Source organism: Thiofilum flexile DSM 14609, assembly GCF_000380185.1.
Classification (GTDB): domain Bacteria; phylum Pseudomonadota; class Gammaproteobacteria; order Thiotrichales; family Thiotrichaceae; genus Thiofilum; species Thiofilum flexile.
In genome coordinates, this window is sequence record NZ_KB904758.1 from 1 (window position 1) to 115,343 (window position 115,343).

The 115,343-nt window shown below is 44.5% G+C and carries 108 protein-coding genes, 3 tRNA genes and 1 CRISPR repeat array (1 of these 112 running past the window's edge); of the genes, 51 read left to right on the forward strand and 60 right to left on the reverse strand.

Annotation, left to right across the window (positions count from 1 at the left end; all coding sequences use genetic code 11):
* A partial coding sequence (locus A3IK_RS0106500) for an RNA-guided endonuclease InsQ/TnpB family protein (protein WP_026220839.1) occupies positions 1 to 884 on the reverse strand: 884 nt, incomplete at its 3' end.
* Positions 885 to 1,574: 690 nt separating this feature from the next.
* On the opposite strand from A3IK_RS0106500, the gene A3IK_RS0106515 reads away from it, so the two are divergent.
* The 9 genes from A3IK_RS0106515 to csx16 all read left to right on the forward strand — a co-directional run bounded on the left by A3IK_RS0106515 (position 1,575) and on the right by csx16 (position 12,514).
* Positions 1,575 to 1,922: a CRISPR-associated endonuclease Cas1 gene (locus tag A3IK_RS0106515; RefSeq protein ID WP_020559170.1), complete on the forward strand. Its 348-nt coding sequence runs from the start codon at positions 1,575 to 1,577 to the stop codon at positions 1,920 to 1,922.
* Between the two features lie 194 nt (positions 1,923 to 2,116).
* Positions 2,117 to 3,049: direct repeats of the CRISPR family, unit length 36 nt; unit sequence GTTTGAGTATCGCCCTGTTTGAGAAGGGATTAAGAC.
* 299 nt (positions 3,050 to 3,348) lie between these two features.
* A complete protein-coding gene (cmr1, locus tag A3IK_RS0106520; protein ID WP_020559171.1) occupies positions 3,349 to 4,551 on the forward strand; it encodes a type III-B CRISPR module RAMP protein Cmr1 in 1,203 nt (400 codons plus the stop codon).
* Positions 4,548 to 6,500 carry a type III-B CRISPR-associated protein Cas10/Cmr2 gene (gene cas10, locus A3IK_RS0106525; protein ID WP_020559172.1) on the forward strand — a complete coding sequence of 651 codons (1,953 nt, stop codon included), beginning with the start codon at positions 4,548 to 4,550 and terminating at the stop codon, positions 6,498 to 6,500. The genes cmr1 and cas10 overlap by 4 nt, the downstream gene beginning before the upstream one ends.
* A complete protein-coding gene (locus A3IK_RS0106530; RefSeq protein WP_020559173.1) occupies positions 6,497 to 7,774 on the forward strand; it encodes a type III-B CRISPR module-associated Cmr3 family protein in 1,278 nt (425 codons plus the stop codon). Before cas10 ends, A3IK_RS0106530 begins: the two co-directional genes overlap by 4 nt.
* A gap of 12 nt (positions 7,775 to 7,786) precedes the next feature.
* The gene (cmr4, locus tag A3IK_RS0106535; RefSeq protein WP_020559174.1) at positions 7,787 to 8,719 is read left to right on the forward strand and encodes a type III-B CRISPR module RAMP protein Cmr4; all 933 of its coding nucleotides are present in this window, start codon (positions 7,787 to 7,789) and stop codon (positions 8,717 to 8,719) included.
* Complete coding sequence (cmr5, locus tag A3IK_RS0106540) at positions 8,719 to 9,144, forward strand: type III-B CRISPR module-associated protein Cmr5 (RefSeq protein ID WP_020559175.1); 426 nt, start codon at positions 8,719 to 8,721, stop codon at positions 9,142 to 9,144. The genes cmr4 and cmr5 overlap by 1 nt, the downstream gene beginning before the upstream one ends.
* Positions 9,141 to 10,337: a type III-B CRISPR module RAMP protein Cmr6 gene (gene cmr6, locus A3IK_RS20235; protein WP_020559176.1), complete on the forward strand. Its 1,197-nt coding sequence runs from the start codon at positions 9,141 to 9,143 to the stop codon at positions 10,335 to 10,337. Before cmr5 ends, cmr6 begins: the two co-directional genes overlap by 4 nt.
* 94 nt (positions 10,338 to 10,431) lie before the next feature.
* Positions 10,432 to 10,755, forward strand: coding sequence for a UPF0175 family protein (locus tag A3IK_RS0106550; RefSeq protein ID WP_162596622.1), 324 nt, complete (start codon positions 10,432 to 10,434; stop codon positions 10,753 to 10,755).
* Between the two features lie 160 nt (positions 10,756 to 10,915).
* On the forward strand, positions 10,916 to 12,514 hold the full coding sequence (gene csx16, locus A3IK_RS20745; protein WP_020559178.1) for a CRISPR-associated protein Csx16: 1,599 nt from the start codon (positions 10,916 to 10,918) through the stop codon (positions 12,512 to 12,514).
* Between the two features lie 21 nt (positions 12,515 to 12,535).
* Here the strand turns inward: csx16 and csm6 are convergent, their stop codons facing one another.
* Positions 12,536 to 13,711 carry a CRISPR-associated ring nuclease Csm6 gene (gene csm6, locus A3IK_RS0106560; RefSeq protein WP_020559179.1) on the reverse strand — a complete coding sequence of 392 codons (1,176 nt, stop codon included), beginning with the start codon at positions 13,709 to 13,711 and terminating at the stop codon, positions 12,536 to 12,538.
* A gap of 144 nt (positions 13,712 to 13,855) precedes the next feature.
* Between csm6 and A3IK_RS0106565 the strand changes: the two genes are divergently transcribed.
* The gene (locus A3IK_RS0106565) at positions 13,856 to 15,340 is read left to right on the forward strand and encodes an AMP nucleosidase (protein ID WP_020559180.1); all 1,485 of its coding nucleotides are present in this window, start codon (positions 13,856 to 13,858) and stop codon (positions 15,338 to 15,340) included.
* Here A3IK_RS0106565 and A3IK_RS0106570 read toward each other — a convergent pair.
* The 7 genes from A3IK_RS0106570 to A3IK_RS0106605 all read right to left on the reverse strand — a co-directional run bounded on the left by A3IK_RS0106570 (position 15,334) and on the right by A3IK_RS0106605 (position 23,418).
* Positions 15,334 to 16,038 (reverse strand): alpha/beta fold hydrolase, encoded by a 705-nt coding sequence (locus A3IK_RS0106570; protein WP_020559181.1) that lies wholly within the window; start codon positions 16,036 to 16,038, stop codon positions 15,334 to 15,336. The genes A3IK_RS0106565 and A3IK_RS0106570 overlap by 7 nt on opposite strands.
* A gap of 12 nt (positions 16,039 to 16,050) precedes the next feature.
* On the reverse strand, positions 16,051 to 17,121 hold the full coding sequence (gene arsB / locus A3IK_RS18755; protein ID WP_020559182.1) for an ACR3 family arsenite efflux transporter: 1,071 nt from the start codon (positions 17,119 to 17,121) through the stop codon (positions 16,051 to 16,053).
* Positions 17,122 to 17,124: 3 nt separating this feature from the next.
* Complete coding sequence (locus A3IK_RS0106585) at positions 17,125 to 17,535, reverse strand: arsenate reductase ArsC (protein WP_040848812.1); 411 nt, start codon at positions 17,533 to 17,535, stop codon at positions 17,125 to 17,127.
* A 296-nt stretch (positions 17,536 to 17,831) separates the two neighbouring features.
* Positions 17,832 to 18,917, reverse strand: coding sequence for a hypothetical protein (locus A3IK_RS0106590; protein WP_020559184.1), 1,086 nt, complete (start codon positions 18,915 to 18,917; stop codon positions 17,832 to 17,834).
* Between the two features lie 564 nt (positions 18,918 to 19,481).
* Positions 19,482 to 20,579, reverse strand: a complete 1,098-nt coding sequence (locus A3IK_RS0106595; protein ID WP_020559185.1) for a hypothetical protein — start codon at positions 20,577 to 20,579, stop codon at positions 19,482 to 19,484.
* A gap of 406 nt (positions 20,580 to 20,985) precedes the next feature.
* Positions 20,986 to 22,023, reverse strand: coding sequence for a hypothetical protein (locus tag A3IK_RS0106600; RefSeq protein WP_020559186.1), 1,038 nt, complete (start codon positions 22,021 to 22,023; stop codon positions 20,986 to 20,988).
* Positions 22,024 to 22,419: 396 nt separating this feature from the next.
* A complete protein-coding gene (locus A3IK_RS0106605) occupies positions 22,420 to 23,418 on the reverse strand; it encodes a VWD domain-containing protein (RefSeq protein ID WP_083915684.1) in 999 nt (332 codons plus the stop codon).
* Between the two features lie 253 nt (positions 23,419 to 23,671).
* Between A3IK_RS0106605 and ygfZ the strand changes: the two genes are divergently transcribed.
* The 5 genes from ygfZ to A3IK_RS0106630 all read left to right on the forward strand — a co-directional run bounded on the left by ygfZ (position 23,672) and on the right by A3IK_RS0106630 (position 30,001).
* Entirely contained in the window at positions 23,672 to 24,697 is a 1,026-nt protein-coding gene (ygfZ, locus tag A3IK_RS0106610; RefSeq protein WP_020559188.1) for a CAF17-like 4Fe-4S cluster assembly/insertion protein YgfZ, read from the forward strand.
* A complete protein-coding gene (gene aceK, locus A3IK_RS0106615; protein ID WP_020559189.1) occupies positions 24,694 to 26,436 on the forward strand; it encodes a bifunctional isocitrate dehydrogenase kinase/phosphatase in 1,743 nt (580 codons plus the stop codon). Before ygfZ ends, aceK begins: the two co-directional genes overlap by 4 nt.
* A 97-nt stretch (positions 26,437 to 26,533) precedes the next feature.
* Positions 26,534 to 26,923 (forward strand): hypothetical protein, encoded by a 390-nt coding sequence (locus A3IK_RS0106620; protein ID WP_020559190.1) that lies wholly within the window; start codon positions 26,534 to 26,536, stop codon positions 26,921 to 26,923.
* Between the two features lie 126 nt (positions 26,924 to 27,049).
* Positions 27,050 to 27,856: a YiiX/YebB-like N1pC/P60 family cysteine hydrolase gene (locus A3IK_RS18760; protein WP_020559191.1), complete on the forward strand. Its 807-nt coding sequence runs from the start codon at positions 27,050 to 27,052 to the stop codon at positions 27,854 to 27,856.
* 18 nt (positions 27,857 to 27,874) lie between these two features.
* Complete coding sequence (locus A3IK_RS0106630) at positions 27,875 to 30,001, forward strand: acyl-CoA dehydrogenase domain-containing protein (protein WP_020559192.1); 2,127 nt, start codon at positions 27,875 to 27,877, stop codon at positions 29,999 to 30,001.
* Positions 30,002 to 30,067: 66 nt separating this feature from the next.
* Here the strand turns inward: A3IK_RS0106630 and acnB are convergent, their stop codons facing one another.
* From acnB to zapE, 8 genes are all read right to left on the reverse strand, one after another.
* A complete protein-coding gene (gene acnB / locus A3IK_RS0106635) occupies positions 30,068 to 32,677 on the reverse strand; it encodes a bifunctional aconitate hydratase 2/2-methylisocitrate dehydratase (protein WP_020559193.1) in 2,610 nt (869 codons plus the stop codon).
* Between the two features lie 32 nt (positions 32,678 to 32,709).
* Complete coding sequence (locus A3IK_RS0106640; protein ID WP_020559194.1) at positions 32,710 to 34,014, reverse strand: citrate synthase; 1,305 nt, start codon at positions 34,012 to 34,014, stop codon at positions 32,710 to 32,712.
* Positions 34,015 to 34,149: 135 nt separating this feature from the next.
* Positions 34,150 to 35,022 (reverse strand): succinate--CoA ligase subunit alpha, encoded by an 873-nt coding sequence (gene sucD / locus A3IK_RS0106645; RefSeq protein WP_020559195.1) that lies wholly within the window; start codon positions 35,020 to 35,022, stop codon positions 34,150 to 34,152.
* Positions 35,019 to 36,188 carry an ADP-forming succinate--CoA ligase subunit beta gene (gene sucC, locus A3IK_RS0106650; protein WP_020559196.1) on the reverse strand — a complete coding sequence of 390 codons (1,170 nt, stop codon included), beginning with the start codon at positions 36,186 to 36,188 and terminating at the stop codon, positions 35,019 to 35,021. Before sucC ends, sucD begins: the two co-directional genes overlap by 4 nt.
* Before the next feature lie 118 nt (positions 36,189 to 36,306).
* On the reverse strand, positions 36,307 to 37,743 hold the full coding sequence (gene lpdA, locus A3IK_RS0106655) for a dihydrolipoyl dehydrogenase (protein WP_020559197.1): 1,437 nt from the start codon (positions 37,741 to 37,743) through the stop codon (positions 36,307 to 36,309).
* Positions 37,744 to 37,755: 12 nt separating this feature from the next.
* Positions 37,756 to 38,961, reverse strand: coding sequence for a 2-oxoglutarate dehydrogenase complex dihydrolipoyllysine-residue succinyltransferase (odhB, locus tag A3IK_RS0106660; RefSeq protein WP_020559198.1), 1,206 nt, complete (start codon positions 38,959 to 38,961; stop codon positions 37,756 to 37,758).
* Between the two features lie 148 nt (positions 38,962 to 39,109).
* Complete coding sequence (fsa, locus tag A3IK_RS0106665; protein ID WP_020559199.1) at positions 39,110 to 39,766, reverse strand: fructose-6-phosphate aldolase; 657 nt, start codon at positions 39,764 to 39,766, stop codon at positions 39,110 to 39,112.
* A 60-nt stretch (positions 39,767 to 39,826) separates the two neighbouring features.
* Positions 39,827 to 40,984, reverse strand: a complete 1,158-nt coding sequence (gene zapE / locus A3IK_RS0106670; RefSeq protein ID WP_020559200.1) for a cell division protein ZapE — start codon at positions 40,982 to 40,984, stop codon at positions 39,827 to 39,829.
* Positions 40,985 to 41,199: 215 nt separating this feature from the next.
* Between zapE and A3IK_RS0106675 the strand changes: the two genes are divergently transcribed.
* From A3IK_RS0106675 to A3IK_RS20245, 10 genes are all read left to right on the forward strand, one after another.
* Positions 41,200 to 41,895, forward strand: a complete 696-nt coding sequence (locus tag A3IK_RS0106675) for a GntR family transcriptional regulator (protein WP_020559201.1) — start codon at positions 41,200 to 41,202, stop codon at positions 41,893 to 41,895.
* A gap of 173 nt (positions 41,896 to 42,068) precedes the next feature.
* The gene (gene sdhC, locus A3IK_RS0106680) at positions 42,069 to 42,452 is read left to right on the forward strand and encodes a succinate dehydrogenase, cytochrome b556 subunit (protein WP_026220847.1); all 384 of its coding nucleotides are present in this window, start codon (positions 42,069 to 42,071) and stop codon (positions 42,450 to 42,452) included.
* Positions 42,453 to 42,472: 20 nt separating this feature from the next.
* Entirely contained in the window at positions 42,473 to 42,856 is a 384-nt protein-coding gene (gene sdhD / locus A3IK_RS0106685; RefSeq protein ID WP_020559203.1) for a succinate dehydrogenase, hydrophobic membrane anchor protein, read from the forward strand.
* A gap of 10 nt (positions 42,857 to 42,866) precedes the next feature.
* On the forward strand, positions 42,867 to 44,654 hold the full coding sequence (gene sdhA / locus A3IK_RS0106690) for a succinate dehydrogenase flavoprotein subunit (RefSeq protein ID WP_020559204.1): 1,788 nt from the start codon (positions 42,867 to 42,869) through the stop codon (positions 44,652 to 44,654).
* Between the two features lie 12 nt (positions 44,655 to 44,666).
* Complete coding sequence (locus tag A3IK_RS0106695; protein ID WP_020559205.1) at positions 44,667 to 45,449, forward strand: succinate dehydrogenase iron-sulfur subunit; 783 nt, start codon at positions 44,667 to 44,669, stop codon at positions 45,447 to 45,449.
* A gap of 100 nt (positions 45,450 to 45,549) precedes the next feature.
* Positions 45,550 to 45,780: an FAD assembly factor SdhE gene (locus A3IK_RS0106700; protein ID WP_020559206.1), complete on the forward strand. Its 231-nt coding sequence runs from the start codon at positions 45,550 to 45,552 to the stop codon at positions 45,778 to 45,780.
* Between the two features lie 15 nt (positions 45,781 to 45,795).
* Positions 45,796 to 46,218, forward strand: coding sequence for a rhodanese-like domain-containing protein (locus A3IK_RS0106705; RefSeq protein ID WP_020559207.1), 423 nt, complete (start codon positions 45,796 to 45,798; stop codon positions 46,216 to 46,218).
* 140 nt (positions 46,219 to 46,358) lie between these two features.
* Positions 46,359 to 47,741, forward strand: a complete 1,383-nt coding sequence (locus A3IK_RS20240) for an OmpA family protein (protein WP_020559208.1) — start codon at positions 46,359 to 46,361, stop codon at positions 47,739 to 47,741.
* Between the two features lie 27 nt (positions 47,742 to 47,768).
* Entirely contained in the window at positions 47,769 to 47,897 is a 129-nt protein-coding gene (locus tag A3IK_RS21825) for a hypothetical protein (protein WP_020559209.1), read from the forward strand.
* A gap of 8 nt (positions 47,898 to 47,905) precedes the next feature.
* Complete coding sequence (locus A3IK_RS20245; protein WP_020559210.1) at positions 47,906 to 48,826, forward strand: hypothetical protein; 921 nt, start codon at positions 47,906 to 47,908, stop codon at positions 48,824 to 48,826.
* A gap of 350 nt (positions 48,827 to 49,176) precedes the next feature.
* Here the strand turns inward: A3IK_RS20245 and def are convergent, their stop codons facing one another.
* Genes def through uvrC form a run of 3 tightly spaced genes read right to left on the reverse strand, consistent with a single transcriptional unit; the run spans position 49,177 to position 52,605 of the window.
* Positions 49,177 to 50,157: a peptide deformylase gene (def, locus tag A3IK_RS20750; protein ID WP_020559212.1), complete on the reverse strand. Its 981-nt coding sequence runs from the start codon at positions 50,155 to 50,157 to the stop codon at positions 49,177 to 49,179.
* The gene (gene pgsA / locus A3IK_RS0106735) at positions 50,154 to 50,714 is read right to left on the reverse strand and encodes a CDP-diacylglycerol--glycerol-3-phosphate 3-phosphatidyltransferase (protein WP_020559213.1); all 561 of its coding nucleotides are present in this window, start codon (positions 50,712 to 50,714) and stop codon (positions 50,154 to 50,156) included. Before pgsA ends, def begins: the two co-directional genes overlap by 4 nt.
* A 4-nt stretch (positions 50,715 to 50,718) precedes the next feature.
* Positions 50,719 to 52,605 (reverse strand): excinuclease ABC subunit UvrC, encoded by a 1,887-nt coding sequence (gene uvrC / locus A3IK_RS0106740; protein WP_020559214.1) that lies wholly within the window; start codon positions 52,603 to 52,605, stop codon positions 50,719 to 50,721.
* Between the two features lie 145 nt (positions 52,606 to 52,750).
* On the opposite strand from uvrC, the gene A3IK_RS0106745 reads away from it, so the two are divergent.
* The 9 genes from A3IK_RS0106745 (at position 52,751) to rapZ (ending at position 59,479) form a co-directional block, all read left to right on the forward strand.
* Positions 52,751 to 53,713 (forward strand): KpsF/GutQ family sugar-phosphate isomerase, encoded by a 963-nt coding sequence (locus A3IK_RS0106745; protein ID WP_020559215.1) that lies wholly within the window; start codon positions 52,751 to 52,753, stop codon positions 53,711 to 53,713.
* The gene (gene kdsC, locus A3IK_RS0106750) at positions 53,713 to 54,267 is read left to right on the forward strand and encodes a 3-deoxy-manno-octulosonate-8-phosphatase KdsC (RefSeq protein WP_020559216.1); all 555 of its coding nucleotides are present in this window, start codon (positions 53,713 to 53,715) and stop codon (positions 54,265 to 54,267) included. Before A3IK_RS0106745 ends, kdsC begins: the two co-directional genes overlap by 1 nt.
* A gap of 16 nt (positions 54,268 to 54,283) precedes the next feature.
* On the forward strand, positions 54,284 to 54,847 hold the full coding sequence (lptC, locus tag A3IK_RS0106755; protein WP_040848815.1) for an LPS export ABC transporter periplasmic protein LptC: 564 nt from the start codon (positions 54,284 to 54,286) through the stop codon (positions 54,845 to 54,847).
* On the forward strand, positions 54,816 to 55,361 hold the full coding sequence (gene lptA, locus A3IK_RS18780; RefSeq protein WP_020559218.1) for a lipopolysaccharide transport periplasmic protein LptA: 546 nt from the start codon (positions 54,816 to 54,818) through the stop codon (positions 55,359 to 55,361). The genes lptC and lptA overlap by 32 nt, the downstream gene beginning before the upstream one ends.
* Before the next feature lie 6 nt (positions 55,362 to 55,367).
* Complete coding sequence (lptB, locus tag A3IK_RS0106765; RefSeq protein ID WP_020559219.1) at positions 55,368 to 56,093, forward strand: LPS export ABC transporter ATP-binding protein; 726 nt, start codon at positions 55,368 to 55,370, stop codon at positions 56,091 to 56,093.
* A 117-nt stretch (positions 56,094 to 56,210) separates the two neighbouring features.
* Positions 56,211 to 57,704 (forward strand): RNA polymerase factor sigma-54, encoded by a 1,494-nt coding sequence (locus A3IK_RS0106770; RefSeq protein ID WP_040848816.1) that lies wholly within the window; start codon positions 56,211 to 56,213, stop codon positions 57,702 to 57,704.
* Between the two features lie 66 nt (positions 57,705 to 57,770).
* The gene (hpf, locus tag A3IK_RS0106775) at positions 57,771 to 58,112 is read left to right on the forward strand and encodes a ribosome hibernation-promoting factor, HPF/YfiA family (RefSeq protein WP_020559221.1); all 342 of its coding nucleotides are present in this window, start codon (positions 57,771 to 57,773) and stop codon (positions 58,110 to 58,112) included.
* Between the two features lie 15 nt (positions 58,113 to 58,127).
* On the forward strand, positions 58,128 to 58,601 hold the full coding sequence (locus tag A3IK_RS0106780) for a PTS sugar transporter subunit IIA (protein WP_026220852.1): 474 nt from the start codon (positions 58,128 to 58,130) through the stop codon (positions 58,599 to 58,601).
* Positions 58,601 to 59,479, forward strand: coding sequence for an RNase adapter RapZ (gene rapZ / locus A3IK_RS0106785; RefSeq protein WP_020559223.1), 879 nt, complete (start codon positions 58,601 to 58,603; stop codon positions 59,477 to 59,479). Before A3IK_RS0106780 ends, rapZ begins: the two co-directional genes overlap by 1 nt.
* A gap of 5 nt (positions 59,480 to 59,484) precedes the next feature.
* Here the strand turns inward: rapZ and A3IK_RS0106790 are convergent, their stop codons facing one another.
* From A3IK_RS0106790 to A3IK_RS0106800, 3 genes are all read right to left on the reverse strand, one after another.
* On the reverse strand, positions 59,485 to 59,955 hold the full coding sequence (locus tag A3IK_RS0106790; protein WP_020559224.1) for a hypothetical protein: 471 nt from the start codon (positions 59,953 to 59,955) through the stop codon (positions 59,485 to 59,487).
* Positions 59,956 to 60,029: 74 nt separating this feature from the next.
* Entirely contained in the window at positions 60,030 to 61,934 is a 1,905-nt protein-coding gene (locus A3IK_RS0106795; protein WP_020559225.1) for a sodium:solute symporter family protein, read from the reverse strand.
* Positions 61,935 to 61,946: 12 nt separating this feature from the next.
* The gene (locus tag A3IK_RS0106800) at positions 61,947 to 62,204 is read right to left on the reverse strand and encodes a DUF4212 domain-containing protein (RefSeq protein WP_020559226.1); all 258 of its coding nucleotides are present in this window, start codon (positions 62,202 to 62,204) and stop codon (positions 61,947 to 61,949) included.
* Positions 62,205 to 62,846: 642 nt separating this feature from the next.
* Between A3IK_RS0106800 and A3IK_RS20755 the strand changes: the two genes are divergently transcribed.
* Entirely contained in the window at positions 62,847 to 63,341 is a 495-nt protein-coding gene (locus A3IK_RS20755) for a hypothetical protein (protein ID WP_020559227.1), read from the forward strand.
* A 61-nt stretch (positions 63,342 to 63,402) separates the two neighbouring features.
* Here the strand turns inward: A3IK_RS20755 and hrcA are convergent, their stop codons facing one another.
* Entirely contained in the window at positions 63,403 to 64,458 is a 1,056-nt protein-coding gene (gene hrcA, locus A3IK_RS0106810) for a heat-inducible transcriptional repressor HrcA (RefSeq protein ID WP_026220853.1), read from the reverse strand.
* A gap of 177 nt (positions 64,459 to 64,635) precedes the next feature.
* Here hrcA and A3IK_RS20760 point away from each other — a divergent pair, with 177 nt between their 5' ends.
* Positions 64,636 to 64,905 (forward strand): YkgJ family cysteine cluster protein, encoded by a 270-nt coding sequence (locus tag A3IK_RS20760; protein ID WP_083915685.1) that lies wholly within the window; start codon positions 64,636 to 64,638, stop codon positions 64,903 to 64,905.
* On the opposite strand, the gene acpS is transcribed toward A3IK_RS20760, so the two are convergent.
* The 15 genes from acpS to rpoE form a co-directional block, all read right to left on the reverse strand.
* Positions 64,902 to 65,282, reverse strand: coding sequence for a holo-ACP synthase (gene acpS, locus A3IK_RS0106815; protein WP_020559229.1), 381 nt, complete (start codon positions 65,280 to 65,282; stop codon positions 64,902 to 64,904). The genes A3IK_RS20760 and acpS overlap by 4 nt on opposite strands.
* Positions 65,279 to 66,169 (reverse strand): DUF4435 domain-containing protein, encoded by an 891-nt coding sequence (locus tag A3IK_RS20250; RefSeq protein WP_020559230.1) that lies wholly within the window; start codon positions 66,167 to 66,169, stop codon positions 65,279 to 65,281. Before A3IK_RS20250 ends, acpS begins: the two co-directional genes overlap by 4 nt.
* Before the next feature lie 2 nt (positions 66,170 to 66,171).
* On the reverse strand, positions 66,172 to 67,248 hold the full coding sequence (locus tag A3IK_RS0106825; RefSeq protein WP_020559231.1) for an AAA family ATPase: 1,077 nt from the start codon (positions 67,246 to 67,248) through the stop codon (positions 66,172 to 66,174).
* Positions 67,249 to 67,264: 16 nt separating this feature from the next.
* Positions 67,265 to 68,002, reverse strand: a complete 738-nt coding sequence (locus A3IK_RS0106830; RefSeq protein WP_020559232.1) for a pyridoxine 5'-phosphate synthase — start codon at positions 68,000 to 68,002, stop codon at positions 67,265 to 67,267.
* Entirely contained in the window at positions 67,999 to 68,694 is a 696-nt protein-coding gene (gene recO / locus A3IK_RS20255; RefSeq protein WP_020559233.1) for a DNA repair protein RecO, read from the reverse strand. The genes A3IK_RS0106830 and recO overlap by 4 nt, the downstream gene beginning before the upstream one ends.
* Positions 68,695 to 68,868: 174 nt before the next feature.
* Positions 68,869 to 69,753: a GTPase Era gene (gene era / locus A3IK_RS0106840; protein ID WP_020559234.1), complete on the reverse strand. Its 885-nt coding sequence runs from the start codon at positions 69,751 to 69,753 to the stop codon at positions 68,869 to 68,871.
* Entirely contained in the window at positions 69,750 to 70,415 is a 666-nt protein-coding gene (rnc, locus tag A3IK_RS0106845; RefSeq protein ID WP_020559235.1) for a ribonuclease III, read from the reverse strand. The genes era and rnc overlap by 4 nt, the downstream gene beginning before the upstream one ends.
* A gap of 36 nt (positions 70,416 to 70,451) precedes the next feature.
* On the reverse strand, positions 70,452 to 71,225 hold the full coding sequence (lepB, locus tag A3IK_RS0106850) for a signal peptidase I (protein WP_020559236.1): 774 nt from the start codon (positions 71,223 to 71,225) through the stop codon (positions 70,452 to 70,454).
* A gap of 24 nt (positions 71,226 to 71,249) precedes the next feature.
* Positions 71,250 to 73,058, reverse strand: a complete 1,809-nt coding sequence (gene lepA / locus A3IK_RS0106855; RefSeq protein ID WP_020559237.1) for a translation elongation factor 4 — start codon at positions 73,056 to 73,058, stop codon at positions 71,250 to 71,252.
* On the reverse strand, positions 73,051 to 73,305 hold the full coding sequence (locus tag A3IK_RS0106860; RefSeq protein ID WP_026220854.1) for a glutaredoxin family protein: 255 nt from the start codon (positions 73,303 to 73,305) through the stop codon (positions 73,051 to 73,053). Before A3IK_RS0106860 ends, lepA begins: the two co-directional genes overlap by 8 nt.
* 16 nt (positions 73,306 to 73,321) lie before the next feature.
* A complete protein-coding gene (locus A3IK_RS0106865) occupies positions 73,322 to 74,707 on the reverse strand; it encodes a DegQ family serine endoprotease (RefSeq protein WP_020559239.1) in 1,386 nt (461 codons plus the stop codon).
* A 64-nt stretch (positions 74,708 to 74,771) separates the two neighbouring features.
* A complete protein-coding gene (locus A3IK_RS0106870) occupies positions 74,772 to 75,260 on the reverse strand; it encodes a SoxR reducing system RseC family protein (RefSeq protein WP_020559240.1) in 489 nt (162 codons plus the stop codon).
* Between the two features lie 85 nt (positions 75,261 to 75,345).
* Positions 75,346 to 76,290 (reverse strand): MucB/RseB C-terminal domain-containing protein, encoded by a 945-nt coding sequence (locus tag A3IK_RS0106875; protein WP_162596623.1) that lies wholly within the window; start codon positions 76,288 to 76,290, stop codon positions 75,346 to 75,348.
* Positions 76,291 to 76,298: 8 nt separating this feature from the next.
* Positions 76,299 to 76,892, reverse strand: a complete 594-nt coding sequence (locus A3IK_RS20260; RefSeq protein ID WP_020559242.1) for a sigma-E factor negative regulatory protein — start codon at positions 76,890 to 76,892, stop codon at positions 76,299 to 76,301.
* Between the two features lie 37 nt (positions 76,893 to 76,929).
* On the reverse strand, positions 76,930 to 77,508 hold the full coding sequence (gene rpoE, locus A3IK_RS0106885) for an RNA polymerase sigma factor RpoE (protein ID WP_020559243.1): 579 nt from the start codon (positions 77,506 to 77,508) through the stop codon (positions 76,930 to 76,932).
* A gap of 126 nt (positions 77,509 to 77,634) precedes the next feature.
* Between rpoE and nadB the strand changes: the two genes are divergently transcribed.
* From nadB to A3IK_RS0106910, 5 genes are all read left to right on the forward strand, one after another.
* On the forward strand, positions 77,635 to 79,242 hold the full coding sequence (nadB, locus tag A3IK_RS0106890; protein WP_020559244.1) for an L-aspartate oxidase: 1,608 nt from the start codon (positions 77,635 to 77,637) through the stop codon (positions 79,240 to 79,242).
* 53 nt (positions 79,243 to 79,295) lie between these two features.
* Positions 79,296 to 80,663, forward strand: coding sequence for an adenylosuccinate lyase (gene purB / locus A3IK_RS0106895; protein ID WP_020559245.1), 1,368 nt, complete (start codon positions 79,296 to 79,298; stop codon positions 80,661 to 80,663).
* A 603-nt stretch (positions 80,664 to 81,266) separates the two neighbouring features.
* Complete coding sequence (locus A3IK_RS0106900; RefSeq protein WP_020559246.1) at positions 81,267 to 81,554, forward strand: hypothetical protein; 288 nt, start codon at positions 81,267 to 81,269, stop codon at positions 81,552 to 81,554.
* A 357-nt stretch (positions 81,555 to 81,911) separates the two neighbouring features.
* Positions 81,912 to 82,595 carry a response regulator transcription factor gene (locus tag A3IK_RS0106905; RefSeq protein ID WP_020559247.1) on the forward strand — a complete coding sequence of 228 codons (684 nt, stop codon included), beginning with the start codon at positions 81,912 to 81,914 and terminating at the stop codon, positions 82,593 to 82,595.
* Positions 82,596 to 82,597: 2 nt separating this feature from the next.
* Positions 82,598 to 84,061, forward strand: coding sequence for an ATP-binding protein (locus tag A3IK_RS0106910; protein ID WP_020559248.1), 1,464 nt, complete (start codon positions 82,598 to 82,600; stop codon positions 84,059 to 84,061).
* A gap of 2 nt (positions 84,062 to 84,063) precedes the next feature.
* On the opposite strand, the gene A3IK_RS0106915 is transcribed toward A3IK_RS0106910, so the two are convergent.
* The 14 genes from A3IK_RS0106915 to A3IK_RS0106980 all read right to left on the reverse strand — a co-directional run bounded on the left by A3IK_RS0106915 (position 84,064) and on the right by A3IK_RS0106980 (position 97,876).
* Positions 84,064 to 88,902 (reverse strand): alpha-2-macroglobulin family protein, encoded by a 4,839-nt coding sequence (locus A3IK_RS0106915; protein WP_020559249.1) that lies wholly within the window; start codon positions 88,900 to 88,902, stop codon positions 84,064 to 84,066.
* Between the two features lie 91 nt (positions 88,903 to 88,993).
* Positions 88,994 to 89,069 (reverse strand) — tRNA-Glu (locus A3IK_RS0106920).
* 26 nt (positions 89,070 to 89,095) lie between these two features.
* Positions 89,096 to 89,171, reverse strand: a tRNA-Glu gene (locus A3IK_RS0106925).
* Positions 89,172 to 89,180: 9 nt separating this feature from the next.
* Positions 89,181 to 89,381 carry a hypothetical protein gene (locus tag A3IK_RS0106930; RefSeq protein ID WP_020559250.1) on the reverse strand — a complete coding sequence of 67 codons (201 nt, stop codon included), beginning with the start codon at positions 89,379 to 89,381 and terminating at the stop codon, positions 89,181 to 89,183.
* Positions 89,382 to 89,404: 23 nt separating this feature from the next.
* Positions 89,405 to 89,480 (reverse strand) — tRNA-Ala (locus A3IK_RS0106935).
* 42 nt (positions 89,481 to 89,522) lie between these two features.
* Positions 89,523 to 90,938 carry a glutamate--tRNA ligase gene (gene gltX / locus A3IK_RS0106940; RefSeq protein WP_020559251.1) on the reverse strand — a complete coding sequence of 472 codons (1,416 nt, stop codon included), beginning with the start codon at positions 90,936 to 90,938 and terminating at the stop codon, positions 89,523 to 89,525.
* Between the two features lie 398 nt (positions 90,939 to 91,336).
* On the reverse strand, positions 91,337 to 91,828 hold the full coding sequence (locus A3IK_RS0106945) for a phosphatidylglycerophosphatase A family protein (protein WP_020559252.1): 492 nt from the start codon (positions 91,826 to 91,828) through the stop codon (positions 91,337 to 91,339).
* A 36-nt stretch (positions 91,829 to 91,864) separates the two neighbouring features.
* Complete coding sequence (locus A3IK_RS0106950; RefSeq protein ID WP_020559253.1) at positions 91,865 to 92,947, reverse strand: HD-GYP domain-containing protein; 1,083 nt, start codon at positions 92,945 to 92,947, stop codon at positions 91,865 to 91,867.
* Between the two features lie 12 nt (positions 92,948 to 92,959).
* A complete protein-coding gene (locus A3IK_RS0106955; protein ID WP_020559254.1) occupies positions 92,960 to 93,457 on the reverse strand; it encodes a Rab family GTPase in 498 nt (165 codons plus the stop codon).
* 24 nt (positions 93,458 to 93,481) lie between these two features.
* Positions 93,482 to 95,275, reverse strand: coding sequence for an OmpA family protein (locus A3IK_RS0106960; RefSeq protein WP_162596624.1), 1,794 nt, complete (start codon positions 95,273 to 95,275; stop codon positions 93,482 to 93,484).
* Positions 95,276 to 95,278: 3 nt separating this feature from the next.
* Complete coding sequence (locus A3IK_RS0106965; protein WP_020559256.1) at positions 95,279 to 95,878, reverse strand: hypothetical protein; 600 nt, start codon at positions 95,876 to 95,878, stop codon at positions 95,279 to 95,281.
* Between the two features lie 126 nt (positions 95,879 to 96,004).
* A complete protein-coding gene (locus tag A3IK_RS20265) occupies positions 96,005 to 96,367 on the reverse strand; it encodes a hypothetical protein (protein ID WP_162596625.1) in 363 nt (120 codons plus the stop codon).
* Between the two features lie 226 nt (positions 96,368 to 96,593).
* Positions 96,594 to 97,022, reverse strand: a complete 429-nt coding sequence (locus tag A3IK_RS0106975) for a hypothetical protein (RefSeq protein ID WP_020559258.1) — start codon at positions 97,020 to 97,022, stop codon at positions 96,594 to 96,596.
* Positions 97,019 to 97,876 (reverse strand): SDR family NAD(P)-dependent oxidoreductase, encoded by an 858-nt coding sequence (locus A3IK_RS0106980; protein ID WP_020559259.1) that lies wholly within the window; start codon positions 97,874 to 97,876, stop codon positions 97,019 to 97,021. Before A3IK_RS0106980 ends, A3IK_RS0106975 begins: the two co-directional genes overlap by 4 nt.
* 116 nt (positions 97,877 to 97,992) lie before the next feature.
* Here A3IK_RS0106980 and A3IK_RS0106985 point away from each other — a divergent pair, with 116 nt between their 5' ends.
* The 5 genes from A3IK_RS0106985 (at position 97,993) to aspS (ending at position 103,046) form a co-directional block, all read left to right on the forward strand.
* Positions 97,993 to 98,265 carry an FmdB family zinc ribbon protein gene (locus tag A3IK_RS0106985; RefSeq protein WP_020559260.1) on the forward strand — a complete coding sequence of 91 codons (273 nt, stop codon included), beginning with the start codon at positions 97,993 to 97,995 and terminating at the stop codon, positions 98,263 to 98,265.
* Positions 98,266 to 98,473: 208 nt separating this feature from the next.
* Positions 98,474 to 99,550 carry a polysaccharide lyase gene (locus tag A3IK_RS0106990; RefSeq protein WP_020559261.1) on the forward strand — a complete coding sequence of 359 codons (1,077 nt, stop codon included), beginning with the start codon at positions 98,474 to 98,476 and terminating at the stop codon, positions 99,548 to 99,550.
* A gap of 229 nt (positions 99,551 to 99,779) precedes the next feature.
* A complete protein-coding gene (locus A3IK_RS0106995) occupies positions 99,780 to 100,394 on the forward strand; it encodes a porin family protein (RefSeq protein ID WP_020559262.1) in 615 nt (204 codons plus the stop codon).
* 80 nt (positions 100,395 to 100,474) lie between these two features.
* On the forward strand, positions 100,475 to 101,059 hold the full coding sequence (locus A3IK_RS0107000) for an outer membrane beta-barrel protein (protein ID WP_020559263.1): 585 nt from the start codon (positions 100,475 to 100,477) through the stop codon (positions 101,057 to 101,059).
* A 217-nt stretch (positions 101,060 to 101,276) separates the two neighbouring features.
* On the forward strand, positions 101,277 to 103,046 hold the full coding sequence (gene aspS, locus A3IK_RS0107005) for an aspartate--tRNA ligase (RefSeq protein WP_026220855.1): 1,770 nt from the start codon (positions 101,277 to 101,279) through the stop codon (positions 103,044 to 103,046).
* Positions 103,047 to 103,203: 157 nt separating this feature from the next.
* Here the strand turns inward: aspS and A3IK_RS0107010 are convergent, their stop codons facing one another.
* The 3 genes from A3IK_RS0107010 to A3IK_RS0107020 all read right to left on the reverse strand — a co-directional run bounded on the left by A3IK_RS0107010 (position 103,204) and on the right by A3IK_RS0107020 (position 104,568).
* Positions 103,204 to 103,623, reverse strand: coding sequence for a type II toxin-antitoxin system VapC family toxin (locus A3IK_RS0107010; protein ID WP_020559265.1), 420 nt, complete (start codon positions 103,621 to 103,623; stop codon positions 103,204 to 103,206).
* Positions 103,620 to 103,868: a hypothetical protein gene (locus A3IK_RS0107015; RefSeq protein WP_020559266.1), complete on the reverse strand. Its 249-nt coding sequence runs from the start codon at positions 103,866 to 103,868 to the stop codon at positions 103,620 to 103,622. The genes A3IK_RS0107010 and A3IK_RS0107015 overlap by 4 nt, the downstream gene beginning before the upstream one ends.
* An 82-nt stretch (positions 103,869 to 103,950) precedes the next feature.
* Positions 103,951 to 104,568: a LysE family translocator gene (locus tag A3IK_RS0107020; protein WP_020559267.1), complete on the reverse strand. Its 618-nt coding sequence runs from the start codon at positions 104,566 to 104,568 to the stop codon at positions 103,951 to 103,953.
* 347 nt (positions 104,569 to 104,915) lie between these two features.
* Here A3IK_RS0107020 and A3IK_RS0107025 point away from each other — a divergent pair, with 347 nt between their 5' ends.
* Together A3IK_RS0107025 and A3IK_RS0107030 are read left to right on the forward strand one after the other, a co-directional pair.
* The gene (locus tag A3IK_RS0107025) at positions 104,916 to 108,476 is read left to right on the forward strand and encodes a DUF4347 domain-containing protein (RefSeq protein WP_020559268.1); all 3,561 of its coding nucleotides are present in this window, start codon (positions 104,916 to 104,918) and stop codon (positions 108,474 to 108,476) included.
* 150 nt (positions 108,477 to 108,626) lie between these two features.
* Entirely contained in the window at positions 108,627 to 110,183 is a 1,557-nt protein-coding gene (locus A3IK_RS0107030; protein ID WP_020559269.1) for a multicopper oxidase family protein, read from the forward strand.
* 52 nt (positions 110,184 to 110,235) lie between these two features.
* On the opposite strand, the gene A3IK_RS0107035 is transcribed toward A3IK_RS0107030, so the two are convergent.
* On the reverse strand, positions 110,236 to 110,871 hold the full coding sequence (locus tag A3IK_RS0107035) for a metallophosphatase domain-containing protein (RefSeq protein ID WP_020559270.1): 636 nt from the start codon (positions 110,869 to 110,871) through the stop codon (positions 110,236 to 110,238).
* 326 nt (positions 110,872 to 111,197) lie between these two features.
* On the opposite strand from A3IK_RS0107035, the gene A3IK_RS0107040 reads away from it, so the two are divergent.
* The gene (locus tag A3IK_RS0107040; RefSeq protein WP_020559271.1) at positions 111,198 to 112,412 is read left to right on the forward strand and encodes an alanyl-tRNA editing protein; all 1,215 of its coding nucleotides are present in this window, start codon (positions 111,198 to 111,200) and stop codon (positions 112,410 to 112,412) included.
* On the opposite strand, the gene A3IK_RS0107045 is transcribed toward A3IK_RS0107040, so the two are convergent.
* The 3 genes from A3IK_RS0107045 to A3IK_RS0107055 form a co-directional block, all read right to left on the reverse strand.
* A complete protein-coding gene (locus tag A3IK_RS0107045; protein ID WP_083915688.1) occupies positions 112,404 to 113,468 on the reverse strand; it encodes a sensor histidine kinase in 1,065 nt (354 codons plus the stop codon). The genes A3IK_RS0107040 and A3IK_RS0107045 overlap by 9 nt on opposite strands.
* Positions 113,465 to 114,175 (reverse strand): response regulator, encoded by a 711-nt coding sequence (locus A3IK_RS0107050; RefSeq protein ID WP_026220856.1) that lies wholly within the window; start codon positions 114,173 to 114,175, stop codon positions 113,465 to 113,467. The genes A3IK_RS0107045 and A3IK_RS0107050 overlap by 4 nt, the downstream gene beginning before the upstream one ends.
* A gap of 125 nt (positions 114,176 to 114,300) precedes the next feature.
* Positions 114,301 to 114,735: a hypothetical protein gene (locus A3IK_RS0107055; RefSeq protein WP_020559274.1), complete on the reverse strand. Its 435-nt coding sequence runs from the start codon at positions 114,733 to 114,735 to the stop codon at positions 114,301 to 114,303.
* A gap of 234 nt (positions 114,736 to 114,969) precedes the next feature.
* Here A3IK_RS0107055 and A3IK_RS0107060 point away from each other — a divergent pair, with 234 nt between their 5' ends.
* The gene (locus A3IK_RS0107060) at positions 114,970 to 115,206 is read left to right on the forward strand and encodes a hypothetical protein (RefSeq protein WP_020559275.1); all 237 of its coding nucleotides are present in this window, start codon (positions 114,970 to 114,972) and stop codon (positions 115,204 to 115,206) included.
* 5 nt (positions 115,207 to 115,211) lie between these two features.
* On the forward strand, positions 115,212 to 115,343 hold the 5' portion of the coding sequence (gene cysG, locus A3IK_RS0107065) for a siroheme synthase CysG (RefSeq protein WP_020559276.1). Its footprint extends 1,311 nt past the window's final position; the window shows 132 of its 1,443 coding nt (coding positions 1–132); the start codon lies at positions 115,212 to 115,214; its stop codon lies beyond the right edge, outside the window.

Consider the following 115,343-nt stretch of genomic DNA (forward strand, 5'->3'; position numbering starts at 1 on the left):
CCTGACCGCGCACTCGCTTTGTATTTCAGTTGTGTCTTGAGCATAAACCAGCCCGCATCTAAAACGGATTTAGCCATGTTAGTTTTAGCTAGACCGGAACTGCTCACAGTGCCAATGATGATTAAGCCGTTTGCTTTCACGACTTTATTGGAAAATTGATGGATAACCTCTAAGCGCCTATTTTTGATCTGAGCGTGGATAGCCTTTACCCGTTTCTTTTGCTTAGCGCGTTGAGCTTTGCCTAGTTTTGGTTCTAGTTCACGATAGAAATCACCGCGCTCTAGCTTATCCCCATTGCTACAGGTCGCAGTGTCTTTTAGACCTAGATCGATGCCGACTTCGCCCGTAGCAGTCGATTCAATGTTGGGTACTTCCACGACAATATTGAAATACCAGCGGCCTCGCGCATCTTGGGAGAAAGAGCCTGAACGAAACTCGTATTGAGCTAGGTTATAACTATCCCATACCTTAAAGAAGTGTCCCGCATAGCGTACTTGCCCATGCTTCCAAACCGCAGCACCTTTTTTAAAGGGTATCCAACCTAAGGAGCGTTTAGAACCACTCGAGACTCTCCAACGCAGTTTACTTTTCTTGAATTGTTTACGCGCTTTTTCGTGAACGGCTATCGTTTCTTGAGTCGTCGAGGAGTGGATCATAAAGCCACGTTCTGCCTTAATACCTTTGAGTTGGCTTTGCAGGTCATACGTACTGAGATAAAGCGAGTGAAAACCAAACTCCGGAATGAAAAAATGTGAATAATAGGCCGTTTCTTCATTGGCAGCATTCCACACCTGGTTCACCTCAAAGGCCATGCGATCAAGAATAGGCTTGTGTTTATCCTTGATGCGAACTTTGAGGGTTTTGAGGTGGGTGGCTGGTTTCATAGTATTGATTATACTACAAAAGGTGCTAACTGTTATCGTTGTAGTACTACCTTTCATCGGCTATCGCCGATAGCCTGATATCCCCTAGCTGAAGCAAGGGGCTTTACGGCTGGTTCGGTAAAGAGCTTTTACAAGCTTGTAATCCTCAATACCAAACGCCGTTTCCCTCAGAATAGTCTTCATCGAAACACTAAAACGATGGAGACCCAACCATGAACTGTATTCCACGCATCCCAAATCGTCCGTTCCCACCGCATCACCCCCATGACCTGTGGGATACGCTCTGGGATCTGATTACCAAACACTGAACTGCAATCGACAAGGAGAAACCAACATGCCTGACCTCACTACCCTTCTGGTGGCTGTCGCCGTCGCCGTGACCACTACCATCCTGAAATGCGACAAGGACAAATGATCCCCCCAACACAACACTGAACTGCAATCGACAAGGAGAAACCAACATGCCTGGCCTCACTACCCTTCTGGTGACAATCGCCGTCGCCGTGACCACCACCATCCTGAACTGCGACAAGGACAAATGATCCCCCAACACAAGAGACCCACCCTGCAACTCATCCTACTCTGCTGCATTGCAGCAGCCGTAGCCGCAAAAGCGGCCTGCACCTACAAACAACGCTGAACCCCACACCAGCAGCCCTACGGGGCTGCCCTTAGAATGCACTATGGCATATGTTGGGCTTTTTGCATCAGGATTATCCGGGGCGAGACTCACTAGCACTGGATATGCTGGAGACCTTTCGTGCCAATGTGGATACACTGGTTTTGGAATGGCTACAACAAACACCGCTAGACAAAAGCAGTTTTTATTATAATGAGAGTGAAGGCTGTCGTCTAAGCAAAGCCACCCGACCACTATTTTATGCTGCATGGGCACGCTGGCGGCAGGATTGTCCGCGTCCTTTTGCTGCTACAAAAGATGCGGAACATTGGCCTCGTGCTAGCTTATCTGAAATCATCAATGGGCAGGTTATTCGGTTACGGGAACAGCTAAAACAGGTGGATGAGGGGCTGGCTTAAGGGCGTAAAAACACTAGTCAGAGTTCATAACTTGTTATATTATTGTACGCAACTTTCGACTTTTAGTCGGGGGTTTTGAGGTCTATTTTTACTCAAATCACGTTTTTTAAAAGCTAACTCGGAAATGCCATTTTGATATCAAAATTTATACAGCATAAGTTATTGAAAATAAATGGATTCCGACGAGCGGCGGGGTTTGAGTATCGCCCTGTTTGAGAAGGGATTAAGACGCCGGTGTTATTTCTGTAACCTCATCACTATTGGTTTGAGTATCGCCCTGTTTGAGAAGGGATTAAGACCTAACTATGGCTAAAGCCAGATAGGTTACTGCGTTTGAGTATCGCCCTGTTTGAGAAGGGATTAAGACGCCGGTGTTATTTCTGTAACCTCATCACTATTGGTTTGAGTATCGCCCTGTTTGAGAAGGGATTAAGACCTAACTATGGCTAAAGCCAGATAGGTTACTGCGTTTGAGTATCGCCCTGTTTGAGAAGGGATTAAGACAGTTAATTCTGTTGTGCCACGACATGCGTAACAGTTTGAGTATCGCCCTGTTTGAGAAGGGATTAAGACACTGAGCCTCTGGCGCACAGGTAACAGCATAAAGTTTGAGTATCGCCCTGTTTGAGAAGGGATTAAGACAGTCTGCTGATGCCTCTTTCTCTCAGCTCTGTAGTGTTTGAGTATCGCCCTGTTTGAGAAGGGATTAAGACGTCATCGACTTCCACCACACATAATTGTTTATTGTTTGAGTATCGCCCTGTTTGAGAAGGGATTAAGACTGAACACAGGTGCCGGTTGACCAGCGTCTATGAGTTTGAGTATCGCCCTGTTTGAGAAGGGATTAAGACTGAACACAGGTGCCGGTTGACCAGCGTCTATGAGTTTGAGTATCGCCCTGTTTGAGAAGGGATTAAGACAATAGCGCTAGGTCGCGGCCTGCCAGTCTATCAGTTTGAGTATCGCCCTGTTTGAGAAGGGATTAAGACCGTGCAAGCAATTGCCCTGCTGCCTCATTAATCGTTTGAGTATCGCCCTGTTTGAGAAGGGATTAAGACGTAGGTGTCCACTACGGCATACATTTGCGTTAGGTTTGAGTATCGCCCTGTTTGAGAAGGGATTAAGACCGACTCTTGGTAACTGCCACTATGCACATAGTGGTTTCAGTTTGACAAAAAATGTCTTCAGCAATCTATAAAAAATATCATATCTATCTGATACCTATATCATTACTAGCCAACTAGTATTTACGATGGATACCCAATATGGGTAGTTTTCTAGGTAGGCACTAATCTCTACAACTCTCAACCTCACCCCAATAGTGCATTAAATATTTTTTGCTCTCACAAGCTTGTGAAGCGTGACAATCTGCCGTTTATCGGGATAATGTGAGGTATAAACCCTTTTTCCCAATCAAAGGCTAGTTATGAAATTGACCTTCAAAGAGCCGCATATTATTAGGGCGACTTATCGCATTGTCACGCCGATGTTTATTGGTGATGCCGAACAAAAAGCATCTGGTATTTCTCCCGCCTCAGTCAAAGGGGCATTGCGTTTCTGGTGGCGAGCGCTGAACTGGGGACGAATTCGCTCGCAAATCCAATCAGATCGAGAGGCACTGCAGAAATTGCATGAGGAAGAGGGTACGCTTTTTGGGACTTCCGCAGATAATGGTAAGGCTGCACAATTTACCCTTCAAGTATTCTACTCTGGCAATAAAACCTCCGACCCTAAAAAGCCTACGAATGGTATTCAATACTTGCTGGGACAAGGGCTATATCATTTTGGCAATGGCTATCTTCGTCCTGTGTTGCAATCTGGTAGTACTTTTGAAATTCAGTTGCAGCTACAACCAAAAAGATATGGGAAATCACAAGAACAATATCTACAGCAAAAGAGTCAGCTTATTGACGCCTTGTTGATATTTGGTTTGCTTGGAGGCTTGGGCAGCCGTGCCCGTAAAGGTTTCGGATCTGTCGCTATTCAATCTATGAGTGTCGATGGCTCTGGGATTAAGATTCCAAGCAATAGTGATGAGTTCCTGAAGTTGGTACAGGCACATCGAACTAGGGTTAGTTTGCCGCCATTCACGGCATTTTCAGCACTCACCCGAATTGATATGTCACTACAGGGGGATGGTGATCCTCTTGTTTTGCTCGATAAAGTAGGAGAACAACAGCAACTATATCGCTCATTTGGACGTGCCGACAATACTGGTAAGCATAAAGTTGCGGGTAAGCCTGCAGAACAAAATTTCAAAAAAGATCATGATCTGGTTGAAAAAATCATTACCTCTAAAAGCGCAACTAGCATCCCACAACGTTCCATATTTGGTTTGCCTCACAACTACTTTTTTTCCTCAACAAAGAAAAAGGCGGACTTTGCACCCGCAATGTCCGAGTGTACACGGCGTACTTCTCCATTACTCATTCATGTACATCAATTTCCTGATGGTAAGACTGCCATTGTTCAATCATTATTCCCTGCTGAATTTTTACCAGATAACACAATACTAGAGTTCAAGATGCAGCAGGGCAAAGCGAATATCCATTTTAACCAGCAAATGATTGATTGGCAGGTAATTCACAAATATATGGATCGCTTCAGTGAGAGGATGCAGACGTTATGAGCAACACCCCTCACTACTTCCATTTCACCTTGGGCCCCGTACAAGGCTTTGTGGCTCAGGCTCGCCGTACCCGTGATTTCTGGGCTGGCTCATTCATCCTTTCATGGCTGTCAGCTGTCGCTATCAAGGCCACACAAATTCAGGGTGGAGAAATCAAGTTTCCATTACCCGACGATGATTACATGTCTTGGCTAGAAGGAAAAAACCAAGGGAAAAAACCCATCCAAGGCAGTATTCCCAACCGATTCAAAGCGGAAATAAACTCCACCACTTTTAAACCAGAACAAGTGGTTAGTGCCGTACAAGAGGCATGGAAAGCACTGGCTGACACCGTATGGGAGCGCGATCTTGGTCATATCAGCCCTGCTAGTCAAACAGCAACAATATGGGATCGACAAATTTCAGCATTCTGGGATATGAGCTGGATAATAACTGATGACCCAAAAGATAGCTCTGCACTAGATAAACGTAAAAACTGGCGCTCTTATTGTCCACCAAATGAGCCGGGCGTGAAGTGTTCTATAATGGATGGATGGCAAGAGTTGTCCGGTGCCAACAGCCCAAACCGTGAGGCAATGAACCATTTCTGGAGCTCCGTGCAGAATAATGGCCGTTACGGGATGAAAAGTGATCTGGCCAAAAACGAAGCCTTATGCGCAATGGCTTTTGTAAAACGGCGCTTCAGTCGTCACTTTGACAGACTGGATCATTCGATGGCACAAGGCTGGCGTTTGAAAGGCTGGAAAGTACCTAGTGCTGTGCCTTCCGTGACTTATATGGCAGCGGTACACTGGCTGGAGCACGCCCTGAATAAAGCAGATGCCAATACACTGGCGAATTTCCATCAGGAAGCTGAGCGGCTGGTCGGTGGTGAGTATGGAGAGTGGGAAACTCGTATGCCCTGTCTTGAGTCATCGCCCAATGCGGGAATATTTAAACGCCTGCGCTCTCTGGATGGTGGGGTGTTTTTCGATTCCATACTGGAAAACAAAAATCACTTTGAAGATCAGGAGCAGGCTAAAAAAGTTCAGAGCACACTCGCAGCAGTACGCAGAAGTGCCAATAATCTAGAGCCAGTATCACCTTTTTACGCCATTCTGCTGATGGATGGTGATTCGCTGGGCAAGCACATGAGTGATACCCATAAACAGCCACTCATCACACAGGGACTGGCTAAATTCACCCTTGGTGTACCTGCTATAGTTTACAACCATAATGGTTTTCTTGTTTATGCAGGTGGTGATGACGTGCTGGCAATTCTACCGCTGGAAGATGCCATTCCGTGTGCAGTCGCGCTCCGCAAACATTATCTGTCTTGCTTTGATCAAGAAAAATTTCTAGCCACAATCTCTGGCGCTATTGAATTTGTCCATATCAAAACCCCGCTGACTGAAGTGTTGAAAGACTCTCATAAATTACTAGATGAGGTTGCTAAGGAGGGGCGTGGACGTGATGCGCTGGCTATTCGGGTTTGGAAGCCAGGTGGCTTGCAGATTGAGTGGGCACAGCCGTGGGATATTGCCTTGGCTCCTGAACAGAACAATACCTATCTGGAATTACTGGTCAAAACATTCCGTAATATCAAAGAAGATCAGGAGCAGTTCGCTAGTAAGTTCTTCTACAAGATTCGTGAGCGTTTTGAGTTGTTGAATCCATCCAAAAATACGCAGCAAGAAAGTGTTCTTGATGATTCTGATGCGCTCAGCTTAATGGCAATGGAATACCTGAACTCTGGCAAGTCAGATTTGAACGGGATCAAAAATGCTCAGGAACGTATGGACAAAGCCAAAGATCGGGTCAGGCCACTATTGACGCAATGTCGTCCTGTCAAACGAAAGCTGCAGGATCACAAAGCAGCACCGCGCGAACAATGGGACAAAAGCCAGCGGCTTGAAGTTGATGGTGCTCTCTTGGTTCGGTTTCTAGCTCGTAAAGGAGTTGAGCGATGAGTAAAAATGGCAAAAACAAGAGTGGCAAACATTCAGTCCAATATAGAAAAGGTCAACAACCCAAGCAAAAAAGTGAAACGACCACTCAGGCTCCTCCTATGCAGAATAAAACTCAAACTATAGATTTCAGCCAAGCTGTCAGACTGGTTTTTCAGGCAACAGATACCCTGTTTTTCCGTGAGTCTCGTCCAATGGAGTCGATGGGTGAACTGCAAAGCGTATTCCCGCCTTCGGTTCGTACTTTAGCAGGTGCCGTGCGCTCATTGATTGGTGAGCAGCAAAATATTGATTGGCAGGCATTTCATATAGCTAAAGGTAATGAGTTAATCGGCTATGGTGATGATCTTGGCAAGTTGAAATTTCAGGGGGCATGGCTGAGTTATAATGGTGAACGTTTATACCCTGCACCCTTGTTGCTGATGCAAAAAGAAAACCAGCAAAAGGATCAGAAGGAGCCTGAACTACTACGCCTAACGCTGGCAAAAAAAGGCATCTGGTGCGATCTGGGGAAAAATGCCCGGCTACCAGAGCTACCAGCCAATGCGGCTGGTAGCAAACCATTGGAAAATACATGGCTAACTCAAGCAGGACTAACAGCGGTTTTACAGGGCAACGCACCAAAGATTGCAGATGTTAAAAAAGCATCTGATCTTTTTGAGCGCGAACCTAGAGTCGGCATTGCTCGTGACAACAGCAACCGCACGGTAGAGCCTAGCCTATTGTACCAAACTCGCCATATTCGTCTGCAAAGAGCCGTCTCGATTGAACTGGATGCTTCAGGCTTGCCACAGGATTTTCCGCACAGCCACATTATCCGCCTCGGTGGTGAAGGACGCACAGCGAGTCTTGAAGTTAAACCTGAAAACAAGACCTTTCCCAAAGCACCGCCAATTGGTAGCAATCAGGGTTTGATACTGTATCTGCTGACCCCACTACAGCTTAAACAGCAGAGCAAAGAGTGGCAGCCGTTCCCCAACTTTGTCCGAGAAGAGCGTGAGGACTTAACAGTCTGGACGGGTTCCCTCAATGGTATTGAACTGGAGCTTCATGGTGCTGTGACGGGAAAAGCTCAGCGTGAAGGGGGGTGGGATATGGCAAAGCATGAGCCTCGTGCTGTCACCAGCCTGATTCCGGCAGGGAGTGCGTTCTTTTGCAAAGTAAAAAACGGCGATACGGAAACGGAAACAGCTATCAAGAAATTACATAACCAACAAATCGGCGAATTGAAAGCCTATGGCTACGGACACCTAGCCGTTGGCCTTTGGAATGATTAAAGGAAAGCAATTATGACACAAGCAAGTACCATTCTGGGTTTGTTGGCACAGACCTCTATCCATGCCGGTACAGGACAAAATACCGGCATTATTGATCTACCGATCCAACGGGAAGGGCATAATGGCTGGCCCTGCGTATTTGGGTCTGCCATGAAAGGCGCTTTACGTACTCGTGCAGAAACCCAATATGGCAAGGAAAATGCCAGTGTGATCTATGTATTTGGCCCAAGCCCAAGCCCAAGCCCAAATACCAATAATGCCAGCGAGCATGCTGGAGCTATTATGGTGAGTGATGCCCGTCTATTATTATTGCCTATTCGTTCGCTCACATCTCAGTTCAAATGGGTGACATGCCCAGATGCTCTGAAGCGTTACCAGCGTGATGCTGAACGTTTTGGTCTGACAGTCGGCTTACTCAGCAGTGTGAATGTAGAAGTAGAAGGCGATGAAGCCCTTGTTGCGACAAAAGAGGCTGATGGGGCATTGTTCCTTGAGGAGTATCGTTTCAATGCTAAATCACAGGATCTGAGCGTAGCCATTAAATCCATAGCCCAACTGATGCAGCGCGACGATGCAGAAGAGGTTTTGCAAAATCAGCTAGTGATTGTCAGTAATGATATGTTTGCCCATCTTTGCCAACACGCAACACCAGTGAATGCTCATATTGCCATCGAATCCGAAACTAAAACTGTTAAAGATGGAGCTCTTTGGTATGAGGAAACTTTACCACCAGAAACCTTATTGTACGTTGGGCTATCAGCCAATCCAGTGAGAAAACCCAAGGGGGATAAAATCAAGGTTCCGTTACCTCAGGATGAATCCGGCAAGTGGGTGCTTGAGTCGATTACCAACTTGTTCAGGGACAGACCATGGTTACAGATTGGCGGTAATGAAACCGTCGGAATGGGCTGGTGCGCCGTCAAAGTGCTGCAAGGAGGACAATAATGCAAACAATCCAGCAACAGCGAGCTAAGTACGCACTGGAAAAGGTTAAAAGTGCAGCATTTGACAACCCTAGGATTGGGCATAAGGAATTCAAGAGCTATGCATCCAATCTGCCTGCCATGATTCACATGAATGGTTTAGGGCAAGCCGCAGCCTTTTTTAAATCCAAAGGAAACAGCTCCCCTGAACATGCAGAGCTATACATGATTCTGTCAAACTGGCTTTGCAATCGTCATGATAATGAGCAAACCATGCCTCAACAGCCCTATAGCAATTACCCCGACCTGCTAGAGGGAATTACCCAAGCTGACATGCACACATACCGTCTGGCACAAGCTGAAGCTCAAGCATTGATGGACTGGGTAAAAAAATTTGCCAAGGCATTCATGACCGAGGGTAATGTGGGCGAAGGAGAGCAACCATGACAGTTCCCTTGTATGATCAATTACAGGCGCATAAGCCGGAGCTGGGACGGGAGGGCAATCGTGGGCTGTGGTTTGAGCGCTTTTATGATCAGTATGGCTCGCGTAACTGGGATATACTCAAACCGGATACTCATCATACAGACATAGGTAATTCACACTGGTTGCTGAAACACTTCAATAACAAAAAAGTAGGCAACAGCAAAGCTCTTGCACACCAATCATGGATGCAGATGAGGCTAACTAAGAGCCTGAAGGGACAAAGCCACGTCTTCAAAGCATCTTGGCACTTCGTAACGGGCATGGGCAACCCACATCCTGTTGAAAATGGTTTTGCATGGCATCCAACTCTGGGTGTCCCCTATCTAACTGGAGCAGCCGTCAAAGGTCTGGTGCGGACTTACATTGAAAACTATCTGGATGACAACAATCCGGAAAATCCGAATAAAAAGCAATTACTGCTTCAGTGGTTTGGTAGTGACGACAAAGACTCCAGAAAACAGGAATGTGATAGCAGGGCTGGTGAGCTAATTTTCTTTGATGCTCTGCCCATTGAACCAGTCACTCTAGCCGTGGATGTAATGACTCCACATATGGGCAAATGGTATGAAAAGGGAGGTAAGCAAGACTCTGCAATAACCTCTGAAGCCGTACCCGCCGATTGGCATGACCCCGTACCCGTATCTTTTCTAGTTGCTAAAGACATTACCTTACTATTCAGTTTTGCCATACGTGAATATCCGGGGCAACGGCCATCGTCAATCAATCTGGATGAGGTTGCCAATGTATTGCAACGTGTACTGCGGCATGAAGGAGCAGGTGGCAAAACTGCAACAGGTTATGGAGGTATGCAACAAGCATCAAAAGCATTGGATGACTTACACCAGAAAATAGCTAAGGCTGAAGCAGATAAACAGGCACAAATACAACAACAAGTAGAGCGACAGGCTAAAGAAGCTGCCTTGCAACAGATGCACCCCATTGAGCGCGAAATTGCAGAGTTTTCAACCACTCCAGATGCTATTAAAGCATTGGAGGCTAATCAATGGAGTGAGATTAACCAAAAAACAGCAGCACAGTTTCTAAAGGCGCGGATGCAACAAGAAGGTATCTGGAGGGAAGAGAGTAAAGCTAAAAATCCTAGCAAGGATAAAGACTATCAGAGAACACAAGTTGTTCTGAAATATCTGCTGTAATCCATCTTGAAAGGATTATTTTGTCTGTGGGCGTATTTGCGTGAGTATCATGCGTGGACTACTTTTGGTAGTACCTCTTTTTTCGGTAACTGCTATGTATGTTACTAATGTACGTGATTTACCCCCCTCCCTAGCTTTGCGGCAGGCAAAAGAGGCTCCCGTACTCATACTCAAAGGCAATGAGCCGGACGCATTGCTTTTCCATCTAGAGAGATACCTGAGCGAGACCATCGCACAAATACGCCTGACACACGCTGCTAGTTTGTTTCGGGATGGTTTGATCTCACTTGGAAAAGCTGCTCGTATCAGTAGCTTGCCTAGGGCTGACTTTATTCTGCACCTAGATGAGCTTGGTATTGATGTCGTGCGCCATGATGAAACCGTAGAGCAATCGGTACAATCCGTGTACTGGCATTAGCCGAACAGGGGAGATTAATCCCAAGTGTCCGAAATTGCGTACAGGAAATGCACAGCTTTGGCCACTGTGTATCACTACGGTTTCTTGAGAGTTAAACGTTACAAGGAGTAAGAGATGGCGAAGGTGTTTATCAGTTTTTTGGACAATCACAGGAAATTAAATGAAACTAATTAGCTTTCTTGGGCTTGGAGAAGCCAAACGTGACTCCAATAGCAAACCAACAGGTGAATATTTCTATCACAAAACCACATACCGTTTTAATCAAGATCCACAAACAGATATTAGTAATACCTGCTATGTTGTTCGGGCAATTACACAAGGTTATACCATTAATGAAAAAACTACCGGCCTACAGAGAGTAGATGAGGTTGTATTATTAGCAACCGAACAGGCAGAAAAAGCTCATATCGATAAAATTCTGGCTGAGTTTGAAGTTTATCAACTCCCACGACCCCATGTTGTGCGCGTTCCTTTTGGAGCAAATGCTGAACAACAGTGGGAACAATTTCATACAATTCTGGAGAATATTCCTCAAGGGAATGATAAAAAGGTCATTTTTGATATTACCCATGGCTTCCGCTCACAACCCTTCTTTGCAGCAGCGGTGATCAACTATGTTCGCTCAACTCGAAATGTAGAAAATATACCGGATATGCGTATTTTATACGGCGAGTATAACAGTGCAAAACAGGTCTCCGACATTTGGGATATGAGTACTTTCATCAACCTACTCGACTGGTCAAGTGCTCTTCAAAGCTTTATAAAAACAGGACATGGTGCTGCCCTAGCACAACTAGCCAAGCGCGAAAATGCAACCATTCAAAAAACTGGGCAAGGCGAACGTCCACGTATGCTGGCAAAACTGGCGGAATCTATCAAAGCATTTTCCGACAATATAGCCACTGTGCGCGTACTACAAATCATCACGGAATCCGCTAAAGGGCGTGGTAGTGCTGCCAATGTCCTACAAACTATTACCGATAGTGAAGCCGAAATCCGCCAGCACTTCATGCCACTCTATCCGGTGCTAGAGCAATTAAAAGAAAAACTGAAAGATATCCCAGCTCAATCTCTGTTCAGCTCTCAAGGGCATGTGTCCATGCTAACACTAGCAAAGCTATACATTGATTACGAACGCTATCCTGAGGCTGCTATTGTGGTGCGTGAAGGCTGGGTTTCTTTATATGCCAATACCAATCTTACAGATAAAGAACTACTAGATAAAAAAGGGCGTGATAAAACCGAGAAATGTTGGTATGAAAAAGAGGGGGAAGAAAACAACCCACAAGGATATGCAGATTTAATAGGATTGATACGCAATGATATTCAACATGGTGGTTTCAGATCCTCCCCTAGTCCTGCTGATAAACTGATCCAGAACCTACAAGATTTAGTAGGAAAATTTGAAAGTAAAATACAAGATTACGAAACTACCAATTGCTTAGAAATACCTCCAACAAAATCATCCAAAACCTACTTCATCTCTCGTCATCCTGGTGCTGCTCTTTGGGCAGAATCTGAAGGGTTTCACATTGATCAGCTACTGGCACATTTTGATGTGGGAATTGTGCAATCTGGAGACACAGTATTGGGAACGCTACCGATCAATCTAGTAGCCGAGATGAATGCACGGGGTGGTCGTTACTTTCACCTGACTCTAGAACTACCTGCCGAGGCACGGGGGCAAGAACTGAGTGCTGATGATATGCGCCGTTACGGAGCACGCCTAGAATGCTTTACAGCACAAAAGCAGGTATAGCTATCTGAAGTAGCTGGTTATTTACGGCTCAGACCAATGTATTTGCTCTGGTTGCAAGTGTAAGCCACAACGTGTGGCAGGACGCTGACCATAGGTATACAGCAGGTAGGGTGTGGCTTTCCCTAATCCAAGTGCCTGTTTTAGAGTCTTATTGATTTGAGATTTACGCTCCTCAAACCAGTTCTTTCCTATTCCTTGCTGCAACCCTTTAGCAACAGTATGGTAGCTGCCACGACTCCCAAATAAATCACGATAAATTTGCAAAAACTGTTCTGCCAGCACCGGATTTTCTTGATCCCTCCAATGCAGTGGCGGGCGCTGTTGTTGACAACGCTGTAACATCCAAACATAAAAAACTATCAATATCGGTGGCATGGGAACAAGTTCCCCTCCACACCATAACTCGCGCTCTACGGACTTGAACACGACCATGGGATTATTTAGCTGATGCTGGGCTGCCTTAATACTAGCACTAAAGCTACTATTCCCCTCCAGCAATGCCTGCGGCAGCCCCTCACGCAAACGCACGAATGGAATATCTGCCAGAATTACCTCCACTTGAGCTGCATCAAATGGCTTGCCATCCTGCCCTGTTAACCATTGAGAGTAAGGGGGTGGGTAGAAAAAATCTGGCAAAAAGAAATAGGCATCATCTACCAATACATGCGTCAATCGATCCTGTAAGCGCCCAAATAGAGACAACGCATAACCAATATAGAAAGTCATGGTACGGCGTCCGCCTGAAAGTGAAATCACTAGTTGAGTGTCTGGAAATGCCGTCAGGCGACGCACTACTTGGCTGATAAAATCAGCAGCATGGGTGTTATCCGAACGAGTACGAATATCATCCAATTCATATCCATCATCATCCGTGATCAAGTGTATATGTTCAGGTGTGAAAGCTGGCAGGGGTAATTGATAATCATGGCAGAGACGACTGAGCCAACCCTCGCCCCCGTAAGCCTGATCTAACAGACGCTCCACACCGATCTTCCCATGCCCAGTGGTAATGACATGCACCTCTGTTGCTTGCCAACTAGGTGTTTCATGCATTAGAGCATATAGTGTTTCGGTCACCACCTGTGGCGAACGGGCAGCCACTGCCAGCAGGATGCGTCGTGACCAAACATGCTCTACCTGTTGCTGTGCTTCAGTAGCTAGCGGTATAGCAGACAAAGGGGGATGACTAGATAGCATAGGAATCCTGACTTGGGAGTAGGTATTTCTGAAAGATAGAGCGTATTTTGTAACTCTAAAATCATACACCAACCTATCTAGACTGGCTGAATTTTACTAGCTGGCATACACTGGTCGCTTCATTATAAAGCAAAAAGAGAAAATATGAACAACAGCGATCTGCCCGTCAGCACCCCAGACTACCCACCTGCCATCGTTTGCACCCAAGCGTCTGAAGCCATAGCTGCCCTAAAACAGCTCTACCATATTAGTACGGATTTCCTTTATCAGTCCTTTTGCCGCCTCATGGAGGGCAATGTTCCTGAGGTTCGTTTCCGTGCTTTCTACCCACAAGTCACGATTACTACGGGCAGTCACGCAAATATAGACTCACTATTAGCCTATGGTCGAGTACCAGGGCCTGGTGTCTATTTCACCACTATCACTCGCCCTGACCTCTTCGAGGTTTATCTACGACATCAGTTAGAAACACTGATCGCTAATCACCAAGTTCCGGTCACGGTCGGGATTTCAGATATACCTATTCCGCTGCATTTTGCCCTACCAGAAGGTATTCATGTGGAAGGCTCTATCCAAGAGCGTTTATCCCGCCCCCTGCGTGATGTGTGGGATGCTCCCAACCTTGCTCAGACGGATGATCGTATTGTCAATGGTGAATATGATGACCGTCCGGGTGTCCCCCAACCCTTAGCCCCTTTTACCGCCTCACGTATTGACTACTCCCTGCATCGGTTAGCACATTACACAGCGACTCGTCCGGCTCATTTCCAGAATTTCGTGCTCTTTACTAACTATCAGTTTTATGTGGATGAATTCGTGCGTCATGCGCGTGAAATCCTCATGCAACCCGATTGTGGTTATGAGGCATTAGTCGAGCCGGGCAATGTGATCACCCGCCGCGGCAACCCTGTAGCAGAAGGCAAGCCAGTAACCCGCTCGCCCCAAATGCCGGCCTATCACCTGACCCGTTCCGATCATTCGGGTATCACACTGGTGAATATTGGTGTCGGCCCCTCCAATGCTAAAACGATTACCGATCATATTGCCGTACTGCGCCCCCACGCATGGCTAATGCTCGGACACTGTGCTGGGCTGCGTAAGGGGCAGTCATTAGGGGACTATGTACTCGCTCATGCCTATATGCGCGAAGATAATGTGCTAAATGAAGACCTACCCGTTTGGGTGCCCATCCCTGCACTAGCAGAGGTACAAGTGGCACTCGAACAAGCTGTCGAGGAAGTCACCCAATTATCTGGCTATGAACTGAAAAAGATCATGCGTACCGGCACAGTGGCGACCATTGACAATCGCAACTGGGAGCTGCGTGATCAATCCGGCCCCGTGAAGCGCCTGTCCAAGTCCCGCGCTATTGGGTTAGATATGGAGTCCGCCACCATTGCCGCCAATGGTTTCCGTTTCCGTGTGCCTTATGGAACGCTGCTGTGCGTCTCGGACAAGCCCCTGCACGGTGAGCTGAAACTACCGGGGATGGCAACCGAATTCTACAATCGCCAAGTGGCTCAGCATCTCACCATCGGGATTCGCACCATGGAAAAGCTACGCGAAATGCCTTCTGAGCGCCTGCACTCACGAAAACTGCGAGCTTTCGATGAGACGGCCTTTCAGTGATCAATAGGTTGAGCACTCAACCAGTCAATAATGGTAGCAGCCAGTTCTTCAGGCTGCTCCAGTGGTATCATATGCCCACTCCCGTCTAATACTTGCAATGAAGCATTAGGAAGTGCTGCGACTAATTCATCAGCCTCCTCTAAGGTGCGTAGCGCATCATAGCGGCTCGCAATCACTAAAGTCGGGCAGTGGATTGCCGTAGGAACCTCCGCACGCCGCAGCGCCGATTGCGTCACTAAAGCCTCATAGCCTAAACGACTCCCCATCTGTTTGATCCGAGTAATTAATTCGCTATTGCTATGATCTGGGTGCAATGATTTAGCAATCGTGCTGTGACTTAAGCCTTTGAAGGTGATGGGGGATAGTGCCTGTATTGCCTGTTGCTTGGCTTGCATTTGTTGCTCGGTATCTTCGCGCAACGAGCTGGCTATGAGTATGAGTGCTGCCACCCGTTCGGGATAATCTGCGGCTAATTGTCTGGCAATATAGCCCCCCATAGAAAAACCGATCAGTACGCACTGTTGTGGTAATTGACTAGCGATATATTGGGCTATCTCTTTGATGGTCTGACCACCATTCAGAGAAGCATGCCGTACCGGCCACACTTCAGGCAGATAGTTTTTAAACTCATCCCAAAGCGTCTCATCTAACATAAATCCCGGAATGAGAACTAGCGGCGGATAGACAGGGGTACTCATGAGGTTCTCCTATTAAGATTGAATACCGGCTTCATACCAGTTACGACTGCGATTCACTATCGCCACCACCGACAACATGACGGGTACTTCTACCAGCACCCCGACCACGGTTGCCAGTGCGGCACCAGAGTTAAAGCCGAACAAAGCAATAGCCGTAGCAACCGCCAACTCAAAAAAATTGCTAGCACCAATCAGTGCAGAAGGTGCTGCCACACAATGCGCCACCCCAAAGCGCCGATTTAACCAATAAGCCAGCATGGAATTGAAATACACCTGAATCAATATGGGGATAGCGAGCAACACAATCACCAGCGGCTGTGCCAATACCTGCTGCCCCTGAAAACCAAACAGCAGTACTAGTGTCGCCAGCAAAGCCAGCAACGACCAAGGCTGTAGGGTTTTCAGCGTCGACTCCAAGCGTCCTGTAGCCAGCAATAGTCGGCGCAATAGTTGGCTGATAATAACCGGAACCACAATATAGAGCAGTACCGATAGCAACAAGGTATCCCACGGCACTGTAATCGCGGCAATACCCAGCAATAAGCCAACCAATGGTGCAAAGGCAAAGATCATGATCGCATCATTCAGAGCCACTTGTGATAGGGTGAAATGCGGCTCACCTGCTGACAAATTGCTCCATACGAACACCATAGCGGTACAGGGCGCGGCAGCTAGCAAAATTAGTCCAGCAATGTAACTATCAATCTGCTCGGCTGGCAGCCAAGGGGCAAACAGCACGCGGATAAACAGCCAACCCAACAACGCCATGGAAAACGGTTTCACCAGCCAATTGATAAACAAAGTAACACCAATCCCCTTCCAGTGCTGTCTCACTTCCTGCAAGGCATGAAAGTCGATTTTCAACAGCATCGGGATAATCATCAGCCAGATCAGCAGCGCTACGGGTAGATTGACCTGTGCTACTTCTAGCAGCCCGATAGTCTGAAATGCAGCAGGAAACAAACTACCCAGCGCAATACCCACCACAATGCACAGCAAAACCCAGATGCTTAGATAACGCTCAAACAGTCCCATAGTTGCACCGGCCTGACGCTTAGCGGTGACTTCACATTGTGCCGACATACCCTAAGCCTCCAGTCCTAGTGCTGAGCGCACCGCCGGTAGCAGACGAGTACGAATATCATCACGTACCACAATAAAACTGGATAGTGGCTCACCATGTGGATCATGAAAAGGCAGATGCAGGGTAGGTATCGGACGTGGAAATACTGGACAAGACTCCTTAGCGTTGTCACACACAGTAACAATCAAATCCAGTGTCTGATTCTGAAATACATCCACATCCTTAGGATACAAACCATCAATAGGCAAACCAGCCAATTGCAAAGCATCCAGTGCTCCGGCTGCAACGGCTGGCTGTGGACGAGTTCCGGCAGAAAAGGCTTGCACCTGTCCGGCCAGATCATAGTTAAGAATAGCCTCTGCCATCTGCGAACGGCAGGAATTACCAGTACAAAGAATCAGAACTTGAAACACGGGTGAAACCTCAAGCAGAATAGGTATGTTCCGAAGATTAATGCACGGTCGGGATACCACTTTGTGTGGTTCCCAATCAATCATCAACTCAAATAAAGATAAATAACACAAACTAGCATAGGAGCTACTAGGAGGCTACTGTGCTCTTTGATTGATCATACGGCAACTAGCAATCTACCAGCATAGAGAAACTTGAAGTGAGGGTGTAGAACTATGTCACAAATAAAAAAGTGGGATAGAGCGATCACCCTATCCCACTTAGTTCTCAATACGTCAACCAACCAAATCTATATCATTTATGCTGTAGCGCCTTCACCACCTCCGTTAGCACCAGAATGAACTGCAGGTCGTCCTCCTGCATCACCATTGAAGCGGTTAAAGTTAGCGAAGGAAGTATCAAATAAACTACCCACCTCATACAGTTTTACGGTTTCTTTATCCCCTCTTTTGGAGATCGTGCCATCTAACTTTTCAATCGCACCGCCACCTTGAGCACCTACACCCACATCACCATTTCTCACTTTATTATCACCATCGGCGGTTTGTCCCCATAAGCCGTGTGGCATTACACCATCCTTAGCAACATCTTTACTCTTAGCAGTAAAATCTAAATGCCCACCTTTAGAGGTAATGGTAACGGTATACTCTTCATCCTTGAGCGTTATAACACCGCCTTTCTTAGTGACGCTACCACCACCATCGGTAGGATAGGTTCCATCCTGCTTCATAACTGTACCATTTAAAGTGAGTTGGCCTGAGGCATTTACCTTCACGCGATCTCCACCGATGACCGCACCGATTTCACCCATTACGGTAGTACCGCTGTTACCCACGAACTTAGCGTTCATTTGGAAGCCAGCATCACTGATAATGTTATAGTAAGTGTTTGGTTTACCTTGTACATCGTATTTACCACCATCAGCACCGATAAAATGTGGGTCTCCCCATGCACCACCGTTATTAGTAGTTCCTACTGGTGTAGTCGGTCTGGGGTTAGCGGTTCCCGGAGTCGTGGTTCCCGGAGTTGTAGTTCCCGGAGTCGTAGTTCCCGGAGTTGTAGTTCCTGGAGTGGTAGTTCCTGGAGTGGTAGTTCCCGGAGTTGTAGTCCCCGGAGTGGTAGTCCCCGGAGTTGTAGTTCCTGGTATTACTCCACCTCCTTGTCCGCCGGTATTAGTGTTAGCCATCATTTGTTGTAATAACAACATAATCATTTGCATGAAGTTATTATTACCTTGCAGACCAGCCCCTCCCCCTAGGTTGAATATATTGGTAAAATTCACACCTGTATTACATCCATTCAAACCTCCTGTGTTTAGTGTAGGAGAGGGAGAAATTCCGCGTGGGGGTGTAGTAGTAATGTTATTTTGTGTAGTGTTTAGCATTTTACTGACCTCTTTGAATTTTAAAATAATTTTGATTAATCATAAGTAGCAATAAACCAATATCAAACCACGGGCTAGATCACTTTATTCGTTAGTAAAACGTTTGGGGTTGTCGCTTGTTGATAAGTTTAGTTATTTGTTGAATAAGATATTCTTATAATTGCCTTATAAAATGAAGTAGAATTGAGATAGCCGAGAAGCTTTAGCAGGCAAAAGGTCTTACTCTACCCTTAATATCAAAGAAAAATATTAAGAAGGTATAAGTAATCGGGTATTTCTGGAGCAGTCTTGGTGGCAGGGATGCCGCATCGTAGCGTCCAGAGAGGTATTCACAGCGGCAGCGGAGGAAATACTCGATTACTTTGGCTCAAGTACTTATAAAAGTAAGATCAGCTTAATTAATTCGGTGAGGGGAGGTAATGACAGGCTCATTGAACCCAGAGATATTGAACGACAGCAATGCTTGGTTTGGCTGATGCAGCGATAAGCAATGGAATCTTATCCTCTAAACGAACGAAGCCGCTTGAAAAAGCGGCTTCGAGCATCACCAAGTGATGAGTAAACTTAGGCAGTAGCACCCTCACCGCCACCATCGGCACCGGAATGAACTACTGACTCACCTCCAGTATCACCACTGAAGCGGTTAAAGTTAGTAAACGAGGTATCAAATAAGTTACCTACTTCATAAAGTGTCACGGTGTCTTTATCACCTCTTGCGGAGAGGGTACCATCTAACTTTTCAATGGCTCCACCACCTTGAGCACCGACGCCTACGTCACCGCTTCTCGCTTTACCATCACCATCAGCAGTTTGTCCCCATAAACCGTGCGGCATTATACCATCCTTAGCCACATCACTGCTTTTAGCATTAAAATCTAGATAACCAGCTTGAGCGGTAACTGTAACGGTGTACTCCTCATCTTTTATCGTAATCTGACCACCTCGCTTAGTAATACTACCACCACCATCGGTAGGATAGGTGCCATCTTTTAACACATTACCATTTAGGGTGAGCTTACCAGATACATCAATCTTTATTTGATCAGCCCCCATAACCGCGCCGATTTCACCCATTACGGTAGCGCCCGCGCCCCATGACACGAACTTAGCATTCATTTGGAAGCCATCATCACTAAGAATGTTATAGTAAGTTCCTGCCTTACCTTGCACATCGTATCGACCGCCATCTGCACCAATGAAGTGTGGATCACCCCATGCACCACCATTATTACCGGTTGCCACTGGTGTAGGAGTAGGTCTCGGTGTTGTCGTGGGTACGGGTGTTGGCACTGGTGTCGGTACCGGTGTTGGCACGGGTGTCGGTACCGGTGTTGGCACTGGTGTTGGCACTGGCGTCGGCGTAGCTGGTGTCGGCGTAGCTGGTGTCGGTGTAGCTGGTGTCGGCGTAGCTGGTGTCGGCGTAGCTGGCGTCGGTGTTTGTCCGCCGAGTTGACCACCGAAACAATTAGGATCTGCAGCTAATTGTTGTAACAGTAACATAATAATTTGTGCGAAATTATTATTACCTAAACCACCAGCAGGTCTAAATACATCGGTAAAGTTTAAACCTGTAGTACTTCCGCCCAAAAATCCTGTGGTTAAAGATGATGGTGGCTTAGTAGGGGTAGTAGTAGTAACGTTAGACTGATTAATATTTAGCATATTATTGGCCTCTCTAAATTTTAGATAATTTTGATTGATTGAGTGACAACGAACCAATATCAAACTACGGTTTAGATCACTTTACTATTTAGTAAAACGCTTGGGGTTGTAGTTACTATGATAAATTTGGCTATTGATTGAATAAGATATTCTTATAATTATACTGTAGAGTGAAGTAGGATTAAGATAGTCGGGAAACTTTAGCGGGTAAAAGGTAAACGCCAATGAGTCTCCAGCAAAAAATATCAGGTAAGGCTAAATAATATGCAATAGAACTGACTATTACCGGAACGCTCGTAAAGCTCCAGTCTTTAAATAAGGGGTATCAGCTAATAGAACATGACTGCCAAAAAGCCAGAAGCCGCTTAAAAAGCGGCTCCACGCTTGTTATCAATAGTTATAAAGCTTAGGCCATGTCACGTTCTCCACTACCATTAGCCCCAGAATGAACTACTGTATCCCCGCCGGTATCGCCAGTGAAGCGGTTAAAGTTAGTAAAGGCGGTATCAAATAAACTACCTACCTCATAAAGTTGTACCGTTTGTTTGTCGCCACGTTTAGAGATAGTGCCATCTAGCTTTTCCAGCACACCGCCGCCTTGAGCACCTGTACCTGTATCACCTTTTCTCACCTTTTTATCACCATCAGCAGTTTGTCCCCAGATACCGTGCGGCATTACTCCATCAGCAGCAACGTCTTTACTCTTGACTCTGAAATCTAAATAGTTACCCCCCGCGCTACTTTTAGAGGTAATAGTCACGGTATATTCTTCATCCTTGAGGGTGATGACCTTACCCTTTTTAGTCACACTGCCCCCATTTTCGGTAGGATAAGTGCCATCCTTCATCACATTACCGTTCAACGTCAGTTGTCCATTTTTATCAACTTGTACCTTATCCGTCCCCATGACAGCGCCCATTTCACCCATTATCGTAGTTCCGGCATTTTTAAAGCCCACGAACTTAGCATTCATCTGGAAGCCATCATCGCTAAGAATGTTATAGTAATTTCCTGCCTTACCTTGCACATCATAACGACCACCATCGGCACCAATGAAATGAGGATCTCCCCACCCACCTGCGTTATTGGCCGTTGGTATAGTCATACCTGGTTTTGGAGAGGGTGTAGGTGCTACGGGTGTAGGTGCGGCTGGGGTCGGTGTAGGTGCTGTCGGAGTGGGGGTCGGTGTAGGTGCTGCCGGAGTTGGTGTAGGCGCTACTCCCCCACCGAGTTGTCCACCTACACAATTAGGATTAGCCGACAATTGCTGTAATAACGACATAATAATTTGTGTGAAATTATTATTCCCCGGCACAGCCCCCCCCGGTCTAAATACATCTGTAAAATTTAACCCAGCTAGGCCAGCACTATTCAAACTCCCCATAGTTAAAGCGGAAGAAGAGGACGAGGGTGTAGTAATATTAGACTGATTAATATTTAGCATATTATTGATCCCACTGAATTTAAAATAATTTCGTTAATAATGAGTGGCAGAAAATCAATATCAAACTACAAGCTAACACTCTATTACTTAGCAAAATACTGGGAGTTGTAGTTTTAATAAAGTTAATTTTTTATTAAATAGAATATTCTTATAAGGATATTATGAAGTGAAGTAGGATCAAGATAGTCGGGAAAATTCAGTAGGTAAAAGGTGTAATTCTACCGCCCATCCCAATAAAAAATAGGAAGCTAACGCTTTAATATCCATTTAGCGATGAGATTAATTAATATGCTAGGTATCGAACGGAGGGATTGGCTCAATCTGACCAACGATGAGGGCTATGGCTAACAGGAGTAGAGCCGCTTAGGAAAGCGACTCCACGATTACCGACCGTATTTAAACGCTGTCAGCACCACCATTCGCGCTAGAGTGAACAGCTACATCACCGCCACTATTGCCACCGAAGCGGTTAAAGTTAGTAAAGGAGGTATCAAATAAGCTGCCTACCTCGTAAAGCTTCACGGTTTCTTTATCGCCACGTTTGGAGATAGTGCCATCTAATTTTTCCAGCACACCACCGCCTTGAGCACCTGCGCCGGTATCACCAGTTCTCACTTTCTTATCACCATCAGCGGTTTGTCCCCAGATACCGTGCGGCATGATACCGTCTTTAGCAACATCTTTACTGGATACCCTGAAATCCAAATATTTAGTCACATTGGTCGCTTTTGCCGTAATAGTAGCGGTGTACTCTTCTTCTTTTAGGGTAACAACCTTACCCTTTTTAGTGACGCTACCACCATTACTAGTCGCATAGGTGCCATCCTGCATCACTTTACCATTTATGGTTAACTGCCCCTCTTTATCGAATTGCACTTTATCCATACCCATCACCGCGCCAATTTCACCCATAATGGTGGCTCCCGCGTTTCTATGGCTAGTAAACTTAGCATTCATTTGGAAGCCAGCATCACTCAGCAGGTTATAGTAAGTATTGACTTTACCCTGCACATCATAGCGACCACCATCGGCACCAATAAAATGTGGATCACCCCAACCACCTGCATTAACTCCGGTTCCTACCGGTGTTCCTGGTCTAGGTGTTGGTGTGGGTGTTGCCGGAGTTGGAGTAGCAGGTGTAGGAGTTGGAGCGGCAGGTGTTGGTGTAGGCGCAACTCCACCACCACTAATCTGTCCACGATTAGCTGCTAATTGCTGTAACAGCATCATAATCATTTGTAAGAGATTATTACCCCCTTGCAAACCACTACTACTTCCGTTAAAACCGTTAAGATTCAAACCAGTACTCGTTCCTCCCCAACGCCCTGTGCTTGGAGTAGGAGTTGGTGATATTCCACGATGTGTAGTAATGTTAGACTGTGTAGTATTTAGCATTTCATTGATCTCACTAAAATTTAATCAAATTTTAATTGATGGTGGGTGACAGCAAACCAATATCAAACTACGGGTTAAATCGCTTTACTGATTAGTAAAATTTATATAGGCGTAGTTTTATATATAGTTAATTATTCGTTAAACAAATAGTCTTATAGTTCTAGGATCGAATGAAGTAGGATTACGATAGTCGAGGAACTTTAGCGGGCAAAAGGCTACACCCCCTCCTTAATCTCAATAGGAAAACATCATTATGAAAGCAAGTTGGCGTCAATTTCTTACTCATCAAGGTGCCGAATTTGAGGCAGGAAAGCTGATCTCCTTTGGTAATCCCGAACGTGAACGCAGTATCCCCCCACAAGGCGCTATCCTGTGTGATCTTTCACATCAAGGTCTGATTGCTGTCAATGGCAAAGATGCACGCTCATTTCTACAAGGGCAACTCAGTGCGGATGTGGATACGGTCAGTCCCACTCACACGGTTCCGGCTGCTTATTGCACCCCTAAAGGTCGAGCGCTAGCCACTTTTCAGGTATTAGAGCGTGAAGGCACTTTATATCTAGCCACTGCCGCTGATTTAGTGGAGCCGATGCTCAAGCGCCTACGTATGTTTGTCATGCGCTCAGATGTGGCTCTCACCGATGCACATGATAGCTTTGTACATTTCGGCTATGCGGATCCGCAAGGTGAGCAACGTTTACAAGCTATTTTGGGTCGCTATCCGGCGAAGGTTGATCAAGTCCTACAAATTAATCAACTCACTATTATTCGCCGCCCTGCTGAGGTACCACGCTTTGAAATTTATGGTCAACTAACGGAAAGCCAGCAACTTTGGGAGGCGTTGAGCGTAAATGCGGCAGCAGTCACAACCGAGGTCTGGAACTATTTTGAAATTGCCGCTGGTATTCCGCATGTAACACTCGAAAGTAGTGATGCGTGGGTGCCACAAATGCTTAACTTACAACTGCTTAATGGTATTAGCTTCACCAAAGGCTGCTACCCTGGGCAAGAAATTGTGGCGCGACTTAAATATTTGGGTAAAAACAAGCGCCAGCTCTATCGTCTCGGAGTAGATAGTTTTCATACTCCTGCGGTGGGTGCGGTGATTAGTAGTCCTACTGAACCGGATGCGGGTCAAGTGCTCAATGCCGCTTTAAATCCTGATAGTAAAGTCGAAGTATTAGCCATAATGAAGATTGCTTATATCACTGAAGCATTGACCTTAGAGGGGCAAACTGTCCAAGTATTACCGCTGCCCTATGAGACCGATACCGAATGACGACCTCAGCCCACTTAGCTTTAGCTCAAGAGATTGCCAGCACTATCCTACAAGGTTTTAATCGCCATTTTGAAATCTTTCAGGCTATTACCGCAGGGGCGCGGGAGCGTTTTGAGCAGGCCAAGTGGAGTCAGGTACAACTCGCCTCCCGCGAACGCATTGTGCTGTATGATCAACGGGTGGCAGAAACCATTGAGCTTGTCCAAGCACTCTATGCTATTGAGCCATTAGATCAAGAATTATGGCAAGCCACTAAACAATGCTATATGCGCCTGCTCGCCAACCATCGCCAGCCAGAACTCGCTGAAACCTTTTATACCTCGGTGTTTTGCCATCAATTCCCGCGCCAATACTATACCAATGCCTTTATATTTATTCGCAATACTATTTCGACTAACTATATCCAAGGTGACTTACCCAGCTATCGCTGCTATTACCCTAATACCGTAGGCTTAAAACACTGTATTACGCAAATTATTTACGATGCGGGCTATACCCTACCCTTTGAAAATTTAGCCCGCGATATTCACCATATTTATCGCCGTATTGTTAAGCTCTTTCCGGGTAAAGCCAAACGTAAAACGGCCTTAAATTTTCAGCTTCAAGTGATTCGCTATCCCTTTTTCCGCAATAAGGGGAGCTATATTGTAGGTCGTCTGTTCAATGGGCGCGAGGAAGTCGGCTTTGCCCTTCCTATTTTAAATAATGAGCAAGGCGGTCTTTATATTGATACGCTTTTACTAGGTGAAAAAGAGCTATCCTTAGTCTTTAGCTACTCACAAGCCTATTTTATGGTAGAGCATCAAGTGCCCTCCGCCATTGTGAATTTTCTACAGCATATCTTACCCGATGCCAATCGCTCGGAACTCTACTCTGCTATTGGCTTACATAAACAAGGTAAGTCTGATTTTTACCGCGATTTCTTGCATCATTTACGCCACTCTAATGATGAACTAGTGATTGCCCCCGGTATTCGTGGCATGGTAATGATGGTTTTCACCCTCCCCTCCTACTCCTATGTCTTTAAAATTATTAAAGATAAATTTGCCCCGCAAAAAGAATTTACTCGCCAAGTGGTCGCCGAAAAATACCAACTGGTTAAACGTCATGATCGGGTGGGACGCATGGCGGATATGTTAGAATACTCCGATGTTTCTATGCCCAAAACCCGTTTTAGTCCGGCCTTATTACAAGAACTCTATGAAACCTGTGGCAGCAGTATTACCGAAACAGACAATGGCTATATTATATTTAAACATATGTATATTGAGCGGCGTATGACTCCACTCAATATTTATTTAGAGCAGGCAACTGATACCGAGCTAGAACATTTAATTAAAGACTATGGTAATGCTATTAAACAATTAGCGGGTGCGAATATCTTTCCCGGCGATTTTTTATATAAAAACTTTGGCGTAACACCCTTAGGCCGTGTGGTCTTTTATGATTATGATGAAATTACCTATATGACGGAGTGTAATTTCCGTAAAATTCCACCACCGCGCTTTCCAGAGGATGAGTTTAGAAGTACACCATGGTATTCGGTTGCACCCCATGATGTGTTTCCTGAGGAATTTGGTACGTTTTTATTAACTAATCCTAAGATTCGTAAAATATTTTTGCAACACCATAAAGACTTACTCGATTATCGTTATTGGCAACAAAAGCAAGAAAATATTCGCCAAGGTATTTATGAGGATGTATTTCCCTACACTACCGAGATTCGCTTTAAACGCTGAGCAATCCGTCGACTAGCTACCACTAGAGCGGTTCGTGAGGGACAGCTCACTATACTCGTGTTACAGTAGCGCCATAGTGTTGATAGGCATCTCAATAATGATAAAAACAATCACCGTTACTCAATTTAAACGCGAAGCCTTACCCCCTAAATCAGAGCATCAACAAATTTGGCGCTATGTGTGGCAGATTAAGGATGAAAAACAGCGCTTTCGGCAAATAAGTGCGCATATTTTTTTTAATACGCTCCAACAAACCTCATCCTTTCAAGCGGATCATGTGCGTGAAATGCCGCTAGTGGATGCTTTAATACGCCAACCGGTAGGAGCTATTTTTACCATCGACTTCACCGACTTTAATCATAGACACTGCTATGACAGTCGTGCGCCCTATAAACTAGGAGTAGAAGCGCCTGCTGAGCATGATATTTTATTTCCTACTAGGGAAGGCTCTCATTACTTTCAGGTTGAGGTTCAAGGCTTTGTATGAATAAGCTGGCTTTTTAGTGAATTATCATTACCTCCGGTCGGTTATTAAGCCCTGCGCTATTTCTACGCTACCATACTCAGTACATTATCCTGATAAGTAGCATAACCAGCCGGGGGAGCCTTGCTTATGTTGACTAAGATACGTCGTCAAATTACTTCTTACCGCGATTGGTTCTGGAATAAAGGCATCACTTGGCTGAACACCGAACCCCATCGACAGGATTTAGGAGCCTTAACTGATTTTGATTTTTTAGAGCGCGAAGTCCGACCGGCTGATGTGATTTTATTTGCGGGTCAAACGCGCGTGAGCCGTGTGATTCAAACCATTGTGTTATCCCCGTGGACACATGCGGCATTATATGTAGGACGTCTTAGTGATGTACGTGACCCCGTAGCACGCGCCCGTTTAGCTGAGTTTTATCAGGGTGATCCTAATGAGCCTTTAGTGGTTGAATCCCTCTTAGGCAAAGGTACGGTGGTGAATACCCTAGCTCAATACCGGCATGAGCATTTGCGTATTTGTCGCCCAGCAGGACTGACTTGGAGTGATGCGGATAAGGTGGTTAATTTTGCCATTGAGCATTTAGGTTTGGATTATGATATTCGGCAATTGCTTGATCTGGCGCGTTTTATGTTTCCTTATGCCATTTTACCTCGCCGTTGGCGCTCCTCGTTATTCCAGCATAATGCAGGCAATCCAACGCATATTGTGTGTTCGAGTATGATTGCACGTTGCTTTCAACAGGTACATTATCCCATTTTACCCGTCGTAAAAAACGAGAAAAACGAACAAGTACGCCTCTATGAGCGTAATTTTCGCCTGATCACTCCGAGTGATTTTGACTATTCGCCTTATTTTAGTGTGATTAAATATCCGGCTTGGAATGCTAGTAAAGAACCCGTGTATCGTACCTTACCCTGGCATCAAGAATAGCAAGAATAGGAGGTCAATATGTCTCGATTAGTGTCGCTGCGCCAGCGTTACTTTAGTCGTCCCATTATGCATTTTATGCGTCGTCAACTGCGCCTCACTGAGCCAGAGCTATTCATTCACCCTGAACCTAATCCTGATAGTTGGGATATTGAGGTTTTTTCCAGTACTCCCAATTGGCAACGCCTACAAGCCATTGCCTTTACTCAATTAATGCCGCACGAGCGCCAATTTTTAGAAGAAACATTGCAACAACTCTGCGAGCAACTTTGCCATCATGCCACCAGTACCTTTGAACAACTGCCCGCTACACTGCAAGAACAGATACGCCAAGCCGGTTGTTTTGGTTTATTAATCCCCAAACAACAGCAAGGTTTGGGCTTTTCCGCGCTTGCTTATTCACAAGTACTTTTAAAACTGAATAGCTGTCATCAAGCAACGGCACGAGCAATATGGCGCACCAATAGCGGTTTAAGTGAATTAATTCAACGCTATGGCACTTCAGAACAACAAGCACGTTACTTACCCACCATCGCAGCCGGTCAGTGTAGTACCCACATTTTGCTCTCCCCTCAAGGCAGTACTAGCCTATATAATGCCATTACCTATGCCACTTTAATCAAACTCAAAAACCAAACTCAGTTACAGCTCCACCTAGCGCCGCACCTACTCCGCACCTTAAAGCCACGGACACTGGTGGGGATAGTGGTGCATCTACAAGATCCACATCAATTAGCCCATCAGGCGATAGGGCGCGGGCTTACGCTATTAGTCAGCCCCTTAGAAGCCCTACAAACACCGACTGAACAGGGCATAGTATTACCCCTCAATCACTTACTAGGTGGAGAGGTATTCATTGGTCAAGGGGAAAGCATGCTGCTAAACACCCTGACCGGACGCGGCATAGGCCTACCTGCTTTAGAGGTTGGCATGGCTAAATATGCTACCCGCTATACGGGGGCTTACGCTAAAATCCGCCAGCAATTAGGTATGCCATTAGGTTATCACCAAGGTATCGAAGGCTTACTCGCGCGTATTATGGGCAATACTTATCTCATGGATGCTGCGCGTATTTTAACCGCTACGGCTTTTGATCAAGGCCAACATCCGCTCTTAATCAGCGCCTTGGTAAAATACCAACTCACCGAACGACTACGCCAAGTGTTAATGGATAGCTTAGATATTATTAGTGGTCCCACCCAACCGCTACCTAGCCCGTATCTAGCACAGGTCTATGAACAACTCCCTCAATATCTAACCTTAGGGGGCAATAATTTACTATTACGCTCTTTATTAGTCTTTGGACAAGGCACCTTACAGTGTCATCCCCAACTATTAGCGGAAATTCGTAGCGCCCTTAGTAAAGATTTGCCTCAGTTTGATCAAGTGCTAATGCAGCATTTAACCCAGATTACCCATCACTTAGGGCAAAGTATTGGCGCAGGTCTCACCAATGGCATTTTAACCGCCCCCGGCAGCCCTAGTACCCGCCGCTATTACCGCCAGCTCAACCGCCTTAGCCGTCATTTTGTACTGCTGGTGGATTATGTAGTGCTCTCTTTGGGGGGGAACTTACTGAATCACGAGAGTCTATCGGGGCGCATGGCGGATATTATTGCCAACCTTTATTTATGTTTAGCGGCACTCAAACACTATGCCGAACAAGGCGAACCGGAGACGGATAAACCCTTAATGGAATATGCTTGTACGCTTGCTATGCACCGTGCTCAGCAAGCGATGCTGGCGGTATTTCATACCCTCCCACATCCGTGGCTGACTAAAACGCTGCGCTTTGTTATGTTTCCCTATGGCAAACCGTTTAGCCCGCCTGATGAGCGTATGATTCACGCAGTAGCTCAATTAGCCCTCGAACCCTCCACCACTCGCGAGCGGGTCACAGCAGGTATTTATCTAGGCACTGATAACCACCCGAATGAACTCACCCAACTCGATAATGCGCTAGAGCAAGCGATGCTAACCGCTCCCGATTTTCATCAATTACGCCGCTTAGTCAAACAAGGCAAACTCAAAACCCAAACCTTACATGAGTGGATTGAAGAAGCCAGTACCCGTCACTTACTCCCACAAATCAGCATTGAACGCCTACGCCAAGCGCAACAACTGATGGAGAAAATGCTCTCCCCATAAAAAAAAGCCCTGCTATCACTAGTCAGGGCTTTTTTCTTTTCAGCACAGTAGTACTGAATTAGGCGCTTAGGCTGCCGATTTATTCATCATAGGGATAATGACTTGCTCAGCCGCATGTTGGTAGTTTTCCATTCTATCGAAATTCAAATAACGATAGATGTCACCTGCCATACTATTAAGCTGATTAGCATAGGCCATGTACTCTTCAACAGTAGGCAATTTGCCCATTACCGCCGCTACCGAAGCTAGCTCCGCTGAGGCTAAGAATACATCTGTATCCGTACCTAAACGGTTCGGGAAGTTACGAGTTGAGGTCGATACAGCCGTCGTACCTTCACGAATCCGTGCCTGATTACCCATACACAATGAACAGCCGGGCATCTCTAAACGTGCGCCTGCGCGACCATAGATATTGTAATAGCCTTCATCGCGTAATTGCGTTTCGTCCATTTTGGTCGGTGGAGCGATCCACATACGAGTTGGTAATTGCGCCTTCGCTGCATCGAGTAATTTACCCGCTGCACGGAAGTGACCAATATTGGTCATGCACGAACCGATAAAGACCTCATCGATCTTACGTCCTGCGACTTCAGACAATAACTTAGCATCGTCTGGATCATTCGGCGCACACAGAATCGGTTCTTTGATTTGATCCATATCGATCTCAATCACCGCCGCATATTCCGCATCTTTATCAGCGCGTAAGAGGGTTGGATTAGCTAACCAAGCTTCCATGGCACGAATACGACGCTCAATAGTGCGTATATCACCATAGCCTTGGTTGATCATCCACTTGAGCATCACGATATTAGAACGTAAATACTCAGCCACTGACTCTTCTGATAAGGTAATGGTACAACCCGCAGCAGAACGCTCGGCTGAAGCATCGGATAATTCAAAGGCTTGCTCAGCGGTCAGGGTTTCTAAACCTTCAATCTCTAAAATACGACCATTGAAGATATTTTTCTTACCTTTTTTCTCTACCGTTAGCAAACCTTCTTTGATCGCTTGGTGAGGAATAGCATGCACTAAATCACGTAAGGTAATACCGGGTTGCATAGTACCTGTAAAGCGTACTAATACCGACTCTGGCATATCTAAAGGCATTACCCCAGTCGCAGCGGCGAAGGCCACTAACCCAGAGCCTGCGGGGAAAGAAATACCAATCGGGAAGCGGGTATGTGAGTCACCACCTGTACCGACAGTATCAGGTAATAACATACGGTTTAACCATGAATGGATAATACCATCGCCCGGACGTAACGATACCCCACCCCGATTCATAATGAAATCAGGTAGTGAATGATGGGTCACTACGTCAATGGGTTTAGGATAGGCAGCAGTATGGCAGAAGGACTGCATAACCAAGTCAGCCGAGAAGCCCAGACAAGCTAAGTCTTTTAACTCATCGCGAGTCATAGGGCCGGTGGTATCTTGTGAGCCTACCGTTGTCATTTTCGGCTCGCAATAAGTCCCCGGACGTACACCCGTGACACCACACGCTTTGCCAACCATTTTCTGCGCTAAGGTATAACCTTTGCCCGTATCGGCTGGTTGATCTGGTGCTTTAAATAAGGTGGAAGGTGCTAAGCCTAAAGCTTCACGAGCTTTACCCGTCAGACCACGACCGACAATGAGCGGAATACGTCCACCGGCACGTACTTCATCTTGCAGCACAGGAGTTTTAAGGGTAAAGGTGCTGATGACTTCGCCCGTAGTGTGATTTTTTACCACACCTTCATACGGGTAAACATCAATCACGTCACCCATATTCATTTTAGACACATCCATTTCGATAGGGAGTGCGCCCGCATCTTCCATGGTGTTGTAGAAAATAGGTGCAATCTTACCACCAAAGCAATAACCACCGGCACGCTTATTCGGTACATTAGGGATATCATCCCCAAAGAACCAGAGTACTGAGTTAGTTGCTGATTTACGTGAAGAACCGGTACCCACTACGTCACCCACATAGGCAACAGGGAAACCTTTCGCTTTAACCGCTTCGATTTGCTTTAAAGGCCCTTTAGTCCCCGGAACATCTGGCTCAATACCGGGACGTGCCATTTTCAGCATCGCATTAGCATGTAATGGAATATCAGGACGTGACCATGCATCAGGAGCCGGTGAAAGGTCATCTGTGTTGGTTTCACCGGGTACTTTGAATACCGTTACGGTGATTTTATCAGCCAGTGCGGGGCGTGAAGTAAACCACTCAGCATTCGCCCATGATTCCATTACTTGCTTGGCATATTGATTGCCCGCTTTCATTTTTTCTTCGACATCATGGAAAGCATCAAACATTAATAGCGTGTTTGATAATGCTGTAGCCGCTGCAGCACCCAACTCTGGACCATCTAAGGCCGTAATTAAGGGCTGAATATTATAGCCACCTAACATAGTGCCTAATAATTCAACCGCTTTAACGGGACTTACCAGTGGGCTTTTCGCTTCACCTTTAGTTACAGCCGCTAAAAAACCTGCTTTAACATAGGCTGCGTCATCCACACCTGCAGGTACACGGTTTTCTAATAAATCAACTAAAAATGCTTCTTCACCCGCTGGTGGGGCTTTTAACAATTCTACTAAAGCAGCCGTTTGAGCAGCGGTCAGTGGCTGAGGGGGTACACCTTCAGCCGCACGCTCCGCTACATGTTGACGGTATTCGGTTAACATGGTTTTTGTCTCCACAGTCATAGATATGAGTATTAACGTTGATCTAACGGCACATAATCACGTTGCGTCGCACCAATATAGAGCTGGCGCGGACGACCAATACGTGATTCTTCATCACCCATCATTTCATCCCATTGCGAAATCCAACCGATAGTCCGCGCTAGAGCAAACATCACGGTAAACATTTGCAAAGGAATGCCCATGCTTAGGAAAATAATACCAGAGTAGAAATCAACATTAGGATAGAGGCTACGCTTGATGAAGTATTCATCACTCAACGCAACTTGTTCTAATTCACGAGCTAGATCAAATAATTTATGGTGCGGATTATCTGCCGGTGTGCGAGCTAAGACTTCATCCGCAATCCGACGAATAATTTTGGCGCGAGGATCATAGTTTTTATAAACACGGTGACCAAAGCCCATTAAACGGAAACGGTCATCCTTATCTTTAGCGCGATCAATCCAATATTGCAATGGCTTACCAGAGTCAACCATTTCTTGCAGCATACGGATTACCGCTTCATTAGCGCCCCCGTGAGCAGGCCCCCAAAGAGAGGCAATACCAGCGGCTGTAGCCGCATATGGATTGGCCTCAGAGCTGCCTGCTAAACGAACTGTGGAGGTTGAGGCATTTTGTTCATGGTCAGCATGGAGAATTAAGATTACATCTAATGCTTTAGCCATTAAGGGGTCAACTTCATACTCTTCCGTTGGTACGGCAAACATCATCCGTAGGAAGTTTTCTGCATAACCCAGTTTATTCAAGGGGTACATGAAAGGTAAACCCTTAGAATAGCGATAACTCCATGCGGCAATCGTTGGCATTTTAGCAATCAAACGATGAGCACAACGCTCGCGCTGCACGGGGTCTTGAATATTTAAATCTTCATGATAGAACGCGGATAAGGCACCAACAACACCAACCATGGTCGCCATAGGGTGAGCATCACGACGGAAGCCACGGAAGAAGAATTGCATTTGATCATGCAACATAGAATGGCGTGCAATAACCTGCTCAAAGTCTTGTTTTTGAGCGGCGTTCGGTAATTCACCCTTAAAGAGTAAATAGCATGTTTCGAGGAAAGTACTTTGCTCGGCTAATTGCTCAATGGGGTAACCCCGATACATTAAAGTACCTTTATCACCATCTAGATAGGTAATAGCACTCGTACAACTGGCGGTTGCGAGATAACCCGGATCATAGGTGAAGTAACCCAATTCTTTATAAAGCTTACGAATATCAATGGCTTTAGGGCCCATTGTTGGGCTTAATAAGTCAAAATCAATCTGTTTGCCGGAGACATTATCAGTCACAGTCACTGTTTGCTTAGTCATCAGGGCACTCCAAGTGTCGATGCAATCAAAAACCACCACAAAACAGTGTTCGTGGCATAGTTAATTATGAAACCCCCTAGCGTAATCACTAGAACCTATCCTAGATCAGATAGGTTCCGAACTTTGCAGTTGTATTTATTTTTTACGACTTAAAGCTTCCGCTACACCTTTGCCTAATTCAGCAGGGGACTTAATGGTCACAACACCCGCTGCTTCTAATGCAGCGAACTTTTCTTGTGCTGTTCCTTTACCACCGGCAATAATCGCGCCAGCATGACCCATACGCTTACCTTTAGGTGCAGTCACACCCGCAATATAAGCAGCAACAGGTTTTGTGACGTATTCTTGAATAAAGGCAGCCGCTTCTTCTTCAGCCGAACCACCGATCTCACCGCACATTAGAATCGCTTCGGTCGCAGGATCGTCTTGGAACATTTTAAGAATATCGATGAAGTTTGAACCGGGAATCGGATCACCACCAATACCCACGCAAGTACTTTGTCCCCACTCGCCGGTTTGTTTCACCGCTTCATAGGTTAAAGTACCAGAACGTGACACAATACCGATTTTGCCGGGTTTATGAATAGCACCGGGCATAATACCGATTTTGCACTCTCCCGGCGTAATCACACCGGGGCAGTTAGGGCCGATTAAACGTACTCCTAAGCTATCCACAATCACTTTAGCATCCAGCATATCTAATACGGGAATACCCTCAGTAATACATACGATTAATTTAACGCCAGACTCTGCCGCTTCAATAATCGAATCTTTACAAAAAGGAGCCGGTACATAAATCACAGAGGCATCGGCACCTGTCTCATTTACCGCTTCTTTCATGGTGTTGAATACAGGTAGACCTAAATGGGTGCTGCCCCCTTTACCCGGAGACGTACCGCCGACCATTTTCGTACCATAAGCAATGGCTTGCTCAGAGTGGAATGTACCTTGCTTACCAGTGAAACCTTGGCAGAGCACTTTAGTATCTTTATTAATCAGAATGCTCATGCCGCACCTCCTACTGCTGCTACTACTTTACGCGCAGCATCACCCAAATCATTAGCAGCAATCACCGCTAAACCACTATTATTGAGTAATTCTGCACCTTTTTCAGCATTATTACCCTCTAAACGTACCACTACCGGAACGGTCACATTAACCTCTTTAACGGCTTGAATAATACCGTCTGCAATCAGGTCACAACGCACAATGCCACCAAAGATATTCACTAAAATACCTTTCACAGCCTGATCGGATAGGATAATTTTAAAGGCTGCGGCTACACGAGCTGCGGTTGCACCACCCCCTACATCGAGGAAGTTAGCAGGTTGACCACCGGATAGTTTAATAATATCCATAGTCGCCATCGCAAGACCGGCACCATTGACTAAGCAACCAATATTACCCTCAAGAGCAACATAGTTGAGTTCCCACTCAGAGGCTTCAATTTCACGCGCATCTTCTTGTGACTTATCGCGCATAGCAACGAGTTCAGGCTGACGGTATAACGCATTACCATCCACATTGATTTTACCGTCTAGGCATAATAAGTTGCCTTCAGCGGTCACTACCAAAGGATTGATTTCTACCAGTGATAGATCTTTTTCCACAAACATTTTGCCGAAGTTAACCAGTAACTTAGTAAATTGTTTGATTTGATTGTCATTGAGTCCGAGTTGGAACCCGATCTCGCGCGCTTGATAAGGCATAACCCCAACTAGTGGGTCTACTACGGCCTTAAGAATTTTCTCTGGGGTTTCATGGGCGACTTTTTCAATCTCCATCCCACCTTCAGTCGAGGCCATGATGACAACACGACGGGTAGAACGGTCGACTACTGCACCTAGATATAATTCACGCGCAATATTGCAGGTTTCTTCTACTAATACGACTGTAACGGGTTGACCATTCGCATCGGTTTGATAGGTGACTAAGTTTTTGCCTAGTAAACGCTCTGCAACATCCGCAGCTTCAGCAGGAGAGCTGACTAGCTTCACACCACCTGCTTTCCCACGTCCCCCCGCATGCACTTGAGCTTTCACTACAACTTTAGAGGTACTAAGAGCTTGAGCAGCAGCGGCAGCTTCGTCAGGCGTTGAGGCCACTTTGCTTACCGGCACAGGCAAACCATATTGGCTAAACACCGCTTTGGCCTGATACTCGTGTAAATTCATTGTTAAATTTCCTTTGGTAGTTTTTTAGGCTAGGTACTTATCATACCTAGCCATTTGAACGTTGTGCTACAAGTTTTATGTTATATAACCTGTTTGAGGCAACCCATGGATACTACGTTTACTTACGCTTACGATTGACACCATGTATAGCACGCCCCCCGACTGCGAGCATCGCCTCATGCATCGACTCAGATAGGGACGGATGAGCAAAGGTCATACGCGCTAAATCCTCAGCGGTACTCTCTGTTTCAATCGCTATAGCCCCTTGAGCAATCAGTTCTGATGCCATCGGGCCTACGATATGCACCCCTAAAATCCGATCCGTTTTAGCATCCGCGAGGACTTTAATCATGCCATTATCTTGATCCATGGCTTTAGCACGACCATTCACCGCAAAGGAGAAAGTACCTACATTGTACTCAGTACCCGCTGCTTTCAAATCCTGCTCAGTCTTACCGACCCACGCGATTTCAGGGTGAGTGTAAATAACCCAAGGAATAGCATCATAGTTAAGATGAGGTTTTTGACCGGCAATGCGTTCGGCAACTGTCACACCCTCTTCAGAGGCTTTATGAGCGAGCATTGGGCCTTTTACGCAATCACCAATCGCATAAATACCCGCAACACCCGTCGCACAGTGATCATCCACCACCACACGTCCACGCTCATCGACAGCAACACCAGAGGCTGGATCAATCGCACCGGCTGTATTGGCTTTACGCCCTACTGCCACAATGAGATTATCTACTGTGAGGGTTTTCTCGCCTTCAGCGTCTTGATAGCTAATCACAATGCCCGCATCGGTTACATCGACTTTACTCACTTTAGAGTTAAGGCGAATATCTAAACCTTGCTTTTTGAATTGAGTCTGAGCGGCTTTAGCAACATCACGGTCGGCAGCGGCTAAGAAATCGGGCATAGCCTCAAGGACGACCACGTCAGCACCTAAACGACGCCATACGCTGCCCATTTCTAAACCGATAACACCTGCACCAATCACCCCTAAACGCTTAGGAACGGCTTCCCAATCCAAAGCGCCTGTAGAATCCACAATGCGAGTATCTAGCCAACGCGCAATCGGTAGCTCAATCGGTACAGAGCCAGTCGCAATAATAATATTATTAGCGCTATAGGTATTAACTGCACCATCATGCCCTTTAACTTCAACTTGCTTATTAGCTAGTAGTTTGCCACGACCTTGTAACCATGTAATGCCATTGGCTTGAAATAGTTGAGCTACACCACTAGTTAATTGCCCGACAATTTTATCTTTGCGAGCAATCATGGTGGGGACATCTATTTCTAGCCCAGTAACCGTAATACCGTGACCGGCATTCGTATGGGTAATCTCTTCATAACGCTCCGAGCTTTCTAAGAGCGCTTTAGAGGGAATGCAACCCACATTTAAGCATGTACCACCTAGGGCTGGCTTTTGCTGCTTATTAATCCACTCTTCGACACAAGCGGTTTTTAAACCTAATTGCGCACAACGGATAGCCGCTACATAACCACCGGGGCCGCCGCCAATTACAATTACATCATATTGATTCGACATGAATAACGCTCCTTACACATCCAACAGAATGCGAACGGGGTTTTCAACCAATTCTTTAATGGTTTTCAGGAAGGTTACAGCCCCTTTACCATCCACAATACGGTGATCGTAAGAAAGAGCAATATACATCATAGGTAGTACAACGATATTGTCATTCGCATCGACCATAGGACGCTTTTGAATCGAGTGCATACCTAAAATAGCGCTTTGCGGAGGATTCAAAATAGGGGTAGATAATAACGAACCGAACACACCACCATTGGTAATGGTGAAGCTACCACCGGATAAATCAGACATATCTAATTTACCTGCTTGAGCTTTCTTCGCATACGCAGTGATAGCTGCTTCAATATCCGCAAGACCCATTTCTTCAGCACTACGTAATACCGGAACGACTAAACCACGATCAGACGATACCGCAATACCGATATCACAGTAGTTACGATAAATAATGTCATTACCATCAATAGAGGCATTGATTTCAGGGAAACGTTGCAGCGCAATGGTAGCGGCTTTCACAAATAACGACATGAAACCTAAGCGCGTATTATGTTTCTTTTCAAACGCGTCTTTATACTCATTACGCATATCCATTAAAGGCTTCATATTGACTTCATTGAATGTCGTCAACATAGCAGTGGATTGCTTGGCTTCTAATAAACGCTCAGCAATACGGGCGCGTAAACGAGTCATAGGTACGCGAGTTTCTTCGCGTGAACCTGCAACAGCTTTCGGTGCTACCGGAGCAGGTGCAACGGGGGCAGGAGCTGCCGTAACAGGAGCCGGAGCCGCTTTAGCCGTAGTAGCAGCTACGTCTTCTTTAAGAATACGACCATTTTTACCCGAACCATCGACATCCGCTCTAGATAGATTAGCTTCATCCATCATTTTACGCACGGCGGGACTAGCAGGTGCTTCAGCGGCAGAGCTAGCAGCAGGTACACTTGCAGGAGCTGGAGCGGCAGGAGCCACAGCAGCGGCAGCACCAGCAGTAACGCGGCCTAATAATTGACTACTAGTAACCGTCGCACCTTCTGGTTGCAGAATCTCGCTTAATACACCGTCAACAGGTGCAGTGACTTCCAACATGACTTTGTCGGTTTCAATTTCAACTAATATTTCATCTTGCTTGACAGCGTCGCCAACTTTTTTATTCCAAGTTGCAACAGTCGCATCAGCAACTGACTCTGGCAGTACTGGGGTCAGTATTTCACTCATTCGTTCATATCCTCAACATATTATTTAGCGTGGCGTACAGCTTCACTACAAGATTGTCGACATTATAGCCCCACAAGGTTACTTGTCAATTATAAGCCATGGGTATTGTCGACAACTAAATAGTTATTAAGATAACGTGACCTTAGCACTATACCAATTTTTGTCCGGTTTTTTCCCAATCCTTCATAAATCCAGCGAGCCCTTTGTCGGTTAAAGGATGCTGATAGAGCTGATATAGAATCTTAGGTGGCAAGGTTGCTACATGAGCACCGACGGAGGCAGCCTCAACGATATGCAAAGGGCTGCGAATAGAGGCGGCGAGTACTTGGGTATTGAGTTCGGGATAGTTGCGGTACATGTTCACAATATCGGCAATTAACTGAATCCCTGACTCACTCACATCATCTAAGCGCCCCATAAAAGGCGATACATAAGTGGCTCCTGCTTTAGCGGCTAATAAGGCTTGGGAAACGCTAAAACATAAGGTGACATTGGTCGCAATACCTTGGCTTGAGAGCACTTTACAGGCTTTTAAACCTTCCACCGTTAAAGGTAATTTAATACAGACATTATCCGCAATCGCACTTAGCACCTCGGCCTCTTTCAACATAGTCGGTGCATCCATGGCTAACACCTCGGCACTGACAGGGCCTGAGGTAATAGTGCAGATTTCACGAATGAGCTCTTTAAAGTCACGCCCAGAGTTAGCAACTAAGGAGGGGTTGGTGGTCACACCATCGACCATACCCGACTCACACGCTTGACGAATTTCAGCAATATCGCCGGTATCAATAAAAAATTTCATTAGACTCTCCTAGAGGGTTGGGATGAGTTATTTAATAATTATGGTTTATTAATCCGCTACTTAAGCCGCTGCTCGGCGTTGATATTCATCACTTTGCATCTCATTTAAGCGACTCATAGCACGGTCGTATTCAAACACTAGCTTTTCCCCCTGATATAAAGCATTTAAGGGAATGGCGGTAGACAAAATCAAGCGCACCTGACGATCATAGAGTTCATCAATGAGGTTCAAAAAGCGCCTTGCCGCATTCTCATGAGCTTCAGTCAAAACCGGCATGCCTGATAACACTACCGTTTTATAACCATCTGCAATCTCAATATAGTCACGCGCCGAACGCGGCCCTTCACACAAAACAGGGAAAGTAAACCAGATAATATTATCAGCAAGTTTGTGGACAGGTAAGGAGCGCCCTTGGATTATTATCGTGGTATCGGTATAAATCTTACCTGTTGCAATGGTATTAAATTCTTGGGTTAACTCACGTTCTACTTCATCGTCTTGGTGGCCTTGAATAAAACCATGTTCACCAACCTGACGCAACATACGATAATCCACATTATTATCCAGCTCCACCACATCCATGCTTCGTTTAATCAAAGCAATCGCGGGTAGGAAGCGGCTACGTTGCAAACCATTCAAGTACAAATCATCAGGCTTACGATTAGAGGTTGTGACAAGAGTAATCCCCTGCTGGAAAAAGGCTTCTAATAGCCCATATAGCAGCATCGCATCCACAATATCTAACACATGAAACTCATCTAAACACAATAAACGCATAGTAGGCGCTTCGCGTTTAGCTAATTCTTGTAAGGGATTTTGTACATGTGTAGTCTTTTTCAGCTCATCATGCACGTAATTCATAAAGTGGTGGTAGTGCATACGTTTTTTTTGCGTAATGGGAACGCGCTCATAAAAACTATCCATGAGCCAAGTCTTGCCACGCCCTACTCCGCCCCAAATATAAGCGCCGCGCACAGTGTGTGGGGCAGCCGCCTTAGGGCTAGCAAATAAGGAGAATAATCCCCGCTTAACTGGTGCTGCTTCCACGACTGGAGCGGCTACTAACTCATCCCAAATCCGTTGTAATACTTTCACCGCTGCCGCCTGTGCAGGATCGAACTGAATCACCTGCTGTTGAACGGCGTCTTGGTAGTATTCTTCTAATAACATAACACCACATTTCTCTAGAAAGCTGATCAAATTAGGTGGATTATCCACTAAGACTCATGCTGGAGTCATCCAAGTAATAAAACCCTCGCTGCCTACAGCTAGGGATATGAAGTATTTTACGGAGCACAGCTTGAAAATTGTCGACATTGTACTTGAAAAACAGCAATAACGTTAGTATTAATACCACTACTATGACCAATATTAGCAAGTTAACAATAGGTATAATACTAACAATGTCGACAAACCACATGAGAACAGATTAGATGGGCTTTAATCATTTAACACCCGAACCTATTACCATTGCTGATCGCTTATTTCAGGAATTGCGCCGCGCTATTTTAGGAGGTGAGCTGCCGCCTGGTAAAAAAATTAGTGAACCTGAATTAGCTAATCAATATAACGTTAGCCGTGGCTCATTACGTGAAGCCATTAGTAAACTGGAAAACTGTAATCTAGTCACTCGTAAACCCAATATTGGCGCACGGGTAGTTGGGTTTTCGACTAAACAACTGATGGAAATTTATCAAATCCGTGAGGCAATGGAGGGCATGGCGGCGCGTCTAGCAGCAGAAAATATGAGCAATGAGCAGCTCGCTCATCTCAATAGTTTAGTCGAGCACAATAAGACGGCAGTAACCACTCAAGACCCCTATGCTACTCCAACTAGTGTTCATTATGACGCTGATTTAGATTTTCATTTTTGTATTATTCAGGGTTGCAATAATGAGCGTCTCCAGCGTATGCTCTATGTGGATTTATATGATTTAGTGCGTTTTTATCGTTTCCGCTTAAATCCACGCTTTTCAGAACAAGCATTGAGTGAGCACGAATTAATTGCTTCCGCGCTTAATAATCGAGATGGTGAAATGGCTGAGCTGTTGATGCGCCATCATATTAGAGCCTCTAGGGCGCGCGCCCAACATCATTTATTGGCAATTCCACCTGATGAAATTGAGTGATGGTATTGACTAAGATCTAAAATACTGTCGACAATAAGCAGCAATATAGGGCGTTAAAACTGCAGTTGTGGTTGGAAAAATGCGTAAAAACCGCTATTATGCCCAGCGGAAAATAAAAGATGTCGACAATCTTTTATAAACGTTAAACCTCACCAAACGGACTATTAACGCGCATGCAGAACTCAACCAAACGACCTTTGTCACCCTTTATGTTGGGCACGCATTATAAGTGGCAACTCACTTCAGCGACATCACTGTTACACCGTGCTACCGGTATAGCAGCAGCGGTAGGCTCACTTGTCGTGGTGTATTGGCTCACCTCATTAGCAGCAGGTCCTCAAGCTTTTGATATTGCTACCTCTTTTTTAGGCTCATGGCTTGGTAAATTTATTCTGTTTTTCTGGACTTGGGCTTTATTTTATCATTTATGCAATGGTATCCGCCACTTAATGTGGGATCTGGATTATGGCTTTGATCTGCCAACGACTTACCTCACGGGTAAGATTGTTATTATTGCATCGGCTATTTTAAACCTTTTACTGTGGTTGGTTGCCTAACCTTTGACCGGAGATTTTCCATGAGCCGTCTATTAACCCCTTTAAAGAAAGTGCGTGGCCTTGGTTCGGCTAAAGAAGGCGTACACCACTGGTGGATGCAGCGTGTTTCGGCTGTAGCACTCGTACCGCTTACGCTATGGGCTGCTTTCTCAGTCGCATCCATGGCAGGCAAGCCTTATGAAGCAGTCCTCACCTATTTTGCTGCTCCTTTTAATGTTGCCATGTTTACCCTCTTTTTATTTGCTGGCTTTTATCATGCATCCTTAGGATTACAGGTCTTTATCGAAGACTACATTCACCATGAAAACACCAAAATTGTAACCTTGATTGCAATGAAACTGTTGATGGTATTACTAGGCACAGTGAGCATTTTAGCCGTGCTACGTGTGACCTTTGGAGGCTGAGGAAAAGTTTATGTCGGATTATAAAATTGAACACCATACCTATGATGTTGTGGTAGTAGGTGCAGGTGGTGCGGGTTTACGTGCAACGTTTGGTATGGCTGTCAAAGGGCTATCTACCGCTTGTATTACTAAAGTATTCCCTACTCGTAGTCATACGGTGGCTGCACAAGGTGGTATGTCGGCAGCTCTAGGTAATATGGGGCCTGATAAGTGGCAGTGGCATATGTATGACACTGTTAAAGGGTCTGATTGGTTGGGTGATCAGGATGCGATTGAGTATATGTGTCGTGAAGCCATCCCTGCCGTTATTGAGCTAGAGCATCAAGGTGTGCCTTTCTCTCGTACCGAAGCGGGTCTGATTTATCAACGCCCTTTCGGTGGTATGACGACTAACTATGGTGAGGGTATTGCACAGCGTACTTGCGCGGCGGCGGATCGTACTGGTCATGCTATTCTGCATACTCTGTATCAACAATCACTGCGTCATCAAGCTGAGTTTTATATTGAGCACTTTGCTACTGACCTGATTATGGATGACGAGGGTGTTTGCCGTGGTGTCTTAGCGTGGGACTTAGCAACGGGTGTTTTACGAGTATTTCATGCTCAAACCGTAGTCTTAGCTACAGGCGGCTATGGTCGTGCTTACTTCTCTGCTACCTCGGCGCATACTTGTACTGGTGATGGTAATGGTATGGTGACGCGTGCGGGTCTACCGCTGCAAGATATGGAGTTCACTCAATTCCACCCAACGGGTATTTATGGCTCAGGTTGCTTAATTACTGAAGGGGTGCGGGGTGAGGGTGGTTACTTAACCAACTCCAATGGTGAGCGCTTTATGGAGCGTTATGCACCTAATGCCAAAGACCTTGCCTCACGTGACGTTGTTAGCCGCTCCATGACCGTTGAAATTAATGAAGGTCGCGGTGTAGGTGAGAAGAAAGACCACATTCATCTGCATTTAGAGCATTTAGGCGCTGAAATTATTCACGAACGTCTCCCCGGCATTGCAGAAAGTGCGCGTATTTTCGCCGGTGTAGATGTGACTAAGGAACCGATTCCAGTATTGCCTACTGTCCATTACAACATGGGTGGTATTCCAACCAACTATCATGGCGAAGTCGTTACCCTAAAAGATGGTAATCCTGATGCCATCGTTCCGGGTTTAATGGCGATTGGTGAGTGTGCTTGCGTATCGGTACATGGCGCGAATCGTTTAGGCTCTAACTCTCTACTTGATATCGTTGTGTTCGGACGTGCGGCGGCTAATCGTTGTGCTGAGACTTTAACACCGGGTGCTACTCAACCCGATTTACCGCAAGCCGGTTTACAAAAAGCATTAGATCGTTTTGATGCGATTCGTAATGCCAAAGGCACTAAATCCACCGCGACTATTCGTGACGAAATGCAGCACGCCATGCAAAAACATGCCGCTGTCTTCCGTACCGGCGCATCCCTGCAAGAAGGGGTGGACAAAATGAATACCATCTATAGCAGCTTCCAAGAGGTGGGTATTCAAGATCGCAGTTTAATTTGGAACTCCGATTTAATGGAAACCTTAGAGCTGGCTAACCTATTAGAATGTGCTCAAGTGTCAGTACAGTCCGCCTTAAATCGTACCGAAAGCCGGGGCGCTCATGCGCGTGAGGATTTCCCTGATCGTAATGATGAGCAATGGATGAAGCACACGCTGTCTTGGTTAGACCCACAAGGTAAGGTTACGATTGATTATCGCCCTGTACATACCTATACCCTAACCTCGGATGTCGAGTACATTCCGCCCAAAAAACGCACCTACTAAGAGACACCTACTATGGCTGAATTTAAATTACCGGCAAATTCTGTCGTTAAAGAAGGCAAAACGTGGCCTGCTCCTAAAGGTGCGACCCGTATTAAAACCTTTAAAATCTATCGCTATGATCCAGATAGTGGTCAAAATCCCCGTTGGGACACTTTTCAAATTGATTTGGATAAGTGCGCCCCGATGGTACTTGATGCACTATTGAAGATTAAAAACGAGATTGATACCACCCTAACCTTCCGTCGCTCTTGCCGCGAGGGTATTTGTGGCTCTTGTGCTATGAATATTGGTGGTACTAATACGCTGGCTTGTATTAAAGCGATTGATGATATTCCGGGCGATATTACTATTAGCCCCTTGCCGCATATGCAGGTGATTAAGGATCTAGTACCTGATCTAACCCACTTCTATGCTCAATATGCGTCCATTAAACCTTGGATGCAAACCGACACCCCCATCTCTGGTGATCGTGAGCGTTTACAATCACCGGAAGATCGTAAGAAACTCGATGGCTTATATGAGTGTATCTTATGTGCAAGTTGCTCTACCTCTTGTCCGAGCTACTGGTGGAATAGTGACCGCTACTTAGGCCCTGCAGTATTACTGCAAGCGTATCGCTGGGTCATTGATAGCCGTGATGAGGCGACAGGTGAGCGTCTGGATAATTTAGAAGATCCTTTCAGGCTCTATCGTTGCCACACTATTATGAACTGTACTAATACCTGCCCTAAGGGTTTAAACCCTGCCAAAGCAATTGGTCAGCTCAAAAAGTTCATGGTTGAGCGTCGAGCCTAGCTCTCAAACCCCTAGGCCACTTGGTTTTAGGGGTTTTTCCTTATATTATCCTTCCCTTTATAGCCCTACCTTACCCTAGAGTGTATTGGAGTGATTAGCTATGAGTGAATTCTCACGCCTTAAATTACGTTGCCGCCGTGGTATGAAAGAGTTGGATGTGATTTTGATACGTTACCTTGAGCGCCATTATGAGACCGCTAGTGAGCAAGAGCGCCGCTATCTCAATGAGCTACTCGACTTACAAGATCCCATTTTGTACGGTATGGTGATGGGTATAGATCCAGCACCTGCCCCCTATCAGCCACTAATTGCTAAATTAGCTGCCTATTAATGATGAGTTATTGCTATGTCCGATCTTATTCATCTCCAACCTCAAGCGGCTTATGAGTTTTTACAAACGACCTCAACTAGTTTGCTAATCGATATACGCTCCTCAATGGAATATCTATTTGTAGGGCATGCCATAGGCTCCGTGCATATTCCTTGGATTGACGAGCCGGATTGGGTCGTTGATCCTAATTTTGCTCAAATCGTGGAAAAAACCCTAGCGAGTCGCTTTAAAGAAACAAGCCCTAAACAAGATACCCATGTCATACTCATTTGCCGGAGTGGTAAACGCACCTTAGATGCGGCTGATGCCTTGCTCAAATCAGGCTTTGAGCATGTTTATCATGTTGAGGAGGGTTTTGAGGGCGAAAAAGACGAGCAAAACCACCGTAGCACGGTAGGTGGATGGCGTTTTCATGGTTTACCTTGGGAACAATGTTAGTATTCTAGAATCTAACCCCAGTTATAATTTGCTATTATGTACAGCTAAGCCATACTTACCCTACCAATACTGGCTAAAGACATTGATTACACGGGCAAGTCAACGCGAGTAGACCTCTATTAACAAGGACGATTCTATCAATGAAATTTAAATCATCCATTATTTTGGTGCTAGCTGCTCTATGGGGATTAGGCAGCTGGTGGTGGTACACCTGTAATATCAAAGGGTTTTGTAGTATGGCGACTAATCAAGTCGCTGCTAATTCAGCCTACAACAACCCTACCGATGATGAGAACCAAGATAATGATAAGGATGGTATTCGCAATGGCGACGAAAAGCGCCTCGGTACTGATCCTAATAATACCGATACCGATGGCGATGGTGTGCCTGATTTGGTAGAAATTAGTCAGATCCCTAATGATACGGATAATGATGGCTTAATCGATGCGCTAGATGACGACGATGATAATGATGGAATTCTAACGAAAAACGAGCAACCCGATCGCAATAATGATGGACGGGTAGATGATGCGCTCGATAGTGATAATAATGGCACACCTGATTATCTACAGGCTAATAAAGTTGCCTCTAAGGATACTGAAGCATCCGTTGTGACAGCTCTTGTTGAAGAGGGTGCGGTGGATATTTATCGACCAGAGACTCAAGCGGCAGCGATGACGGCTGATGAAGAAAAACGCCTTAATCGTGGCACACTCTCTCCAGCCCCTATCGTTCCAGAGCCTCCCGCCACTGAGACTACGACTAGCACCAAAATAGCTACCCTAACCGATACTAAAGAAAATAGTAAAAAAGACAGTAAAGAAAAAACTGATTCCGAAGCTAAAAAATCGTCAAGTACTGACAACAATAAGAGTGCTACCGAATCCACTAGCAAAACGACCGAAAAAGAAAAGCCAACCTCCAAAACAAAAACAGCGGATAGTACAAGTAGCACGAGCAAAACGGATCAGGATCAGCCCAGCAAGTCAACTACGAGCAAGACCAAGGAAACTGCTAAAGAAAGCTCTGAGACAACTGAGAAAGCTAAATCGGCTGATAAAGCAAAATCCTCTAAAACTGAAACAGCCCAAGAGTCAAAGGCAGAGCCAGAACCACAAGACCCAGAAGGTAAAGATCGTAATAAAATGGTGGTCTATCAAAATGGCAAATCGACCGATACCCGCCTAGGCCCTGCACGGCTTAATTTCCCTACTGGTTTGGCACGCCCAGCGTTAAGTGATGAAACAGCGGATTACTTTGATACAGTAGCGGCCTATTTGCAAAAACATAAACGCGCTACTATTAAAATTACAGGACATACCGATAGTCGCGGCGCTGCTGATTTAAACGAAAAACTGGCTTTAAAACGAGCAGAAATTGTACGTGATGCGCTCATAGGTCGTGGTGCGCCTGAAAAGCAATTGCAGGTGAACTCCATGGGTGAGTCTAAACCTATTGCGAGTAATAATACCGCTGAGGGACGGCAACAAAATCGGCGTGTTGAAATAATGCCCTTAAAGTAAAACAAGGATGCTGAGTAGGATACAACTATGATTGAACATTTAACAACACGCTACGACCTCAGCAATGCTGGCTGGGAGTTAGGTATTATTTTAGCCGTGGCTTTTATCTTAGGATTTTTATTTTGTTATTTTCAAAGTAATGTGGATGGAGAGTAATTAATAATATGGATGCTACTCATTACTCCCTCTTGCAAGCCAGTTTAGAAATTATAGGCTTGATTTTGCTAATGTTTCTCCTTGGGATATTGGCTTGTACCTTATTACGCCGCTTAGGTATCTGTTGTCGTAACACTAATAGCGATGAGCCTTCTTTGTTTACGTTAAAGGAGCCGGCTGCTTTTGACTTTGATGCTTCATCTAATAAACCTTCGTTTGATGCTCATCCTACCTTTCCGCTCAATGGAAATATGGTTCCTAATAATAACGAACTTAATCGTGTTACACGCTCCAATAACCCAGCGCCCATGGTAAATCCGCAACATAATCGGAATATCCCCCCCGCGCCTATACCTCAACAGGAGCTACCCCCAGCACCCTCGCTAGAAGTCGAACTCCCTACTCCCACGGCTACGACTATTACCAAACCAGAGCTGCCCCCTGTGACCGTAAATCCAATCGCACATACGGATGCAACAGAGCGCCCTGTCGCTAATAGTAACAATAACTCTGGTTATGTCGTGGATATTGAGACCTTATTGCGCCGCAAACCTGAGGAGCCGCCCACGGCTACCATTGCAGCGGCGAGTAAGCATCATGGTATTGAAACCACCGCCCGTAGCCCTGCGCTGAGCACGGTATCTATTGCTGAGTTGCTTAATACACAGGCTGATTTAATTGATAATTTGCGTAAACTAGAAGGGATTACTCCGCGCATAGAGGCGTTATTAAATGAGGCAGGTATTAAAAGTTATCAAGCCTTATCCCAACAAACTCCGCAGGTGCTCAGGCAAATTTTAATAGCTGCGGGTGAACCCTTTAAACAAATCGACCCACAAACATGGCCTTTTCAAGCAGAGCTAGCTTCTAAAGGGGAATGGGCGCGTTTACAGGATTATCAGGGTTATTTAAAAAATAATCCTATTTGATCAAGATCTGTCGTGAGTTAGAGCGGCTCTACTCTGAGCTTATGACAGAGGAATACCATAGAAGTGCTAGCGGATATAGCTGTGGCATATGCCATAGCTATATCCGCTAGCAGTGAAGCTCCCAAACTGCTACTAGCCTTTGTACTGGCGTTGTATTGGCTAGCACTGAGACTACCATTTCCACCTTCAGCCGTGTTGGTAGTTGGCGATGCGATATTGGCTTTTATACCTAGTTTGCCCCCTAGGGATATGCTGCCTTACAGGAACGGAAGGCGTTTTTTGAGCGCTACACTGCGGACACTGATTTTCCAAAAAAGTGATTGGGAGCCGTGATTGGAGCTTTGCTAACCCTACTCCAAGCGTTCTACAAACAAAATACCCTCCAGATGATCATATTCATGCTGGATAATGCGAGCTACAAAACCGCTATATTCCTGCTCGTGTCGCGCCCCCATTGGATCGCACCAGCTTACCCGTAGACGGCTGGCGCGTTCTACCACACCCCGCTGCTCTGGTACGCTTAAGCACCCTTCTTCCCCGCTTTCACACTCAGCCGAGCACCATACCAGCTCTGGATTTATCATCACTACCGGCTCCATCAGAGGTGCATCCGTGTAACGTGGATTCGGGCGTGAGGCCACAATAATGATACGTTGCGACACAAACACCTGTGGCGCAGCAATCCCTACCCCATTAGCTGCCAGCATAGTCATACGCATGGATTCAATTAAATTCAGCAATACGGGGGTATTAAAATCAGCCTCCGGTACTGGCCTAGCCTTTTGTGCTAGGATAGCCTCGCCTTGCCGAGCAATGGGGAGAATAGTGGGTTCACACTGGACGGTGACTGGCACAATATTCAGCCCCTCTGATTCAGAGGGTATTTCAAAATAGCGCGTCACCTGATGAAATACCGCCACAGTATCAAACACCGCTCGCTCAGGCTGCTCGACGCTACGTTTAGCAATCTGCGCTAGGCAGCGTTCATCACTCACATCCAAAAAAATCAGCTCATGCTCACACCCCAGTTCCACACACAGTTGTTTAAACCATTGTCGCTGTTGCACAGTATTGGCGGGAAAATCCATAACCACATTCGTACCTGTACGCAGTATGTTCTGAACATGCGACTTCACCAATGGTTTGATCAGCGCTGCAAACTGTAGATAGTCCGCAAAGGAGTGAATTTGTTCAGGATATAAAGCAGAAAGCCACTCATCCTCGGATAGCAATACCGCATTTTTTTCGGTCGCCAGCATTTTTGCACGGGTAGACTTCCCTGCCCCCATTTTTCCACAGAAAAAAGTTAATCGTCCTAACTGTTCCATCATGAATGCTTCGCCATAGTAGGATAGGCCGCCACTAAATACTGCCACATGGACACTAAGGTTAGAATCGTTGCCACTAATAACGCGATGATCCCTATTTCACGAATCGGTAAAAACCATAAATCTTTATTATAAAGCAAACAGATTAAAGCAATAATTTGTGCTGCTGTTTTTAATTTACCAATATAAGCGACTGCAACCGTTTGATGACTACCGAGTTTTGCCATCCATTCACGCAAGGCAGAAATAATAATTTCACGCGCAATAATCACGATGGCGGCTAAGGTAAAAGCAAAATGCCCCTCACGCTCTACAATTAAAACTAAAGCGACGGCTACAATTAATTTATCCGCGACCGGATCTAAAAAAGCACCAAATCCTGATTCTAATTGGTATTTTCGCGCATAATAGCCATCCGCCCAATCGGTAATACCCGCAATGCCAAAAGTCAGAGCAGCAGCGAAGGGTGCCCATGAGGCAGGTAAATAAAAAAAGCCAATCAAGACCGGTATTAACGCAATGCGTAGCCACGTCAACATGACCGGCAAATTGAGCACCATATCGTTATTCTCCGTTAAATATATCGTAAATTTTCTGGGCTAACTCACGGCTAATGCTGGGGACTTTTGCCAGTTCTTCTACACTGGCACGCTCCACCGCTCGTATACCACCGAAATGCTTAAGTAATTGTTGACGACGTTTTGGCCCCAACCCTGAAATAGTCTCTAATACCGACTGTGTGCGGGCTTTTTGACGTTTAGCACGGTGGCCGGTAATGGCAAAACGGTGCGCCTCATCCCGAACTTGCTGCACTAGATGCAAAGCTCCAGAATGTTCGGGCAAATTTAAGCGCCCTTGTCCATTTTCAATAATCAGCGTTTCTAATCCCGGCTTACGCCCTTCTCCTTTAGCAACACCAACGACCTCTACACCTTGCACGTCTAATTCCTTGAGGACGGTCAGAGCTTGTGTCACTTGCCCCTTACCGCCATCAATTAATAATAAACTAGGTAGTTTGCCATCGTCGCGCGTACTCGGACGAAAGCGCCGCGTAAGCGCCTGATACATTGCCGCATAGTCGTCACCGGCCTGAATACCTTCAATATTATAGCGCCGATACTCCGCTTTACAGGCTCCGTCCTGATCGAAGACCACACAAGAAGCCACTGTCGCTTCCCCTTGGGTATGGCTAATATCAAAACACTCAATGCGTAGCGGTAAGCTACTTAGCTGTAAAGCCTGTTGCAGTTCGACTAAACGTTGCTGTGTACCCGCTTGTGAACTGAGCTTAGTTTGTAGCGCATGTTGGGCATTTTTTTGGGCGAGTTCCAGCCATTTAATACGTTCACCGCGCTGGGGTTTGCTAATGAGAATACGGCGTTGTTGCTTTAACGCTAGCATATCCTCTAGCACCTCTTGATCTTCAGGTAAGGCATTGACCACTATTTCTGGTGGCACATCATGATTCAAATAATACTGGGCTAAAAACGAACTCATAATATAGGCAATACTGGCCTCAGGATCGGGTAAGGCGGGGAAAAAATTATGATTACCTAGATTATTACCATTACGAATCATAAACACTTGTACACATACCACCCCTGCTTGCTGCTCTAATGCAATCACATCTACATTACTATTCCCGCTACTAATATATTGTTGTTGGGAAATATGGCGCAGGTTTTCAATCAAATCCCGATACTCAGCGGCCTGCTCAAATTGCAATTGTAACGCGGCGTTCTCCATACGTAGTACTAAGTCGTCAATCACCTCTTGGGTACGACCTTGCAGAAACTGAGTGGCTTGTTGCACTTGGAGCTTATAATCACTGTCCAACACCAAGCCCACACAGGGCGCGGTACAGCGTTTAATTTGATACTCCAAACACGGGCGCGAGCGATTCTTAAAATAACTATCCTCGCATTGGCGTACTTTAAATAGTTTTTTCATTAAATTCAGGGTATGGCGTACGGCCCCTACACTCGGATAAGGGCCAAAATATTGCCCCGCTTCTTTACGCGCCCCCCGATAAAATTCAATTTTAGGATAAAGCTGCTGCGTACTGATATGGATATAGGGATAACCCTTGCCATCTTTGAGCAGGATATTATAGTGCGGCTTATGCTCTTTAATCAGATTACTTTCAAGCAGTAAGGCTTCGGCCTCAGTATTAGTGAGCGTAATTTGAATCGCTTGGATTTGCTTCACCATGGCACGAATCCGCGCACTGCTGAGATTCGCTCGAAAATAACTGGTCACACGATTACGTAAATCTTTCGCTTTTCCAATGTATAATATCTCCCCCTTAGCACTGAGCATGCGATAAACACCGGGTTTATGCGGGACCGTTTTTAGAAATGCCTGAGCATCAAAACCTGCTGGCGTCACATCCAAGGCAAGTTCAGTCGACTGCTCAGTCTGTGCAGTAGGGGTGGATTCTGATGGGAGCATACTATTTGGTTTAGATGGTGCTAGGTTCAAGGGGAATGATTTGATTATATTAACAGAGCTACTATCAATCTTATACTTCATCTCGCAGCAGGCTAGTGCTTTTATACTGTCACTCTAGCTGATGCTGGATTAGGGCTTAAATGAAATGACTGACTTTCGTATCCTAGCACGTGCAGTGATTGAAACAGAAATTACAGCACTGCAACAACTACCTGAACACTTAGATGAGCAATTTAATCAAGCCTGCACGCTGATTTTGGAGTGCAGAGGGCGAGTCATTGTCACAGGTATGGGAAAATCGGGGCATATTGGTAATAAAATTGCAGCCACCTTAGCCAGTACCGGAACTCCAGCTTTTTTTGTCCATCCAGGTGAAGCTAGTCATGGTGACTTGGGTATGATACTCCCCGGTGATATTGTGATTGCCCTATCTAACTCCGGTACATCGGATGAGATTCTCACTATTGTACCCATGATTCGGCGCTTGCAGGTGCCAATTATTGCAATCACCAGCAATCCAGAATCTGCTCTTGCACAAGCAGCAACCTGTCATTTGAATATTGGGATTCATAAAGAAGCCTGTCCATTAGGATTAGCTCCTACCTCTAGCACTACGGCTACCCTCGTATTAGGGGATGCCCTAGCGGTCGCCTTGCTACAGGTACGTGGCTTTACCGCAAATGATTTTGCGCGGTCGCATCCCGCGGGGCGCTTGGGTAAGCGTTTACTGATTCATGTACGAGACTTAATGCAACAAGGTAAGGCGATTCCTAAAGTCCCGCCTCATGCAGATCTCAGTAGCGCTATTTTAGCTATCACTAAGCAGGGGTTGGGCTTAACCACGATTGTGACCCCTGATGATACCCTCTTAGGGGTATTCACCGATGGTGATTTACGGCGCACGTTTGCTAAGGGGATCGATTGGTTTAGTAAACCGATTCACACCTTAATGACGACACCGTGTCAAACCATTGGGGCGGATGAGTTAGCGGTTGAGGCCTTAAACACGATGCAGCAGTACTCGATTACCGCCCTACCCGTAGTAGACAATCAGCGGGTAATCGGTATTATCCATATGCATGATTTATTAAAAGCAGGCATTGCATAATGACTTATCCTGAGACGGTATTAGACACTGTATTAAACCGCGCACGCTTAATTCAACTGGTGATCTTTGATGTAGATGGTGTGCTGACGGATGGGCGTTTGTATTTTAATGATGCCGGTGAGGAGACTAAGGCGTTTTACGCACGAGATGGTTTGGGTATGCGCCTCTTAATGGATCACGGGATTAAAACTGCCATTTTGACTGGACGCCAATCAGAATTAGTTTTACATCGCGCCCGTAATTTACAAATGGATCTAAGCTTAGTGTATCAAGGGTATCGCGATAAGCGCCCGGCTTTTAAACAATTACTCCAGCAAACTGGACTGCAACCGGAGCAAATTGCCTATGTCGGTGATGATATAGTGGATTTACCAGTTATGGCACAGGTAGGTCTAGCCATTGCGGTGCAAGATGCTCACCCCATGGTCAAACAACACTCACATTGGGTCACGGAGCATCAGGGGGGTAAGGGAGCCGTTCGTGATGCTTGTGAATTGATTTTGAGCGCCCAAGGTCATCTTGATGCTATTGTGGCGCGTTATTTAACTTATTAGCCAGCCAGTAAGCCTAATGAAACGAGTCTTTTTTGTGGTATTGATTTTGGTTGCGGTGTTAATGCTGTTGGATGTGCGCCAATATATTGCCCCTACCGCTACCCCTCCTAGCACTGCGACTAAGCCTGACGTGATTGATTATTACTTTAATAGCTTTACCCTACAAAGCTATAATACAGCGGGGCAACGTAGCTATGAAATTCAGGGACAACATTTAAAGCATTGGCAAGCCCAACAAATGAGTTCTATTATCGCCCCCTATTTACAAAGCTTTACTGCACCAGGAAACCTAGAGAGTATCCTACAAGCCCAAGAAGCCATGCTTGACCATAAAAACAGACAGCTCGCGCTGAATCACGCCGTTAAAGTTGAATATCTGCCCCAAAGTGCTGATGTTATAACCTTAACCACGGAGCAGCTTGAGGCTGATTTAAATAATAAACTGATCACTACTACTCGCCACGTCATGATTCAATCACCTGAAGCGGTGATACAAGCCACTGGCTTGGAAGCAAAACTAAACGAGGCTTACTTGAGACTACCTGCCAATGTACAATCTGTCTATCAAACCCATTTTTAAATACACCCTGCTAGCCTTCTTAGGACTCGCCCCCCAGTTAAGCTCGGCCTTATCGAGTGATGTGGAGCAACCTGTGACCATTAATGCCGATGCGGCAGAATTTGATCGCAATGCAGGTAAAGCAGCTTATATTGGTAATGTAGTCATCAAACAAGGCACGCTAGAAATTAAGGCCGGTCGGGTGGATATTCTTGCCCCCAAAAATGAAATTCAGACCATTACCGCTGCGGGTAATCCAATTACCTTTAAGCAAGTCATGGACGATGGTAAAAATGCCTCTGGTCAAGCCAAGCAGATGATTTATCAAGTAAACCAAAAGCGGCTGGTACTAACAGGAGATGCTTTACTCATGCAAGACCGTGATAAATTTGCCAGCAATCGTATTGAATACCAAACCAATACGGGGCAATTAAAAGCAGGTAATGCGACGGCAGGGGCTGCGAATCTTCCGCCTGAACAGCGCCGGCAAGGACGTGTCAGTGCCACCTTCTACCCCACTAATAAAGCGCAATAGGTGCTCATGAATATCTTACGCGCAGAGCACCTGAAAAAGCGTTATAAGCAGCGTCAAATCCTTAAAGATGTTAGCTTAACGATTAATAGTGCCGAAGTGGTCGGATTGTTAGGCCCTAATGGTGCGGGTAAAACCACTTGCTTTTATATGATAGTGGGTCTAGTAGGTGCTGATGAGGGACGTATTTTTGTCAATGAGCGTGAGATCACCAAGGCACCTATGCACGAGCGGGCGCGACATGGTTTAGGCTACTTGGCTCAAGAGGCGAGTGTGTTTCGTCAATTGACGGTCGCTGACAATATTTTAGCGGTTTTACAATTACGTAAAGGTCTCAAACGCCAGCAGCGCCAAGAACACTTAGAGGCATTACTAGAAGAATTTCAGATCACTCATCTGCGTAATAGCTTAGGCATGAGTTTATCCGGTGGAGAACGTAGACGCTTGGAAATAGCGCGTGCTTTAGCGACAGAACCGCGCTTTATTTTATTAGATGAACCCTTTGCAGGTGTCGATCCGGTGTCGGTCTTAGAGATCCAAAAAGTGATTCAGCAGCTCACCCAACGCGGTATTGGTGTCTTAATCACCGATCATAATGTGCGTGAAACCCTTGGAATTTGCCATCGCGCCTATATTTTAAGTGAAGGAAAAATTTTGACCGAAGGTAACTCAGAGCAAATTTTAAATAATGAGCAAGTACGCAAGGTCTACTTAGGAGCTGATTTTCGGCTATGAATTTGCTCAATTTCATTTGATCCTTACCGATATTCAGATACTTTTGCGCTTTATGAAAAATCTATTTACCATCAAATCTCACTCTTGTTGTTTACAAGGTCAGGATGCCAAACAATAATGCTTAAACAGGGACTTGACATACGACTTGGACAATCATTGTCCATGACCCCTCAGCTTCAACAAGCGATTCGTTTGTTACAACTATCGTCTATTGAGCTAGAGGCCGAAATCCAACAAGCCTTGGAAGAAAATCCCCTCTTGCAAATGGAAGAGGAAGATTACACTTCTGGTTCTGAATCCTTAGAAACCTTTGAAGAAACCAAAACAAGCCAAGAGACGAGTGACGAATCCTATGACGAAGACTTTTCTCCTGCTGAGCTAGGTGAGAATTCGAGCCTTAGCCAAGAAATACCTGAAGATATTGAATCATTAGATACTAACTGGAATGAGGTTTATGACTCGCCCAGTAGTACTGATGATAGTGATATAAATACTTTCATCGAAAATCAAGCTGATAACTCTGATGATTTACAAAGCCATCTCCTATGGCAAGTCAATATGAGCCAACTCTCGGCTATTGATAAATATATCGCTGAAGTCATTATTAGCTGCCTCGATGGTGCAGGCTATTTAACCGAATCATTGGATGATATTTATACCCGCCTAGCAGATGAAGTCTTAGTTGATTTAGAAGATATCCATTGTGTACTCACCTATATTCAGCAACTAGATCCTTTAGGTGTCGGCGCACGTAATTTAGGAGAGTGTTTGCTTATTCAGCTCAGGCACTTACCTAGTGACGAACCACATCAAATCGCCTCCGCTTTAGTTGAAAAACATCTGGACTTATTAGAGCAACGCCACTATAAAGAAATTATGAAGCGCTTAAAAATAAGCCAGTCGCAATTGGAGGATGCTGTGAAGTTACTACGCACGCTTCAGCCTAGACCGGGTAGTGTATTTTCTAATATTAAAACGGATTATATTGTCCCTGATGCTTATGTACGCAAAGTACAGGGTAAGTGGGTCGTTTCATTAAATCCATCCCTCACTCCGCATCTGAATATTAATCAGCATTATGCTGATTTGATTGGACAATCTAAAGATGCCATGACTAATAATTACTTAAAAGGTCATCTCCAACAAGCGCGTTGGCTGATTCGCAGCCTTGATAATCGTAATAGCACCGTTTTAAATGTTGCACAGGCAATAGTTGAACGTCAGCACGGTTTCATGCAATATGGTGAACAGGCGATGAAACCTTTAGTACTCAGAGACGTAGCAGAGGAGTTGCAGATGCATGAATCGACCATCTCTCGCGTGACCACCAATAAGTATCTCCATACTCCACGAGGTATTTATGAATTTAAGTACTTTTTCTCCAGCCAATTAGATACCAATACCGGGGCTAGCTGCTCTTCCACTGCCATTCGTGCCATGATTAAACAACTGATCGAACAAGAAAGCCCACAGACTCCTTTAAGTGATAGTGATTTAACCCAATTACTACAAGAGCAGGGCATTAGTGTCGCACGCCGAACAGTAGCCAAATATCGCGAAGCAATGTTAATACCGTCCTCTCATGAACGTAAAACATTGCTCGCTACTTAAACCGTTTTGATCATAGTTGATCATAGAAACGGTTATTTTTGTCTGACCTGAAATAGGAGCGCGTATATGCAATTAGAAATTACTGGTCATCATATTGAAGTTACTCCCGCCTTAAGTCGTTATATTCATGAAAAGGCTACTCGACTTAAACGCCACTTTGATCAGCTCCTAACCATCCATTTTACAATTGAAGTTCAGAAACTGGTGCATAAAGCCGAAGCGACCCTGACGGTCAGTGGTAGCCGTATCTATGCCGATGCTAGCTCTGATAATATGTATGCAGCCCTAGATGCTTTGGCGGATAAACTCGACCGTCAAATCATAAAACACAAAGAAAAACTCAAAGACCACCATACTAAAGAAGGTAGCCATCGCAATCTTGCTTTAGCGGATGAGTCACAAGTTTGAGGAATTAGTAAAGATATGGACCTTGTCACCCTACTTTCACCGGATAGAATGGCACTTCATCAAGAAGTGAGTAGTACTAAACGAGCCTTTGAGATCCTAGCTGAATTGCTTGCTAAAGATCAGCCTTATTTAACGACTGAAATGATCTTTGAGGCTTTCATTAACCGAGAGAAATTAGGGTGTACTGCCTTGGGGAATGGTGTCGCCGTTCCCCATGTTGCACTAGCATCCGCAGAGCCGTGTGCTGCTTTACTGTGTAGCAGCGAAGGCTTAAAAATGGGTGCACCTGATAAAAAGCCGGTCTATCTCTTTTTAGCACTCATTGTGCCACTGCAGGAGGCTAAAAATACCTCTTACTGTGCCATGATGACAGAGGTGGCTTTGACTTTTATGCACAATGATCTGAGTGAACAGATTAGCCGTTGTACGACACCTGAAGAGGCCATGGTTTACTTAGAATCACTCTTAAATCGTCCTTTGGCTGCTTAATGTCTTCTACTCATTTACAACTTGTCATCTTAAGTGGTATGTCAGGTGCAGGTAAGAGTTACGCTCTGCATACCCTAGAGGACATGGGTTATTACTGTATTGATAATTTGCCCGCGCAGTTATTAGAGGAGCTACTACTAACTCCACAAATTGCGCGGCAAAATTTACTAGCGGTCGGCATTGATATTCGAGGCGGTAAAGAAAATCTCCAAGAGACCCCTCAGATTATTAAACGTATTCGTAGTTCTTACCCCCTCACACGCTTAGTCTACCTTTATGCCACCCCTGAAGTGCTATTTAAGCGCTATAATGAAACAAGACGTCGCCACCCACTGAATTATGAGGCACGTGATTTAAAGAGTGCCATTGCCCGCGAAGCAGAACTATTAGCCGATTTAGCCGAAGGCGCTGATCTTAAAATTGATACCTCAAAAACCAGTGTTTATGATCTAGGTAACCTATTACGTTTACGGCTAGATATTCCCGTACAACCCGGCCTATCCATTTTGTTTCAATCATTTGGCTTTAAGTATGAAATGCCCAGTGATTCGGATATGGTCTTTGATGTACGTTGCCTACCTAATCCCTATTGGGAACCTGATATTCGCCATCACTCTGGTCTAGAGACACCCATTATTGAGTGGCTTAAACAACATGAGCGGGTTGAGGATATGTATCAACATATCCAAAGTTTTCTAGATTATTGGCTTGAGGATGCGGAACAAGTATGTCAGCGCGCTTATTTGACCGTATCGATTGGTTGTACAGGCGGACGACATCGCTCGGTTTATATCGTGCAGCGCTTATATGAGTATTATCACCAACGTTGGGGTAATCACGTCCTAGTGCATCATCGAGAATTAAACCAATTACATTGATCCCATTAAAACTGCGCGGGAAACTCTACATACGAAACCTTACCAAATTGAGCGACAGCTAAACGTATCGTATGCGGTTTTGGGTTTAATAAAGTACGGGGAAATTCACCATACCAAACCGTCTCACCTCTTAATGGCTCAATAATAATATGCTGCTCTTTCTCCCCACCCACTAAGGACATCTCCATGCCTCGAATTCGGTCATTTGGAGTTAATTCAATGCGTATTAAATTCGGCTGAGTAGCTGGTGCGTATTTTAGACTCACGGTTAGAGCCTCATGCCCTACTTGGCAACTTGACTCCAAAATACAAGTCCCCATAGGTTGCATGGGAAGCATTTTTACTTCCACTTTAGGTGCTGGTTTATCCTTAGTAGCCCATAAATCAGCTAAACCAAATCCCGCAATCGCTAACACAGGTGCAACCATAATAGCGATGCGCATATGTAAGCTCAGACCAAAAAACCACCTTAACATAGATTGTCACCCTATCTTTAAATAAAGAAAAGGCTCCTTAAGGAGCCTTTTCACAAGACTAATTATGGTATTAATTAGTGTGCAATAGCTGAGCTTGCACCCCGTGGGATACGTACACTTTCTACCAACTCTTGAATATGAGCTGGTGGTGGAGCCGTAACACGAGATACTAAAATAGCTACCGCGAAGTTAGCAATCGCACCGACTGTACCAAAGGCCTCAGGAGAGATACCAAAGAGCCAGTTAGCCGGAATATTCGCTGCCATCTCAGTGCCTTGAACAAAGAACCAGCCTTTGAACCAGAAGATATACACTAATGTTACACCGATACCCGTTAGCATACCCAGAATAGCACCGATACCATTGATGCGTTTAGAGAAAATACCCATCATCAATACCGGGAAGATAGAGGATGCGGCTAGGCCAAACGCCAAAGCGACAACCTCCGCAGCAAATCCTGGTGGATGAAGCCCCATATAACCTGCTAGTAAGATAGCAATGGTGATTGCAATACGAGACGCCATTAGCTCGGTTTTATCAGAGATATTAGGTGTGAAGATACCTTTCATTAGGTCATGAGATACTGCAGAAGCAATCGCTAATAATAAGCCCGCCGCTGTTGATAACGCCGCAGCGATACCACCTGCAGCCACTAAAGCAATAACCCAGTTAGGTAATTTAGCAATTTCAGGGTTAGCCAAAACCATAATGTCATTATCGACTTTGGTCATCTCATTACCCTTCCAACCAAAGCCACCGAACTTAGTAGCCGCATGCGCAGCGGTAGCTTTATCTAAAGCCGCTTGTGCTTTGTCTACATTGGCTTGTGCTGCAGTTTTATCTTTAGCATCGGCTAAGGCTTTATTAGCTGCTGCAAAATCACTTTGCGCTTTACCTAAACCACCATCATTATAGTATTGGATTCTACCGTCGCCGTTTTTATCTTCAAATTTAATTAAATCGGTAGGTTCCCAGTTTTTCATCCACTGCGGACGCCCCTCAATACTCAGATTGCCATCGGGTGAACCAACAGGCCCTGTTTGCACAGTCTGCATTAAATTCAAACGCGCCATTGCACCTACTGCAGGAGCAGTTGTGTAAAGTAAAGCGATGAAGATTAATGCCCAACCAGCAGAAGAACGTGCATCCGCAACTTTCGGTACAGTGAAGAAACGGATAATAACGTGGGGTAGACCGGCAGTACCAATCATTAATGTCATGGTTAATAAGAAGATATTAATCGTCGTATCATGTTGATCTGTATAAGACTTAAAGCCTAGATCTGTTACCACTTGATCTAGCTTATCCAACAGATACATATTGCTACCATCGGTTAACTGAGCACCTAAGCCTATTTGTGGAATAGGATTACCAGTGAGGTTGAAGGAGATAAAGGCTACTGGGATAGTATAAGCTAAGATCAATACCACGTATTGAGCGATTTGAGTATAGGTAATACCCTTCATACCACCAAAGGCAGAGTAGAAGAATACAATGATCATACCTACTACTAAACCTACTTCCATCGATACGCCTAAGAAACGTGAGAAGGTAACACCGACCCCTTTCATTTGACCGATTACATAAGTCAGAGAAATGATGATTAAGCAGATAACCGCCACAATACGGGCAATTTTAGAGTGATAACGATCCCCTACGAACTCAGGAACCGTGAATTTACCGAATTTACGTAAATAAGGTGCGAGTAACATGGCCATCAAAACATAGCCGCCTGTCCAACCCATGAGGTAAACAGAAGCGTCATAACCTTTGAAAGCAATAATACCTGCCATAGAGATAAAGGAAGCAGCCGACATCCAGTCCGCAGCCGTTGCCATGCCGTTAGCGATAGGGTGTACACCACCACCTGCTACGTAGAAGTCGCTAGTAGAGCCTGCTTGAGCTCGGTAAGCGATATAAAAATATAAAGCAAAACTTAAGCCAACAAGAGCATAAGTCCAAATTTGCAGATTAGTCATTCACTACCCCTATTACTCTTCATGCACGTCAAATTTACGGTCAATTTGTCCCATGCGCCAAGCATAGAAGAAAACGAGAATGACGAAGACGTAAATAGAACCTTGTTGGGCGAACCAAAAGCCTAGTTTATAACCGCCTAATTTGATGCTGTTCATTGGCTCAACTAGTAAAATGCCAAACCCAAACGAAACAACAAACCAGATAACTAAACATATCGTCAGCAAACGCACGTTTGCAGCCCAGTATGCCGATGCATTATCAGAATTCATCGATAGGACTCCTCCATTAAAAACCTCAAACAGTTAACGTCACATGCACATCACTTAAATAGGCGTTTTACACCTACTTAAGTGATGTGCGTCTAAAAATTGACCATACTTTACCCTACATTTCTCATGTATTATGAAAAAGATACGGTTGAATCAATCAACTAGCTAATGTGGTGTGTGTATTATGATAACTATTAATTTGACTTATCACAAAATCTGACCTCAAGGCCAGTATCTTGCGCTTGCCCTATGAGGCAATTTTAATTTTATGGGTGCTGTGTCGGCTATCCTAATAGATACAGGGTAGGTAGGCAAGCGTTTAGAATTTTAAATCTAAGCTTAGTGCTGAATTCTGAACCAGACATGAAGCGCATACGGTCTATTATTCACTTAAAAAATTTAGTAATTTAGTAGAAAATTAATTATAACATCTTAATTAACCTACCGCTTAGCGGCCTTCCTTACTATTTGCACAATATAGCCTCCACACTTGCTACACTTTATGGAACAACAAAACACAACAGCAGCGGCAGTGATACAAACTGTCCGTTTTTAACGATTCCGACTTGAGTCCCTAATCCGGTTGAACTGTAATTTAAATATTTTAAAACCTACGCGAAGTCCGACTTAGGAGAATACTACGTGAATATCAAAACTTTATTAGTAGCCGGTCTAACTACTTTTGCATTAACCAGCTTCCCTAGTGCATGGGCTGGAAGCGACAATGTTTCTTGGAGTATCACTATTGGTAGTGGTGGTGGAGGTCATGGAGGCCATTACCGTCCTTATCATCGCCCACGCCCGGTCTACCATCGTCCACGTCCCGTCGTCGTTGTACAACATCGCCCACGTCCGGTCTACCATCGTCCGCGTCCTGTGTATGTTCAACCACGTCCTGTGTATGTTCAACCCCGCCCGGTCTACATCCAACCACGTCCGGTTTACCGTCCACGTCCCGTTGTAGTCGTACACCAGCGCCCTGTTTACCGTCCACGTCCCGTTGTGGTTATTCAATCACGCCCTAATTATCACCACTACCGTCGCCCGGTTGTAGTCGTGAATAAAGGGGGTTATGGTCATCGTGGTGGATATCGCTATCAAGGTGGTTGCTATCAAAAATCTCGCTGCAACTATTAAACCATAGGCCTGTGGGATGATACGTTAAAATATCATCCCACAATTATTTCTTGTTCTTTCCCTAATCCCGTTGCATAGCCATGCTTAATAATTTAGCGGTTAAATCTACAATAGGAATGACTCGCTCATAAGGCATACGTTTCGGGCCTATCACCCCTAATACCCCAATATGCTCATCTTCTAATGAGTAGGGAGCCGTTACTAAACTGCAATCATCAAACACCTCAAGCCCTGCTTCGCGCCCAATAAAAATTTGCACGCCATCAGCTTGAATACTTTTATCTAATAACGACAATAGCTCGCGCTTTTTAGTAAAGGCTCCAAATAAATCCCGCAGCTTACTCACATCCGACAAATCATCATAAGACATTAAATTAGTTTCACCGGCGATCACACAGTCCTCTCTGGACTCTGTTTCGGCTTGGTCAAACGCTTTTTCACCTAATTCAATGGCGGAGAGCATTAAGGCATTCATGGCCTCACGATCTTGATTCATGGCCTGTAATAATACTTCACGGGCTTGATGCAGTGTTTTACCTGTTAAATACTCATTTAAAAAGCTAGCCGCTTGATGTAATTCTGTTGTCGTAAAAGGCTGATCCACTTGGATAATACGGTTTTGTACCTCATTACGTTCTAAAACGAGGACGACTAATACTTGATGAGTGGAGAGGCGTACAAACTCAATTTGCTTAATCAGCGCAGGCTGACGCCTAGGTAGCGTTACCACGCCGGTTAATGAGGTAATCATGGACAACATACTAGAGGCCGATTGTACCAACGAATGAGCATCTAGCTGGGTACTAAGGCGTCCTTGTAATTGTTGAATATAAAACGCCTCTAAGGGTTTGACTTGGACTAGGGTATCGACAAAAAAACGATAGCCATGAGAGGTAGGAACACGCCCGGCGGAGGTATGAGGTGAATGGATATACCCCATTTCCTCTAAATCTGCCATGACATTACGAATCGTCGCAGAGCTTAAATCTAAGCCACTACGTTTAGCTAAAGTACGTGAACCTACTGGCTGACCGTCTTGAATATACTCCTCGATCAATACCTTTAAAATACGTTGTGCGCGTTCATTTAAAGGCGGCATTGCTATTGAAGATTGCATTGGCTTCATAACCTATTCGACTTCATTCAGTTCTTTACCTAACATATTAACTATTCTATCCCCATCAAGCAGCTATCTGCTTAATCTATTGGTTTTTCTCCTAATCTTTGCCCTATTTTATAGCTCTTTCCGGCTTAAGTGGGTATAACAAGAGAATGTTAAACTGCTGGATTGCTCATGGACTGCCAACCGCATTGCGGAGCTTGTTGTATTGCTCAATCAATCTCTAGTCCCATCCCTCTCATGCCAAACGGTAAACCTGCTGGGGTTAGTTGTGTACACTTATTAGCCGATCAACGTTGTGCTCTCTTCGGACACGCTGAACGCCCTAAAGTATGCGCTGATTTTAAACCAGAACCGGCTATGTGCGGCCATGGACGCATTCACGCACTGCACTATCTGACAGAGCTTGAATATTTAACCCAGCCTACAAATAAAGCTCTCTAGCCTGCACTTAATACCACGAAAGCCACCGCATAATGACGCTCATCACTGACCGCTAACTGATAGTGTTGTATGCCTAAGGCTTGCGCCGTTTGCAGTGTTACCCCATGTAAAGTGAGATAGGGCTTGCCTGCTGAGGTATAGCACGTTTCAATCTCTTGTAGGCGTGCCTGTTCCCCTATTCCGGTGCCCAAGGCTTTTGCGACCGCCTCTTTCGTGGCAAAACGTTTAGCCAACCAAGGAGCCGGATTCACTAAGGTTTTAAAGCGCTCTAATTCATTCAGGTGCAATAAGCGCTCCACAAAACGCTGGGATGACCCCACCAAAATCCGTTCAATACGGGCAATCTCAACAATGTCGGTGCCGATACCTATAATCATGTACAACTCGGAAACATATTTAGATTCCACGCTTCAGCTTTTTGCTTTAACGCTTGAAACATTGTAGTTTGGCAGAGATCATTTTTACTAAAGGCTAATCTTAATAACTTAGCAAGCTCCTCAGAACTAACACCTTTCTTGGGCTTACAAATCTCTCGAAACGCAAGGCAAATTAAATTCAGCGTATCGTGCCCCTGACAAATCTCTTGGTCAGGATAAAATAAAAGCTCATCATATTTCTGATCGATATAACTACGATCAATACTCGTCTTATCACAAAAGTCTTTTTTTAATCTTTTGCAATCAAAAGCAAGGTTCTTGCCTCCCACATATTTATTAGGCATTAAAGCATTAAAACTAAATACTTCTCTATCCTTATCATACATAGGGCTATGATCACTATATATATGATAATGCAAATAACGAAGCACCCCAAATATTCTAGAATATTCTAATATAAAACTTAATGGCGATTTTCCAAACTTTCTCTCAAACTTTTCTTGACAGTTTTCTTCATCAAAATACTCTAACTGTACTTGTGCCAAAGCACTACTATGTAGTAATAAAATTTCAAGATCATGCATATCGGTGAGAACAATACGATCTGAATAAGTTACTCTATTAATGCGATCAAAGTCAGCATCCACTACTCCGAGTACCCTTTGATCTTTTTGGCTATCTAAAATATTGGAAGCTTCAATTATATTATTTTTCCCATCAGCCTTAAGTATGTATTCTTTTTTAACTACTTTAGTCCAAAGTCTGACATCACTGTCACCCTCTACTAAAAGAAAGCCACCGTCAAAAACGTTTCCTAACAGAATAGCTTCGTTAACTATCTCACGAACATTATAAACTAAGTGTTGCGCTTTACTAAGATCTGACATAGCTAGGCAACTTCCTGCTGTATATTGGATTTAAAAGCTACCATCAGGTTAGAGTGATCATTAATAATACTAGGTGAATGAGTGGCTAAAACAATATCAAATGAATTTAACTTTATAATACCTAAAAAATCATCTACTAGCTCGCGCTGCCAACTAATATGCAAAGAAAGCTCTGGCTCATCAATTAAGACTAAAGTATTAGGCTCCACCTTTAGTAGCAACTCATATATTAAAACAAATAAATGCTGCTCTCCTGATGATAAAGAGTCCCATGTTAATTCTACATCATTAGAGTTTCGTATGACTAGTCCATTTTTATGTTCTAAGAAAACTTTTTTATTTTTTAATTTATGATTTAATATTGCTATCAATTTTTCAATCTTAGTGGCTAGTGGCTCTAATATATCTAATTTCGCTTTAGTATCTTTAGCATATAATGTCATGGTTGTATATTGCTCAGGCTTAAGATTAGCCAGCTCAAACTCATTATCACTAAATTGATCACTTGCCTCTAATAACCCAATTGATTGATAGCGTTTACGTTGCCAATCAATTTGTGAGAACATTTTCATTAGCGTATTTTTTTGAAAGTTTTCCTCTAATACTGTGGTTTTAATTAGACGAATTGGAAAACTCTGATCTAGCGACTGAGAATACTCACTATAGCTGACTTTAGCTTTATCAATTTTTTCTGACAAATGATTAACTAGTTGTTTTATTCGATGAACTTTATCACTTGTATCACACAAACGCTTTACATCAATAAAATAGGTGGGATAAGGTAGATTAGGAATATCCTTACTTTCTAACATTTTCCCTCTGAAAGCAGCTTGCTGACCATCATTAAAAATGACAAATACCTCTTTAAATAACCCAGGATTAGCACTATTTCTACTTAGAAATACGTTGATCGCTTGTAAAAAAACCGTTTTTCCGACCCCATTCGGTCCATGAATAATCGTTACACGCTCATCCTTGAGCTTGACAGTATGATCATATAAACCAAACAGCCCTTTCACACCAATCTCTACCACACGAACTGGCTCTTGAATATCAGTTTCATTGACTACTTGATTCATATATCACTCTCCTAATTCATTGCCTAGCTCGTGCTGACTGCATCAAAGCCAACATCTCAACCGTCGCTTGGCGAATCCCCACGAAAATCGCGCGGGCGACCATCGCGTGTCCAATATTGAGTTCACGCATCTCTGGAATTTGGGCAATCGCTACCGTATTTTGATAATCCAAGCCATGCCCTGCATTCACTCGAATCCCTAAACTATCTGCTAGCTCCGCCGCTTTTTGAATACGTTCTAACTCCCGTAATTGCGCATCACCTTTAGCATTCGCATAGGTTCCGGTATGTAGCTCAATCACTGGCGCACCAATATCTGGCACACGACGAATATGTTCTAAATCCGGCTCAATAAACAGTGATACCCGCATACCCCCAGCGAGTAAACGCTGAGTGCAATCTTGAATACGGGCAAAATGATGAATCACATCTAGCCCACCCTCAGTCGTCACCTCTTCGCGCTTTTCGGGGACTAGGCAAATATCCTGCGGGACGACATCACACGCAATTCGCACCATTTCCTCGGTCGCCGCAATTTCTAAATTAATGCGTTTCGTACACAGCCGTTTAATATCATAGACATCTTTGTCTTGAATATGGCGACGATCTTCGCGCAAATGAATAGTGATCGCCTGAGCACCCGCCTCTTCAACTAAACGCATGGCCTCCATGAGATCGGGATACGGGGTGCCACGGGCTTGGCGTAAGGTGGCGATATGGTCAATATTGACCCCTAGTTCAAGTGGATGAATCATTGCAGTAATTGCCTTGCATAAAGTGTTTTACCATTGAGGTGATAATACATCATTTGATCGAGGACTTGGCGTAACTCGTGACGTTGTTCAGGGGTTAAAGTATCCGGCTGGCGTAACGCACAGAGCAATTGACCAGAAATAGCCACACCCTTGTCCTTCAGCACCGTCGACAGCGGTACAATGCCATGCTGAGGGTAAAAGCGGTAGCCCTGCTCTGGGTCTAAGGCCGCACCTGTTAAGTCATCCGTGGCTAAATTTAAGACTTGATTATGCTGCTCTAAAAACGCCAGTTCAAATTGATTTAATAGCGAACTATTCGGCTGTTGATTTAAAGCGATTAATAACGCCTGATACCACTGAAATAATTCGGCTTGCTCTTGCCCTAGTTCCAAACCACGCAATAATATTTCGGTTGCATAGGTGCCTTGTATCAGAGCCGCCGCTTTCAAAGGAAAGCGCTGCACCTCATCCACATCAAATAGAGTAAATACCTCACCACACCCGCGCCAGCGTACTTCTAATAAGCGCAAAGGCTCAAAGATAGCCCGCAACCGATCCGCTTGCGCCTTGGAATATTTAGCAATACAAGTTATTTTGCCATGCGATTCGGTGAATAAATCCAATAATAAACTCTGATCCCGAAACGGTTTACGGCGTAATACAAAAGCTAGGGATTGATGATCTTGGGACACTATACTGGCCTCTTCAGAAATTACGCCAAGGCTACAACGCTCTCAGGGCTAAGTAACCAGCTAGGGGTATTGTTTTGGAGAAGTCTTGTCGGCATGGATGCCGACTTGAAGCGTACAAGGATGTATTCACAGCGTCTTCGGAAAAATAATACCCCTCGCTGGTTACGATATTGTCTAGCGACTAATACCCAACTGCTGTAAATGCTTAGGACTATTTTCCCAATTCTCTTCTACACGCACCCAGAGCTTCAGCATTACTTTGCGCTCTAAAAAGCTTTCAATCGAAATACGGGCTGAACTACCAATCCGCTTTAAGGATTCGCCTTTATGACCAATAATAATCCCTTTTTGGCTCTCACGGCTGACCCAAATAGCGGCATCAATTTCAATCACTTTACCCTTGTCTTCAAAACGCTCCACCTCTACAGCAGTAGAATACGGCAACTCTTGATGCAAATAGGTCATCAACTGCTCACGCACTAACTCACCACAAATAAAGCGGGTGGACTGATCGGTAATATCATCATCCTCATACGCCCACTCACCTTCTGGCATCAACTCCAATAAGGTACGCTGTAATTGTGCGGTATTAATTTCCTTAGTCGCCGAAAGCGGAAATACCTCTTTAAACTCGCGCTGAGCACTGACCGTTTGCAGCCATGCTAGGAGCATTTCCTTATCGGATACTTTATCTACTTTATTAGCGATTAAAAACACCGGACAAGTCACATGCGCTAAGCGTTGTAGGACTAACTCATCCTCCTCCGTCCAACGCATCGCCTCAACCAACATTAATACCGCATCAGCCTCTTCGAGTGCTGCTACAGCTTCTAGATTAATGGTTTTATTCAGTAAGCTCTTACTGGTTTTATGAATACCGGGCGTATCCACAAACACAATTTGAGTATCACCTTCAGTCAAAATCCCACGAATATTATGGCGGGTAGTTTGCGGTTTATTGGCAATGGCGGATACTTTCGCCCCAATCAAATGATTCATGAGTGTGGACTTGCCAACATTAGGGCGTCCTGCGATGGCTATTACACCAAATTGCTTCATAAGGTTCTCACTATTTCAAAGGCTTGCCCTGCGGCATCCTGCTCGGCTTTGCGCCGACTATTCGCTTGTCCTTCGGTACGGATTTTTAGGGCGGGAATCACACACTCAGCGCGAAAAGACTGCTTATGCGCCTCACCCGTCACATCCAATAAATTATATTGGGGTAAATCCATACTACGAGATTGCAAGTATTCTTGCAGTCGACTTTTGGGGTCTTTTAAATCGTCTTCAGTCGGTAATTCTTTTAGACGCTGCTGATAAATAGTCAGCACAAAATTTTGTGCCTCCGTTAAACTACGCTCTAAATAAATACAACCAATCAAAGCTTCTAACGCATCGGCTAAAATCGACTTACGCCTAAAGCCCCCGCTTTTTAATTCACCAGGGCCTAAACGCAAAAAATCACCTAAGCGAATTTCACCGGCTAGCTGTGCCAAAGCATTTTCATTGACTAAGGAGGCACGTAGCCTGCTTAAGTATCCCTCACTCGCACGGGGGATACGTTTATAAAGCTCCGTGGTGATAATAAGCCCCAGCACACTATCACCAAGAAACTCCAAGCGTTCGTTATTTTTACCATCCGCACTGCGATGAGTAATGGCGCGTTTAAAACTATCACCCGCCATTAACTCACTGTCTATTAATTTATCCAATCGTTCCACACGACACTCTCTATCCTAGATGTGGGAAGTGGGATTTTATTCAATCCCACCTGCGCGCGATAAGGAAGGCCAAGTGCTGCCAATATTCCAATGCAACCAGATAAATACTGCCTTACCTACTAAATTTTCTTCCGGTACAAAGCCCCAATAACGACTATCATTACTATGATCGCGATTATCTCCCATCATAAAATAATGCCCCGGTGGCACCATAATATCTTGGATAGGGCTAGATACATTCGGGTCAATCAAAATATCATGCAGTTTACCATTTAACGTTTCACTTAAACGTAAGGCTTGATCATCGCCCTGATCGCCTCCAGCAATCGGTATATAGTCTCCCTTAGAAACTCGCTCCACAGGGATACCATTCACACTTAGCACCTTATCATTAATCGTAATCCGATCACCGGGTACACCAATCACACGCTTGATAAAATCAATACTAGGATCTTGTGGGAAGCGAAATACCGCTACATCCCCTACTTTCGGTTCACCTGTCTCAATAATCTTGTTATGCAGTAACGGTAAGCGTACTCCATAAGCAAACTTATTCACTAAAATAAAGTCGCCGATTTCTAAGGTAGGTAGCATAGACCCGGACGGAATCCGAAAGGGTTCCATAATAAACGAGCGTAAGACTAATACCACAAATAATACCGGAAAGAAGGATTTAGCATAATCCACTATCACAGGATCTACTTTACCCGCAGGCTGATTACGTGTTTTTAACCAATACCCTAACCAAATCAAGCCCGATACTACGGTCAAAGTGACTAGAATTAATTCTAAATCCAGCAAACTTCTCATATTCGTTTTATTTCCTATTATTAACTACTTATCGCCCACTTTAAGTACTGCCAAAAAAGCTTCCTGCGGAATTTCAACACTACCGACTTGTTTCATACGTTTCTTACCCGCTTTTTGTTTTTCGAGTAACTTACGCTTCCGGCTCACGTCGCCACCATAACATTTAGCCAATACGTTTTTACGTAAAGCTTTGACGGTAGTACGTGCAATAATATTCGTACCAATGGCCGCTTGAATGGCGACCTCAAACATTTGGCGTGGAATAATCTCTTTCATGCGCTCGGTTAAATCACGCCCCCGCTGTTGGGCAAACGATTTATGTACCATTAGCGACAAGGCATCCACTCTATCCCCATTGATTAAAATATCAACTTTAACCATCGGTGCTTCTTCAAAGCGGTCTAATTGATAATCAAAGGAGGCATAGCCACGGCTGACAGATTTGAGGCGATCAAAGAAATCTAATACCACTTCATTTAAGGGTAAATCATAATTCAGTGTGACTTGATTACCCAAAAACTGCATTTGTTTTTGTACGCCGCGCTTTTCCACACACAGATTCATAACATTACCCACATATTCTTGTGGTACTAGAATCGTGCCGCGAATAATCGGCTCACGAATTTCTTTAATACTCGTCACACTAGGTAACTGAGCAGGATTGTGAATCTCAACCACTTCATCAGCCGTGGTCAAAACTTGATAGATAACGGTAGGAGCAGTAGTGATCAGATCTAAATCATACTCACGCTCTAAGCGCTCTTGTACGATTTCCATATGCAGCATGCCTAAAAAGCCACAACGGAAACCAAAACCTAAGGCTTGTGAAGTCTCTGGCTCATAATATAAGGCCGAATCATTCAAATTAAGCTTTTGTAGCGCTTCGCGTAGATCCTCATAATCATCCGACTCAACCGGGAAAATACCGGCGAATACGCGCGGCTGGATTTCTTTAAAGCCGGGTAAAGGTTTATCAGCAGGCTTTTGGACATCCGTAAAGGTATCACCCACCTTAGCGCCATCTAACTCTTTAATCCCGGCAATGAGGAAACCTACCTCGCCCGCACGCAGTACATCTCTATCGGTCATTTTAGGGGTAAAAATCCCCACTCGCTCTACTTGGAATTCGCGACCGGTCGCCATGGCTTTGATTTTTTGCTTTTTGCGAATCTCGCCATCCTTAACTCGAATGAGTGATACCACACCCACATAGTTATCAAACCATGAGTCCACAATCAGTGCTTTAAGCGGGGCGGAAGGATCACCTTTAGGCGGAGGAATCCGCTCAACAATTTGCTCTAAGACCTCCTCAATCCCAATCCCTGTCTTCGCACTACAAACCACCGCATCCTGAGCATCTAGGCCGATGATTTCCTCAATCTCTACCTTGACGCGATCAGGATCTGCCGCAGGCAGGTCAATCTTATTGAGTACCGGAACCACTTCGAGATCAAGATCAATCGCGGTGTAGCAATTCGCTACACTCTGCGCTTCAACCCCTTGAGAGGCGTCTACGACTAGTAAAGCCCCCTCACACGCCGCTAAAGAGCGTGATACCTCATAGGAAAAATCCACATGACCGGGGGTATCGATGAAATTCAGCTCGTAGGTTTCCCCTGTTTTTTTGCTGGTATAGTTTAAGGAAACACTTTGCGCCTTAATGGTAATACCGCGCTCCCGCTCTAAGTCCATAGAGTCGAGCACCTGCTCAGACATTTCCCTATCAGTTAGACCACCACACACTTGAATAAAACGATCAGACAAGGTGGATTTACCGTGGTCAATATGGGCAATAATGGAAAAGTTACGGATATTTTGATTCGCTTCACTCATGCTGCAATGCTAGCCTCAATGCCTGCTCATCAAAAAAGTGATAACACAACACTTCGCCCTCGTACTCCACCACGGGAATATCCACATGATAGCGCTGGCGCAGCATAGGTTCGGCTTGATCAATGTCAGACAGTTTAATGTCAAAATTCAGTTCACCTTGCAAATTCTGCAAAGCCGCTATCATATCATCACATAAATGACAGCCGAGGCGATAATACACGGTTACGAGGTTTTTTGCTTGAATCAATCACTGACTACTCGGTTTAATTAACTTTGAGGGCAATAAAACGGGACACACCTTGACGATTAACCAATAATGGCACCATGCGGGGTGGTTTTAGTGCTTGTATTAGACCCCGTAATTCTGCGCGAGAACGAATCTGTTTACCATCCATTAAGGTGATAACATCCCCCTCCTCGACTTTAGCCGAACGCGCAGGCTCACTGAGCACCCTATCTACTAGCACTCCCTCAGTGATTTTAAGTGTTTGTTTAATTTGCTCATCTAGCTCACTTAACTCCATACCTAAAAGACTAGCATTAGATGAAGCATCTGGCTGAGTCGGTGACATTAAATCTTCTACGGGTAACTCTGGCGCAGGTAACTCGCTTAAGGTAAGCGTAATCATTTGGCGTTGCCCCTCGCGCATAATCGTTAAATGAACGGGTGTACCTGCTGCTGTCATACCGACCATAGACGGCAATACCGTAGCATTAGGCACAGCACGTCCATTAAACTCTAAAATCACATCCCCTATCTGAAGCACCCCTTCGGCAGGGCCTCCTGCGGTGACTTGAGCGACGAGTGCGCCGGTAGGCTTGAGTAAATTAAAAGACTCGGCTAACTCTTGATCAACCTCTTGAATATAGACCCCTAGCCACCCGCGTGATACATAACCTTTGGTTTTTAATTGCTCAATCACACCTAGTGCTACTTTAATGGGAATCGCAAAGGATACCCCCATGAACCCACCGGAACGACTATAAATTTGCGAGTTAATGCCAATAACCTGCCCCGCTAAATTAAATAAAGGCCCACCAGAATTACCCGGATTAATGGCAACATCGGTTTGAATAAAGGGGACATAATTATCACTAGGTAAACTACGCCCTAACGCACTCACAATGCCAGAAGTCGCACTATGATCAAACCCAAACGGTGAACCGATGGCTAATACCCACTCTCCCACTTCGAGACGGTCTGAATTGCCCATTTTGACCGTGGGTAGGTTTTTAGCACTAACCTTAAGGAGTGCGACATCCGTACGTAAATCACTGCCAATGAGCTGGGCTTTAAACTCACGCCTATCGCTGAGTCTCACTACAATCTCACTCGCTTTGGCGACTACATGATGATTGGTTACAATATAACCATCTGATGAGAGAATAAATCCCGAACCACGGGGATTAGTGTCAAAGGGAAGTGACTGACCGCGCTCATCAAAAAAACGCCGGTATAACTCATCAAATAACTGATCCGAGGTATCAGGCTCTGTTTGGTCTAGGGCTAATTGGCTGCGCGTTGTAATATTAACCACAGCGGGGCTGGCACGCTTTACTAGCTGAGTGAATTGCGGCAGATTATGCGCCCATACCGAATGAGTGACTAACCATACCCATAAGATTAAGCCAAGCCAATAGTGATACATCAAACTGCTCCCGACTGCCTATTCGTCTCAATGCGTACTTTAGGCTTATTATTATTTTATGCTGTTATTTCAGGTTAGCGCTATGAAAGTGTATCGTTTGAACTTCATTTTGTTTACGTAAGATGACGGGTTGAAAGTGTTCTAAGTACTTAGACCAATTAGCAAAATATTGTGCCAATCTCAGTCCCAGCCCTAAGCCCAAAGTACCCGCCAACAACGCTCCCATATCGCTATTCATATTAAACAGATCAAATATATAAAATCCTAATAAAGCAGCGATTAACAAACTTATCAAAGGCAAAGCATAGGCGAGAACAGAGTAAAATAAGAAAGCCTCACTATTTAAGCCTACAACGACTTGCTCACCTACTTTAGCATAGACCGGATTCATCACTTTAACCGCCTGCTGTTTAGGGCGAAACCAATCCATTAATGACACAGAGGAACAGGCACTTTTCGTACTAGCACAAGACTGACAATCCGCACGCTCATAGGGCATAACCCAAGCATATCGCGACTCATTAGCAACAATCACCGCATTTTGTTCAATCATGATCCGTACCCTAGTATTGTTGTTATTAGCCAGCTATTTAATCGTAGGCAGATGATTATCCTCAATAGGGATAGTAGAACGGCTGTTACGACTTAGGTAGGTATTTAAGTCCTTTTAGAATAATTTCTAAGGTCGACTCTGGTACTTCCCCCATTAAGGTGATCATATAGTCGCCAACTTCACTGGTCAATATATTCATAGCGCCTGACGTATAGCGCGAGGGTGTAACCAGATCCTCCCCCTGCCCTTTAGCATCTACAAAAATGGAAACCGAAGTCATGCCATCAGAAACAATGATTTGTGTGTGTGTAGTAGATTGTTGAATTTCTGCGATTTTCTCAAAACCTAAGGGGAGTTTAGTAAATCCCCAATTATTCGTCTTAATATTGGTTTCGGCAGGAGTAGTCTCAGTCGAGGCGGAAGCAGAAGGAACGGCGGCTAAAACCATGGAATCTGTCATCTTTGCTGCTGAGGTAGCCGCTGCACTAGACTCCGCTTCAGCTTCGTCAGTATCCAGCTTTATTTCAGTAAACATCAATTGCTCTACGACTTCTTTACTGCGATCTATCAGCGAATATTTCAATAACATTCCCGTTTGAGGATCGATGCAATAGCGATGCAAATAACGCATAGCATCTTTAGGGCGGGCGACAACGACTTGGCACTCAATATTAGCAACCCACTCTTTAGCACCTAAATCAAAAGAATAAGCCTTTTGGGTTTGAGGTTGGAGTTTATTATAGGTAGATAAAGAAAAGCTTTTAGTCTCTACGGGGGAATCTTTAGAGTCGCGCCCCGTTTTAGGGTCAAGGTAAACTACGCTTTCTTCGCCCCCTTGTGAGGAGTGCGTCACTCTAAAGGTAGAGAGGTTATTATCTTGTTGATAAACTAATTTGCCTTGATAATTTAATTGCCGTGCTGAGGACTGCATTAATTCTAATAATTCTAAAGCTGAATCTGCTGCTAATAACGGCGCAGTACTCACACCCAGACATAGTCCTAGCGTGGCTAACAAGGATACTCTATTCACACTATTACTCATTGGTTATACGACACGGCTCGCACGGTAGGCACCACACTGGTGGTCGAAGCATACCGAATATGATCCTCAATATAAGATCTTAATAAGGCTTGTGTTTTTGGGTCAAGCCGGCTAATAGGGCGTGCTGTTTTAACAGGCGGGGTAGGCGTTGTAGCGTTAAAAGCAACGGGTTGAATCACGGGTGGATTAGTCGCTAGATTCGCAGTAGGAGCCTCCTCGACGCGGTTTAAGACAAAACCTGCTGCTATTACAGCCCCTATACTCGCAGCGGCACCATACTGCATCACCACACGCCAGAGAGGAGTAGCCACCTTAGGTGGGGGTAACTCTGCAACCACTGGGGCTTTTACTATGACGGGTGTTGCAACCTCATCTTCCTCTAGTGCTGCATGAATGCCGGCTAAAAAATCGCGCTTTTTATTCAGGACAGTAGGATTATTACGTAATACCTCTCCTGCTAAGGCATAACGCTGCCAAACGCCGACTAAAGCCTCATCTTGTTTTAATTCATCTAGCAGGCGACGGCGCTCGAAATCACCTGCTTCATCATCCCATAAAGCTGATAATAATTCCTGTTTAGTCACATTCATTTGTATTTCACCTAGTTTTTATCACCACTAACACTAGTCAATCTTCTAGTAGTGGTTTAAGTACTTTATCAATCGCTTCTCGAGCACGGAAAATCCGCGAACGCACGGTACCGATAGGGCAATCCATGACTACGGCAATTTCATCATAGCTCATACCCTCAATCTCTCGTAGCATGATGGCCATCTTCAAATCTTCAGGTAAAGTATCAATAGCGGTACTAACGGCCAGCTCAATTTCCTCGCGTAATAACTCATGTTCGGGCGTCCCATATTCCTTTAGAGCAGACTCACCCTCATATTGTTCCGCTTCATCGGCATCAATATCGACACTCGGTGTGCGCCGCCCCTCTGATACTAAATAATTTTTGGCTGTATTTATAGCAATCCGATACAACCAAGTATAAAAGGCACTCTCACCGCGAAAATTTTTCAACCCTCGATACGCTTTAATAAAGGCCTCTTGTGCCACGTCGAAAGCCAGATCATCATCCCGCACATAACGATGGATTAGACTAACGACCCGATGTTGGTATTTCAAAACCAATAGATCAAATGACTTTTTATCACCCGCCTGAACCCTCATGACAAGTTCTAGGTCGGTTTGGCTTTGCTCCATCCGGACGCTGCTCCTTAATTATATTTCTACCCGCACAATCAACGTGCTTATTTATTAGTGCTATATGCTAACCTGTCGTCACTAAGAATAGAATATAACCCACCACCCAGTTGAGGCATAAAATATATGTATGATGTACTAATCATCGGCAGTGGCGCTGCTGGCTTAACCTTAGCATTAGGTTTACCTCAAACGCTCCATATTGCCATACTCAGTAAGGAAAACGCTCAAGAAGGTAGTACCCTTTATGCCCAAGGGGGTATTTCGGGCGTTATGGATGAGGAAGACAGCTTTGCCGCTCATATTGCTGATACCTTAGATGCGGGCGCTGGGTTATGTGATCCCGATGCAGTGCGCTTTATTGTGGAAAACAGCCGCAAAGCCGTGCAATGGTTAGTCGATATTGGCGTACCTTTTACCCGTCAAAGTAATCAATCGAATTCCCCCTTACACCTCACACGCGAGGGTGGGCATAGCCATAGACGGGTAGCACATGCTGCGGATGCTAGTGGTGCAGCGATTGAAACCACCTTATTAGGTCTAGTCAGACAACGCGCTAATATCGACTTGCTAGAGCACCATATTGCGATTGACCTGATTACCACGCGTAAATTAGGCAAGCGTATTAATCGCTGTGTAGGGGCTTATGTTCTGGACAGAAAGCACGATGTGATTAAATCGATTGGCGCACAAGTAACTATTTTAGCCGCCGGTGGGGCTAGCAAAGTTTATCTATACACCAGTAATCCTGATGGAGCCAGTGGCGATGGGATTGCTATGGCGTGGCGAGCCGGGTGTCGGGTGGCTAATATGGAATTTATGCAGTTTCATCCCACTTGCCTCTATCATCCTAAGGCCAAATCACAGCTCATATCAGAAGCCGTACGCGGCGAGGGTGGATTATTATTGCTACCCGATGGTACACGCTTTATGTCCAATTTTGACCCTAGAGCTGAACTAGCTCCTCGCGATATTGTAGCGCGGGCGATTGATCATGAAATCAAACGCTTAGGTATTAATAGTGTCTTTTTGGATATTAGCCATAAACCGCGTGATTTTATTATTCAGCACTTCCCTAACCTATACGAAACATGTTTAAGCTTTGGCTATGACATGACTAAAGAACCCATTCCGGTCGTACCCGCAGCACACTACACCTGTGGAGGGGTGATGACCGATCTAACCGGACGTACTGACCTACCCCAGCTCTATTGTATTGGTGAGAGTGCTTATACCGGCTTACACGGGGCAAACCGTTTGGCGAGTAACTCCTTATTAGAGTGCATTGTACTAGGACAAGCCGCCAGCCAAGATATTACTAAACAACTCCATAATAAAGTTTTCCCCACTATCCCTCCCCTCCCTGCGTGGGATGATAGTCGGGTGACGGACTCGGATGAGAATATTGTGATTCATCACAATTGGGACGAGGTCAGGCGTTTTATGTGGGATTATGTTGGGATAGTCCGTTCCAATAAGCGCCTACAACGCGCCCAGCATCGCGCTAATTTATTGCTGAGCGAAATCAATGAATACTATGCTCATTTTTCCCTGACCAGTGACTTAGTCGAGTTACGCAATCTAACCTTAGTCGCCTCCTTGATTATTCGCTCTGCTTTAATGCGCCATGAAAGTCGCGGTCTACACTATACCCTTGACTACCCAGAACGAAATCCTCAATTTGATGGACTACCCACCATCTTAGATCCGCTGAGCGCCTACTATTGGCATTAGAATTGCTGTATTATGTCGCCCCCTGCACTGATATAAGTATATAGGCTTAAGGTATGAATCTGAGCACCCTCACAGCAATATCCCCCATCGACGGTCGCTATGCAGATAAAACGGCTGCTTTGCGCCCATGGTTCAGTGAATATGGACTGATCTATCATCGGGTTGTAGTAGAAATTCGCTGGCTACAAGCGTTAGCTAGTTGTGCGGATATTCCTGAAGTTCCCGCTTTTAGTGAGGAAGCTCAGCAATTTTTACAGCATCTTATTAATAACTTTAGTATTGAAGATGCCGAGCGTATTAAAACCATTGAGCGCACCACCAATCACGATGTGAAGGCGGTAGAGTACTTTTTAAAAGAAAAAATAGCCTCACAACCGGAACTCGCTAAAGTGAGTGAATTCATTCACTTTGCTTGTACCTCCGAGGATATTAATAATCTAGCTCATGCTTTAATGCTTAAAGGTGGGATTGAGCAAGTCATAAAGCCTGCCTTACAAGCGATTATCACTAAACTCACCACCCAAGCCCATGAGTATGCAGCGATCCCACTGCTCTCTAGAACCCATGGGCAACCGGCATCCCCTACTACGCTAGGTAAAGAGTTTGCTAATGTGGTGTATCGTTTGCAGCGCCAGCTCCAGCAATTAAATCAGATAGAGTATCTAGGTAAAATCAATGGTGCGGTCGGTAACTACAATGCCCATTTAAGTGCCTACCCTGCTATTGATTGGACCGCCTTTGCTAACAGTTTTGTAACTAGTCTTGGACTCAGTTGGAACCCCTATACCACTCAGATTGAGCCTCATGATTATATTGCCGAGTTATTTGATAACTTAGTACGTATCAATATTATTTTAATTGATTTTAGCCGCGATATTTGGGGTTATATTGCCTTAGGTCACTTTAAACAAAAAGTAGTGGCTGGCGAAGTAGGCTCCTCAACTATGCCTCATAAAGTCAATCCTATTGATTTTGAAAATGCCGAGGGTAATTGGGGTATTGCCAATGCACTAATGACTCATTTAGCCCAAAAATTACCCATTTCACGTTGGCAGCGTGATCTGACCGACTCCACCGTATTACGCACCTTAGGTGTGGGTTTAGGGCATAGCTTGATTGCTTATCACTCCCTCCAAAAAGGTTTAAATAAACTAGAGGTCAATACCGCCCATCTTAGCACTGAGTTAGACCAAAACTGGGAAGTATTAGCTGAGCCAATTCAAACAGTTATGCGCCGCTATGGGATCGAGCAGCCTTATGAAAAACTGAAAGCACTGACTCGTGGTCAAAAGATCACACCCGCGCTACTCAGCACCTTTATTGAAGGCTTAGATTTACCTCCTTCTGCAAAGCAAGACCTCTTAGCCCTCACGCCTCAGTTCTATTTAGGCAATGCTATACAACAAGCACAACAGATTTGAATACCCCTCATTAGATAAGCTTTAATACCCCTATTAAAGCTTATTCATTATGTTTTTATTAAAGGCTGCTAATTTTTAGACCATATAGTTTATTAATAATAATTGACTATTTAGTTAATAGGTTTATCATACCTAATAGGGGTATTTACTTTATGGGCTGTTTGTCCTCTTTACACTTAAGCTGTCCAATATGGATGGATTAAACGCACTAAAACCACTTATTTTCATAAATAATATTAATTAATATAATACAAGATTTATGCATATAAATGGAAGTGTAAAATATATAATGAAATCATACTATTAGCGCAATTAATATTCTATTTTAGTTTTTTTATAGCCTGTAACAACATCCCGCTAACTAGAGCTGTGTTTGGGTTATTTCAGCCATAAAATTAAAGTTATAAAAAAAATATATAGGTTTTAATAAACCATATTAATCAATACTTGATTGGGAGTATTAATGTTAAATTAAGGTAAATTTATTTACCATGCACACCTTTACAATAGTTTTTTTGATACTCCCCTAATTTAACTTTTGAACTTTAAAATTGGGGGGTATGGGCTGAGCGCCATTTAAAATCTTGCTGACAGGGGAATGTTATGACGCATAATGTAATTATTCGCTCCATAAGTGTGCTGCTATTTGGGTGTGTCATGTGGCATACCGCACAGGCTATTGATGCAGGAGCTGAAAAAATTGATTTGAAGCGAGGTCCCAGTGGGGCTGCACTGACGAAAGGAGATGTAGTGATGGAAATCAAACGACAGAATCTAGGCCGTATCTTATCCATTAGTAAAGACAAAAAAGGTGGAGAAGATTGTCATGTGGTCAAACTACTCACACCGATTAGTGAGTTTAAGACCATCCATGTGACCTGCCAGTTTTAAATTTAAAAACTGAGTTTTGCATTCATAAGCTCATCAAATCTAGAGCTTTAATAGCTTACCTAGGTACAATGTTCAATACTATCGGGGGTGCTATGCTAGTTGCTCCCTTTTTTATCACTTCCAATCAAAAATTATTCATTTTGCTTATCTAAGGCATCAATAAGAATTATTAATATAATCATCAAGTTGCTTTAAGTGAGGAAAAGCGGTAATAGCTACAAATCATGCTTGATAGTTTTTTATTCTGAATCAAGCGTGTATGATTAAGCTAAATGCAGGTCTTTCAAGGGGTGAAGACTGTGTTTAAGCGAACTATGCCAAAAATAAATTTTTTATTAGTAATAAAGATATAAAGCTATGCGCGTACTTGTTGTTGAAGATATTGCCCTCTTACGGGAAAAAATTGTAGAAGATCTAAAACGGGCTGGGTTCACAGTGGATTCCGCTGCGGACGGTGCTCAAGGTCTTTATATCGCCACTGAATATCCGATTGATATTGCTATTGTAGATCTAGGTCTGCCGCATGTATCGGGGATTGATATTATTCGCAGTGTACGAGCCAAAGGGTTAGATTATCCTATTGTGGCACTCACGGTGCGGGAGCGCTGGGAATCTAAAGTGGAAGTGTTAGAGGCCGGTGCGGATGATTATCTAGTCAAGCCAGTTCACGCTGAAGAACTCTCGGCGCGATTAAAAGCACTACTACGACGCAAAACAGGCTGGACTCAAGCGGAGCTATGTTGCCCACCGATTCGTCTGAATACCTCCGAGCAACGGGTGTATATTGACGAGCGTGAGATTATTTTAACCGCTTACGAATATCGCGTATTAGAATATCTAATACTGCATGCAGGCGAAGTGGTCTCGAAAACACGTCTCACCGATAGCCTATATGAAGAAGATACCGACCGTGATAGTAATGTGATTGAGGTATTTATTCGTCGCTTGCGCCTGAAATTAGATCCTGATGAAGTCATTAAACCGATTGAAACCTTAAGAGGTCGTGGTTATCGCTTTACGCTAGAGAGGACTAATCCCTAATCATGAGCAGTTCACTGCGTAGCCGCCAGCTAGTCAGTGGTTTTAGTATTATCGTGGTAGGCATCTTAGTACTAGGGGTATTATTACACCTCAGTCTTTATGAGCGCAAAAAGGAAGAGTCCGGTCAAGCCTTACAAAGTACCGCCCTCACCCTTTTAGGCTACTTAGAGTTCGATCATGGTTACTTTAAAATCACTGATAATCTAGCGGAGGAAGCGGCTAATTTTATTAGCAATGGGCGCTTAGATACCTCTGGAGAGCGCGAACGTTTTGCCTATATTTATGACTTAACCACTCAACAAGTGGTGTGGACTTCTCATGATCGCAATAATATCAGTGATAGTATTAGAGCGGTGGTAGCCTACTTTGACTTTGACAAGATTCGTGAGGATGAGGAGTTGAAGAATGCCAAGCCCAAATCGATTGTGCGGATTCTTCAGCCTGTTAACAAACCGAATGCGAATGGCACACCTAGTAATTGGGATAATAGCAATCTAGCTACTGAGTACCAAGTCGCACTACAGCGCTTTACCTATAGCTATGGCGATTATATTTTCGTGGTGGCTCAGTCGCTAGAAGCGGTCAATAAAGAAATGAGCGATCTACGGGTACGCTTTGCCGTCTTGTTTTTTGTATCGGTGGTGCTGATTTTAATTGCCCAACTCGCTTCTAGTTTTTGGGTGGTATCGCCTATTAAAGAATTTGAAGAAGAAGTCCATTCCATTCAATTAGGTGAACAAGAGCTAATCACCGATGATTATCCCGAAGAGCTAACACCTATTAAAAATACCATTAATGCCTTGATTAGCCATGAGTCTGGACAAAAGCAACGTTATAAGGACTCCTTAGACGATTTAGCCCATAGTCTTAAAACACCTTTAGCGGCAATCCGCTCCCAAATTGAAGTAGGTAATCAAATGCCGGAGCGTCAACAGGAAGTATTGACGGACATCATAGGGCAAGTCGATTACATGCAGGAGATTATTTCCCGTCAACTGCGTAAGGCGATGGTCACCAGTCACAGTGCTATTATTATTTCTCAGCCCATCCGTCCGATACTCTTGCGCCTTGCCGAAACCATGAAAAAGGTCTATCGGGATAAGACACTTGAAATCCGTATTCTGGTGGATGACTATGCTAAATGCCGTCTCGATGCAGAAGACCTGATGGAGTTAATGGGTAATCTAATCAGTAATGCCTGTCGTTTTTGCGATCAACTCGTAGAGGTCTCAGCTCATATCCGTGAAGGTATGCTAATTGTGGATATTGATGATGATGGCATGGGCTTTCCGAGCGAAAACCCCTCCAAACTATTACAACGTGGCATTCGTGAAGACAGTAAAAGCGAAGGACAAGGGATAGGACTTGCCGTAAGCACTGAAATCATCGCTGCAGTAGGAGGAAGGATTGAGCTACTCGTTTCCCCTCAGGTCGGGGCACGAGTACGCCTTCACCTCCCTATCTAATGTTACTCCTCTCGGATGATAAAGCGCTCAGCACCTGCACCAATACCTAAACGTTCGGGATAATTCATATCGGTTACCATACTTGGGGGCTGTCTAAACGCCCCCTGAGATACGATCCGAGCTAAATAAAACAAATGATGGGGTGATTTCTTATTGACTGGCAGCACTGCCCAATAACGGTCATTAGCTAATTGCTCTGTTAATAAGGGGCTAGTTTCTAGTAATTCACTAATGGGTTTACTCATTCCGTCTAAAATTAAAGTACCTAGCTCAGGTAAATGACGGAGCGAGCGTCGATCCAGCACCCACCCGCCGGGCAATAAATCCATTACTAAAGCTTGCGCTACATCTTCATTCGCACTGACTTGTAAATGCACTATGATTAAATCACCGACTCGCAAAGAGTTTAAAGATTTGGTATTCCCTTGCGAATCAAATAGGGCACGCTGAATCTGGAAGAAATCCTTTTTCTCAGCCAAAGGCGGCTGTGGATATCCTTGCACCTCTAAGGTGGCATGCACAGTGGAGTTAGGATCGGCTTTTACCGCCACTCCCGCATTGAGTTCTCGCTCAGAAATATCCAAACGATAAGCGCCTTTTTGATTAACACTCAGTGCTCTGGATTGCAGCAAAAGCTGAGCACCCCAAGTGGGGAAAGATTGCGTTATATTAAGCTGCAGACCCAATTGGAAAAAAGCCCATTGCTCTTGGGTCGTATAGTAATTGCGCATATAAATCTGGCGATTTAACTCTTTCAATCGCCCCTCTAAATCAGGAATGTCATGCCTATAATGCAATAATAAGGCTAATAACCAAGCCTGATCACGAATAGGACTGCCATAATCACCTAATTGCAAAGTCTCATCGCGTTTAAAGGCCAGCGCCCGTTCAAAAGCCTCACGGCTACGTTTAGAATCTGTGCGTTGATAGAGCGCTAATCCCATTTGTACTAAGGGCAAGCCTGATAAAGCTTTTTTACTATCCTGATCATACCACGTTCTTAAATTTCCTAAGCTCACTCGGTTAACTCTCGATAATACATAAGAGCCATAGGCTTTAATCGCAAAAGCTAAATGATCAGGATTATCGATACCTTTATTCTCTATATTTACTACCCCTAAAGATAAAAGTGCTTCTAGATAATCCAATACCCCATTTAATAAATAGTGTGGGACAGCAAATCCTTGCTCACGCGCATCCAAGAGAAAATCAGCCGCATAAGCACTTAACCAAGGATCCGCTTGCATTTTACCACTCCAAGCCGCAAAACCGCCGTTAGCGAGTTGTAAACTACTCAGTTGCACTAGTGCATTACGAACACTAATTTCTCGACTGGTTAAGGATAACGGTACTAAGCCTAGATTAGTGGCCCACGCTGGACTTAAAAATAGATAGGGGTAGTTTTTACTTATAATCGACTCTAGTGATATATAGGGATACGCTAATAAATCATCTAATGCTGCCCGCACACTCAGCTCAGGGATACTACTTAATGTCAGTCTGGCTCGTAAAGAATCGGTCTGTAAATTTTGAATAATCGTTTTATCCAACGTTACTGCACTATCTTCACTACTAATCGTATATAAGCGCGAACGCTGTAAACGTGGATAGGCTGCCCGTACTAATATATTTAGCTTACGATGTATAGTAAAACCCTTACCCTCTAATACTAGCTCAATCATGCCCTGTCCAAAACGTCGACTCGCTTTTATGGGCAAGTTAATAGACTTAGTAATTCCTTTTTCTAATATATACTCATGATTAGTGGAGGTCGCTAAATGTAAAAACTCATTGGCCTCTATACGTAAGTTAACCGTTTGGCTTTGCTCAGACTTATTCTCTAAAGTCACACTGAGTTTAGTATTATCTTCTGCCGCTAAAAAGCGGGGAGCCATGGAGGTCATTTCAACGGGGGCTTGTACCGTGAGAGGCTGGCTGACGGCTCCTAATTGTTGTTCACCTAAGGCGACTGCCATTAATGTTAAAGTACCCGACTCACTAGGCATGGTTAATTTAATATTTGCCTCACCTTGTGCATTAAAATTTACTAGGCTACTCATTAACGGCTGAATAGTAGGCTGATTAAAACGCTGCTGCGGTTTTACTATCACAGGCGACTGATTAGATAATGGAGGGGTAAAAAACTTACTAATATCACTACTTAGGATTTTAGCATAGCTATCATATTGCTCTACCCCATAACGCTTAGCAGAGAAATAATAATTTGCCGGATTTATCTCAGAACTATTAACCGCACTCATTAACTGACTATTTATAGCAGACAGAAATACCAAGGCACTGCTATCTTTCAAGTTTTCGGCCTTAACGGTAAAGGTTACTGCTTGCTCAGGTAGAATCTTATTAGGTGCTGCAATCGTTAGTTTTAATTCCCGCTCTGAACGATCTAAGGGTAAATGAATAATACCCAACGCTCTATTAGGAGGAGTACCTTGTGCTTTATCCGCTGGAATTAATAATAAAGTATTAATATAAAGATCATGACGACGCCAATTACTATGTATCGGGATATTAAAGGTTGCACCTTGAGCGGGTATATGTACTTGCTTAAACCATAATAACTCATCACCTTCAACAGTAAGAATAGCCTCACCGGCTGATGGCGGAATAATATGAACTCTAGCAACCTCACCTACCCTATAACTAGGCTTATCCAAACTCATTTTAACATCATAAGGTTGTACAGCAGCATTAACATTTTGCCAACGCCAATCCGCCACAAAACGATAAGCGGCCTTAAGCCTAGTAATGGAGTCTTCAACCTCTAACCAATACTCTCCCGAACCTACTTTAAACTCTACCGTCGTTACCTCGTTCTCTGCTAGAGAAACGGTCTGTTGCCGTATAGGAATGAGCTGTTCATTAGCCGTTTTTTTCCAACCCATTTCGGGAGTATAACTCCAAGAATAATGCTGCTCTGATTTTAATAACGTTACTGCTACCTTTTGAGCTGAGACTTGCTTACCTTTTTTATCCCATTTAGCTAATTCAAAACGTACTGTTGTATTCGCTTCTAATGCATTTTCTTTAAATAAGGGTTTAATCCCTATTAGAGCAGTAGCAGGCCAATAAGATTGCTGTAAGTGTTGCTCTACCTTATAGCCTGTTGGTTCGGAAAGCTGAGCGGTAAAATTAAATTGTAATGGGGTATTGAGCTGGACTTGACTCATATCCACCTCCCAAAACCCACCACCTGTTCGGTTTAAGGTTAGATTTGATTCTGCTTGAGCAGGTAAATGCTTGCTATCGCGAGGATCACCAAAGTAAAAATCCGTATTAAAAGGTTGTCGATTTAACTGGGTTGTTTGTAATAGCTTAACAGGATAACCACTCGCTAAACGATTCTTAAAGGTTTCACCTTGCAAGGCTAAAATAATTTTTTTACTATTACTAGCCTCTTGTGTAGAACCACTTAATTGGAGCTTTAACCACTCCGGCGTATAATATTCTACCGAAAAATTAAAGCGATTAAGTGGTTCGGGATCCGTTTCTTTTAAACGTACCTCTATCGACCATATACCAGTTGGTGCATCACTAGGTAATTCAAAGCTATCTTTAAATAAACCTAAATTATCTTCTTGAGCGTTTAGCTTTTGTTCGTAAATGACTTTCTGATCGGGGCGTTTTAATTTAAGGTATGCCTCCTGAGCATTTATCGGTAAACCATCCCGATCTCGCACTAAAAACATCAGCTCAACTATATCTTTAGGGCGAAATAAACGATGGCTACTATAGAAGAATATATCGACTGCCTGATCATATCTGCCCATTGTGACATTTTTAGGTAATTGTAGAGCTGGATCTCTTAAATCAATAAAAGCCAAATCATTTTCACGTATTGCTGTAACTAAAAAGGCACCTTCAGGAGGATTATCAAAATGGGCGCGTCCGGTCGCATCGGTGCGCTGGGATAGCACTTGTTTATCCGCACCATAGAGTTGTACAGTTAAATCTTTAACTATTTGCCCCGTTGTTAGCGTATGGGCAAAAACCTCTATTTGCTGAGCATAACGTCTTACATGTAAAGCTAAATCAGATACTAGAAAATAGGTCACTCGATAGGCTTGCTCATCAAAAGTACCGGGCTGGCGCATTACTACAAAATAGACCCCTTGAGCCTGTAAAGTATTAATATTTTCTACGGGAATAATATTTTCCGTGACCATATTTGGCTGGGAATGCGTGAGAAAACGCATACTATGGACACTACGGGTAAACTGTCGAATAGCACTTAGGTCATGAACATTAAAACCTTCATCTAAATTTAATTGCTCTAATACAGAGGGTAAATGTTGCGGCGTAACTTGTAGAAACTCTAAATCTAGCTCTGGTACATTAATGCTACGAATAGATAAACCGGCTGTTAAGCGAGTCGGTAAAATGCTTGCCCGCATACTAAAATCAAACTGAGGTTCTAGTACTTTCGTTTGGATACTAATATCAATCGGTAAACGTTGTACTAAGTGATTATCTGCAGATTTTAAACCCGGACGAATCTGTACGCGATAGTTGGTATTAGGATTAATATTATCAAAATATAAACGTCGAGGATCACGGTCTATATGCCACGTCCCTTTTACCTGCACACCATTGGAGGTGGTGGTAATAAAATCAGTATGCTCTTGATATTCGTATAAAGGCTGTGAGTATGTTAATACTAACACGGGTTTATCATTAATGGTTTGTTCGGTAAGATCCATTAAAACCAGTTCAGTTAAAACCGTATGATTATCAAGGGGTGTTTTTGGCTCTGCATAATTAGGGGTGGCTATTAACCATAAGCCGAGTATTAGTATTATGGATAATATTTTTCTGCTACTCATGCACACAACCAGCCTGATTTCTTATGATTCAAGGAGGCTATTATAAAGCAGTCATGCAGAAGTTGAAAATTATATGAATGACGAGAAGGTGTGGCGTCCCTACGGGGATTCGAACCCCGGTACTCGCCGTGAAAGGGCGATATCCTAGGCCACTAGATGATAGGGACTTAACGAATTGTAACAAACACTAAAATGGCGTCCCTACGGGGATTCGAACCCCGGTACTCGCCGTGAAAGGGCGATATCCTAGGCCACTAGATGATAGGGACACTGCTTTACTATTTATTTCCTTCACGTGGCGCAAACAATACTATCGTTGCTAAACCTGCAAATGTTATTACAAACCCTGCTGGAATCACCATAAATAGTAAAGTTGCTAATTGATCATAGTTCATAAACATAGCACTGAACCCGCCGATAAAACTAAGCACAGTGATAATTAGACCTAAAACCAATCCAATCTTACCCGCCAGAACCATAATAACCTCGTTCTGAGATAAGTTGGTGGAGCTAAGCGGGATCGAACCGCTGACCTCTACAATGCCATTGTAGCGCTCTCCCAGCTGAGCTATAGCCCCACATAAAGGAAGCGCGTATTCTTCCTTAATCGGTCATTCATGTCAAGCACTAGATGCACTATTTTTTACAAACTCAATAAAAATATTAATGCGTTGCAATACAGTGTCCTTGCTTAACAGCTTCAGAGTCACATCTAGCGCGGGTGAGGAGGTTCCTCCGGTCGTTGCCAGTCGTAAAGCCGGCCCTACTTTGCCTAATTTGACTTGTAACTGCTCACAGCTCGCTGTAATAGCCTCATGAATAGCGGCCTCATCCCAAACCTGTAAAGCACCTAAGTGTTCAGCGACCACTTGCAAATAATGCGGTGTCTCAGCAGAGACTTGTTTTTTCATAGCCGCTGCATCGTAACTGTTCACTGGCTCATAGAAATAACGACTCGCTGCCACTAATTCCACTAAGGTTTTAGCTCGCTCCCGTTGTGCCTCTATTACATCTACTAGTGCAGGGCCTCGACTCGTGTCTAAATTTTGTTGGGTTAAATGCCATTGCAACTCAGCAGCAATCCGCTCAGCGGGTAAGGTCTTAATATAATGCTGATTCAGCCACAATAATTTATCGGGACTAAAACTAGAGGGTGCGCGATTAATATTTTCAATTTCAAAGAGCTGAATCAGCTCATCGCGGGAGAAAACTTCCTGATCGCCATGTGACCAGCCTAAACGCACCAAATAATTCAATAAGGCTTCGGGTAAATAGCCCTCATCTCGATATTGCATTACCCCTACCGCCCCATGCCGCTTCGATAAGCGTTGCCCATCATTACCTAAAATCATCGGTACATGAGCAAATTTAGGTAAGGCCGCACCTAAAGCACGCATAATATTAATTTGGCGCGGGGTATTATTAATATGATCATCACCACGAATCACATGGGTGACATTCATATCAATATCATCCACCACCACACATAGATTATAAGTAGGCACGCCATCAGAACGCGCAATAATCAGGTCATCTAGCTCGGCATTGGCAATGGTAATTTTGCCCCGCACTAAATCCTCAAACTCCACCACCCCATCCAGCGGATTTTTAAACCGAATCACGGGCTGCACACCTGCAGGAGGGGTAGCAGTAGAATCGCGCCAACGCCCGTCATAACGCGGTTTTTCTTTGCGCACCATTTGTGCTTCACGCAGGGCATCTAGTTCTTCTTTGGAGCAATAACAACGATAGGCTTGACCATTATCCAATAATTGTTGGATAACCTCGCGGTAACGATCAAAACGCTGAGTTTGATAGAAAGGCCCCTCGTCATAAGCCAAATCCAACCAATCCATTGCTTCTAAAATGGCATCAATAGAGGCTTGGGTAGAGCGTTCTAAATCAGTATCTTCAATCCGTAAAATAAAATCCCCGCCCGTTTTACGTGCATACAACCATGAGAATAATGCGGTACGAGCACCCCCGATGTGTAATAAACCAGTGGGGCTTGGTGCAAAGCGGGTTCTGACTTTCATGCAAACAAATCCTGAGTTACCAATAGGTGACACAGATTACCAGTTAAACCCAAAAACGACTAGTTAGACACCTAAAGCATATAACCTAGTCGTTCAAAATAGGTGTTATCAATCGATAAAATAGGTAAGAGTAGCCAAAATATTCAGCAATAATTCATGCCTAACTGGCTATTCTGTGATCAGTTCTTAGGGCTAAAGGGGTTAAGCACCTAGACGAGAAGGTAGGAAAATATCTACCAGTTTAGACAAGTTCCAATAAAAATAAGTCAGCTCTTTAAGAGCCTTCTATCAACGAGATAGAGGGCTTTTTGCTTTACGAACCCATCACCATTCTAAGGCTAAACTTAACTATTTAGCTAGTTCTATCTCACCTGAATAACGATGCAATGCTCACTAACTTAACTAGCCAAGATTAAATAGGCTAAAAGCTGTAAGCTCACCCACGCCATTACACCCGCTAAGACATCATCTAACATAATACCTAAACCACCGGGTAACTGGCGATCGACCCATTTAATAGGCCAAGGCTTAACAATATCAAAAAACCGAAACAGGATAAAACCGCCTAAAATCTCCCATCCCCCCCCTGCTGGAGCCGCTATCATGGTAATCCAAAACCCTACAAACTCATCCCATACAATCCCACCATAGTCATGCTCACCTAAGAGCTGAGCTGATCGACCACAGACCCATACACCTAATACAAAGGCACATAATACTACCCATAGATAGGTGCTGAGTGACCACTGAGCCATGATTAAATAAATAGGGATAGCGGCTAAAGTACCAAAAGTACCGGGCGCTTTAGGAGCCAACCCACTCCCTAAACCGAAAGCAAGAAAGTGAATAGGCGAAGAAAATACGGTACGAGCCGAAACCATAGTCGTCATACTAGTGGCCTTATAACGATTAAAAAGACAGTCTACTTAGTCAGCTCTTACAATTAAATCGTCAATTTCTTGCACTTGATAGCGAATACGCCGCATCACAGGTAATAGCCCTAGAAATATATCTAACAAATAGGGGTCGAAATGTTTACCTCTTTGCTCCAACATTAATGCAATCGTCTCTTCCTCACTCAAGGCTAGCTTATAAACCCGCTCATGCACTAAAGCATCATACACATCCACAATGGTAGTAATACGAGCAGTAATGGGAATATCTTCCCCCGCTAACCCCATAGGATAACCTGAACCATCCCAACGCTCGTGGTGGCAAAGGGCAATATCGGCCGCCATATCAAGGGTAGGAATATGCGAATGCTCTAACATTTTGGCACCAATTTCGGTGTGGCGCTTCATAATGCTAAACTCGGCTTCGGTTAATTTACCTGCCTTCAATAAAATCCGATCTGGCACACCAATTTTACCAATATCGTGCATAGGCGCTGCGACACGAATATCATCAATACGCTCTTGTGACCAATTTAAAGCTTTAGCCATAGCAGCAGCATATAAACCAATTCGCCTTACATGCGCCCCCGTTTCCTCATCTCTAAAGCTGGTTAAGCTTACGAGCTTGATAGCAATCTCTTCTTCACGCTGTTTAATTTTTAAAGTACGCCGCTGTACTTCCAGTTCTAACTCTTCACGTACTAATAAACCATTACGCATTAATTGTAAGCGCTCTACTTCTTGATAGTACTCCGACCCCATGCGTTGAATAAATAAAACGGGTTTATCCTCGACCCATACCGCCCCGGCCTCTAAGACTAACTCTTGATGTAACTCATCTATTTCAATCCAAGGCCCTGAACGCAAGGGCGCTAAGGCTGACTGTTTCCAGTGCTCCTCGGCATCGGGCATGAAATAAGACAAATAGGAAAACGCTTCTGTTAAGGCATAGTTCTGCTCTTGGCTTTGGGAAGGTTGGGCTAATTTAAGCCAAAACTGACTCCAAGCCGGTAAATCTGACACCGCTTGGAATAAGCCGCACGGCTGGCGCACAAAGATGACCATATCTAACGCGCTATAAAGGGCTGGTAAAACCTTTGATACTACCGTAGTCATATTACATACCCCCTAGACCTCGATCATTCGTTCAGCCAACGCCTGAAACATAGCGTCAACCCCCAAACCATCTTTAGCACTTGTTTTAATAATAGGTAACTGAAATGCCGCTAATTGATTTAAATGCTTATCTTCTAATAACCATTTTTCTTTAAGATCACATTTATTAAGCGCAAAAAGTACGGGAATATCCCCAGCATGCTCTTTAACGCGCCCATGCAGCATTAAAGCCACCTCGAAGGTATTAGGGCGGGTGGTATCGACTACAATAATGCAGCCCCCCGCTCCGCGTATGTAGGTGGGTTTTAGCGTGGTATAGTCATCCTCACCCGCCACATCCCAAATCATTAAAGTTAGAGCTTTGTCGCCGACAGAAACCAGCTTTTTATCGATCTTCACGCCTACCGTAGTATGGTATTTATCGCTATATAAACTACTGACATAACGCTTAATTAAACTGGTTTTGCCTACTGCAAAGGCTCCTAATAGACATATTTTTTTTTGTATCATATCGATTCGCCCAATCTGCAACTGCTAGGAGCTGGTTTGTGGATCTAACGCTTGTAAATCCACCTTTAGAGTCACACTACGTTGCCCCTCAGACGTAGCTATTGGAGAGGTATTCGCCGCAATAGCGATTACTAATAAAGCTTTAGACACTCCAAAATTTAATAATTGGTCGACTAAACCTTGAGCACGAGCTAGACCTAGTTGTCGATTAAAATCCTCCGCACCACTGCCATCTGTATTCCCCATTAAAGTGACTTGAACGCTTAGTTGTTGTTCAGCCGCTAGTTGTTCAAGGCGCTTTAAATTTTCTGCTAGAACAGGGACTTGAATACTACCCAGTTCTGATAGCTCTGATTTGCCCCGCTCAAATAAAAACACTGTATTTTTAATAGTATTAATGGTCTGTGTTAAAGGTGTCTCTATGTCTTGGCGTATTAATTGGCTAGTATCTAGACCTTCTAAGCCCAGACTATAGTGCCAACCTTGCTCTAAACGCGTTATCCACGCTGAATCCGCACTACCACTTACTTTTAAGGTACTGCCCTCAAGGTTTAGCTCTACCCCTGCTGGGGGTTGTAATAATTGCTGTGCTCTTTGTAACGCTAGGCTCGGTTCGGCTGAAACATAAGGTTGCCATTCAAAGACTGGATTAAATGTGGTGCGCACCTGATCGTCGAGAGTAATAGCAGTATCCGCTACTAAAGGATCACGCAAACCTTTTACTTGATAGCCTTGCTCCGTAGGCTGTGAATCTAGAATGACCACACCGGGTTGGGCATCCCATTGTGCTACGGTTTGCTCCCATAAACGTTGCTTAGCTAATAGACGTTGCTGTTCAGCATAATTACTATAAGCCCAATACCCTAGGCCTGCTAACAATAAACCCAATAGCCCATAGGCTAACCAAGGTTTTTTACGCTGGGTCTGGGATGTTTGGCGTTGCGCTTGTAGACACTGATTTAGTAACGGCTGAGTCGTGCTAAAGGGCTGACTATCGCCGGAATAATTCTTTAGTAAACCATCATAACGCTGATGAATCGTTTCGACGGTTTGAATCAATAAGGAACGCAATTCGGCAGGCGGCGCACCCCGCACAACGGCAGCAATAGCGACATAAGGGCCTTGCTCAATTAAAACACTCAAATCACCAAGACGTAAGGCATTTAATGAGCTTTCATTAGTAAATGAATCTGCCATAAAATCCTGAATCGCACTGAGCATACTACTCACCATATCAGGATCTTTAGCAATGGCTTGCTCTGAAACAACGTGCTGCAGCAACAAGCTAGTTTTACGATGAATTAAGAACACCTGCTCGACTTGATAGACCAAAGTCTTCATTAACACAACTTCGGAATATTTACGTCCGGTGCGCCACGCATCAAAACGCCACCGAATCGAACGGGGTGATAAACTTTGCTCAAGTAGCTGATTAAATGTTTCTAAGGTTTGCGTGAGGGTCTCATGAATCGATTTACGAATCGCAGGCCCCATCACTGGATAGAGGGCATTGGCGACTAATTGCGGATCACGATTAATAAAATGCTCCACCGCCTTATCCATATTGGGTGCTAAGGCTTGGGTGATGGCATTATCAGAATGAGAACGCATCTGTATTGCTTCAGCCAGTACTGAGGCTACACGAGCGGTATAGAGATTCACATCCTGAAGCTGATTTTTAAGTGCTAATAAACCAATATAATCAGAACCTAGCAATAATAGCCGTAAACGCTCCAGATCATCGCTATCCGTCGACATAGTAGCAGCCGCATTCAATATAGAAGAGGCCTTTGTGCGCTCAGCACTCTTCATTACCACGCCCTACTCCTTCACGCCATCGTAGAGTTGCTTAGCCACACCCTGCAGCATAACGGCTAAGGCTTTACGGTCGGGTTTGTCTTGGCGTAATTGTTCAATCGCTTGCTCTAACTGAGATTGGAATTGCTCACGCGTTTCGTTGAGAGTACGCTCAATGCGCTCAATACGTAGCGCCTCTTTTTGTAATAACCCTTGAGCCTCTTCAGAGTGAGACAGATGCTTTTTATCCAGCTCGGCTAACTGCCGTCCCATTTCATCTAAACGATTCTTAATACCCTGAATATCATCACGGCGGGCTTTAGTCTCGTCTTGTAATAACTCTTTCAGCAGTTGAATTTCACGCTGCACCTGATCAAAGCGTCTTTGGGTATCTTCTGACCAAGCATTGATCGATACCCGTACAAAACGCTCTAGGGCTGCTTGACGCTTTTCATTTTCACGTACCTGCTCGCCAAACAGAATATTCCTGACCATATCCAGATTTTGCTCTGTACCACTCACTTGAGTAGCGATCTCTGAAGTACGGCTGTTACGGATAAAATCTTTATTAGGGTCGACAGGGGCTGCTGAGGGTACGGTAGGGTTTGCTTCAGTCGTACTCATAGGGACTCCTTTATTTTTATCATGGGCAAAGGTCAAGCGGGGTATTTTTTCCACGTTAATGACCTTTATTTTTAGCTGACCATGTTTCTATAAATCCTATCAATACTCTTATAAAAGTGGCACTTTTTAAGATATATGGTTGAGTACCGCGCTATCCTCCGTAACGGGGATTAGCAGTATGGGTAATATCCGAGCAGATAAAGCATTAAATGCCTTAGTTTTTTGTTGGTAGTGTGCCGTCGAGTGATGCGAATGGCTATTGAGTGGTTCGACTAATGATTTACTACAGCGTGTTAACAATAAATGTTTGACCATTTCATGTTGCGCACGTGGGGTATTGCAGTACAGATCATGGACGCAAATATCCCCTCGCTCCAAGCATTCGGTGACTTCCTCCCCCTCAAATTGGGTAATCACATCTCCCGAATCTCGATCAATTATACGAATATAAGGCTTAGGACGATCTAACCAAGCATCGATATATAACACGCTGCTACTCCACATAGGATAGGGTTTAAAAAGCCCCATTACATCACTCACCTTGATGCAATGGGGTGCATTCAATCCCTACCCAATGTGTAATCCACTTATTGTGATATGAGTATACGATTACAGTGGCAAATGCGTTAAACCTTGAAGGAGATTCAATCATCGAGCAGGGTGTTAAGAGCCAAATGCAGTATAACCCTAACCTAAGATTAAATGCAAATGATTATCATTTACTATTATGTTTACAGATTGCGGAATCATCAGGTTGCTCCACACTAGCTACAATGACCTCCAAAAACTGATTCAGCTCTTCCACACTCAATACCGACAAAATACGATTCACCATATCAGGATCAACCTTGGCAATAGTTTGTTGACCATTGGCTAATTGCAAATACAAACCTACGGCACTGCTTGCTGTCTCATCCTCTACCTCATGCTCGGTGGCATATTGGTCCTCCAAACTTAAGGCATCGAATACCTGATCCAACGCATCCCAAATGGCAGGATCAATCGCCTCGCTCACCTTAAATACGGTGGCTCCCTGCACAGCTTCCTGCTCTTCTTGCCAAGTCAGTGCATAGTGCTGTAAACAGCGCCTAAACTCTTCGGCGGCGGCGGGGGTAAAAAATAAATACTCAATCACACCACTCATGTCGCTCCTCCTTGATTTTCCTCTTTCGATACCCGCAATAGCACCTTATCCATCCAACGGCTCGTCAATAAGCGTTTTAAGATGGCAAAGAGCTTAGTCGGTTTCGTCACACGATAACGCACTTTAGGCTGTGGATTTTGTAAGGCATCCAGCACACAACTTAACACCGCCTCCGGTGGCAAAGTAAAAGGGGCAACAGACCCTACCTTTTCTAAACGTGCAATCGCGCCTCGATACTGATCACGGAACACACTAGCCTCAATATTGACCTTAGCTCGCAACATTTTTAACGAGTTTTTACGGAATAAACTCGTAATCGGCCCCGGCTCAATCAAAACCACTTTAATATCCGTATTAAACAGCTCCAAACGTAAGGTATCGGCTAGCCCCTCGACCGCATGTTTACTGGCGTTATAAGCGCCACGAAACGGCAAACTAATGAAACCCAATACCGAACTATTATAAATAATCCGCCCCTCATTCTTTTGGCGCATCATGGGTAGCAGTAAAGTAGTTAGTTGATGCCAACCAAACACATTGACTGCAAACTGATACTCCAAAGCTTCCCGCGTTATATCCTCCAAGGCTCCCGCCTGCCCAAAGCCACCATTATGAAATACCGCATAAATTTCACTATTCGTACGCAGCATTAACTCATAAACGCAGTCCTTAACACTCTGCTCACTTGCTAAATCAAGGGGAATAACCCGAAAGCCCTCACTCTCTAGCCGCTCAATATCCTCCGGCTTACGTGCGGTCACATAGACCTGATAGTCCACTACTTCACGCAAACCTTTAGCCACACAATACCCAATCCCACTCGATGCTCCGGTGACTAATACATTCCGTGCCATACCCTCTCCTTTATTCGCCAAAACCCAATCAATAAATGAATGTAACGAGGGTTATTGAATTTTCCAAGTACTACACCCATTATGCGCAGCAGATCAACTTATTAGGACTCTTAACCATGCCCATTTATGCCTATCAATGCCAAGCTTGTGGTCACAGCCTAGAAGCATTACAAAAAATCAGCGCCCCCGCCCTCACCGATTGCCCCGCTTGCCACGCGCCCAGCTTACAAAAACAAGTAACTGCTGCTGCGTTCCGCCTAGGGGGTGGGGGTTGGTATGAAACTGATTTCAAAAAAGATAATAAGAAAAACCTAGCCACCCCAGAAACCGCACCCGCAACGCCAGCACCTGCACCCGCTTGTGGTCCTTCGGGCTGTAATGCGGCCTAAAACAAGGATACTCCTTCAGAACGAACGGTGGGATAATCAGTATTAGATAGTTAATGTTTTAATAAAGATTAATAAAATTAATATCTTAAACCTAAAAAACACATAACTATTTGATCTAGGCTACACTCAGTCAAGACGCTAGTCCCATCCCACCCATGAGGATAGCCAGTCCCTTAGCCAATAATAAATGTATGGAGAATCCCCAATAATGAAGCAACTATTGAATAGTCTGGGTATTGGATTGATTTTATTAACCAGCCTAATCACCACACCCGCACATGCAGCGGCAGCGCGTGGTATTCAAGATAAAGTCACCGTCATTGCCATGACCAACCCGGATCAAAAATTTGAAGTCGCCGCCAAACTGCAATGGAATGCTAGTTATAAACGCTGGGATCGTATCCTAGTCACTTATAATGGTCATCCGACTCCACCGCTGTCTCATCCGGTTTGGAGCTATTTGTCGAATATGCGCATCCCCACTCAGGCAGGTACTAAACCGGGTGAAAATCGCCTCTATAAGGTATTTTATTCACAAGCCTATTGTAATGGCCTTACCCCTCTTGGTAGTGGTCGTCCTATGGTGATTAATTTTGAAAATGACACGCCGGGCACTTATGATCAACGTGAATTTTTCCGCGACTGGAATTGCCCCAATTGGAACGCCCCCGGCATGCGTCAGGTGAGTATTGTCAAAGGCAATGGCGGGCAGGTCATGCAAATTAATTTACCCCAAGGTCATGCCGGTTGCGCCGAGCGCGGGGGAGATAGTTGTGCGCAATGGAAAGCTCATATTGGCGCTCGCCTAGACACCCTCACCTATAGCTATCGGATTCGTTTTGCACCTAATTTTGACTTTGCCGCTGGTGGACGCCTACCGGGTATCGGCAGCGTTGTCCCCCACCTCGAAGGCACTAAGCCCAATGGTACGAATAGCTGGAGTGTGGGTGCAGCGTGGCGGGGCGATGGCACCGTTGGACAATATGTCTATCATATGGGACAGCCACGCTCTAGTGGTGACTATTGGGCTTGGAATACCGGAGCGCTGACTCCCGGACAATGGTATCAAGTAAAAACTACTGTCAGAGTGAATAGCCCACAACAAAGCAATGGCTCCATTGTAACCACCCTCAATGGCAAAACTGTACTGAGCAAAAGTGGATTACGCTTCCGCCAAACGGATAAACTGAGTATTGAGCGTTTATTATTCAATATCTATTATAGTGGACGTGCACCTAGTAAGGCGAATCAAGTTTATATTGATGACTTTCAATTAAACCCTTAATAATCCCACTATTAATAAAAAGTTATTTATCTAGGCACAATATAAGTTGTGCCTATTTTTTATTCTTTTTGATTATTTTTAAGTCAATTTAAAACCATTTACTTATTGTATACGTTTTATTACCTTCCCCCATTTATCCGAAAAAACTGTGTTATCGCCTCGTTCGCCTTAAAATCAGCAACAATATTATAAACCCAACCTCAACGAAAAAATAATACAGGGTGTCACTATGAAATTAATTCATTGGGCTACTGCCTTAGCCACTACACTCTTGGTCACCACCCAAGTTTATGCAGGTTCTCTATCTGATGATTATACAGATGACTCGGCTCCATTACTGGGCAATTACCAAGCTGGTAAAGTCTATTTTGGGGGTGCTATGGGCTATCTATCTAGTACTAGCCAAAGTGGCGGTTTAACTTGCAATACTGCAACGTGTACCGACCTCGCCTGGAAAGCCTATGCTGGTTATCAAGTGACTGAAAAAGTAGCTGCCGAACTGACCTATCATAACTTTGGACACTACGAATCTCAGGTCACTATCAGTGGCACCACCGCTACTACAAACTCTGACCCTACTGGTTTGAGTGCTACCGCTAAAATCTCCAGTGGACTCTTTAAGCAAGCAGATGTCTTCGGGCGTGCCGGATTCTTAGCTTGGAATGCTGCCACGGAGGCAAGTACCAGCACCACTATCGATCATAGCGGTACTGACTTACTGATTGGGGTAGGTGCCGATTATAAAATCAATGAGAATTTAATGGTGCGGGGTGAATATGAAAGAGTGGGCGGTGATTTGAATGCCCATATATTCTCTCTGGGTGCTAATTATAAAACCTTTTAGTTATAATACCATTAAGAGGGTTTAACCATAACCCTCTTCAATGATAATAAGATAATAATAAAATAATAATAAGGGCAATTATGAAATTAGTTCTACCTTGGTTAGCAGCGGCTGCTATTAGCTTATTAGCCCCCTTTTGCTATGCTGATTATTATAGTGATGCATTTGACTCCTCCGAACCTAGAAAACCAGATATAAACCTCAGTGGTCTCTATGCGGGGGCTAGTGCAGGCATTTATCAAACTGGCTGTTTGCTCTCTGACGACAACTGTAGAAGTGGGGCGTGGAAAGTCTATGGCGGCTATGATATTACCGAAAAAGTCTCGCTAGAATTGGCGTATCACAATCTAGGTACTATTGAAGATCTAGATATAACCGGTACAGCAGCTAGTGGTGTGGTCACCTTACCCACCAAAAAACCGGGGCTTTCTATGATTGGTAAAGTAGGTGCCATAAAACTCAATGCCAAAGGCGATGTAAACGTAGCAGTAGGTACATCCGTGATTACTACTGGCGTCAAAAAATCGCTCACCGGCCTACTCATCGGAGGCGGTACAGAGTTTGAGGTGGATGATAATTGGAAAATCCGCACTGAATACGAACATATTGGCGGCGATCACAATCTAGGTTTATTTAGTGTGGGGGTGGGTTACTCCTCACTCTGATTTTACCTCTAAAATCTCTGCTCATTTTTACACTGTTAGTATCTTTGATCTAACAGTGTTTTGCTGAAATTCCTACGCATTATCTTGCACCCAAGGCTTGCAACGCTTACCATGTTTGGTTTTCCAAGTGCCTCTCATAATAAGCCAATTAATAATAGGGCCCGTTTCTAGAGGCGCATGAGCCAACTCAATACATGATTGTCAGGAACCATATATGATGCGCAGCCATTATTGCGGGCAAGTCGATGAAAGCTTGCTAGATCAAACCATTACCTTATGCGGCTGGGTTAACCGTCGACGCGATCACGGGGGCGTGATTTTCGTTGATTTACGGGATCGGGCGGGATTAGTCCAAGTGGTGTTTAATCCCGATCTACAGGATGTGTTTGCTAAGGCAGAGCGGGTGCGTAATGAGTATGTGCTGCAAGTCACAGGTGTGATACGTCTACGCCCAGTAGATGGTATAAATCCCAAATTATTCAGCGGTAAAATTGAAGTAATAGCTAAAGAACTCACTATTCTCAATGAAGCTGCCACCCCACCCTTTCAACTCGACGAAGAAAATGTGGGCGAGGAGACCCGTTTAACCTATCGCTATATCGATCTGCGTCGTCCTGAAATGCAACAACGCTTTCAAACTCGCGCTAAGGTAACAGGATTTATTCGGCGCTATTTAGAGGATCATGGCTTTCTAGATATTGAAACGCCTATGCTCACTAAAGCTACACCCGAAGGTGCTCGCGACTATTTAGTCCCTAGTCGTACTCATCCGGGATCATTTTTTGCTTTGCCACAATCACCGCAATTATTTAAACAATTGCTGATGATGGCGGGTATGGATCGTTATTATCAATTTGCGCGTTGCTTCCGTGATGAGGATTTACGGGCGGATCGCCAACCCGAATTTACTCAGATTGATATTGAAACCTCGTTTATGGACGAGAACGATATTATGAATCTGATGGAAGGGATGATGCGTGCCACTTATAAAGAAGTGTTGAACATTGACCTACCCAACCCCTTCCCTCGTATGCCTTACTCCGAGGCTATGCACCGCTTTGGCTCGGATAAACCCGATATGCGTAACCCGCTGGAGTTTATTGATGTCAAAGATTTAATGCAGGAAGTGGAATTTAAAGTCTTCGCCGTTCCCGCGAAAGACCCGAATAGCCGTATTATCGCACTGCGTGTACCGAAGGGTGATCAATTATCCCGTAAAGATATTGATGACTACACCAAATTTGTAGGGCGCTATGGAGCCAAAGGGCTTGCTTATATTAAGGTCAATGATCTGAGTGCGGGCATGGAAGGTTTACAGTCAACGATTCTGAAATTCTTACCCGACCAAGTGGTGAAGAATATTCTAGAGCGCACACAAGCTCAAAATGGTGATGTGATCTTCTTTGGTGCCGACAAAGCACGTATTGTGAATGACGCTATGGGTGCGCTACGCCTAAAAGTCGGTCAAGATTTGAATTTATTACAAGGGGATTGGGCGGCGCTGTGGGTCGTAGATTTCCCTATGTTTGAATTTGATGACAAAGAAAATCGCTGGGTCGCTATCCATCACCCCTTCACTGCACCTAAAGGGGATGACTGGATGACGAATCCGGGAGAAGCCCTGTCACGCGCCTATGATATGGTTTTAAATGGTACAGAAGTCGGTGGTGGCTCGATTCGTATTCATAGCATGGAAATGCAAAAGCAAGTCTTTAATTTATTAGGTATTTCAGACGAAGAAGCCGAACAAAAATTCAGTTTCCTACTCAATGCCCTAAAATACGGTTGCCCTCCACACGGTGGTTTGGCCTTTGGTTTGGATCGTTTAGTGATGCTAATGACCGGCAGCCAGTCCATTCGTGATGTGATGGCTTTCCCTAAAACACAAACCGCAGCTTGCCCATTAACAGATGCTCCGGCAGAAGTCCCGGCTAAACAATTGCGTGAACTCAATATTCGCGTGCAATTACCCGAAAAACAGGCTTAACGTTTACTTAGTCTTTTAGCTTTAAAAAACCCGCTGTAATAAGCGGGTTTTTTATTGCAATCAAATATAGAGGGCAGTGAGTCAAACTTTTGGCTTTTGCCGGTTTTGGTATAGACGATACCCACAAGACTTGGAGTTTTCTATACTTTACCTTCATTTACTCAAACCAGTTTTCCATTTGCAATCCAGAAAAACCAATGAAATCATTTACATTCCGGGTCACTAATACCAACTCATGCTGATAAGCAATAGCGGCAATCATACCATCTGCAAAAGCAGGCGTTTGCCCAAGAGCCGCCAAGCGAACCCGCTCTTTGGCGTGCCACTCCGCTGCTGGCTGTGTATAGGGAAGAATTAGTAAACCTGACAACTGCAAATCCTGAAAATAGGCTTCAATCTGGCTGCGTCTACGGGACAGGGGTAAACGTTGACAACCAAATAGCAATTCATGCCAAACAACACTGGCTGTCGCAATCTGGTAACGCTCCTGCTCCAAGTATTGCATTACCTTTGGATTAGGATTGGGTTTAATCGGCTCAGACAAAATATTGGTATCTACCAAATAACGGATGGTCACAGCACTACCTCACGTCCTGCTGAACGATCACGAACATCAGCAAAAACATCCTCATTCTCTGGATAATCAGCAAGATTTATCTGTTGGCGGAAACGTTCGATAGCCTGCCATACATCATGGGTTTCATTGGCGGCCTCTACTTCGCGCACTGCAATTTCAATGGTCTTGCCATTGAATAATAATTTAAGGGCTTGCAGAAAATTATCATTCAAATCAGCCGGATTGAGTTTGTATAGGGTATACATGGCTATTGCTCCTATCATGTGATGCAATGGTTAGTAGTATAGTGACTCCCACTTTTTCGTGGTGGGGGTTTTTTATTTCCTATTAACGTTGCTCTGCTGTTGCTAAATTTAAACCCAATCCCACAAAAGCTGCTGCAAACCCCCGTCTTAACCAATCTTGTACTGGCACAGACTCAATGACTAACTGCCTGAAGGCATTGGCAATCAATCCATAAATCACAAACACTACAAAAGTCATCAGCATAAAGACTAGGCTTAATACGACTAACTGTGTCAGCGGTGCTGCACTATCAGCAGAAATAAATTGCGGCAAAAAAGCTAAAAAGAAAATCGAGAGTTTAGGGTTCAAAATATTCAGCAATAATCCTCGTACTACTAATTTAGTAGCAGAATCTTTAGCCACACTGCTATCTATTTTGAAAGCGCTTTTATCACGCCAAGTCATATAAGCCAAATAAAACAAATAAGCCACACCGGCATATTTTAATAATTGAAAGGCTACAGCACTGGTATGTAAAATAGCAGCAAGTCCTAATAGCGTAGCGATTAAATGGGGGACAATACCTAAAGTATTACCAAAAGCAGCATAAATACTAGCTACTTTACCGTGAATTAAAGCCGTAGAAATTGTGTAAATCACTCCCGTACCCGGAATAAGTACCACTATTAAGGATGTAAGTAAAAAATCTAATGTTATCATAAACTAACCTTAATTTTTATGACTGGAAATAAACTGCTGTTTATACATGAATCATGCCAGTATTTATACTGCTTTATGATTCAACCTAGCAGCTAATAGAATAAGGTTAGATTTACGCTATAGCCTTACTATTAGCCGAGCACTCTAATCCTCTATTTGTCAGGCAAACCTCATGGGCTTGAATTTAGTGCCAGATTAATCATCAAGTTTCTTGAGAATTCTTATCGAGTAATATATTATTTAAATAAGTTTATATATAAAAATAATTAAAATAGCCTGTACTGGAGTACAACTATATGTATCTCAACCATCCCCGTCATCAGCTATTTTCACTGATAAGAGCATTGATGGTATACCTCATACTTTGCCCATTATTCTATATATCCAGTGCGATAGCCTCTTCCTCAACTCTATCGACTGTCGTCACTCCCTATGTTGATACGGCGGTTAAAAATCTTCAAGCTATTGATATTCGGCAAAAAACCAACCATACCTTACAGCTCATCTCACATGGGCAAGCGGGTCAGTTATTTATCGAAGGCCAGTGGCGTGATGCCCCTAGTATTGCTCGCTGGCTGCGAGATAGTCATCGTCTTCAGGGTGTGACCCATATCAATATCTATGGCTGTAATTTTGCCAAAGGTACACAAGGCCGGGCTGCCGTTGCCTACCTTGAGAAAGAACTCGGTGTTTCTATTGCTGCCTCCGATGATGTCACAGGTCATGACGGTGATTGGATGTTAGAAGTGGGTGATGCATCATCGGCGATTGCCCTTCCTGAATGGAGAGGTAATCTTGCGTTAGATATTGATGAGGATAATGATGGTATCACCAATGTAACGGAAGGAATGACTTGTACAATACCTAGCGATACCTTCAGTAATCTTGAAGGACTCACCTATTATGCCTCTGCTACGACTACATCAGATCGAGTTACCCCTGCTAATTCTAGTGCTACTTATGTCCCCAAAAATGCTATTGATGGTATTTTAAACAATCAAACAGCCTACGAAGGCGCTCCAGAACCCTTTAATCCTCCGTTAGATATCACTATCACCAATATCAAGCCTATCGATACCAGCGCTTTATATCTAGTCAATGATATGGGAGCCAATGGAGATGGTATCAAAGACTTTACCATCGAATTTTTCGATACCAAGGGTAACTCGCTTGGTATCGAAACTATGCTGGGTTCTGGAATAGCGAATATTCAGACACTGGGCTTTTCTAAAACCTATAATGCGGTTAAATCCTTTAAACTCTTGATCACCACAACAGGCCCTGGCGGCGGCGGGGTTGCTGGTGCGGTACAAATTCGGGAAATGGCTTTATACGGGCGTATAGCCTCCGAGTGTAGTGGCCCCGACACAGACGCTGATGGCATTCCTAACTATCAAGATCTAGATGCTGATAATGATGGTATTCCTGATAATGTAGAAGCCCAAAGTACGGTCGGCTATATCGCACCTAGTGGTATCGATAGTGATGGCAATGGCCTCGATGATATTTATGAAACCTCCCCCGGTGCCGGTCAGGGCTTAACACCTGTAAATACCGATGGCACTGATAATGCGGATTATATCGATCTAGACAGCGACAATGACGGCTCCACCGATCTGGCTGAATCGGGTCTCAATCGCCCCGATGCTAATAGCGATGGCAAAACAGATAACGCTGTGGGTAGCAATGGTTATGACAATACCCTTGAAAGCGCCGATGACTACAGTGACCCGAATGGCTCCATCAATACCCCTCTGGTCAATTTACCCGACCTTGATAATGATGCTGCTGCGGGTATCCCACTTAGCCAAGATGTGAATTACCGGGATGCGATACTCAATGTAGACTATAGTGATGCGCCTGCAAATGGCTCTGCTGCTCCGAATGGTACAGCTACGACCGCCTATGGTGTTGCTAGCCACATTTTCTCTAGTCTCCGTCTTGGCGCTACTATCACCACTGAGACTAGCGCTCTTGTAGGAGCCGATAATGCTTCTGATGATGGTGTCAGCGCACCGACCCTAGTTAGGGGACAAGCAGCCAGCCTTGTGGTCAAGGTGACCGAACCCACCATAAGCACGGCCTATCTACAAGCGTGGGTTGATTGGAATGGGGATGGTGATTTTGCCGATACCGTTGATGGTATCTCTGAACGGATTAGTATTAATGCTCAAGATAATATTGCGCTGGTCGCGGGTCGTACTTCTGATACGGATACTATTGCGGGGCAAATTACTTTAGCCATTACCGTACCCGCCTCCGCTATTGCAGGTGTCCCCACTGTTGCTCGTTTCCGCTGGTCGAGTATTATGGGACTTAATAGTGTGAGTGCTGCCACTGATGGTGAGGTGGAAGACTATCCTTGGATAATACTCTCCCCACCCACTTTAACCACTAATGGTGGCAATGCTATTACTCTCTCTACTCCTGAGTCTATCTCTAGTAGTGATCTTCCTGCTTTGCTAGTTGATATAGATGCGGATGATATCGAGGATGGCTCAGAACTCGCTCTGACTTATAGTTTATCGGGTGTTGATGCCGCCCTTTTCACCCTACAAAATGATGGCAGTATTAGTTTTAACAATAATCCCGACTATGAAAACCCACTCGATGCCAATGGGGATAATCAATACGAGATCACGGTAACTGTCACCGACAGTGATAATATGACCGCCTCACAAACTATCACTATTCAGGTCAGCAATGTGGATGAAGACCGCGATGGTGATGGATTACTAGATTCAGTAGAGGCTCTTCTAGGCACTGATCCTCTGGATGCCGATTCTGATGATGACGGACTCAGCGATGGTGCAGAAGATGCCAATAAGAATGGAACCGTAAATAGTGGCGAAACCAACCCCTTGGATCCCGATACAGATAATGACGGCTTACAAGATGGTACAGAACGTGGCGTGAGTGCTCCTATTACTGGAACTAACAGTACGCTCTTTACTCCCGATAGTGATCCCAGCACCACCACGAACCCACTTAATCCAGATAGCGATGGCGGAGGGGTTTGTGATGGTAGTCTTGCGGTCAGTGGCGTTTGTCGCGCGGGCGAGGATGCCAATAATAATGGCAGACTAGATAGCGATGAAACCAACCCCAATCAAACAGTGGACGATCCACCCGTAGCACTAAAACTGCGTCTACGCGCCTTCTTACAAGGAGCCTATAACACAACCAGGGGACTCATGCAGGATAATCTACGTGTTAAAGGGCTATTACCGCTTCTACAACCCTATTCCACCGCTGCGTATGCCTATAATGGAACAGAAACAGCTACAAGCACCTTATTAGCGGTTACGGAGAATGATGCGGCGGTAGACTGGGTATTAGTGGAACTATGGGATGCTAGTGGCACTACCGTTTTGGCGCGTCAAGCAGCTCTACTCCAACGCGATGGCGACGTGATGAATAGCACAACAGGTGGACGAGACCTATACTTCCCTAACCTAGCCGCTGGTAATTATCAGATCGCATTACGTCATCGTAATCATCTAGATATTCGTACTCTGAATGCAGTTAGCCTGAATACTAACACGACAACACTGGTGGACTTTACGCTGCCCACTACCCTCACCAAGGGGGAGTATTCACAGAAAACATTGGGAAATATTACGCTAATGTGGATGGGAGATATTAATGCTAGCCAAGCGATTATTGGTGCAGGGCCTGATCTCGATACTAGTGTGATCTTTGGGCAAGTGTTTATGGCACCCGAAAATACCAATATTAATAGCAACTATATCTTGGAAGGCTATTACACAGGTGATTTAAATCTGGATGGTAAGACTATTTTTTCGGGGCCTGATAATGATGTGAACTTGATTCTAGCCAATATTATGATGCACCCATTGAACCTTACTCTTGCAGCCAACTATGTTATCAGTGGAGGATTGAGATAGGCGCAGAATACTATAATCCGAGCCATGCAAAGGCTGGCTCGGCCTTGGGCTAGATCAAGGTGGGTGAGTTTTTAGCAGTGTATAATGAGTACGTTTAGTAGTATGTTATTACTAAAATTTATAAAAACTAGCTCATAGGGAGTTGAACTCATGAACAGAAGACAATTTTTGGCTCAAAGCATTGGCACTGCTCTAGCTTTAGGTTGGGTAGCACGCACACCCGTACACGCTGAGAGTATGCCTATGGATCATAGTATGCATATGATGCATGGTGGGGATGCCCCAGCAATGCCTGCGATGGCGATGCCGGATATGCCCATGATGAATCCTGCGGGCATTGATCTTACTAAACTCAAAAGTGGTGAACCCTTAAAAGCGTTTACGCCCATTGTGTTTAACCAAGGCAAAGCCGATTTAATGATTCAACCGACGGAACAAGTCTGGCTTAAATCGGGTAGTAGTACACCTTTATGGGGCTATTCTAGCGCGGGCAATAGTCTGATTGATGCGACTGAAGGTGATACTTTAAGCATTAATGTGATGAATCATTTACCGGAAGATACTACGGTGCACTGGCATGGGGTAGATGTACCGAGTGATCAAGATGGGCACCCACATATGCCTATTGCGTCTAATCAAAGCCATACTTATCAATTCACCTTACCTGCTGATAGTGCAGGTACTTACTGGTATCACCCTCACCCACATAAGCGTACCTCATTTCAGGCCGCTCAAGGCTTAGCCGCTCCCATTATTATTCGTAGTAAAAACGATCCTTTAACCGCTCTCAATATTCCAGAACAGTTGCTCTTTTTTACGGCACCGGAATTAGATGCAGAAGGAAAAATCGCTCCTATCAGTATGAGCGAGCAAATGAATGGGCGCATTGGTAATGTGGTATTAGTGAATGGTCAATACCAACCTGTGCTTACCGTAGCACCCAATAGTATGCACCGTTTACGTTTAGTCAATGCGACCAATGCACGCTATTTGCGCTTAAGTTTTGGGAAAACCGCCATGGTACAAGTGGGTACTGATGGCGGCTTACTCACTAAGCCCTTAGCACCACAAACGGAATTATTGTTAGCACCAGCTGAGCGGGCAGAGGTGTGTGTCACCTTTACCGAGGCAACGACTTTACAAGCCCTTTATTATGATAAGGGTTGGATGGGCGGTGGTATGGGCTGGTCAGAACCTAAAAGTGATCAGACTCACTTACTCGCTATCCAGTTAAGTGGTGATGCGGCTACTCCACCCAAGCTACCGGAGCAATTACGCCCGATTCAAGCGCTTGGCGAGCCTAAAGTGACACGGCAATTCGTCCTCGGTGAAAAGATGGCGATGAGCATGGAAAATGGTAAGCACAGCATGACGATGGACTTTCTGATTAATGATAAAGCCTTTGATATGAAGCGTATCGACTTTACCGCTAAAGCCAATGAGGTAGAGTTATGGGAAATTATTAATAATACCGATATGGATCATCCCTTCCATATTCATGGTAGTCAGTTTCAAGTCGTGTCTATTGAGGAAAACGGTAAAGTCACTGACTTCCCCTATCTCGCTTGGAAAGACACGGTCAATACTAAAAAAGGCCAAACCGTGCGCCTTAAAATCATGCAAGATCTTAAAGGATTACGCATGTATCACTGCCATGTCTTAGAACACGAAGACTTAGGCATGATGGGACAATATAACGTTCTATAGTGCAAAAAAGTAAACGGGTATTTCTGGAGAAGAAATATCCGTTTACTGTAGGCTAGCTAGTTAGCTCGGCGACAATGGGTGGGTTTTTAAATTGATAATCCTCGTTTAATGAGCAAGCATTAATAAACAACGTCCCCTCTTGTTCTAGCGTGTTATAGCCTTCGTGAATATGACCGAACGCGTGAATCCGTGGTTTAACCCGCTCTACCGCGACTAATAGCGCCTCACACCCCACATGCACACCGTCATAACAAACATCTAAGATGCCATAGGGCGGTGTATGGGTAATCAGCACATCGGTATAATCCGGTATTTTCAGCCAATGCTCCTGCAATACCTCACCGCGTGGGCGATTAAATGCCCAATGGCAGAAAACGGGCTGAATAGGCGACCCCCAAAAATGGTAGCCATTAATATCAATACCGGAATCATGCAAATAAATAACCCCATTCTCTTTAAATAAGGTTTCCGCCTCCATACGACGGTCATCCTCAAGACTCCAATCATGATTCCCTGCAATCACGATCTTATGTTGAAATTTTTGTTTTCCCATAAAAATGGCAAAATCCTCTATCTCATCCAGCTCACCCATGGTACTAAAATCACCACAATGGATCAGCGCATCGCCCCCTTTTAGGGTTAAAAACGCATGCTTACCATGAGTATCAGAGATAAAAGTTAATTGCATACGGCACTCCTCTCTTATGCTGCTTATCAATTATAGCTTTAACCACTAAGCCTTGCAGGAGTCATACCAACCAGCCGTTACCATCTCACTATGCTTTGAAAAAATACTGGCAGCGCTATACGGAGTCCGAGCGAATTACGACAGAGAATCTATTGTTATTGGGATGGTGAGCACTTAATCATTCACGGTGCCTCACCGAAGCAGAGCGGATTAAACCTAATTCTTGATTAAGCTACACTACCCTCAAATCGTTGAAAATAATTTTCACAACTTTATTATCTACCAGTACAATCACCTTACTCTTTAAATACTACTGAAGATATCTTATGAATCTTTTTTTACAAAACGCGTACACCTCTACCTGTGAAGCGACTATTCATAGTTTAACTGAAATAGATGGCTTCACAGCTATTACTCTCAATGATACGATCTTTTTCCCTGCGGGTGGAGGGCAATTAGATGACAAGGGCTTTATTAATGATTATGAGGTAACTCAGCTTAAGAAGAAGGATAATGTGGTTCATCATTTTATCCGCTTGCCTAATCAATTAAAACTCGGAGATATAGTAACCTGTAAAATAGATTTCAATAGACGCTTTGATTTAATGCAACAGCATACCGGACAGCATATATTGTCCCAATGTATTTTTAGAGTACTGCATGCTGAAACACTTTCCTTTCAAATGAAAGAAGAAACCTCTACGATACAGATAGCGCTAACAGATATTTCTGATTTAGCTGCTGCTCTAATGGAGGCTGAAAATCTTGCTAATCAAATTATTACTGATAACCTTCCTATCACTATTTTAAATATCCCTATTCAAGATAGTCTTCATTATAATCTTAGGAAAGAACCACTTACCCAACATATTGATGAAAAAGGCCAAATCAGAATTGCTAAAATAGCTGATTTTGAGGTTATTCCTTGTGGTGGAACACACTGCACGACAACCTTAGAGGTTGGACTAATCAAAATTACTGATATAAAAAAGCAAAAGGATAAAATTACTATAGATTTTTTATGTGGTCAGCGCGCACTAAAAGACTATCAAGTTAAATCCGATCTACTCAAATCAATCACAGCTTTATTTAATACTAACTTAGCTGAAGTAGAGCAACGAATTAAAAAACAACTATTAGAACTAGAAACACTAAAAGGTAACTTAGTGCAAAAGAATAAAGAACTTCTTAGCTACAAAGCTCAATATGCCATGAACAGTAGCTTAGCTCTTGGAGACGATACTCAGCTAGTCAACCAAGCCTTTAATGATCTAACTTTAAATGATTTAAAATTAATAGCAAAAACCATGATTCAAAACCAAGGCTATATAGTGCTATTAACCAATAATAACGATTTTATAATTGCTAAATCGCCTAATCTAGCGTTAGATATCCAAGCCATTTTCACTAAAATCTCTCGCCTATTAGCCATTAAAGGCGGTGGAGATACCAATATGATACAAGGCTCCACCACTCACCTAAGCGAGTTTACTCAGCAATTTGTCCAAGAACTAAGCAATATTACCGCATCCTCACACTAAACGCGGCAAGCTCACCCGAAAAACAGTCCCGCCTCCTTCTCGATTCAGGCAAGCCACCTCGCCCCCGTGTCGGGTGGCAATTTGCCGTACCAAACTCAAGCCTAATCCCCAACCACCTTGCCCTTCACCATGCCCTGCGGGTCGATAAAAAGGCTCGAAGACCTGCTCTAATGCTTCAGCAGGAATACCCTTACCACGATCACTAATCGTCAATAATAAGCTCTGCGGGGTTTGAGCCACTAAATGCGCCTCTATCGGCTCCCCGCCATGACGCTTAGCATTTTCTAATAAATTACGAATCAAACGGCGTAATAAACGTGCATCACCCTCAGTTTGTACGGCCTCAGCCTCACAATCTAACCCTAAACGTGCGCATTCCTCAGCTAATAATGCGGCTAAATCCACCAGCTGCGTAGTCAGAGGAATTTCTAAGGTATTCAAGCGGCTCGCTAATAAAATCTCCTCTACCAATTGATTGAGTTCAGCCATATCATGGCGCAATGCTTGTACAGAGTGTGTCTCTTCTAGCTCATATTGCTCAGCTAGCATGGCTAATCCCATTTGCATCCGCGCTAAGGGGGAGCGTAATTCATGCGAGGCATTGGCTAATAATTGGCGCTGTGAAGCGAGTAGCGCTTGAATGCGTTCTGCTGAGTGATTAAAACTCGTCGTTAATATCGCCACTTCATCACACCCTCTCACGGGTAGGCGCGTATCTAGCTTACCCTCTCCTAAGGCCTCAACCCCTTGTTTGAGTTGTTCTAGGCGACGGGTTAAACGTTTAGAAATGGGATATGCCCCCAACGACACGATCAACGCGGATAACACTAAAAAAGGGAAAATCGGGACATGCTTGTCAGGATGTTGGGCTTGTAAATGAAAGGCCGTGGTTGCTACCAAAATCGATACCACAATCACACTACCTACCACAACGGCATAAATCTGTAAAAACAATCGTTTACGCAGCCGTCTAAAACTACCTATGTCTCTGTCCCTGCGCCGACAAGCCAACTCATGCCTATGATGCCTAGATCTAAAACGTTTAAAGGGTCTCATAAGCCATCATCACCATCTTGACTACGCGCAAAAATATACCCCGCGCCGCGTAAGGTCAGAATACGCCGTGGATGTTTAGGATTATCTTCAATCGCTGCTCGCAACCGTGAGATATGCACATCAATCGAGCGATCAAACGCCTCTAAGGTTTCCCCTTTCACTAAATCCATGAGTTGCTCACGGCTCAATACCCGCCCTGCTCGTTCTGCCATCGCTACTAACAAATCAAACTGATAGCTTGTGACTTCACGCACTTGCCCATCAAGGCGAATTTCTCGCGCTTCTCGATCAATCTCTAGACGTCCAAATTGTAAGGTGGGTAAATGTTCTTGATTACGTACCCCACGGCGTAAAATAGCTTTAATCCGTGCTTTTAATTCGCGTGGCTCAAAGGGTTTAGGAAGATAGTCATCCGCCCCTAGCTCTAAACCAATAATACGGTCGGTAGCATCCCCGCGTGCGGTGAGCATGAGAATAGGTATAGCCGCTGTACTACCACTACGTAATTCACGACAGAGGTCTAAACCATCCGCATCGGGTAGCATTAAATCGAGAATAATCAGTGACCATGCTTGTTGGCGTGCGAGTTGTAGGCCGCTTTTTCCGGTATAAGCTGCGCTGATCTGATAGCCTGCCGAGCCTAAGTATTCGGCGAGCATTTGACTCAGACGTACATCATCATCAATGACTAATAAGGACTCTGGCATAGTGCTACCTCGTAAATAGTGAAGGGGGCGAACCAAATGATTCGCCCCCTTATGCTTACCCCCTCTAGCCTTGAGGAGCATGGGGTAAGGTTATATCCCTACCAGCATTATTATCATATTAACATTTAATACACTAAATCAGCCGCTTTCGCGCGTTGTTCTGGGGTCGCTTGAATGCTATCTAAAATCGCACTCAACGGTTTTGGTCTTTCGCCCGGAACTACAACCGTAGCTTGCTCACCCATCATGCCATAATGACGGTGATGATGATTACTCGCTTTACCAGCCATTAAACCTAGAATAAATATTAGCACAGCACCACCAATCACTTTCCAACGACGGCGACCATGACAGCCGCCTTGCTCATGGCAGTTACCATGATGATGACGTCCCATCCAAGGTCCGCGTCCACCCCGTCCCCAACCGCAACGACCTTGAGGAGCCTCAGTATTCGCTTGCGCATCATTAGGTGCGGTATTTTCCGTATTGGTTTGAGCCGTACTCGTGTTAGTGTTTTCTGTTGTAGTGTTTTTTTCGTTAGGTTTATTTAAGTCAGTCATGTTCATACTCCAATATTAATTTTTAGTGTGTTAATCGATTTGCATCGAGCGCCAATCGTTCTCGGCATGGGTGTAGTATGAAAGTTTGCCTTTGCTGGAATGTGGTGAGTATGTAAAGAAATGTAAAGTTAGGCGCTAGCGCTCTATTGCATGATGGTTATTGGCGGATGCTGTTAGGCTCGGTATGGTGTACACTTTTCCCGTCACATTATGACTAAAAAAAGGGGTTTATTTATGCCTTATTATGTGTACCGAATCACTCAACCAACCCCCATTATGAAAAGCCTAGCACTCCAATCAATTTTTGAAACCTATCCTGATGCACGTCAGGCCGTGCGTGGACTACGTATGAATGCAGCCGTTGATGATAGTGCCACTTATAAACTGGTGCATGCAGCTAGCGAATTAGAAGCGGAAACCTTACTGCAAACTCCGCGCGAAAAGCCCGTGCTAATGGAGTGGGAGAAATAAAACTCATGAACCATTTTCCCGCTTTTTTAAATTTACAGGGGCATCAGTGCCTTGTGGTCGGGGGTGGCCCCGTTGCCGAGCGTAAGATCACTACCTTATTGCGTTACGGGGCTAAGGTACACATTATTTCCCCCCAA

What these genes read in the sequence shown, in the direction of transcription:
- cmr5 (WP_020559175.1), top strand. Translation starts at nt 8,719, where the DNA reads ATGCAAACAATCCAGCAACAGCGAGCTAAGTACGCACTGGAAAAGGTT.
- A3IK_RS0106990 (WP_020559261.1), top strand. Translation starts at nt 98,474, where the DNA reads ATGAAGCAACTATTGAATAGTCTGGGTATTGGATTGATTTTATTAACC.
- aceK (WP_020559189.1), top strand. Translation starts at nt 24,694, where the DNA reads ATGACGACCTCAGCCCACTTAGCTTTAGCTCAAGAGATTGCCAGCACT.
- A3IK_RS0106945 (WP_020559252.1), bottom strand. Translation starts at nt 91,828, where the DNA reads ATGACGACTATGGTTTCGGCTCGTACCGTATTTTCTTCGCCTATTCAC.
- lepB (WP_020559236.1), bottom strand. Translation starts at nt 71,225, where the DNA reads ATGAGAAGTTTGCTGGATTTAGAATTAATTCTAGTCACTTTGACCGTA.
- A3IK_RS20245 (WP_020559210.1), top strand. Translation starts at nt 47,906, where the DNA reads ATGGATGCTACTCATTACTCCCTCTTGCAAGCCAGTTTAGAAATTATA.
- pgsA (WP_020559213.1), bottom strand. Translation starts at nt 50,714, where the DNA reads ATGGTGCTCAATTTGCCGGTCATGTTGACGTGGCTACGCATTGCGTTA.
- lptB (WP_020559219.1), top strand. Translation starts at nt 55,368, where the DNA reads ATGAATATCTTACGCGCAGAGCACCTGAAAAAGCGTTATAAGCAGCGT.
- A3IK_RS21825 (WP_020559209.1), top strand. Translation starts at nt 47,769, where the DNA reads ATGATTGAACATTTAACAACACGCTACGACCTCAGCAATGCTGGCTGG.
- ygfZ (WP_020559188.1), top strand. Translation starts at nt 23,672, where the DNA reads ATGAAAGCAAGTTGGCGTCAATTTCTTACTCATCAAGGTGCCGAATTT.
- A3IK_RS0106550 (WP_162596622.1), top strand. Translation starts at nt 10,432, where the DNA reads ATGTATGTTACTAATGTACGTGATTTACCCCCCTCCCTAGCTTTGCGG.
- A3IK_RS20260 (WP_020559242.1), bottom strand. Translation starts at nt 76,892, where the DNA reads ATGAATGTGACTAAACAGGAATTATTATCAGCTTTATGGGATGATGAA.
- A3IK_RS18760 (WP_020559191.1), top strand. Translation starts at nt 27,050, where the DNA reads ATGTTGACTAAGATACGTCGTCAAATTACTTCTTACCGCGATTGGTTC.
- aspS (WP_026220855.1), top strand. Translation starts at nt 101,277, where the DNA reads ATGCGCAGCCATTATTGCGGGCAAGTCGATGAAAGCTTGCTAGATCAA.
- A3IK_RS0106830 (WP_020559232.1), bottom strand. Translation starts at nt 68,002, where the DNA reads ATGATTCATCCACTTGAACTAGGGGTCAATATTGACCATATCGCCACC.
- def (WP_020559212.1), bottom strand. Translation starts at nt 50,157, where the DNA reads ATGATGGAACAGTTAGGACGATTAACTTTTTTCTGTGGAAAAATGGGG.
- A3IK_RS0106675 (WP_020559201.1), top strand. Translation starts at nt 41,200, where the DNA reads ATGGGCTTTAATCATTTAACACCCGAACCTATTACCATTGCTGATCGC.
- uvrC (WP_020559214.1), bottom strand. Translation starts at nt 52,605, where the DNA reads ATGCTCCCATCAGAATCCACCCCTACTGCACAGACTGAGCAGTCGACT.
- A3IK_RS0106955 (WP_020559254.1), bottom strand. Translation starts at nt 93,457, where the DNA reads ATGATACAAAAAAAAATATGTCTATTAGGAGCCTTTGCAGTAGGCAAA.
- cmr6 (WP_020559176.1), top strand. Translation starts at nt 9,141, where the DNA reads ATGACAGTTCCCTTGTATGATCAATTACAGGCGCATAAGCCGGAGCTG.
- A3IK_RS0106595 (WP_020559185.1), bottom strand. Translation starts at nt 20,579, where the DNA reads ATGCTAAATATTAATCAGTCTAACGTTACTACTACTACCCCTACTAAG.
- A3IK_RS0106870 (WP_020559240.1), bottom strand. Translation starts at nt 75,260, where the DNA reads ATGATTGAACAAAATGCGGTGATTGTTGCTAATGAGTCGCGATATGCT.
- A3IK_RS0106640 (WP_020559194.1), bottom strand. Translation starts at nt 34,014, where the DNA reads ATGACTAAGCAAACAGTGACTGTGACTGATAATGTCTCCGGCAAACAG.
- A3IK_RS0106590 (WP_020559184.1), bottom strand. Translation starts at nt 18,917, where the DNA reads ATGCTAAACACTACACAAAATAACATTACTACTACACCCCCACGCGGA.
- A3IK_RS0106515 (WP_020559170.1), top strand. Translation starts at nt 1,575, where the DNA reads ATGTTGGGCTTTTTGCATCAGGATTATCCGGGGCGAGACTCACTAGCA.
- rapZ (WP_020559223.1), top strand. Translation starts at nt 58,601, where the DNA reads ATGTCTTCTACTCATTTACAACTTGTCATCTTAAGTGGTATGTCAGGT.
- A3IK_RS0106780 (WP_026220852.1), top strand. Translation starts at nt 58,128, where the DNA reads ATGGACCTTGTCACCCTACTTTCACCGGATAGAATGGCACTTCATCAA.
- sucD (WP_020559195.1), bottom strand. Translation starts at nt 35,022, where the DNA reads ATGAGCATTCTGATTAATAAAGATACTAAAGTGCTCTGCCAAGGTTTC.
- lepA (WP_020559237.1), bottom strand. Translation starts at nt 73,058, where the DNA reads ATGAGTGAAGCGAATCAAAATATCCGTAACTTTTCCATTATTGCCCAT.
- lptA (WP_020559218.1), top strand. Translation starts at nt 54,816, where the DNA reads ATGTACAATCTGTCTATCAAACCCATTTTTAAATACACCCTGCTAGCC.
- era (WP_020559234.1), bottom strand. Translation starts at nt 69,753, where the DNA reads ATGAAGCAATTTGGTGTAATAGCCATCGCAGGACGCCCTAATGTTGGC.
- A3IK_RS0106965 (WP_020559256.1), bottom strand. Translation starts at nt 95,878, where the DNA reads ATGAGTACGACTGAAGCAAACCCTACCGTACCCTCAGCAGCCCCTGTC.
- A3IK_RS0107050 (WP_026220856.1), bottom strand. Translation starts at nt 114,175, where the DNA reads ATGCCAGAGTCCTTATTAGTCATTGATGATGATGTACGTCTGAGTCAA.
- A3IK_RS0106570 (WP_020559181.1), bottom strand. Translation starts at nt 16,038, where the DNA reads ATGAGTACCCCTGTCTATCCGCCGCTAGTTCTCATTCCGGGATTTATG.
- A3IK_RS0107045 (WP_083915688.1), bottom strand. Translation starts at nt 113,468, where the DNA reads ATGAGACCCTTTAAACGTTTTAGATCTAGGCATCATAGGCATGAGTTG.
- lptC (WP_040848815.1), top strand. Translation starts at nt 54,284, where the DNA reads ATGAAACGAGTCTTTTTTGTGGTATTGATTTTGGTTGCGGTGTTAATG.
- A3IK_RS0106565 (WP_020559180.1), top strand. Translation starts at nt 13,856, where the DNA reads ATGAACAACAGCGATCTGCCCGTCAGCACCCCAGACTACCCACCTGCC.
- sdhD (WP_020559203.1), top strand. Translation starts at nt 42,473, where the DNA reads ATGAGCCGTCTATTAACCCCTTTAAAGAAAGTGCGTGGCCTTGGTTCG.
- cmr4 (WP_020559174.1), top strand. Translation starts at nt 7,787, where the DNA reads ATGACACAAGCAAGTACCATTCTGGGTTTGTTGGCACAGACCTCTATC.
- A3IK_RS0106795 (WP_020559225.1), bottom strand. Translation starts at nt 61,934, where the DNA reads ATGACTAATCTGCAAATTTGGACTTATGCTCTTGTTGGCTTAAGTTTT.
- A3IK_RS0106605 (WP_083915684.1), bottom strand. Translation starts at nt 23,418, where the DNA reads ATGCTAAATACTACACAGTCTAACATTACTACACATCGTGGAATATCA.
- A3IK_RS0106865 (WP_020559239.1), bottom strand. Translation starts at nt 74,707, where the DNA reads ATGTATCACTATTGGCTTGGCTTAATCTTATGGGTATGGTTAGTCACT.
- A3IK_RS0106705 (WP_020559207.1), top strand. Translation starts at nt 45,796, where the DNA reads ATGTCCGATCTTATTCATCTCCAACCTCAAGCGGCTTATGAGTTTTTA.
- A3IK_RS0106995 (WP_020559262.1), top strand. Translation starts at nt 99,780, where the DNA reads ATGAAATTAATTCATTGGGCTACTGCCTTAGCCACTACACTCTTGGTC.
- csm6 (WP_020559179.1), bottom strand. Translation starts at nt 13,711, where the DNA reads ATGCTATCTAGTCATCCCCCTTTGTCTGCTATACCGCTAGCTACTGAA.
- A3IK_RS0107015 (WP_020559266.1), bottom strand. Translation starts at nt 103,868, where the DNA reads ATGTATACCCTATACAAACTCAATCCGGCTGATTTGAATGATAATTTT.
- kdsC (WP_020559216.1), top strand. Translation starts at nt 53,713, where the DNA reads ATGACTTATCCTGAGACGGTATTAGACACTGTATTAAACCGCGCACGC.
- A3IK_RS0106695 (WP_020559205.1), top strand. Translation starts at nt 44,667, where the DNA reads ATGGCTGAATTTAAATTACCGGCAAATTCTGTCGTTAAAGAAGGCAAA.
- A3IK_RS0106910 (WP_020559248.1), top strand. Translation starts at nt 82,598, where the DNA reads ATGAGCAGTTCACTGCGTAGCCGCCAGCTAGTCAGTGGTTTTAGTATT.
- A3IK_RS0106770 (WP_040848816.1), top strand. Translation starts at nt 56,211, where the DNA reads ATGCTTAAACAGGGACTTGACATACGACTTGGACAATCATTGTCCATG.
- fsa (WP_020559199.1), bottom strand. Translation starts at nt 39,766, where the DNA reads ATGAAATTTTTTATTGATACCGGCGATATTGCTGAAATTCGTCAAGCG.
- A3IK_RS0106630 (WP_020559192.1), top strand. Translation starts at nt 27,875, where the DNA reads ATGTCTCGATTAGTGTCGCTGCGCCAGCGTTACTTTAGTCGTCCCATT.
- arsB (WP_020559182.1), bottom strand. Translation starts at nt 17,121, where the DNA reads ATGTCGGCACAATGTGAAGTCACCGCTAAGCGTCAGGCCGGTGCAACT.
- hpf (WP_020559221.1), top strand. Translation starts at nt 57,771, where the DNA reads ATGCAATTAGAAATTACTGGTCATCATATTGAAGTTACTCCCGCCTTA.
- lpdA (WP_020559197.1), bottom strand. Translation starts at nt 37,743, where the DNA reads ATGTCGAATCAATATGATGTAATTGTAATTGGCGGCGGCCCCGGTGGT.
- A3IK_RS0107035 (WP_020559270.1), bottom strand. Translation starts at nt 110,871, where the DNA reads ATGCAATTAACTTTTATCTCTGATACTCATGGTAAGCATGCGTTTTTA.
- odhB (WP_020559198.1), bottom strand. Translation starts at nt 38,961, where the DNA reads ATGAGTGAAATACTGACCCCAGTACTGCCAGAGTCAGTTGCTGATGCG.
- A3IK_RS0106900 (WP_020559246.1), top strand. Translation starts at nt 81,267, where the DNA reads ATGACGCATAATGTAATTATTCGCTCCATAAGTGTGCTGCTATTTGGG.
- A3IK_RS0107055 (WP_020559274.1), bottom strand. Translation starts at nt 114,735, where the DNA reads ATGACTGACTTAAATAAACCTAACGAAAAAAACACTACAACAGAAAAC.
- gltX (WP_020559251.1), bottom strand. Translation starts at nt 90,938, where the DNA reads ATGAAAGTCAGAACCCGCTTTGCACCAAGCCCCACTGGTTTATTACAC.
- A3IK_RS0106980 (WP_020559259.1), bottom strand. Translation starts at nt 97,876, where the DNA reads ATGGCACGGAATGTATTAGTCACCGGAGCATCGAGTGGGATTGGGTAT.
- acnB (WP_020559193.1), bottom strand. Translation starts at nt 32,677, where the DNA reads ATGTTAACCGAATACCGTCAACATGTAGCGGAGCGTGCGGCTGAAGGT.
- A3IK_RS0106745 (WP_020559215.1), top strand. Translation starts at nt 52,751, where the DNA reads ATGACTGACTTTCGTATCCTAGCACGTGCAGTGATTGAAACAGAAATT.
- A3IK_RS0106800 (WP_020559226.1), bottom strand. Translation starts at nt 62,204, where the DNA reads ATGAATTCTGATAATGCATCGGCATACTGGGCTGCAAACGTGCGTTTG.
- cas10 (WP_020559172.1), top strand. Translation starts at nt 4,548, where the DNA reads ATGAGCAACACCCCTCACTACTTCCATTTCACCTTGGGCCCCGTACAA.
- nadB (WP_020559244.1), top strand. Translation starts at nt 77,635, where the DNA reads ATGTATGATGTACTAATCATCGGCAGTGGCGCTGCTGGCTTAACCTTA.
- csx16 (WP_020559178.1), top strand. Translation starts at nt 10,916, where the DNA reads ATGAAACTAATTAGCTTTCTTGGGCTTGGAGAAGCCAAACGTGACTCC.
- A3IK_RS0107040 (WP_020559271.1), top strand. Translation starts at nt 111,198, where the DNA reads ATGAATCTTTTTTTACAAAACGCGTACACCTCTACCTGTGAAGCGACT.
- sucC (WP_020559196.1), bottom strand. Translation starts at nt 36,188, where the DNA reads ATGAATTTACACGAGTATCAGGCCAAAGCGGTGTTTAGCCAATATGGT.
- A3IK_RS0107000 (WP_020559263.1), top strand. Translation starts at nt 100,475, where the DNA reads ATGAAATTAGTTCTACCTTGGTTAGCAGCGGCTGCTATTAGCTTATTA.
- cmr1 (WP_020559171.1), top strand. Translation starts at nt 3,349, where the DNA reads ATGAAATTGACCTTCAAAGAGCCGCATATTATTAGGGCGACTTATCGC.
- A3IK_RS0106950 (WP_020559253.1), bottom strand. Translation starts at nt 92,947, where the DNA reads ATGACTACGGTAGTATCAAAGGTTTTACCAGCCCTTTATAGCGCGTTA.
- hrcA (WP_026220853.1), bottom strand. Translation starts at nt 64,458, where the DNA reads ATGCAATCTTCAATAGCAATGCCGCCTTTAAATGAACGCGCACAACGT.
- A3IK_RS0106600 (WP_020559186.1), bottom strand. Translation starts at nt 22,023, where the DNA reads ATGCTAAATATTAATCAGTCTAATATTACTACACCCTCGTCCTCTTCT.
- A3IK_RS0106930 (WP_020559250.1), bottom strand. Translation starts at nt 89,381, where the DNA reads ATGGTTCTGGCGGGTAAGATTGGATTGGTTTTAGGTCTAATTATCACT.
- A3IK_RS20250 (WP_020559230.1), bottom strand. Translation starts at nt 66,169, where the DNA reads ATGTCAGATCTTAGTAAAGCGCAACACTTAGTTTATAATGTTCGTGAG.
- A3IK_RS0107060 (WP_020559275.1), top strand. Translation starts at nt 114,970, where the DNA reads ATGCCTTATTATGTGTACCGAATCACTCAACCAACCCCCATTATGAAA.
- A3IK_RS0107025 (WP_020559268.1), top strand. Translation starts at nt 104,916, where the DNA reads ATGGTATACCTCATACTTTGCCCATTATTCTATATATCCAGTGCGATA.
- acpS (WP_020559229.1), bottom strand. Translation starts at nt 65,282, where the DNA reads ATGATTATAGGTATCGGCACCGACATTGTTGAGATTGCCCGTATTGAA.
- A3IK_RS0106915 (WP_020559249.1), bottom strand. Translation starts at nt 88,902, where the DNA reads ATGAGTAGCAGAAAAATATTATCCATAATACTAATACTCGGCTTATGG.
- A3IK_RS20240 (WP_020559208.1), top strand. Translation starts at nt 46,359, where the DNA reads ATGAAATTTAAATCATCCATTATTTTGGTGCTAGCTGCTCTATGGGGA.
- A3IK_RS0107030 (WP_020559269.1), top strand. Translation starts at nt 108,627, where the DNA reads ATGAACAGAAGACAATTTTTGGCTCAAAGCATTGGCACTGCTCTAGCT.
- A3IK_RS0106825 (WP_020559231.1), bottom strand. Translation starts at nt 67,248, where the DNA reads ATGAATCAAGTAGTCAATGAAACTGATATTCAAGAGCCAGTTCGTGTG.
- A3IK_RS0106620 (WP_020559190.1), top strand. Translation starts at nt 26,534, where the DNA reads ATGATAAAAACAATCACCGTTACTCAATTTAAACGCGAAGCCTTACCC.
- A3IK_RS0106700 (WP_020559206.1), top strand. Translation starts at nt 45,550, where the DNA reads ATGAGTGAATTCTCACGCCTTAAATTACGTTGCCGCCGTGGTATGAAA.
- A3IK_RS0106790 (WP_020559224.1), bottom strand. Translation starts at nt 59,955, where the DNA reads ATGTTAAGGTGGTTTTTTGGTCTGAGCTTACATATGCGCATCGCTATT.
- A3IK_RS20760 (WP_083915685.1), top strand. Translation starts at nt 64,636, where the DNA reads ATGGACTGCCAACCGCATTGCGGAGCTTGTTGTATTGCTCAATCAATC.
- A3IK_RS0106905 (WP_020559247.1), top strand. Translation starts at nt 81,912, where the DNA reads ATGCGCGTACTTGTTGTTGAAGATATTGCCCTCTTACGGGAAAAAATT.
- A3IK_RS0106975 (WP_020559258.1), bottom strand. Translation starts at nt 97,022, where the DNA reads ATGAGTGGTGTGATTGAGTATTTATTTTTTACCCCCGCCGCCGCCGAA.
- sdhC (WP_026220847.1), top strand. Translation starts at nt 42,069, where the DNA reads ATGCAGAACTCAACCAAACGACCTTTGTCACCCTTTATGTTGGGCACG.
- rpoE (WP_020559243.1), bottom strand. Translation starts at nt 77,508, where the DNA reads ATGGAGCAAAGCCAAACCGACCTAGAACTTGTCATGAGGGTTCAGGCG.
- A3IK_RS0106530 (WP_020559173.1), top strand. Translation starts at nt 6,497, where the DNA reads ATGAGTAAAAATGGCAAAAACAAGAGTGGCAAACATTCAGTCCAATAT.
- sdhA (WP_020559204.1), top strand. Translation starts at nt 42,867, where the DNA reads ATGTCGGATTATAAAATTGAACACCATACCTATGATGTTGTGGTAGTA.
- purB (WP_020559245.1), top strand. Translation starts at nt 79,296, where the DNA reads ATGAATCTGAGCACCCTCACAGCAATATCCCCCATCGACGGTCGCTAT.
- A3IK_RS0106985 (WP_020559260.1), top strand. Translation starts at nt 97,993, where the DNA reads ATGCCCATTTATGCCTATCAATGCCAAGCTTGTGGTCACAGCCTAGAA.
- A3IK_RS0107020 (WP_020559267.1), bottom strand. Translation starts at nt 104,568, where the DNA reads ATGATAACATTAGATTTTTTACTTACATCCTTAATAGTGGTACTTATT.